The organism is Microbulbifer yueqingensis (assembly GCF_900100355.1).
In the GTDB taxonomy this organism is placed as follows: Bacteria; Pseudomonadota; Gammaproteobacteria; order Pseudomonadales; family Cellvibrionaceae; genus Microbulbifer; species Microbulbifer yueqingensis.
Window position 1 is genome coordinate 57,672 of record NZ_FNFH01000001.1, and the last position, 81,018, is coordinate 138,689.

70 protein-coding genes and 3 tRNA genes (1 of these 73 cut by a window edge) are annotated in these 81,018 nt (G+C 61.2%); 30 read left to right on the forward strand and 43 right to left on the reverse strand.

From position 1 onward, the window contains the following. The 5 genes from BLT26_RS00230 to BLT26_RS00250 all read left to right on the forward strand — a co-directional run. Positions 1 to 32, forward strand: the 3' end of a protein-coding gene (locus BLT26_RS00230) for a cyclase family protein (RefSeq protein WP_175452985.1). Its footprint begins 799 nt before the window's first position; 32 of the gene's 831 nt are visible here — the last part of the coding sequence; the start codon falls outside the window, past its left edge; it ends in the stop codon at positions 30 to 32. A gap of 13 nt (positions 33 to 45) precedes the next feature. Then, the gene (gene kynU / locus BLT26_RS00235; RefSeq protein WP_091506288.1) at positions 46 to 1,326 is read left to right on the forward strand and encodes a kynureninase; all 1,281 of its coding nucleotides are present in this window, start codon (positions 46 to 48) and stop codon (positions 1,324 to 1,326) included. Between the two features lie 5 nt (positions 1,327 to 1,331). After that, the gene (locus BLT26_RS00240) at positions 1,332 to 2,705 is read left to right on the forward strand and encodes an FAD-dependent oxidoreductase (protein ID WP_091508617.1); all 1,374 of its coding nucleotides are present in this window, start codon (positions 1,332 to 1,334) and stop codon (positions 2,703 to 2,705) included. A gap of 293 nt (positions 2,706 to 2,998) precedes the next feature. Beyond that, positions 2,999 to 5,098: a TonB-dependent receptor gene (locus BLT26_RS00245; protein WP_091506292.1), complete on the forward strand. Its 2,100-nt coding sequence runs from the start codon at positions 2,999 to 3,001 to the stop codon at positions 5,096 to 5,098. 62 nt (positions 5,099 to 5,160) lie between these two features. Next, the gene (locus tag BLT26_RS00250) at positions 5,161 to 6,339 is read left to right on the forward strand and encodes a PepSY-associated TM helix domain-containing protein (protein ID WP_091506295.1); all 1,179 of its coding nucleotides are present in this window, start codon (positions 5,161 to 5,163) and stop codon (positions 6,337 to 6,339) included. 49 nt (positions 6,340 to 6,388) lie between these two features. On the opposite strand, the gene BLT26_RS00255 is transcribed toward BLT26_RS00250, so the two are convergent. After that, complete coding sequence (locus BLT26_RS00255; protein WP_091506299.1) at positions 6,389 to 6,565, reverse strand: PLDc N-terminal domain-containing protein; 177 nt, start codon at positions 6,563 to 6,565, stop codon at positions 6,389 to 6,391. A gap of 339 nt (positions 6,566 to 6,904) precedes the next feature. On the opposite strand from BLT26_RS00255, the gene ppnN reads away from it, so the two are divergent. The 4 genes from ppnN to BLT26_RS00275 all read left to right on the forward strand — a co-directional run bounded on the left by ppnN (position 6,905) and on the right by BLT26_RS00275 (position 11,093). Beyond that, positions 6,905 to 8,278, forward strand: coding sequence for a nucleotide 5'-monophosphate nucleosidase PpnN (gene ppnN, locus BLT26_RS00260; RefSeq protein ID WP_091506303.1), 1,374 nt, complete (start codon positions 6,905 to 6,907; stop codon positions 8,276 to 8,278). A gap of 197 nt (positions 8,279 to 8,475) precedes the next feature. Further along, the gene (locus BLT26_RS00265; RefSeq protein ID WP_091506306.1) at positions 8,476 to 9,681 is read left to right on the forward strand and encodes a cation:proton antiporter; all 1,206 of its coding nucleotides are present in this window, start codon (positions 8,476 to 8,478) and stop codon (positions 9,679 to 9,681) included. 180 nt (positions 9,682 to 9,861) lie between these two features. Beyond that, on the forward strand, positions 9,862 to 10,173 hold the full coding sequence (locus BLT26_RS00270; RefSeq protein WP_139169340.1) for an ion channel: 312 nt from the start codon (positions 9,862 to 9,864) through the stop codon (positions 10,171 to 10,173). A gap of 341 nt (positions 10,174 to 10,514) precedes the next feature. Then, on the forward strand, positions 10,515 to 11,093 hold the full coding sequence (locus BLT26_RS00275) for an outer membrane protein (protein WP_091506312.1): 579 nt from the start codon (positions 10,515 to 10,517) through the stop codon (positions 11,091 to 11,093). A 344-nt stretch (positions 11,094 to 11,437) separates the two neighbouring features. Here BLT26_RS00275 and BLT26_RS00280 read toward each other — a convergent pair whose 3' ends face one another. Then, positions 11,438 to 13,417 carry a peptidoglycan-binding domain-containing protein gene (locus tag BLT26_RS00280; RefSeq protein ID WP_091506316.1) on the reverse strand — a complete coding sequence of 660 codons (1,980 nt, stop codon included), beginning with the start codon at positions 13,415 to 13,417 and terminating at the stop codon, positions 11,438 to 11,440. Between the two features lie 167 nt (positions 13,418 to 13,584). On the opposite strand from BLT26_RS00280, the gene BLT26_RS00285 reads away from it, so the two are divergent. From BLT26_RS00285 to BLT26_RS00320, 8 genes are all read left to right on the forward strand, one after another. Then, positions 13,585 to 15,171, forward strand: a complete 1,587-nt coding sequence (locus BLT26_RS00285) for a PGAP1-like alpha/beta domain-containing protein (protein WP_091506320.1) — start codon at positions 13,585 to 13,587, stop codon at positions 15,169 to 15,171. A 540-nt stretch (positions 15,172 to 15,711) separates the two neighbouring features. Then, a complete protein-coding gene (locus BLT26_RS00295; protein WP_091506328.1) occupies positions 15,712 to 16,386 on the forward strand; it encodes a DUF6515 family protein in 675 nt (224 codons plus the stop codon). Between the two features lie 92 nt (positions 16,387 to 16,478). Beyond that, positions 16,479 to 16,760, forward strand: a complete 282-nt coding sequence (locus BLT26_RS00300; protein ID WP_091506330.1) for a hypothetical protein — start codon at positions 16,479 to 16,481, stop codon at positions 16,758 to 16,760. Between the two features lie 315 nt (positions 16,761 to 17,075). After that, positions 17,076 to 18,833 (forward strand): FG-GAP repeat domain-containing protein, encoded by a 1,758-nt coding sequence (locus BLT26_RS00305; protein ID WP_139169341.1) that lies wholly within the window; start codon positions 17,076 to 17,078, stop codon positions 18,831 to 18,833. Between the two features lie 137 nt (positions 18,834 to 18,970). Next, positions 18,971 to 19,225 carry a hypothetical protein gene (locus BLT26_RS16555; protein WP_245720528.1) on the forward strand — a complete coding sequence of 85 codons (255 nt, stop codon included), beginning with the start codon at positions 18,971 to 18,973 and terminating at the stop codon, positions 19,223 to 19,225. 28 nt (positions 19,226 to 19,253) lie between these two features. After that, positions 19,254 to 20,090 carry a transposase gene (locus BLT26_RS00310; protein WP_245720529.1) on the forward strand — a complete coding sequence of 279 codons (837 nt, stop codon included), beginning with the start codon at positions 19,254 to 19,256 and terminating at the stop codon, positions 20,088 to 20,090. A 170-nt stretch (positions 20,091 to 20,260) separates the two neighbouring features. Further along, positions 20,261 to 20,626 (forward strand): hypothetical protein, encoded by a 366-nt coding sequence (locus BLT26_RS16445; RefSeq protein ID WP_175452986.1) that lies wholly within the window; start codon positions 20,261 to 20,263, stop codon positions 20,624 to 20,626. Positions 20,627 to 20,865: 239 nt separating this feature from the next. After that, positions 20,866 to 22,668: a GmrSD restriction endonuclease domain-containing protein gene (locus BLT26_RS00320; protein WP_091506337.1), complete on the forward strand. Its 1,803-nt coding sequence runs from the start codon at positions 20,866 to 20,868 to the stop codon at positions 22,666 to 22,668. A gap of 188 nt (positions 22,669 to 22,856) precedes the next feature. Here BLT26_RS00320 and BLT26_RS00325 read toward each other — a convergent pair. The 11 genes from BLT26_RS00325 to uvrB form a co-directional block, all read right to left on the reverse strand. After that, positions 22,857 to 22,933, reverse strand: a tRNA-Pro gene (locus BLT26_RS00325). Between the two features lie 160 nt (positions 22,934 to 23,093). Then, entirely contained in the window at positions 23,094 to 23,450 is a 357-nt protein-coding gene (locus BLT26_RS00330; RefSeq protein WP_091506339.1) for a MerR family transcriptional regulator, read from the reverse strand. Then, positions 23,431 to 23,736: an integration host factor subunit alpha gene (gene ihfA, locus BLT26_RS00335; protein ID WP_091506341.1), complete on the reverse strand. Its 306-nt coding sequence runs from the start codon at positions 23,734 to 23,736 to the stop codon at positions 23,431 to 23,433. Before ihfA ends, BLT26_RS00330 begins: the two co-directional genes overlap by 20 nt. Before the next feature lie 152 nt (positions 23,737 to 23,888). Then, positions 23,889 to 26,264, reverse strand: coding sequence for a phenylalanine--tRNA ligase subunit beta (gene pheT / locus BLT26_RS00340; RefSeq protein WP_091506343.1), 2,376 nt, complete (start codon positions 26,262 to 26,264; stop codon positions 23,889 to 23,891). Between the two features lie 141 nt (positions 26,265 to 26,405). Further along, entirely contained in the window at positions 26,406 to 27,419 is a 1,014-nt protein-coding gene (gene pheS / locus BLT26_RS00345) for a phenylalanine--tRNA ligase subunit alpha (RefSeq protein WP_091506345.1), read from the reverse strand. Positions 27,420 to 27,726: 307 nt separating this feature from the next. Next, positions 27,727 to 28,086: a 50S ribosomal protein L20 gene (gene rplT / locus BLT26_RS00350; RefSeq protein ID WP_020413350.1), complete on the reverse strand. Its 360-nt coding sequence runs from the start codon at positions 28,084 to 28,086 to the stop codon at positions 27,727 to 27,729. A gap of 36 nt (positions 28,087 to 28,122) precedes the next feature. Then, positions 28,123 to 28,317, reverse strand: coding sequence for a 50S ribosomal protein L35 (gene rpmI / locus BLT26_RS00355; RefSeq protein ID WP_091508623.1), 195 nt, complete (start codon positions 28,315 to 28,317; stop codon positions 28,123 to 28,125). 143 nt (positions 28,318 to 28,460) lie between these two features. After that, positions 28,461 to 29,018 carry a translation initiation factor IF-3 gene (gene infC / locus BLT26_RS00360; protein ID WP_091506348.1) on the reverse strand — a complete coding sequence of 186 codons (558 nt, stop codon included), beginning with the start codon at positions 29,016 to 29,018 and terminating at the stop codon, positions 28,461 to 28,463. Further along, positions 29,019 to 30,968: a threonine--tRNA ligase gene (thrS, locus tag BLT26_RS00365; protein ID WP_091506351.1), complete on the reverse strand. Its 1,950-nt coding sequence runs from the start codon at positions 30,966 to 30,968 to the stop codon at positions 29,019 to 29,021. 140 nt (positions 30,969 to 31,108) lie between these two features. Beyond that, positions 31,109 to 31,185, reverse strand: a tRNA-Val gene (locus BLT26_RS00370). Between the two features lie 178 nt (positions 31,186 to 31,363). Further along, complete coding sequence (uvrB, locus tag BLT26_RS00375; RefSeq protein ID WP_091506355.1) at positions 31,364 to 33,370, reverse strand: excinuclease ABC subunit UvrB; 2,007 nt, start codon at positions 33,368 to 33,370, stop codon at positions 31,364 to 31,366. A 267-nt stretch (positions 33,371 to 33,637) separates the two neighbouring features. Here uvrB and BLT26_RS00380 point away from each other — a divergent pair. After that, positions 33,638 to 33,713, forward strand: a tRNA-Asn gene (locus tag BLT26_RS00380). A gap of 525 nt (positions 33,714 to 34,238) precedes the next feature. Here the strand turns inward: BLT26_RS00380 and BLT26_RS00385 are convergent. From BLT26_RS00385 to gyrA, 14 genes are all read right to left on the reverse strand, one after another. Further along, a complete protein-coding gene (locus tag BLT26_RS00385; protein WP_245720530.1) occupies positions 34,239 to 36,182 on the reverse strand; it encodes a polysaccharide biosynthesis protein in 1,944 nt (647 codons plus the stop codon). A gap of 64 nt (positions 36,183 to 36,246) precedes the next feature. After that, positions 36,247 to 37,137 carry an MraY family glycosyltransferase gene (locus tag BLT26_RS00390; RefSeq protein ID WP_139169342.1) on the reverse strand — a complete coding sequence of 297 codons (891 nt, stop codon included), beginning with the start codon at positions 37,135 to 37,137 and terminating at the stop codon, positions 36,247 to 36,249. Continuing rightward, positions 37,134 to 38,075 carry an NAD-dependent epimerase/dehydratase family protein gene (locus BLT26_RS00395; RefSeq protein WP_091506362.1) on the reverse strand — a complete coding sequence of 314 codons (942 nt, stop codon included), beginning with the start codon at positions 38,073 to 38,075 and terminating at the stop codon, positions 37,134 to 37,136. The genes BLT26_RS00390 and BLT26_RS00395 overlap by 4 nt, the downstream gene beginning before the upstream one ends. A gap of 87 nt (positions 38,076 to 38,162) precedes the next feature. Continuing rightward, a complete protein-coding gene (locus BLT26_RS00400; protein WP_091506366.1) occupies positions 38,163 to 38,483 on the reverse strand; it encodes a ComEA family DNA-binding protein in 321 nt (106 codons plus the stop codon). Positions 38,484 to 38,608: 125 nt separating this feature from the next. After that, complete coding sequence (gene pyrF, locus BLT26_RS00405) at positions 38,609 to 39,313, reverse strand: orotidine-5'-phosphate decarboxylase (protein ID WP_245720531.1); 705 nt, start codon at positions 39,311 to 39,313, stop codon at positions 38,609 to 38,611. 64 nt (positions 39,314 to 39,377) lie between these two features. Further along, a complete protein-coding gene (gene lapB / locus BLT26_RS00410) occupies positions 39,378 to 40,568 on the reverse strand; it encodes a lipopolysaccharide assembly protein LapB (protein ID WP_091506374.1) in 1,191 nt (396 codons plus the stop codon). A gap of 1 nt (position 40,569) precedes the next feature. Further along, a complete protein-coding gene (locus BLT26_RS00415; RefSeq protein WP_245720532.1) occupies positions 40,570 to 40,878 on the reverse strand; it encodes a LapA family protein in 309 nt (102 codons plus the stop codon). Between the two features lie 56 nt (positions 40,879 to 40,934). Then, the gene (ihfB, locus tag BLT26_RS00420; RefSeq protein ID WP_091506377.1) at positions 40,935 to 41,243 is read right to left on the reverse strand and encodes an integration host factor subunit beta; all 309 of its coding nucleotides are present in this window, start codon (positions 41,241 to 41,243) and stop codon (positions 40,935 to 40,937) included. A gap of 140 nt (positions 41,244 to 41,383) precedes the next feature. Further along, positions 41,384 to 43,063, reverse strand: a complete 1,680-nt coding sequence (gene rpsA / locus BLT26_RS00425; RefSeq protein WP_091506379.1) for a 30S ribosomal protein S1 — start codon at positions 43,061 to 43,063, stop codon at positions 41,384 to 41,386. A 202-nt stretch (positions 43,064 to 43,265) separates the two neighbouring features. Continuing rightward, a complete protein-coding gene (gene cmk / locus BLT26_RS00430) occupies positions 43,266 to 43,958 on the reverse strand; it encodes a (d)CMP kinase (protein WP_091506383.1) in 693 nt (230 codons plus the stop codon). Between the two features lie 51 nt (positions 43,959 to 44,009). After that, on the reverse strand, positions 44,010 to 46,241 hold the full coding sequence (locus BLT26_RS00435; RefSeq protein WP_091506386.1) for a bifunctional prephenate dehydrogenase/3-phosphoshikimate 1-carboxyvinyltransferase: 2,232 nt from the start codon (positions 46,239 to 46,241) through the stop codon (positions 44,010 to 44,012). Further along, on the reverse strand, positions 46,241 to 47,356 hold the full coding sequence (pheA, locus tag BLT26_RS00440) for a prephenate dehydratase (RefSeq protein WP_245720533.1): 1,116 nt from the start codon (positions 47,354 to 47,356) through the stop codon (positions 46,241 to 46,243). Before pheA ends, BLT26_RS00435 begins: the two co-directional genes overlap by 1 nt. A gap of 19 nt (positions 47,357 to 47,375) precedes the next feature. Beyond that, positions 47,376 to 48,455 carry a 3-phosphoserine/phosphohydroxythreonine transaminase gene (gene serC, locus BLT26_RS00445; RefSeq protein ID WP_091506390.1) on the reverse strand — a complete coding sequence of 360 codons (1,080 nt, stop codon included), beginning with the start codon at positions 48,453 to 48,455 and terminating at the stop codon, positions 47,376 to 47,378. 171 nt (positions 48,456 to 48,626) lie between these two features. Continuing rightward, positions 48,627 to 51,191, reverse strand: coding sequence for a DNA gyrase subunit A (gene gyrA / locus BLT26_RS00450; RefSeq protein WP_091506393.1), 2,565 nt, complete (start codon positions 51,189 to 51,191; stop codon positions 48,627 to 48,629). A gap of 259 nt (positions 51,192 to 51,450) precedes the next feature. On the opposite strand from gyrA, the gene BLT26_RS00455 reads away from it, so the two are divergent. The 4 genes from BLT26_RS00455 to BLT26_RS00470 all read left to right on the forward strand — a co-directional run bounded on the left by BLT26_RS00455 (position 51,451) and on the right by BLT26_RS00470 (position 55,051). Then, positions 51,451 to 52,788: a TRZ/ATZ family hydrolase gene (locus BLT26_RS00455; RefSeq protein WP_091506397.1), complete on the forward strand. Its 1,338-nt coding sequence runs from the start codon at positions 51,451 to 51,453 to the stop codon at positions 52,786 to 52,788. A gap of 43 nt (positions 52,789 to 52,831) precedes the next feature. Then, a complete protein-coding gene (gene ubiG / locus BLT26_RS00460; RefSeq protein WP_091506401.1) occupies positions 52,832 to 53,533 on the forward strand; it encodes a bifunctional 2-polyprenyl-6-hydroxyphenol methylase/3-demethylubiquinol 3-O-methyltransferase UbiG in 702 nt (233 codons plus the stop codon). A 15-nt stretch (positions 53,534 to 53,548) separates the two neighbouring features. Next, on the forward strand, positions 53,549 to 54,217 hold the full coding sequence (locus BLT26_RS00465) for an HAD family hydrolase (RefSeq protein WP_091506405.1): 669 nt from the start codon (positions 53,549 to 53,551) through the stop codon (positions 54,215 to 54,217). A 78-nt stretch (positions 54,218 to 54,295) separates the two neighbouring features. Further along, positions 54,296 to 55,051: a YciK family oxidoreductase gene (locus BLT26_RS00470; RefSeq protein WP_091506408.1), complete on the forward strand. Its 756-nt coding sequence runs from the start codon at positions 54,296 to 54,298 to the stop codon at positions 55,049 to 55,051. Positions 55,052 to 55,063: 12 nt separating this feature from the next. Here BLT26_RS00470 and BLT26_RS00475 read toward each other — a convergent pair whose 3' ends face one another. Both BLT26_RS00475 and BLT26_RS00480 read right to left on the reverse strand, forming a co-directional pair. Beyond that, positions 55,064 to 55,447: a VOC family protein gene (locus BLT26_RS00475; protein WP_091506413.1), complete on the reverse strand. Its 384-nt coding sequence runs from the start codon at positions 55,445 to 55,447 to the stop codon at positions 55,064 to 55,066. 90 nt (positions 55,448 to 55,537) lie between these two features. Next, positions 55,538 to 55,918 carry a hypothetical protein gene (locus BLT26_RS00480; protein ID WP_091506417.1) on the reverse strand — a complete coding sequence of 127 codons (381 nt, stop codon included), beginning with the start codon at positions 55,916 to 55,918 and terminating at the stop codon, positions 55,538 to 55,540. A 153-nt stretch (positions 55,919 to 56,071) separates the two neighbouring features. Here BLT26_RS00480 and BLT26_RS00485 point away from each other — a divergent pair, with 153 nt between their 5' ends. From BLT26_RS00485 to BLT26_RS00500, 4 genes are all read left to right on the forward strand, one after another. Next, positions 56,072 to 56,494, forward strand: coding sequence for a hypothetical protein (locus BLT26_RS00485; RefSeq protein WP_139169343.1), 423 nt, complete (start codon positions 56,072 to 56,074; stop codon positions 56,492 to 56,494). An 83-nt stretch (positions 56,495 to 56,577) separates the two neighbouring features. Continuing rightward, positions 56,578 to 57,234 (forward strand): YceI family protein, encoded by a 657-nt coding sequence (locus BLT26_RS00490; protein WP_091506425.1) that lies wholly within the window; start codon positions 56,578 to 56,580, stop codon positions 57,232 to 57,234. A 320-nt stretch (positions 57,235 to 57,554) separates the two neighbouring features. Continuing rightward, positions 57,555 to 58,529 carry a sigma-70 family RNA polymerase sigma factor gene (locus BLT26_RS00495; protein WP_091506428.1) on the forward strand — a complete coding sequence of 325 codons (975 nt, stop codon included), beginning with the start codon at positions 57,555 to 57,557 and terminating at the stop codon, positions 58,527 to 58,529. Between the two features lie 133 nt (positions 58,530 to 58,662). Further along, positions 58,663 to 59,211 carry an acyloxyacyl hydrolase gene (locus tag BLT26_RS00500; RefSeq protein WP_091506432.1) on the forward strand — a complete coding sequence of 183 codons (549 nt, stop codon included), beginning with the start codon at positions 58,663 to 58,665 and terminating at the stop codon, positions 59,209 to 59,211. A gap of 146 nt (positions 59,212 to 59,357) precedes the next feature. Here the strand turns inward: BLT26_RS00500 and BLT26_RS00505 are convergent, their stop codons facing one another. After that, entirely contained in the window at positions 59,358 to 60,455 is a 1,098-nt protein-coding gene (locus BLT26_RS00505; RefSeq protein ID WP_175452987.1) for a glycosyltransferase, read from the reverse strand. Between the two features lie 197 nt (positions 60,456 to 60,652). On the opposite strand from BLT26_RS00505, the gene BLT26_RS00510 reads away from it, so the two are divergent. Both BLT26_RS00510 and BLT26_RS00515 read left to right on the forward strand, forming a co-directional pair. Continuing rightward, the gene (locus BLT26_RS00510; RefSeq protein WP_091506437.1) at positions 60,653 to 61,558 is read left to right on the forward strand and encodes a TraB/GumN family protein; all 906 of its coding nucleotides are present in this window, start codon (positions 60,653 to 60,655) and stop codon (positions 61,556 to 61,558) included. 138 nt (positions 61,559 to 61,696) lie between these two features. Continuing rightward, a complete protein-coding gene (locus BLT26_RS00515) occupies positions 61,697 to 62,992 on the forward strand; it encodes an OprO/OprP family phosphate-selective porin (protein ID WP_091506440.1) in 1,296 nt (431 codons plus the stop codon). A 75-nt stretch (positions 62,993 to 63,067) separates the two neighbouring features. Here the strand turns inward: BLT26_RS00515 and BLT26_RS00520 are convergent, their stop codons facing one another. Then, positions 63,068 to 66,625, reverse strand: coding sequence for an indolepyruvate ferredoxin oxidoreductase family protein (locus BLT26_RS00520; protein WP_091506443.1), 3,558 nt, complete (start codon positions 66,623 to 66,625; stop codon positions 63,068 to 63,070). A gap of 306 nt (positions 66,626 to 66,931) precedes the next feature. On the opposite strand from BLT26_RS00520, the gene BLT26_RS00525 reads away from it, so the two are divergent. Then, complete coding sequence (locus BLT26_RS00525) at positions 66,932 to 67,402, forward strand: Lrp/AsnC family transcriptional regulator (RefSeq protein WP_091506446.1); 471 nt, start codon at positions 66,932 to 66,934, stop codon at positions 67,400 to 67,402. A gap of 28 nt (positions 67,403 to 67,430) precedes the next feature. Here the strand turns inward: BLT26_RS00525 and BLT26_RS00530 are convergent, their stop codons facing one another. Further along, positions 67,431 to 67,955, reverse strand: coding sequence for a shikimate kinase (locus BLT26_RS00530; protein WP_091508641.1), 525 nt, complete (start codon positions 67,953 to 67,955; stop codon positions 67,431 to 67,433). A gap of 112 nt (positions 67,956 to 68,067) precedes the next feature. Then, positions 68,068 to 68,790 carry a DapH/DapD/GlmU-related protein gene (locus tag BLT26_RS00535; protein ID WP_091506449.1) on the reverse strand — a complete coding sequence of 241 codons (723 nt, stop codon included), beginning with the start codon at positions 68,788 to 68,790 and terminating at the stop codon, positions 68,068 to 68,070. Between the two features lie 89 nt (positions 68,791 to 68,879). Between BLT26_RS00535 and BLT26_RS00540 the strand changes: the two genes are divergently transcribed. Next, a complete protein-coding gene (locus BLT26_RS00540; protein WP_091506453.1) occupies positions 68,880 to 69,497 on the forward strand; it encodes a class I SAM-dependent methyltransferase in 618 nt (205 codons plus the stop codon). Here BLT26_RS00540 and BLT26_RS00545 read toward each other — a convergent pair. The 10 genes from BLT26_RS00545 to BLT26_RS00590 form a co-directional block, all read right to left on the reverse strand. Beyond that, positions 69,426 to 70,550: a prenyltransferase/squalene oxidase repeat-containing protein gene (locus tag BLT26_RS00545; protein ID WP_091506456.1), complete on the reverse strand. Its 1,125-nt coding sequence runs from the start codon at positions 70,548 to 70,550 to the stop codon at positions 69,426 to 69,428. The two genes, BLT26_RS00540 and BLT26_RS00545, sit on opposite strands and share 72 nt — an antisense overlap. Beyond that, positions 70,547 to 71,296 (reverse strand): class I SAM-dependent methyltransferase, encoded by a 750-nt coding sequence (locus BLT26_RS00550; RefSeq protein WP_091506459.1) that lies wholly within the window; start codon positions 71,294 to 71,296, stop codon positions 70,547 to 70,549. The genes BLT26_RS00545 and BLT26_RS00550 overlap by 4 nt, the downstream gene beginning before the upstream one ends. Further along, positions 71,296 to 72,639, reverse strand: a complete 1,344-nt coding sequence (locus BLT26_RS00555; RefSeq protein ID WP_091506462.1) for a glycosyltransferase family 4 protein — start codon at positions 72,637 to 72,639, stop codon at positions 71,296 to 71,298. The genes BLT26_RS00550 and BLT26_RS00555 overlap by 1 nt, the downstream gene beginning before the upstream one ends. A gap of 175 nt (positions 72,640 to 72,814) precedes the next feature. Then, positions 72,815 to 73,666: an OmpW/AlkL family protein gene (locus BLT26_RS00560; RefSeq protein ID WP_091506466.1), complete on the reverse strand. Its 852-nt coding sequence runs from the start codon at positions 73,664 to 73,666 to the stop codon at positions 72,815 to 72,817. 306 nt (positions 73,667 to 73,972) lie between these two features. Beyond that, positions 73,973 to 75,358 carry a glutamine synthetase family protein gene (locus BLT26_RS00565; RefSeq protein WP_091506469.1) on the reverse strand — a complete coding sequence of 462 codons (1,386 nt, stop codon included), beginning with the start codon at positions 75,356 to 75,358 and terminating at the stop codon, positions 73,973 to 73,975. Positions 75,359 to 75,494: 136 nt separating this feature from the next. Next, complete coding sequence (locus BLT26_RS00570; RefSeq protein WP_091506473.1) at positions 75,495 to 76,844, reverse strand: aspartate aminotransferase family protein; 1,350 nt, start codon at positions 76,842 to 76,844, stop codon at positions 75,495 to 75,497. 165 nt (positions 76,845 to 77,009) lie between these two features. Then, entirely contained in the window at positions 77,010 to 78,437 is a 1,428-nt protein-coding gene (aspA, locus tag BLT26_RS00575; RefSeq protein ID WP_091506477.1) for an aspartate ammonia-lyase, read from the reverse strand. Positions 78,438 to 78,794: 357 nt separating this feature from the next. After that, positions 78,795 to 79,103, reverse strand: a complete 309-nt coding sequence (locus BLT26_RS00580) for a DUF6122 family protein (protein ID WP_091506480.1) — start codon at positions 79,101 to 79,103, stop codon at positions 78,795 to 78,797. Positions 79,104 to 79,109: 6 nt separating this feature from the next. Beyond that, positions 79,110 to 79,781 carry a GntR family transcriptional regulator gene (locus BLT26_RS00585; protein ID WP_091506484.1) on the reverse strand — a complete coding sequence of 224 codons (672 nt, stop codon included), beginning with the start codon at positions 79,779 to 79,781 and terminating at the stop codon, positions 79,110 to 79,112. Then, positions 79,778 to 80,884, reverse strand: coding sequence for a hypothetical protein (locus tag BLT26_RS00590; RefSeq protein ID WP_091506488.1), 1,107 nt, complete (start codon positions 80,882 to 80,884; stop codon positions 79,778 to 79,780). The genes BLT26_RS00585 and BLT26_RS00590 overlap by 4 nt, the downstream gene beginning before the upstream one ends. Positions 80,885 to 81,018: the final 134 nt, after the last annotated feature.

Below are 81,018 nucleotides of genomic sequence, written 5' to 3' on the forward strand. Positions count from 1 at the left end.
GGCCAATCCTCATACCGCTGGAAGAAGAATAAGAGAGGCTTACCCATGCACTACCAAACGGGTTTGGAATTCGCGCAGCAGATGGACTGCGACGACCCGCTGGCAAGATTCCGCGAACAGTTCTCGATTCCGCGCACGAGCGACGGCAGTGAAGAAATCTACCTGTGCGGCAACTCCCTGGGCCTGCAACCAAAGCTGGCGCGCGAGTATGTTGTGCAGGAGCTGGACAAGTGGGCAAGCCTGGGCGTCAAGGGGCACTTCGACTGTGAGTACCCGTGGATGCCCTACCACGAGTTCCTGGCAGAGACCGCCGCGGACCTGGTAGGCGCGCACACCGATGAAGTGGTGATGATGAATTCGCTCACGGTGAACCTGCACCTGATGATGGTGAGTTTTTACCGGCCCAGCGAAACACGCTACAAGATCGTGATCGAGGACCATGCCTTTCCTTCCGATCACTACGCGGTAGAGAGCCAGCTGCGCCATCACGGCATAGACCCGGCCGACGGCCTGGTGCTGCTGAAGCCGCGCGAAAACGAGGAACTGCTGCGCCAGGAGGATATCGAGGCCCTGATCGAGGAACAGGGAGATTCCATCGCGCTGATACTGCTCCCCGGCGTACAGTATTACACCGGGCAGGTACTGGATTTCGCGGCCATCACCGGTGCCGCCCAGGCGCGGGGCATCAAGGTGGGCTTTGACCTGGCCCACGCGGTGGGCAATATTCCACTGAAGCTACACGAGTGGAATGTAGACTTTGCCTGCTGGTGTACCTACAAGTACCTGAACTCCGGCCCCGGCTCCGTGGCGGGCTGCTTCGTCCACCGCCGCCACGCGCGGGACACCAGCCTGGACCGTTTCGCTGGCTGGTGGGGCCATGACAAGGACACGCGGTTCAGGATGGAAAACCGCTTTGTGCCGATGCCGACCGCCGAGGGCTGGCAGCTTTCCAACCCCCCTATCCTCTCCCTGGCGGCGATCCGCGCCTCTTACGATGTATTCAGGCAGGCCGGCGGCATGCAGCCCCTGCGCAAAAAATCGGAGAAACTCACCGGTTACCTGCGCTACCTGCTGGAGGCAGAGGTGTCCGAGTTCATCCGGGTGATCACCCCGGAGAACGCCGACGAGCACGGCTGCCAGCTATCGCTGTGCTGTGATGCCAGGCACCTGACCGGTCGCGAGTTGTTCGGGCGCCTGGAGGCGGCAGGCATAACCGCCGACTGGCGGGAGCCGAACGTAATCCGTATTGCCCCGGTTCCCCTCTACAACAGCTTTACGGACGTCTACAACTTTGTGCAAATCCTGAAGTCCGCCTGCAACGAGTGATGGATATGAGCGAAAACAGCAAGGAAAAAATCGTTATCGCAGGCGCCGGCCTGGTGGGCGCCATGGCCGCCTGCTTCCTGGGACGGCGCGGCTTCGAGGTAGAGGTCTACGAGAGCCGCGTAGACCTGCGCCGGCACGATATCTCCGCCGGCCGTTCCATCAACCTGGCCCTGGCCAACCGCGGTATCTACCCGCTGGAACAACTGGGCCTGATGGACAGGGTACGGGAAATGATGATCCCGATGCGCGGCCGCATGATCCACGACCCCAAGGGTGAGCAGAACTTCCAGCCCTACGGGCAGAGCGAAGACGAAGTGATCTACTCGATTTCCCGTGGGGACCTGAACCGCCTGCTGCTGGACGCGGCGGAGCAGACCGGGAACGTAAACATTCATTTCTCACACCGCCTGGACTCTGTTGACTTCGACACCAACAGCGCAGTGTTTATCAATGAAGAGACCGGTTCTGAAGTGGACGTGGACTTCACGCGGCTGGTCGGCGCAGACGGAGCAGGCTCCCGGGTCCGCGCGGCGCTGGTGGCCGCACAGGATGGCAGCGACAGCCTGGAGCCACTGGGCCACAGCTACAAGGAGCTGGAAATCCCGGCCGGCAGGGACGGCAGTTTCCAGATCGAGAAGCATGCCCTGCACATCTGGCCCCGCGGCGGCTTTATGCTGATAGCCCTGCCGAACCTGGACGGCAGCTTCACGGTGACCCTCTTCCTGCCAAATAAAGGCGAACCCGCTTTCGAGACACTGCAGACACGAGAGGCGGTATCGCGGTTTTTCGACGAGTACTTCCCGGGAGTGGATGGGTTGATACCCGGACTGGTGGATGACTTTTTTGCGAACCCCACCGGCAAGCTGGGTACCGTGCGCTGCAAACCCTGGCATATTGCCGACAAGGCGATCCTGATCGGGGACGCCGCACATGCGATAGTGCCCTTCCACGGCCAGGGCATGAACTGCGGCTTCGAGGACTGCGCGGTGCTGGACGAATGTATCGGGCAACACGGCCCCGACTGGCACCAGGTGTTTGCCGAGTACGACCGCCTACGGGCGCCCAACGGCGAGGCGATTGCGGACATGGCCCTGGAGAACTACGTGGAGATGCGCGATTCGGTAAACGACCCGCAGTTCCTGCTCAAGAAGGCCATCGGCTTCGAACTGCAGAAGCGCTGGCCGGACCTGTTTACCCCGCGCTATGGCATGGTCATGTTCCAGCGCATTCCCTACGCCGAGGCCCAGCGCCGCGGGGAGATCAACCAGCAGATCCTGGACAGGCTGGCCTCTGGCATAGAGTCTGTGGAAGAAATCGACTGGGACCTGGCCGAGACACTGGTCAAGAAACACCTCGGCTCGACCGCCCTGACTGCCTGAACCTCCCTGCAGGGACCGGTTGCCGGTCCCTCGTTCTGCCCTCTTTTGCTTCCACCCCAGCTATCCGCTCCATCTACCTGTTACCCCTGCTATTACCCCTTTAAGCCGCGAATGGCCTCCCCCCGCTCGCCCGCCACACACCCGACAGCTTGCGACACCCTAAATCTTATTGATATTGATTCTCACTTACTTTAGGATTGCCACCACAATGACGGGAACGGCCCCCGCCCTATCCAGCCGGCCTTTCCGCAGTCCGTATAAGCATGACCTGACGACGCATCAAGGAACCGAAAATGCGCTACCTGAAAAGCACGCTCGCCCTGGCCATCGCCGCCGCCAGCCCCGCCATCGTTGCCGCCGAAACCGGCACCCGCATTGACGAGGAAGTGGTGGTGACCGCCAGCCGTACCGAAAAGCCCCTGAGCTCCATCCCCAATACCGTCACCCTGATCGACGAGGCCGAGCTGGCCCGGGAGCTGGCCGCCACCAATGACCTGTCCACCGTGCTGGGCAACCTGGTGCCGAGCTTCTCCCCCAGCCGCCAGAAGATGACCAGCTCCGGCGAGAGCCTGCGCGGGCGCAAGCCGCTGTACCTGATCGACGGCGTGCCCCAGTCCAACCCGCTGCGTAACGGCGGCCGCGACGGCCACACCATCGACCCGCTGATGCTTGAGCGCGTGGAAGTAATTCACGGCGCCAACGCCATCCACGGCATGGGCGCCTCCGGTGGCATCATCAACCTGGTGACCCGGACCCCCAGCGACGAATTCCAGCAGAGCCTGCGCGTGGAGTCCGCTCTGCAGCCGGAAGACCTGGGCGAGACCGCGGGCTACGGCGGCAGCTACAGCCTGTCGGGCAAGGTGGATGCCGTGGACGTGCTGGCCAGCCTCACCTACCGCGACACCGGTATCAGCTACGACGCCAACGGCGATATCGTCGGCTTCGACAATACCCAGGGCGATACCATGGACAGCCAGTCCATCAATGCCTTTATCAAGACCGGCTACAGCTGGGACGACCAGCGCCTGCAGCTGACCGCCAACCACTACAAGATCGAGGGCAACAACAACTGGGTGAGCGTGGATGGCGATATCAGCGCCGGCATCCCCACCACCGCGGTCGAGGGCCAGGTCCCGGGCGACGCGCCCTCCAATGACGTCACCACCGTCAACCTCCAGTACAGCAACGAGGACATCTTCGGGCACAGGCTGCGAGCGCAGGTGTTTTCCCAGGACTTTGCCGGCACCTACGGCGGCGGCACTTTCGGCACCTTCCAGGACCCGGCCTATGGCGCGGAGATTTTCGACCAGTCCCAGAACAACTCCGAGAAGCGCGGCCTCAAGCTGACCCTGCTGAAAGACCGCGTGGCGGGCGCGCCGGTGAGCCTCGCCTACGGCGTGGACATGTTTGAAGACGAGACCTGGCAGCAGCTGGTGCAGACCGGCCGCGCCTGGGTACCGCCGACCCAGTACCGTAACATCGCCCCCTACGTACAGGGTGAATTCACCGGCATCGAGCAGCTGACCATCACCGCCGGCGTGCGCCACGAGCGCTCCAAATTGATGGTCGACGACTTCACCACCCTGTTCTCCTACGGCAGCCAGCAGGTGGAGGGCGGCTCGCCGGAATTCAGCGAGACCCTGGGCAATATCGGCGCTACCTACGACATCAATGACACCTTGCGCGCCTATGCCAATTATTCCGAGGGCTTCTCCATGCCGGACGTGGGCCGGGTGCTGCGCGGCATCAACCAGCCGGGCCAGAGCGTCGAGAGCTTCCTTGACCTGCAGCCGATCCTCACCCAGAACCGCGAGCTGGGCGTGGACTTCAGTGGCGAGCGCTTCGCCGCCCAGCTGGCCTACTACACCTCGGACTCCGATATCGGCCAGCGCCTGGCCCTGGGCGCGGACGGCGTATACAGCGTCAAGCGCGAGAAGACCGAGATCGACGGCGTGGAAGCCCGCGGCCAGTGGTTCGTGAGCGACAGCGATACCCTGGACCTGCGCTACGCCTACACCGAGGGGCGCTACGATTCGGACCAGGACGGCAGTGTCGATACCGACCTGGACGGCCGCAATATCGCACCCAACCGCATCAACCTGAGCTGGGCCCGCAACTGGAGCGATAACCTCTCTACCCGCCTGCAGGCCAACTGGCTGATGGACCGGGATTTCGAGAACGCCGATGGCGACGTCACCACCGAGTTTGACGGCTACGCCACCATCGATGCCAGTGCGCAGCTGCAGGCGCTGTCCGGCGAGTTCGCACTGGGGATCCAGAACCTGACCAACGAAGACTACTTTACCTACTACTCCCAGACCGCGGGCAACGATATCCGCAACTTCAAGGGCATGGGGCGCAGCGTAAACCTGTCTTACTCCCGGGTATTCTGATCCAACTCCCGTAAGCCCGCCGCGCCGGCCAGGACCGGTGCGGCGGGACAACCGAGTTCACCATGCGCAAAGTCCTGTTCACCCTGCACAAGTACGCCGGCCTGGTCCTGGGCCTGCTGCTGTCCCTGATCGGCCTCACCGGCAGCCTGCTGGTGTTCGACCACGCGCTGGATGAACGGCTGGCGCCGCACACCGTTTCATTCGGACCTAGTGACACACCGGCCAGCTACGCGCAGGTGCTCGCGGCCGCCCGCACCGCCGTACCCGGCAACCCCGCGCCCACGCGCCTGATGACCCCGCGCCAGCCGGGCAGCCCGTACGTGGTGCGCTTCCCGGGTCCGGAGGGCGCGCCCGGGCCCATCGAGGTGAGTGTGTCCCCCACCGATGCCGAGGTACTGGCCGTGCGTGGCTGGGGCACCCCGGCTTACACCATGACCTGGCTCTACCGCCTGCACTACACCCTGCTGTCAGGGAACACGGGCAAGACCGTGGTGGGGTTGATGGGGCTGCTGCTGATGGTGTTCTGCATTACCGGCGCTGTGCTCTGGTGGCCGAAGAAGAGCCGCAGCGGCGGCCGGCGCTGGGGCAAGGCATTCCGCATCTCGCGCAGTGGCAACCGCTTCCGCTTCTACTTCGACGTGCACCGGGTATTCGGCATCTACTTCCTGCCCCTGCTGCTGGTGACCAGCTTCTCCGGCGTCACCCTGGTGTTCCCGCAGCAGGTACGGGCGGTGATAAGCGCCGTCTTCCCCACCGAGCCGCTGGCCGCCCTGCCCGGCTCGCATACCGACAGCGGCCAGCCGATTTCACCGGATCGCGCCGCCCGCATCGCGCAGGCGAAATTCCCCAGCGGCGAACTGAAGCGCATATACCTGCCGCGCGACGGAGCCGACAGCTACGGCATTTCCTTCCGCGCTGCCGGCGAGGTATGGCAGAACTATGGCGCCAGCTTCGCGCGGGTGGACCAGTACAGTGGCGAGGTATTGATGGTGGAGGACGTCACCGCGATACCGACCGGCAACAAGATACTGCGCTGGCAGTTCCCGCTGCACAACGGCGACGCCCTGGGCCTTGTGGGCCGCTGGCTGGTATTGCTGACCGGCCTGGTGCCCGGCCTGCTGTTCGCCACCGGGGCCTACCTGTGGTGGAAGAAACGTCGACTGCGGCGGGCGGGCCAGCGATCGGTGGCGAGGCGTGGCTGGAAAGGGGGCCCGGGCGAGCCCCACTCTGTTTCCGGTTGATCCGCAGCAAACTGCAGACTTCGAGCCTGAAGGGCTGAGCCTGAACAGGCTAGCCCCCCTTCCCTCCCGGACCCGCGAAATACCAGATGATCAGGCCGATCAGCGGCAAAATCAGCACCAGCAGGATCCAGAGGACCTTTTTCAGGCCGTCTGCCGAGCTTTGCAGTATCTTGATGATTGCGTAAATGTCCGCAATCAGAATGAGAAACCCGAAAATCGCTTCCATAATAGCGCTCCCTGTGTCGTCAGTAGTCACCCGGATGGAGACAGGCACAGAGTATAGCCACTGGACAGTGGGCCGCAGGAAAGGCGCCACAGGCGCATGAACGGCCAGGCGCAGAGCGGATATACTCAAGGGCAGCAAGGGGAAGTGCTCCCCACCGGGAGTAAACCCGACGCCACAAACTGGCTCCAGCTCGCAGGCCCCGGAATGCAGACATTCCGGGCGCTAGAATGGAGTGAAAACAAAAGCCTGCTTACACTGGCTGTCCGCTGCACAGCGATTCCGGTACTCTGGCAGTTTTCAGCGCCAGCCATTTCTTGCCGGCCATTTCTTGAGGGATGCATGACCAGAAATCTCGTCGATGCAGAAGTATCACCCGTCGGGCAGTTCGCCATTCTGTCCAAGTACGAAATCAACAAGCTCACAGGCGAGAGCCGCGGCCCGCTGTACCAGGTTTTCCGCAACTGTTCCCTGGCCGTGCTCAGCAGTGGCGGCTATATGGATGACGGCAAGGAGCTGCTGGAAAAGTATGCCGATTTCGATATCTCCGTTATCCCCACAGAGCGCAATGTCAAAATCAGGGTGAAGAATGCCCCCGCCATCGCTTTTGTCGACGGGAAAATGATTCGCGGGATCAGCGAACACCTGTTCTCAGTGCTCCGCGACATCATTTACGTCAACAGCGAAATCACCGGCGACCCGCGTTACGACCTGGTTTCCGCCCAGGGTACTACCGATGCGGTCTTCCATATCCTGCGCAATGCCGGCACCTTTAACCGGTCCCGCGCCCCGAGGCTGGTGGTCTGCTGGGGCGGGCACTCCATTTCGTCGGCGGAATACGATTACACCAAGGATGTGGGCTACGAGCTGGCGTTGCGATACCTGGATATCTGCACCGGCTGCGGCCCGGGCGCGATGAAAGGCCCGATGAAAGGCGCCACCATCGGGCATGCCAAGCAGCGCGACCGGCACGGGCAGTACCTCGGCATTACCGAGCCCGGCATCATCGCGGCAGAGGCACCAAACCCGATCGTCAACCAGCTGGTCATCATGCCGGACATCGAGAAACGCCTGGAGGCGTTCGTCCGTACCGGCCACGGCATTGTGGTTTTCCCCGGCGGCGCGGGTACTGCCGAGGAGATCCTCTACCTGATGGGCATACTCCTGCACGAGGACAACCTGGAACAACCCTTCCCGGTCATCTTCACCGGCCCGGCCAGTGCGGCGGACTACTTCATCCGTATCGACCAGTTCATTGTCTCCACCCTCGGTGAGAAGGCCCGGTCCCGATACCAGATCATTATCGACGACCCGCCGGAAGTCGCCCGGCAGATGGCGGCAGGCATCCAGGAGGTGCAGGAATACCGCAAGGAATCCGGGGATGCCTTTTACTTCAACTGGAAGCTGAAGGTCTCCACCGAGTTCCAGCGGCCGTTTATCCCCACCCACCAGAACATGCACGACTTGGAACTGCATACCAACCAGGAGCCGTACCGCTTGGCCGCCAACCTGCGCCGCGCCTTCTCCGGAATCGTTTCCGGGAATGTAAAGAACGAGGGCATCCGCAACGTGGAGAAAAATGGCCCCTACCAGTTGCGCGGCGACCCGAGCCTTATGCGCAGCATGGATACCCTGCTGGCATCCTTCGCCAAACAGCAGCGGATGAAACTGCCGGGCAAGGAGTACATTCCCTGCTATGAGATCAGTGCGGAATAAAGCGGACTTGCGGCCCAGTGGTGAAAATAAAGTCGGGGCGCACAATCGCGTCGGCTAGCCCTTCCCTATCCGGCGCTCCAGGGAAGCATAATTCATACGGCGCGTATTCCTGACAGGACTATCCTGTTGGCTTGGAGTCACATCTATCGCGCCTGTCGTGGCCCTGCCCTGAACCAGGCGCCGCACGCCACTAGGTTATGAGCTACGCCAACCTGACCATTCTCGCGCTATTCATCTTTGCCTACAGCATCGTGAGTCGCCGGACAGCCCATACCCCCTTCCAGGGGGCGCTGGTTTTTACCCTGTCGGGATTTGCCCTCGGCGGTGACGGGCTGGGCATTCTCGATCTGTCCGTCGATTCCGAGGGTCTGCGGATCCTGGCGGCATCTGCGTTAGCCCTGGTGCTCTTTACCGATGCCGCCGAAGCGGACCTGTCGGTGCTCCGTTCGGCAATCGCCATTCCCCGGCGCCTGCTACTGGCGGTAATGCCGCTGAAGATCCTGATGGGCTACCTGTGCGGCCTGTTGCTGTTCCCTGACATAGACCACTACGAGCTCGCAATCCTCGCGACGATGCTGGCGCCAACCGATGCCGCGCTGGGCAAGGCCGTAGTCACCAACCCGACGGTGCCGGCCCATATTCGCGAATCGCTCAATTTCGAGAGCGGCCTCAACGACGGCCTGGCCGTGCCCATCCTGTTTATCTTTATTGCCCTGGCGACGGGTGCCGCGTCACCGGACTCAACCCCCGAGCTGGCGCTGGAATTGATGTTGCGGGAGCTGGGGATAGGCCTGCTGGTGGGGCTGGGTATGACCGGTGTTATGGCGCAGATCCTGCGCTGGGCGTCGGCTCACCGCTGGATAACGGTAAGCTGGCAGCAGCTACCTGTGGTCACCATGTCCCTGAGCTGCTTCGGCGCCGCGCAGTGGTTCCACGGAAGCGGCTTTATCGCGGCTTTCACCGGGGGCGTGCTGTTTGGCTGGATGGCGTGGACTTCCAAAGGCGAGCTGTTGAAAGCGGCCGAGGGGACTGCCGATACCCTCACCCTTATCACCTGGGTCGTGTTTGGCGGCATTGCCCTGGGCCCAGTCCTTGGCGAGATTACCTGGCAGATCGCACTGTACTCTGTGCTGAGCCTAACCGTGGTGCGCCTTGTACCAGTGTTTATCTGCCTTTCCGGCACGGGGCTGAGCTGGCAGGAGAAGCTGTTCGTGGGCTGGTTTGGCCCCCGCGGCCTGGCAAGTATCGTCTTCGGAGTGGTGGTGCTGAACCTGGCGCTGCCCGGTGGCGATACTGTCGTGGTGACTGCGGCCAGTACCGTACTGCTGAGCGTTGTTGCCCATGGGGTCACCGCCAACTACATGGTGCGCTGGCTGAACGGGCAAATGAGGCGTGCTTCCTAGATTGAAAGAACCCGGAGCCTGCAGAAACCCACGCTCCTCCGGCACCAGGCCAACCTGAAAAGGAGATCCCACGTGTTATTGGCCATTCTATTGACCGTGATTGGACTGCTGCTGGTCAGTGTTACGCACTACCTGGGCCTGGGTCTTTTAAGCCGCTACTATATAAAATGCGGATCTGACATGAACCTTATCCAGTCTGTGAATGCCCTCGTGGTGATTTTCATCCTGCATGTAGTTGAGGCTTTATACTTCACCGCCATTTACTGGGTAGCGCACCAGTGGCTGGAATTAGGGGAGTTTACCAGCGGGTTCAGGGACATCTTTCGGGACTATTTCTACTTCTCGCTGGTCAGCATGACCACCCTTGGCCTGAGCGAGTTTAACCCCGTGGGGCACCTGAAAGTGATTACCGCGCTGCAATCGCTATTGGGCTTCATGATGCTGACCTGGTCTGCCACCTTCTACTTCAAGGCACTGTCGAAGAATAACTAAGATACGGGATGCGCAGAACTGGTAGAGCCTATACGGCGCTCTTGCGCCTGAAAAAGCCTCGCTGGTGCTGACGACCACTCCTCTGCCCCGCCCTCCCAACTACATCCCTCAAACCGCGCGCAGTCTCACACAGGGGAAGGCTGTTAAGCCCGACATCATCAGTTGATAGGTGTACGTTTAGCTACCAGCTAATGTCCCTCCGAATGCTTCTTACCCCATGACCCGACAAACACACCGCCAACTAGAAAGCCGGCAGCGCCGGACCATTACACGCTATTACAGTGACTTAAGTCACGCCGCAAACATGGATAGAATCACATTTGATAACAAAGGAGCTAACCATGAAAAAGATCTTTGCCCCCTTGATCCTCGTCTCGCTGCTCACGAGCGCGCATACCATGGCCAAGGTCAATGACGACCTGGGCTTCAATACGGTGATCTCGCTGAGTAGCGGCGTGGTACGCGGTGAGGAGTCGGAGGAAGACGAAAACCTCACTAGCGTGGCGATCGGTGCGGACTTTCACAAGTTCCCGGTCGAAATGGAGCTTCGCTATACCCGCGCCTCATCCAGCGCAAGCGCCGACCTGGGCGGCGACACCCTGAATCTCAATGGCGACCTGGATAACTGGAGCATCGGCGGCAAGCTGGACCTGAGCTGGAACTGCCGCGCTTCGTGCCTGTACCTGATGGGAGCATACAATTACGGCGAGAATACCCTGACTGCCGAGCTGAACGGCGAGGAAGTAGCCGATGCGGTCATCACCGGCAACTACTTCAGCTGGGGTGGTGGCTTCCGCTATGACTTTACCGCCCAGCTGCGCGCGACCGTTGAATACGTGATCTTTGAGACCGGTGAGCAGGACAATGTGGATTTCGGGACCAGCAAGGCATGGATGGGTGGCCTCGCGTACAAGTTTTAACAGCGACCACACCGCTGAACTAATAGGGCGGCAGGCTATTGGCCTGCCGCCCTATTCATATTTAGAGGCCCGAGAGCGGACAAGTTGCTAACAACTCCTGGCCTTAATAAGCAGCAGTGTTTGCCTGCCCTGGCTTGCTATCCTGATTGGCAGAGACCTTCAAGAAAGCGATTGAACTCCAGGAGCAGACTCCTGCTTCGGCTACAACCGGGTATTCTTTCCCCGTCAGTCAGGGCACCTTGCCCGCTTTCCCGACATAATGGTTAGCCACGCTGTAGCTCCCTTAACCGCGCTATACCGCAGCTGGACAAGAGAAGGGATGGCTTGAACCTCTCTATATCCTGCTATCTCAACACCTCCTCCCCGGGCAGGATCGCTGTCATAAACCGATAACTCGGTAATGCCTGATAGCGCGCATCCTCCTTAAGCATTCTCATAAATTCACGGTGCCCACTCTTGGTTCGCCCCACCAGGCAGCCAGCGCTTGAGGACCCAATGTTATCTATCGGATTGTCATAGCCACAGTGCTGGTTAATCCCAAAAAGGCCCTGGTCTAGCTGGTCGCCTAGCCGCTTATAGTCCTTGTTCCGGTCTCGATAGACCGCAACCGGCCGCACCTGAACCAGAGCCTCGTGTCCCGTTGGCGAACTTTTACGATGGAAACCTACCACCCAGGATTTATATTGCCCAAAGGCAATTCGCGCAGCGCCTGTGACATTTGGAAGAGGCCTTTCGGTATATCTCCTGCCGGGCTCTGTCGTTCCCTCCCAACTCGCGACTTGCAGTGCGCCCCTGCTGTCGATGCTGAAAGCCATGCGCAGGTCATTAAATACGTTGGGCCGGTCGTCGTTCAGCGTACCGTCGGGATTCGCACCCTCGAGGTAAACGATATTAGTGCAGCCCGGGTGTCGGCAAATCCAGTACCCCTTATCATTCATGTAAGCTATAACCCGGTCAAACCAGGTGTTTCCCGCCTTGATATCCGGCAGTGGGTTGGCGGGGCTGACAAGGGTTCGAGCTATATCGCGGGAAAATCCGTCATCAAGCGACAAGTTGTTTTGTTTACAGAACTCTTCCAGCGCCCACCTGGATATACTGCCCAAGAGCCCGTCAACTGGTGGATCGAGGTAACCCTGCTCACCCAGAATCGCCTGTATCTCTTTGACCAAATCTATGCGGCCACCCAGTTCATCCAGGGGAATGGCGGCACCACTATAGTTGGACAGGGATGTACCGTTGGCCACAACGATAGAATTCTCCCCGGCGACATTTTTCCTGCGGAACCTGTCCGGCTGGATCTTTTTATCCAGATAGTCATTCAGCCATAAGCGATACGCACGAGTGGGGTCATGACCGGCAGCCTTGAGATATTTCTTTCTCTGCCTACCGCCAATTTGCCTTCGAAGCTTGTCAAACGAGTGTGTATCGGTTCCCTTGAGGAACCGGATTGCGCCGGAGGGGCCTTCATGATGCGCCAGGTACATGAAACGGGCCTTATCGTCATCACTGGCTTCGGCCGGTATCACTCCCGCCCTCACCAGGGTCTTCAGGTTTTCAAGGCCGTACTCTGCCGCTGTCACTATCGAGAGCTCCGGATCAAAGCGCAAATCCAGCAACTTCCTTTGCTTATCTCTCCCTGAGGCCACTGCATTCAGGTTTGTTATCAAGCCCCTGGCTTTACCCACCTGGTTCAGTAAAGTCGACGATTTCCGCGCGAGATCCAACCAGGTACCCGACAGAAACTGCGTCAACCCGGAAGCACTGGTCCGGGGGTTGCGGGCTTCGGCGTTCCAGATGCCTGAGCTCTTCTTCCCGGCTTCGGCATCGACCAGGGCCGCCAGGGAAGCCGCGTCGATTCCGGTGATCTCCTGCGCCTTCAATAGGTGCCTGCGGTACACTTCGTTGACGCCGAGAACGAGCTGGCTTCCCTCCCCGGCTTCGACAATGGGCTCGCCGTCATCACTCATTTCATTGAGGTTGATCCAGCCCCTGTGCTCCCCGGCAGCATCTTCCACCGTGGCCTTTCTCCAGTTCTCCACCGGCTCATTCAGCCATTCCACGCTGCCGGTTATTACGTCGAACTTGTCAGAAAAAGGCTCGGGATACAGCTTGACCGTTTGACCCGGGATCTCCTCTATCGCAGCTGCCAGAATCCAGCCTGACTGGACGTCGCCGTTGGCACGATTGACTTCGACCCTCATCCATTCGCCCAGAGGCTTGAGTCCGGTCAGTTCCTCGCCCGGTTCGATAGTACCAACTGACTTTGAACCGGCGTCGGGATCTGGCTGCAGCTCTGTAGGCTCACGAACAGTATATTTTTCCATCAGCGGAGTTCCTTCCGTTCCGGATCATCTAAGGTTCCATAAGTGAACTCAGCTTAGAAGCAGTTGCTGTGCAATAAAATGGATCCGGCGACTATTCCACCGGGCAAATTAACCAACAGCCGCTCAGCGGGTATCCGTCGCCAGAAATTACACAGGATTAATCCACCATGAAGAATAATCCGCATCATCCTTATCACCCGATAATCTACGTCCGCGGTTTCGCGGCCACCCAATCCGAAATCGAAGCGGCGGTCGCCGATCCCTACATGGGATTCAATATCGGCTCTACCAAGACGCGCCTGGCCTGGACTGGCCAGGTCAAGCGCTTTCACTTCGAATCACCGCTGGTACGCCTGATGGGTGAACATGGGTACAGGGATGTGTTTGTCGACGGGAATGACCTGGTGGCAGGCGACTTTGCCGACCAGCCAATCCCTTATCAGTCCATCATTGTTTACCGTTACTACGATGAGGCCTCCAACGATTTTGGCAGCGGGGAAACCCCGCCTATTGAGCATTTCGCCCGGGGCCTGAACAAGCTGATTCTGCGATTACAGGACAAAGTCTGCGCAAACAAAAGAAATAATGTTTCACCCGAAGATTTCCGGGTCCATCTTGTGGCGCACTCCATGGGAGGCCTGGTCTGCCGCGCCTTCCTGCAGAATAAGGGACTCGGAACAGAGAAAGCCCGCGCTGCAGTCGACAAGCTCTTCACCTACGCGACACCCCACAACGGTATCGATATGCGGATTGTCCGCAACGTGCCTGGCTGGTTGTCATTTGGCGACGCAAACAACTTCAACCGCGAGCGGATGGCAAATTACCTTGACCTACCCAAAGGCGATGATGTCTCGATCGTCAAGCACTTCCCCCCTGAGAGAGTTTTCAACCTGATCGGTACCAACTCCCGGGACTACTCCGTTCTCAGGGGCGCCTCCTCCTGGGCCGCGGGTGACGCGAGTGACGGCCTGGTGCGTATTGAGAATGCCACCACGCACGGCCCTGGGGCGGATGGCAGGGACGTTACTTCACCACGCGCGTTCGTGCACAGAAGCCATTCGGGCCACTATGGCATTGTGAACTCTGAAGAGGGTTACCAGAACCTGACCCGTTTCTTGTTCGGCAAACTCCGCATTGACGGCATTCTCGATATCGACAACATCACCTTCCCGGCAGAACTGGACAAGTATCATGAGGAAAACAGGGCAGTGCGGGCCTCGTACCAGATTGAGTCCGCGGTGAGCGTAAGGAAATACCCATGGCAGATTACCCGCCGGGAGATTCGGGAAAACTCTGCAATCTTCCGGACTTACGACCAGCTGTTCCCGGGCCAGCCCGGCACAAAGCGACCGCCCGACCGAAGCATGAGCCCGCACCTGTTTTCAGTCTTTCTCGATCCTGAAAAAAGCTGTAAAGCATCCAAGTCTGTCAGTCTGTTATGCGACCTCAAACTGCTTACACCCGATTACGAGGTGGATGGTGTTCTTTTCTTGAAACGTCACTATGAAGGTGGCGTTATCTACCAGAGGCAAATCCTGGTGGAGGCGATCCCCGATACCAACGCCGCCGGTGGCTGGCGCATTAAGTACGGCGACCAGGAAAACAATCCGGGCAAGGCTACCCTGGTCGCCGAGTCGCGGCCCCTGGGAGACGGAGACCCTGCTTCCGGGCTGGTTTTCAGCATCCCGATCCAGCAGAAATCCAGACCGGGCCTCCACGGCGCCCTGAGGGTCGAGGTCCGGCCATGGAGCTGATTAACGGTACAGGCGAGACCTGAGACCACCTTCAATCAGTGGTTGTCCGTTTTATCTCCCGCCGCTACCTGCGTGAAGACAAGCGTGGAGCCCTCGACTGCAAACTGCCACCAATCCTCGAGCGCCTGCAGATAGCCCCCAGGCGCTGGCTCTACCTCAGCCGGCACTTCGGGAGCCGCTTCAAAAGCCTGGTGGGCAGCGCCTGTGAGAACCTTGGCAAGCACTGGTCTCATGGCTTCCGCGATTGCGAACTCTTCCTTTCGCCGCCGCCTACCCCGCCCTGCCCCTCTAACAAAGCGCCGCCCGTAATGCCTATGCAGCCTTCCCGTGCCTGAGAAGACCGCTCTGGTACGTAAACCCACCCTATCAGCATCTTAGCCCTGATAGACCGCTTTCCCGAATTCACCCTCACTTAGAGGAAGACTCTTCAGCCCGATACCTCCAGTTGGTGTGTGTCCTCTTTATCTCCGTGCCGGGGATTGGGGAAAAGCGCAGCCGCTGAGTAAACTTACCGCAGTTTGCAACAGAGGGTGTGTCGCTATGCGCTATGCCATCGCAGTTCTGTTCAGCTTGGCCGTCGGGCTGGCGTGGGCGGATGATCGGGTGAGGTCCCTGCCCAGCGGCGCCTCACAAATACTTATAGGCGGCCAGACGTATTACTATTGGGTAGGTTCTTTCTACCGGCCGGCCGCAGGGGGCTTTATCCGCGTGGAATCCCCGGTGGGCGCGCGGGTGCCGAATGTTCCCGGCAGCAGCGGTACCTTCACCATGGGTGGTGAGCGCTACTATGTTACTTCCAATGGCACCTTCTTCGTATACGAACCTGACGGTGACGACTTCACGGTCGTAACCCCGCCTTATGGCTGGCGCGACTACTACAGCGCACCGCAGAGAATTACCTCACTTGCGCCGCCGACTGCGGTTCCGGCTCCTGCTCCGGTAGCGCCGCCGGCTCCGGAAATACGCCAAGCCTATCCGCCCCCCCCGCCGGCGTATCGCGGCGGCGGTTACTACGGGACCTACCGCAGTGATTACGGGGGCTATTATGGGCGCTACCGTTTCCGTGACGATATCGGTCTCGGAAGCTACCGCGAGCTCCAGTCGAAATGCCGTCGCATCGCCTCGGATCAATCGCGTCGCGCCAAAGTTGGTCCCTACCGCCGCGAGCCGGGCACCTACCGAGAGGAGTACGCACGTTGCCTGCGCTATTACTAGCAACCTCTGACCAGTGCGGCTCAATGAGCTGGCTTGCACGGTACTTTGCCAAGTAGTTCTTCACCAGGGACGGGATCTAGCCCACAGATCCGATGCCCGCGGGCATCCCCTTCCGGCTGCAGGGCTTTATAGAGATGATGGACGGGAGCGGCCGCTGCCTGCGTAAAGACAAGCGCGGGGCCATCGACAGCGAACTGCCACCCATCGAGCGCCTACAGATTCATCCCAGGCACTGGCTGTACCTCAACTGGCACCTCGAGAGTCGATTCAAAAGCCTGGTGGGTAGCCCCACGCTGTACGCGGCGCGTGTGAGCAACTCGGCAAGCGCAGGGCCCATGGCGTTCGCGATTGCGAGCGCCTCCTTTCCCCGTTAGCTACCTAACCCTTCCCTTTTAAAAAAGCTCCAGCCTTAATGCCTATGCAGGCCGCCTGTGCCCGAAAAGACTATGCTGGCGCGTAATGCCGCATTCTAAATATCTTGGCCGAGTTAGCTCCCCCGCCCTGATGTCACCCTCACGTTGAAGAAGGCTATACGGCCCGATACCTTCAGTTAGTGGGTGTCCTTTTATTGTTTTTTTATTGCTTTCTGTTTGCGAGTTAAGTAGCGCTGGTACACTGCTGCGACAGATGAAAATAATGTCTACGCAATACAGGGGAAAACCCTTAACTTAAAAATACAAGGAGCTGTAGTGAAATTTCTTCGAATAATGCACCTGGCGCTATTGCCCATAGCCTGCCTTTCCTCGCCGGTTTCTGCGCAAGTTACCACGGAGTTACGATACTCGGCGGAGTACTACGTTGGTGCTTACGCCGGCCCCGTCGCCATCGCGGATCTCAATAACGATGGCATCAACGATATTGTTGCCAATACCGATGCCGGATCTTCCAATGAAGAGGTCAGGGCGAAGTTGTTGGTATTTCTTCTGGATGCTGACGGGGAGCTGCTGGCCACAGAGAAATATTCCCTAAGCCTTGTCGGTGTGGCTGGGGCTAATCCCGTATCACTAACCACCGGCGACTTCAATGGTGATGGCTTGCAGGATGTCGCGGTTGGATTTGATCGCCGCTACATAGAGATCTGGCACCAAGGCACGGATGGAAAACTTTCTTCAGCAGACATCATTTATACCGAAAAGTCAACGAGGATTATCGCCGGGGACTTGAATGGTGATGGGCTGGACGATATCGCGGGTGTGGGGTATGTGCGCGATGATGTGGGGGTGTTTTTCCAGCAGGATGGTGCGATTCGGCATGAGGTTGCCTTGCAGGTGGCGCCGGTGGATGCGCGCAATGACATCCGGATCGGTGACGTTACCGGAGACGGTCTTCCAGACATTGTGGTCCTCGCAGGTGCCGAAGCTCCGGGTCCGGTTGCCGTTATAGCGGCTGATGGCCAGGGTGGCTTCCTGCCGGCAGCCTTTTATGGAGAGTCCACCCATGAGCGCGGCAGGGGTCTGACGATTGCCGACCTCAACAGCGATGGCCGCAACGATGTGGCAATGACCTATGGCGGCAACTACCCCGATGCTTATGTGGCATTGTTTCATCAGGGCCTAGATGGTTCCCTCTCCAAAGCAGGCGCCCTGCCAAGCCTCGACCTACCGGGACCGATCATCACCGCAGACCTGAACGAGGACCTGAAGGACGACCTGGTGCTGCTACATAATGGCTGGCAGCATCTGGGACATTTCCAGCAGGCGGAGGACGGCAACTTCTGGGCCGAAGCGCTGTATAGCGATCCCATCTATGCGTCCCTTTACCACACTCAGGGGCTGGTATCGGGTGATGTGAACAGCGACGGTTTCGTGGATGTGCTGTACACGGACTATTACAACGTGATCGTGCTGCTTGGGGGCGGTGTCGGCGGAATGCCACCGGTGGCAAACGCCGGCAGTGATCGTCTGGGGGTGTTCGGCGGGCATACCGTGGTGCTCGATGGCAGCGGTTCATACGATCCGGATGGCGCCAACCTGTCGTACCAGTGGACGCAGGTGAGCGGGACGCGGGTCAACCTGAGTAGTGACAGCATTGCCAGTCCGGAGATCATTACCCCCGTTATCGATGCCGGGGCTGAGGAAAGCCTGGTGTTTGAATTACGGGTGGTGGATGACAATGGCATGACCGATGAGGACAGCGTGACGGTTCTGGTGTGGGGCAATCACCCACCGGTCGCCGAGGCCGGCGACCCACAGACCGTTAGCCAGGGCGAGAGGGTGTACTTAAGCGGCAACGCGTCAGAGGACCAGGACGGCTATATCAAGACTGGTTACTGGGAGCAGCTGTCCGGCCCCGGCGTCAGCCTGATTGCCAACGATAGAAGTACGACTTCATTCACTGCGCCAAAACTGAAGGGCGCAAAACAGGCCGATCTGGTGTTTGAATACACCGTGACGGATGATCAGGGTGCCACCGGTAGTGATCAGGTGGTGATTACCGTCGTCAAGTGAGGTGTTGCCCGGCTGGACGGGTTCAACTACCAGCCGGGCAATATACTCTTGGCTATCAAATCATGGGGTAAACGGCTTGCATAAATGCGGAGCCTGGCACCATGGGCTGTAAGCACACAACCCATGGAGACTAGGCAATGAGCATTACCCTGATGGACTTCCAGCAACACAGGACACCCAACAAACATAAAGCATTCACCGCCAGAGCTATTGAGCTTTCTGCGGGCACAGGCAAAATACTGTACATGTATCCAGACCTTTTGCCCAGCGATGACCAGAGCCCGTACAACTCTTATCTGCCCGAGCACCACGCCGTACTACCACTGCGTATCACGCTGTGTACGGCGAGCATTCTTGTGCGGGCGGGACGATCGCACTGGACAGTGCTTTGAGCATCGACGGCAATGGATAGAGGACCGGATGTTGGAGCTAGGGCGGGTTTTTGCCCTGGATATCTGCGCTTATGCGGTAATGAGCAATCACTACCATGTGGTCCTGCACATCAACTCCGCGAAGGCGGACAGCAGGGAACTTCACGAAGTGGTGGAGCGCTGGCATCGGCTCTACAAGGGCTCCCTACTCTCCCAGCGCTTTTTGCGCGGTGAACTACTGGGCTCGGCAGAGCATGTCCGCCTCTCAGAGGTCGCGGAGGGCTGGCGTACACGACTTGCAGATATCAGCTGGTTTATGCGTTCACTCAACGAGTCCATCGCCCGCGAGGCCAACCGTGAGGACCAGTGCACGGGCCGCTTCTGGGAGGGGCGTTTCAAGTCCCAGGCACTCCTGGACGAACGGGCCCTGGCAGCCTGCATGGCTTATGTGGACCTGAACCCGATCCGGGCCAAGATAGCGAAAACACCGGAAGCATCAGACCATACTTCCGTCAAGCAACGCATTACTGCGGCCAGGGACGGGATCCAGCCTGAAGAGCTGATGCCCTTCGCCGGCAATCCCCGGGATTCGATGCCGGCGGGCATCCCCTTCCGGCTGCAGGACTATATAGAGTTGGTGGACTGGAGCGGCCGTTACCTGCGTGAAGGCAAGCGAGGAGCCATCGCCAGCGAACTGCCACCCATCCTCGAGCGCCTGCAGATAGACCCCAGGCACTGGCTATATCTCAATCAGCAATTCGAGAGTCGCTTCAAAAGCCTGGTGGGTAGCGCCCACGCTGTCCGCGGCGCCTGTGAGCAGCTCGGCAAGCGCTGGGCTCATGGGATTCGAGACTGTGAGCGATTCCTTTCACCACCAGCTACCTAGCCCTCCCCTTCTAAGAAAGCGCCACCCGTAACGCCTATGCAGCCTTCCTGTACCTGAAAAGGCCCCTTTGGCGCATAAAGCCACACTTCAGGCATTTCTCCCCAGTTAGAGCGTCTACCGGAACTCACCCTCGCATAGAGAAAGGCTGTTCAGCCGGATATCCTCAGTTGGTGGGTGTCCTTTTTATTGCAATACTCTGGCATCGGCTGCACAAGCGCTCCCTGCTCTCTCAGCGCTCACTGCGCGGCGAAACTCTGGGAGCAGCAGAGCATGCCCACCTCTCGGAGGTCGCGGAAAGCTGGCGTTCACGACTTGCCGATATCAGCTGGTTTATGCCTTACCTCAACGAGTCCCTCGCCCGCGAGGCCAATCGGGAGGACGGGTGCAGCGGCCCTACTTTAGAACAAGCCAGCCTGCCGCTGCGGGCGCTACATGTCGTCAAAGAAGCCCTGAACAAATATGGCCAAGAAGCTCATAAATTGATCGGTTTGCTATTTCAGGAGAAATCCAGGGTTATCACCCACTTTCACGAATGAACAGTCCGACCCATTGCTGAATTCGAAAGTTGCGGAGCGGAAGCGAGAGTAATAGGAGGGGCGAACGCCCCTCTCTTGGAGTTCTGTCAATAACTATACGGTTTGCGTTACAATTTACGACAGAGCTAGATCCAAGCACCATACACATATCGCTAACAAGTGTAATAGAAAACCGAAAAGTAATAGCATATCGGTGTTAGTTCAGAGAATCATTAAGCACAGTAATCTTAGGGAAAAAAATGAGCCAGACAAAAACAACCGCCCTAAATTTCAGTAATATCTTACAAAAAGCAAAAAATGGAGATTTCAAGCTCCCAGCATTTCAACGTAAGTGGAAATGGACCAATAAACAAGTCATGTCTCTATATGATTCATTAAGACTGAACTATCCAATAGGGTCCTTTCTATTCTTAACATCTGAGGATGGGGAAAAGCTTGGACCGCGAGCATTTCATGGTGCAGGAAAAATTGCTGCTAGCAAAGCGCAGCATGAAAGTCTAATACTGGACGGCCAGCAGCGAATCACCGCAGGACTATCTATCGTATACGGGTTGGATGATGTCGATGGTAACGAATATTATATTGACGTAAATAGAGTTCGGGAACTAGTTAAAGAGCAAAAAATAAATATCGAAGATGATAACGAAGTCCGTAAATTTTGCAGTGACATCGAAATAGATGATGGATATTTAGTTCCAAAGAAGAAACGTCAAGACAGAAAAAGCCATTTCACTCAGTCTAGATTGCTATGGACACCTTTCTTAACAGAAGACAAGCAATCTCAATTAGACGACATATTGGATGAAATTAGTGATAAAAAAGAAAAAGACATAATCAGGAAAATAGTAAGAAAACATTTAAAACCAAACACAAGTATTCAAGTTCCTGTGATAGAGCTTGGAAATGAATTTGATTTATCATCAATAGCAAGGGTATTCACAACGATAAATACAACTGGAAAATTACTCACTCCATTTGAACTTGTCGTTGCCATACTTTATCCAAATGGTGTCAACCTTGAAGAAGACATCAATGAATACAAGTCAAAATACACGCATTACAAATATTTAGACAAAAATGGTGAGATTCTTCTCCAGGTAGTAGCCCTTCTTGCTGGAAAGTCACCGAAGAAGTCAGAACTACCTAAAAATATCGACCATACTGCATATGAATCTTATGGCGACAAAGCGGCCAAAATGCTTGATGAAGCAGGAGAATTTCTAACCAAGTCGCTTGGCACTGGTCTAGATGTCACCGACAAGCTGATCCCATACGATGCTATTTTAGCACCTTTAGCTCTTGCGCTAGCTTACATAAACGAAACCATAACAGAGCAAACAAATATCGGAGCTGCAAAAAGTAAGCTACGTACGTGGTTTGTGGCTTCAGCATTGATGCAGCGTTACCAAGAAGGTGTGCACAACAAGCAGTCGAGAGACCTTGAGGATATAAAGCGATGGATTTCGGAAGGCGAATCTAAAATGCCTTCCTGGATTAAAGATTCATATGTTTCCAAAAGTGTTATACACGCTAGCCCTAACGGCGCTATAGGCAAACTATTTTTATGTCTTCTCAACTCTCGATCACCGAATGACCCGATGCAAAATGAAGCAATTGGGTTCGGAGATAAGTTGCATCAGACTCAAGTACACCATATTTTCCCTTCAAAGTGGGCACCGAAAGACTTAGACGGGTATACGAAAGATAGCACTCCCATCAATGTTGCCTTAAACACAATGCTCTTATACTCAAAGACCAACGGAAACTGGTTGAATTTTTCACCAAGCGCTCAAATAAAATCATCAATTAAAGCTCTAGGTAGTGAATCCGCAATGGAAAAAATTTATGCTAAGCAGCTAATAAACGATGACTGCATTAATCTAATGAAAAAAGCAAAGTTGAATGTTAATGACTACAATCAATTCTTGACTGCAAGATATAAAGAGTTTGTAAAACTTATCGCTGATTATGGAATTTCCGAGGCTCAGTCACAAAATGGTGAGGATGTAGAGCTCGAAGCGCCATCGATATCCGATGATTAAAATTCAAAAAGAGAGTGTGGGCATCCCACACTCTCACAATAGTATGAACATGTAGTCATTAGTCGGGTGTTCTTCTTCTCATGCGTTTACTTCGTTGCATCAACCCGGACTTTATATGACTTAAATTCAGGCACAAAAAAGCCCGCTCAATTGGCGGGCTTTTAAGTCGTTGATTTACAACGGTTTTATGGTCGGAGTGGCCGGATTTGAACCGACGACCACCACACCCCCAGTGTGGTGCGCTACCAGGCTGCGCTACACTCCGACGGAGGCAAACCAGGCGCTCAGTTTTGCCCTCTTCGGGCGCTAAGTGCTTGATTTGTAAGGGGCATCGCATTGCGATGAGGCGCAAATCATACATTGTTGGGCGGGGAATGCAAGCCCGGATTTGCGCCTTTCGGGCCGCCCTGCCCCGGCGGGCGGGATCAGGTTTCCAGTAAGGTGAGAACACCCTCCAGTTCGGCAATCACCTGGGGCAGCACCTGCTGCAGGTGGGCCTTCTCGGCCTGCTGGCTGCCGGCTTCCATCTGGTGGCGGGCGCCGCCGATGGTGAAGCCCTCCTCGTACAGGAGCGCGCGGATCTGGCGGATCAGGAGGACGTCCTGGTGTTGGTAGTAGCGGCGGTTACCGCGGCGCTTGACCGGGCTGAGCTGGGGGAATTCCTGTTCCCAGTAGCGCAGTACGTGTGGCTTGACCGCGCAGAGCTCGCTGACCTCTCCGATGGTGAAATAGCGCTTGCCGGGAATAACAGGCAGTTCGCTATTATTGCTCGCTTCCAGCATCTTCTTCTACTCGTGCCTTAAGTTTTTGTCCCGGCTTGAAAGTCACCACCCTGCGCGCAGAAATGGGGATCTCCTCGCCGGTTTTGGGGTTCCGTCCCGGACGGGGGCTCTTGTCGCGAAGGTCGAAATTGCCGAAGCCGGACAGTTTTACCTGCTCGTTATTCTCGAGGGCATTGCGGATCTCCTCGAAAAAGTATTCGACGATCTCCTTGGCCTCTCGCTTATTAAAGCCGAGCTCTTCGTACAGTTTTTCGGCGAGCCCGGCCTTGGTCAGTGCCTCTGTCATTGGTTCCTACCAACAGATTCAGAGGCGTCGACTCCGGATCGGAAGCGGCCCAAACCGCGGCGGCTTTCAACCCGCGAGCAGACGCTCTCGGGGTGCCTTAACCCGTAGTACCACCGGGCTAAACCGCTTGCACCCCGGAGCGGTCCGGGGGGTCAGCGCAAGCTGGCGTTATATTTTTGTTCTAGCTGCTTCACCACTGCGTCTACCGCGGCAGTGATTTCCTCGTCGTTAAGGGTGCGCGACGGATGCTGAAAGGTCAAGCCCATAGCGACACTTTTTCTATTGAAATCAATGCCTTCGCCCTGATAGACGTCAAAAATCTTGAGGTCCGTCAACATTTCACCGGCGGCCCCGGCTGCGGTTTCCACCAGGCTGGCGGCCTGCACGTCGGCGTCGATCAGCAGCGCCAGGTCGCGGCGCACGGCCGGGAAGCGTGACAGCGGGCGGAACGACGGCAGGCGCGACTCGCCGATGGCCTCCAGGTCCAGCTCGAACACGAAGGCGGCCTTGGGCAGGTCCAGCTTCTTCTGCAGCTGCGGGTGCAGGGCACCCACCACGCCCACCTGGCGCTCGCCGCGCAGGATGCGGGCGCACTGGCCCGGGTGCAGCGCCGGGTGCTCGCCGGCCTCGAAGCGGAACTCGTCGGCGGCGTTGGTCTCGGCCAGCAGGGCCTCGACGTCGGCCTTGATGTCGTAGAAATCCACCCACTCCTTGCCGCCGGTCCAGCTCTCCGCCTGGCGGGGGCCGTATACCAGGCCGGCCAGCATGGGCTGCTGCTGCAGGTCAGCACCCGGCACAAAACGCAGGCCGGTCTCGAACAGGCGCACGCGGTCCTGCTGGCGGTTCAGGTTGTACTGCAGGGACTTGCACAGGCCGGGAATCAGCGAGGTGCGCATCACCGCCAGGTCGGCGCTGATGGGGTTCTGCAGCGCCACCGGCTCGGCGCTGGGGTCGAACAGGGCCGCGGTGTCGCGGTCGATAAAGCTGAAGGTGATGGCCTCGTGGTAGCCGCGCGCCAGCAGGGTCTGCTCCAGGATGGTGCCGTCCAGCTCCACCTCATGGTCGGGCACGATATCCAGCGCGGCGCTGAAGCTGACGCTGGGGATGCGGTTGTAGCCGTACACCCGCGCCAGCTCTTCGAGCAGGTCGGCCTCGATGGCCAGGTCGAAACGGAAGCTGGGGACCAGGAAAGTCCAGCCCTCGTCGCCCTGGTCGATCTTCTCCAGGCCCAGGCGGGTGAGGATATCGACGATCTCGTCATCGGCGATCTTCACGCCCAGGCCGCTCTCGACCCGCGCACGGCGCAGGGTGATGTGGCGCTCGGCGGGCATGGTCTCTTCCATCTCGCGCAGGTGCACCGGGCCCGGCTCGCCGCCGACGATGTCCAGCAGCAGTTGGGTGGCGCGCTCGACGGCCTTTTCCTGCAGGCGGTAGTCCACGCCGCGCTCGAAGCGGTGCGAGGAGTCGGTGTGCAGGCCGTAGGAGCGCGCCTTGCCGGCGATGGCCAGCGGGTTGAAGAAGGCGCTCTCCAGGAAGATATCGCGGGTCTCGCCGGACACGGCGGACTCCTCGCCCCCCATGATGCCGGCCATGGCCAGCGGCTTCTTGCCGTCGGTGATCAGCAGGGTGCCCTCTTCCAGGGTCACTTCCTGGCCGTCCAGCAGGGTCAGCTTCTCGCCCTGCTCTGCCAGGCGCACCTTGATGCCGCCCTCCAGCTTGGCCAGGTCGAAGGCGTGCATGGGCTGGCCGAGTTCCAGCAGGACGTAGTTGGTGACGTCCACCACCGGGTCGATGCTGCGCAGGCCGGCGCGGCGCAGGCGCTCCTGCATCCACAGCGGGGTCTGCGCGCTCACGTCGATATTGCGGATCACCCGGCCCACGTAGCGCGGGCAGGCCTCGCCGTCCATCAGGGACACTGGCAGGCTGTCGTCGATGGTGGGCTTCACCGGTTCGATGGCCGGGCCCTCCACCGGGCAGCGGTTCAGCACACCCACCTCGCGGGCGACGCCGGCGATGCCGAGGCAGTCGGAGCGATTGGGGGTCAGGTCCACCTCGATGGCCACGTCGTCCAGCTGCAGGTACTCGCGCAGGTCGGTGCCAGTGGGGGCGTCAGTGGGCAGTTCCCAGATGCCGTCGCTGTCCTCGCCCAGTTCCAGTTCATTCTGGGCGCAGAGCATGCCGCGGCTCTCGACGCCGCGGAGCTTGGCTTTCTTGATCTTGAAGTCGCCGGGCAGTACCGCGCCCACCAGGGCGAACGGCACCTTGATGCCGGCGCGGGCGTTGGGGGCGCCGCACACTACCTGCATCTCGCCGTCCGGGTGGCCGGCGACGGTGCAGACGCGCAGCTTGTCAGCGTCCGGGTGCTGTTCGCAGGCGAGGATCTCGCCCACCACCACGCCGGTGAAGTCCCCGGCCACCGGCTCGACGCCGTCCACTTCCAGGCCGGCCATGGTGATCTGGTCGGCCAGTTCCTGCGCGGAGAGTTGCGGGTTAACCCATTCCCGCAGCCATGCGTTGCTGAATTTCATAGTGTTTCTCTATCCGAATTCTGTTTTGGCTGTCTGTTCTTCGTCGTTTTTGTAGGAGCGGCCCATGGCCGCGAAGCCCCGTTCCCCGGGAGGTGCGGACCGGCGGTCCGCTAATCGCGGCCATGGGCCGCTCCTACATGGTTAGAACTGCTTTAGGAAGCGCAGGTCGTTGTCGAAGAACAGGCGCAGGTCGTTGACGCCGTAGCGCAGCATGGCCAGGCGCTCCACGCCCATGCCGAAGGCAAAGCCGGTGTACTCGTCGCTGTCGATGTTGCACGACGCGAATACGTTCGGGTGCACCATGCCGCAGCCCATGACTTCCAGCCAGCCGGTGCCGGAACAGACGCGGCAGCCGTCGCCGCCACAGGCGGTGCACTGGATGTCCACCTCGGCCGAGGGCTCGGTGAACGGGAAGTAGGACGGGCGGAAGCGCACCGGCACGTCGGCCTCGAAGAAGGCCTTCAGGAACTGGTCCACGCAGCCTTTCAGATGCGCGAAGCTGACGCCCTTGTCCACCACCAGGCCTTCCACCTGGTGGAACATGGGGGAGTGGGTCACGTCCGAGTCGCAGCGGTAGACGCGGCCCGGGCAGATGATACGGATCGGCGGCGCGGCCTTCTCCATGGTGCGGATCTGCACCGGGGAGGTGTGGGTGCGCAGCACCGTGGACGGGTCGATGTAGAAGGTGTCGTGCATGGCCCGCGCCGGGTGGTGCGCGGGAATGTTGAGCGCCTCGAAGTTGTGGTAGTCGTCCTCGATCTCGGGGCCCTCCTCCACGGAGAAGCCCAGGCGCACGAACAGCTTTTCAATACGGCGCAGGGTGCGGGTTACGGGGTGGGCGTTGCCCGGCTCCTCACCGCGGCCCGGCAGGGTCACGTCGATGGTCTCGGCGGCCAGCTTGGCGTTGATGGCGGCCTCTTCCAGCGCGGCGCGGCGGGCGTTGATCTGCTCCTGGACCTGCTGCTTGGCCTCGTTGATCTTGGCACCCGCGGCGGGGCGCTCCTCGGCGGACAGCTTGCCCAGGCCTTTCAGCAGCGCGGTCAACTGGCCCTTCTTGCCCAGGTAATCCACGCGCACCTGGTCCAGCCCGGCCAGGTCTTCCGCCTTTGCCACCTGCGCCAGCGCCTCTTCGGTGAGGGACTGCAAATCTTGCATTGAATCGTTCCCGTTTGACTTCGTTTTTTCTTCGTGACTCTGTCGTGGCTCTCGTGAGCCGGCAATTCACGCTCCGGGGCCGGGGACTCTCCCGGTGGCCCTTCCCGGCCGCCGCCAGTGAAGGATAGGCGACGTGCGGGCATTGTATCCGGTAAGTGGCGAAGAGCCTGTGTGGCCGCCACCGGTACCAACGAATAAGTAAAAAAATAGGGAAGGACCATTACAGCCCTTCCCTATCTTAACGGGTACTTTCGGGATCGACTGTGCGACCCTTCAGGTACCCTTGTCTTTCTATGAAAGACGCTACTTAAGCTGCCAGGGCTGCCTTGGCTTTTTCCACTACGGCAGCAAAAGCGGCTTTGTCGTATACCGCCAGGTCGGCCAGGACACGACGGTCCAGGGCGATGTCGGCCTTCTTCAGACCGGCGATCAGGCGGCTGTAGCTCAGGCCTTCAGCGCGGGACTGGGCGTTGATACGAGTGATCCACAGGGCGCGGAAGTTACGCTTCTTGACACGACGGTCGCGGTAAGCGTACTGGCCGGCCTTGATCACCGCCTGCTTGGCTACGCGGAATACGCGCGAACGCGCACCGTAGTAACCCTTGGCCTGCTTCAGAATTTTCTTGTGACGACGACGCGCCTCTACACCACGTTTAACACGGGCCATAAATCTATCCTCTTAAACCTGTTAGCGATGGGCCAATTACTTGGCGCGCAGCATACGATCGACCAGGGTGGCATCAGACTTGTTCATAGTCGTGGTGCCGCGCAGCTGACGCTTACGCTTGGTGGTCATCTTGGTGAGGATGTGGCTCTTGTTGGCGTGCTTGTGCTTGTAGCCCGCAGCCGTCTTCTTAAAGCGCTTGGCGGCGCCACTATGGGTCTTTGCTTTCGGCATTTTGTACTCCAAAAGTAAAATATACGCCTGTAAACAGGCATCTAACGTATAACCGCCGGCGTGCCGGCGGCGTTGCGGGAGTGAGGAGGCAGCCGTCGCCCAATCACTTCCCGAGAGGAGACCCGGCGGTTACCCGCCGCGACTCACTTCTTCTTTTTGCTCGGTGCGATGACCATGATCATCTGGCGGCCTTCCATCTTCGGCCGCTGCTCCACCGTGCCCAGCTCCTCGAGGTCTTTCTCGATGCGCTGCATCATTTCCATCCCCAGCTCCTGGTGGGCCATCTCACGGCCGCGGAAGCGCAGGGAAATCTTGGCCTTGTCGCCCGCTTCCAGGAAGCGGGTCAGGTTGCGCAGCTTGATCTGGTAGTCCCCGATATCGGTACCGGGGCGGAATTTCATTTCCTTGATCTGCTGCTGCTTCTGCTTTTTCTTGGCAGCGTTCTTGGCCTTCTTGGCCTCAAACACGTGCTTGCCGTAGTCCATGATTTTACAGACTATCGGATCGGAGTCCGGCGCAATTTCAACGAGATCCAGATTGGCTTCCTGGGCCTTGTCCAGTGCATCGTCGAGGGAAACAATCCCTACCTGTTCACCGTCGGCACCAATCAGGCGTACCTCGGATGCCTCAATCTGATCGTTAATGCGGGCCTTCTTAGACCCTCCTTTGCTGCTAGCTCTTTTAATAGCTTTCGTCTCCAGTTATTTAGAATCAGGCTGAGAACCGTCGCCCTCAACGGACGTGAGGCCGCGGCGGTTCACGTCCTGCTCGAGGATCTCCAGGAATGACTCGAAAGTCATGGTTCCCAGGTCTTCCCCGCTGCGTGTCCGCACAGCGACCGTCTGGCTCTCTACTTCCTTATCGCCGATCACCAGCAGATAAGGTACACGCTGAAGCGTGTGCTCGCGGATTTTAAAGCCGATCTTCTCGTTTCTCAAGTCGGCCACCGCCCGGTAGTTGCGGGCGCCGAGGTGCTGCTCCAGGTCGCGGCAGTATTCTGCCTGCCGATCTGTGATATTCATCACAGCCACCTGCTGGGGGGCCAGCCAGGTGGGGAAGGCGCCCTCGTAGTGCTCGATCAGGATGCCGATGAAGCGCTCGAAGGAACCCAGCGCCGCGCGGTGCAGCATCACCGGGGTCTGGCGGGAGCCGTCTTCCGCCACATACTGGGCGTCCAGGCGGCCCGGCATGGAGAAGTCCACCTGGATGGTGCCGCACTGCCACACCCGGCCCAGGCAGTCCTTCAGGGAGAATTCGATCTTGGGCCCGTAGAAGGCGCCCTCGCCCGGCAGCTCCTCCCACGGCAAGCCGGCCTCGTCCAGCGCCTGCGCCAGGGCCTTCTCGGCCTTGTCCCAGCTCTCGTCGGAACCAACGCGCTGCTCCGGGCGGGTGGAGAGGCGGTAGATCACCTCCTCAAAGCCGAAGTCGCGGTAGACGGAGTGCAGCAGGTCCATGAAGTCCGACACCTCGGACTGGATCTGCTCCTCGGTGCAGAAGATATGGCCATCGTCCTGTACGAAGCCGCGCACGCGCATCAGGCCGTGCAGGGAGCCGGAGGGCTCGCTGCGGTGGCAGGAGCCGAATTCCGCCAGGCGCAGCGGCAGGTCGCGATAGCTGCGCAGGCCCTGGTTGAACACCTGCACGTGGCAGGGGCAGTTCATGGGCTTGATGGCGAACTGGCGCTCCTCGCTGGTGAGCGAGAACATGTCGTCGCCGAACTTGTCCGCGTGGCCGGACTTCTCCCAAAGGCTGAAGTCCACCAGCTGCGGGGTCTTGATTTCGTTGTAGCCGGCCTTGCGCTGGCGGCTGCGCATGTACTGCTCGATGGTGCTGTAGATGGTCCAGCCGTTCGGGTGCCAGAACACCATGCCCGGCGCCTCTTCCTGGATATGGAAGAGGTCGAATTTCTTTGCCAGCTTGCGGTGGTCGCGCTTCTCGGCTTCCTCGATACGGTGCAGGTAGGCCTTGAGGTCTTTCTTGTTGCCCCAGGCGGTGCCGTACACGCGGGTCAGCATCTCGTTGCTGGCGTCGCCACGCCAGTAGGCCCCTGCCACCTTGGTCAGCTTGAACGCCTTCAGGCGGCCGGTGGACGGCACGTGCGGGCCGCGGCACAGGTCCTCGAAGTCGCCCTGGCGGTAGAGGGAAATATCCTGGTCGGTGGGGATGTCGGCGATGATCTGCGCCTTGTACTCCTCGCCCATGTCGCGGAAGTGCTTCACCGCCTCGTCGCGCGGCATCAGGCGACGGCTGACCGGGATATCCTCCCTGGCCAGTTCTTCCATGCGCTTCTCGATCTTCTCCAGGTCTTCCGGCGTAAACTGCCGCTCGTAGGCGAAGTCGTAGTAGAAGCCGTCCTCGATCACCGGGCCGATGGTGACCTGGGCGCCCGGGTACAGCTGCTTGACCGCCTGGGCCAGAAGGTGCGCGGTGGAGTGGCGGATGATCTCCAGGCCCTCGGGCTGGCGGTCGGTAATGATGGCCAGCTGGGCGTCGTGGTGGATTACGTAACTGGTATCCACCTCTTTGCCGTCAACGACACCACCCAGGGCAGCCTTGGCCAGGCCGGGACCGATATCGGCGGCAACGTCGTGCACGGAAACGGGTTCGGAGAATACGCGATGGGAACCATCGGGGAGAGTGACAACAGGCATTGCACATCCTTCTATCTATCAGTGGCGATCCCTACCAAAGACCGCGTGATTACCTGCCCTGAAGGTGTCTGCCTTTAGGGCAGTCGGCCCTGTCTGTGGGCCAGAGAAAAAACCCGGCGCGATGCGCCGGGCTGAGAAACTGGTAGACCCGAGCAGATTTGAACTGCTGACCTCTGCCATGTCAAGGCAGCGCTCTAACCAACTGAGCTACGGGTCTGGAGTCTTGCGAGCGGTGAGCCCCGCTGCAGAGGACGCGAACTTTAGCACCACGGTTTGGGCTTTTCAACACACTTGTGGCAGAAATTTATTACGCCCGTTGGCGCCAGTTCCCCTCCTCACCATCGGGGCTTGCGGCTCCTGAATCCTTGCTTCGGCGGCTGCGGCGGCTGCCGCCCTCAACCGCCCTCCTTCAGGGCGGTGATCTCGTCGCGCAGCTTCGCTGCGGCCTCGAATTCCAGGTCCTTGGCGTGGCGATACATCTGCTCCTCCAGCTCTTCGATGCGCGCCCAGCGCTGCTGGTCGGACAGCGGTTCCGCCTCGGCCTTGTACTTGCCCCGGCCCTCGGCCACCTTGCGCCGCCCCTTGGGCACGCCCGGCGCGATGGCACCCTCCATGATATCCGCCACACTCTTGCGGATGCCCTGGGGCGTGATGCCGTGCTCCTTGTTATGGGCGATCTGTTTCTCGCGCCGGCGCGCGGTCTCGTCGAGCGCGCGCCGCATGGAATCGGTGACCCTGTCAGCGTAGAGGATCGCCCTGCCCTGCAGGTTCCGCGCGGCGCGGCCGATGGTCTGGATCAGCGAGCGGTCCGAGCGCAGGAAGCCCTCCTTGTCAGCATCGAAGATGGCCACCAGGGAGACCTCGGGCATGTCCAGGCCCTCCCGCAGCAGGTTTATGCCCACCAGCACGTCGAACTCGCCAATGCGCAGGTCGCGGATGATCTCGACCCGCTCGACGGTATCGATATCGGAGTGCAGGTAGCGCACGCGCACGCCATTCTCCCCCAGGTACTCGGTCAGGTCCTCGGCCATGCGCTTGGTCAGCACGGTGATCAGCACCCGCTGCTCCGCCTCCACGCAGCGATGGATTTCGGAGAGGCAGTCGTCCACCTGGGTCGAGGCCGGGCGCACTTCCACTTCCGGGTCCACCAGCCCGGTGGGCCGCACCACCTGCTCCACCACCGCCTCGGCGTGCTCGGCCTCGTAGGGGCCCGGGGTGGCGGAGACGAATATGGTCTGCGGGGACAGGTGCTCCCACTCCTCGAACTTCAGCGGCCGGTTGTCCAGCGCCGACGGCAGCCGGAAACCGTATTCCACCAGCGTCTCCTTGCGCGAGCGGTCGCCCCGGTACATGCCGCCGATCTGCGGCACGGTGACGTGGCTCTCGTCGATAAACAGCAGTGCGTCGTCAGGCAGGTAATCGAACAGCGTGGGGGGCGGCTGGCCGGCGGCGCGCCCGGACAGGTAACGCGAGTAGTTCTCGACGCCGTTGCAGTAGCCCAGCTCCTGCATCATCTCCAGGTCGTACTTGGTGCGCTGCTCCAGCCGCTGGGCCTCCAGCAGCTTGTCGTTGTCACGCAATTGCTTGAGGCGCTCGCGCAGTTCTTCCTTGATCTTGTCGATGGCACTGACGATGGTCTCGCGCGGCGTCACGTAGTGGGACTTGGGAAAGATGGTGATGCGCGGCACCTTCTTCAGCACCTCCCCGGTCAGGGGGTCGAACAGGGTGATCTCCTCGATCTCCTCGTCGAACAGCGACAGGCGCACCGCCTCCAGGTCTGAATCCGCCGGGTAGATGTCGATCACGTCACCGCGCACCCGGTAGGTGGCGCGGCGGAAATCGGTGTCGTTGCGGGTGTACTGCAGCTCGGCCAGCCGGCGCAGGATAGTGCGCTGGTCCACCAGGTCCCCCCGGTCCAGGTGCAGCACCATCTTCAGGTACTTGTCGGGGTCGCCCAGACCGTAGATGGCGGATACCGTAGCCACCACGATCACGTCGCGGCGCTCGATCAGCGCCTTGGTGGCCGACAGCCGCATCTGCTCGATATGCTCGTTGACCGAGGCGTCCTTCTCGATAAAAGTGTCAGAGGAAGGCACATAGGCTTCCGGCTGGTAGTAGTCGTAATAGGAGACGAAGTACTCCACCGCGTTCTTGGGGAAGAACTCCTTGAACTCGCCGTACAGCTGCGCCGCCAGGGTCTTGTTGTGGGCCATGACGATCGCCGGGCGCTGCACCCGCTCGACGATATTGGCCATGGTGAAGGTCTTGCCTGAGCCGGTTACACCCAGCAGGGTCTGGTGGCTGAGACCGTCCTCCACCCCCTCGACGAGACTGTCGATGGCGACCGGCTGGTCGCCGGCCGGTTGATACTTGCATACGACCTGAAACGGACGCGACTCCATAACTACTTCGCCTGAACCTTGTATAAGCAGTCCCCGATTGTAGGTCCTCCCGGCCACCGGCCACAAATCGGCGCCTGCGGCCCACCCGACAGATGAAGCGAACGCCGGCGCCCCATCCTGCGGACTTTTTGAACAATCAGGTGCCAGGACTAAAACGCTGGCAAATCAATGGGTTAAAGTTGAAAAAAGGGGTTGACCGGCCCGGCACCCCTCTATACTATACGCGCCATCTGAACGGCACGGCCCACTGGCCAGCCGGAAAGAAATTCCGCCTTAGCTCAGTTGGTAGAGCAATTGACTGTTAATCAATGGGTCGCTGGTTCGAGCCCAGCAGGCGGAGCCAAACACGAAAGCCCCTAGCGAAAGCTAGGGGCTTTTTTTGTTTGCGGGGCCTGCTGGGCGTAGCCCAGTTGGGTGAGGCAAACGCCTGCGACGGACACGTCGCGTGCAGCCGAACGACGCCAATCTGCGATTGGCGGCCGGGGGAGCCAAAAATAGACAGCGGCCCCTCAACGAGAGTTGAGGGGCCTTTTTAGTATTTGGCCTTCAGTATGCGCTGGGCGAGAAGAGCCCAGTTTGGCGAAGCAAGCGTAGGCGGCGTATACGCCGCGCGCAGCTGAGCGCCACCAATCTGTGATTGGTGGCCGGAGGAGCCAAACAAGAAAGCCCCTGGCGAAAGTCAGGGGCTTTTGTGTTTGCGGAGCCTGCTGGGCGTAGCCCGCACGTCGCACGCAGCCGAACGCCGCCAATCTGCGATTGGTGGCCGGGGAGCTAAACAAAAAAGCCCCCGGCTGGCACCGGGGGCTTTTCAGGTTTTATCCAGCCTGCGGCTACAGTGCGGCTACAGGAGAGCGACGCCGACTTTACGTTATCGATTCCCCGAGAAGGGCAGCAACTCGACTTCCCCGACTTTCTTCACCGGTTGTGCATCCTGCTGTCGGGCCCAGACAACATCCACCAGTTGCTGCCGCGGGTTGTAGTCCCTGACCGCTTTTTGCAGCAGCTGGTGAACCCTGTTGCAGTCATAACGCTTACAGGCATCTTTCAGCTCGGCAACGAGCGCCTGCAGCTCCTCGCTGCCAAGGCGCTCTTCCTCGGCCCGCATGATCATCGGGTGATCGGTGCCCGAGACACTGTCACCGAGCAGCAGCTCCTCGTAGAGCTTCTCGCCAGGCCGCAGGCCAGTGATCTGGATTTCGATGTCGCCGTCAGGATGCTCTTCGTCCCGAACGGTGTGCCCCATGATCTGGATCAGCCGCCGGGCCAGGTCGTAAATCCTCACCGGCTCCCCCATATCCAGCACGAACACATCGCCGTTACGGCCCATGCTGCCAGCCTGCAGCACCAGCTGGGCGGCCTCCGGGATGGTCATGAAGTAGCGGGTCACTTTCTGGTGGGTCACCGTCACCGGCCCACCCGCATTGATCTGGTCGGTGAACAGCGGGATCACGGAACCGGAAGACCCCAGCACGTTGCCAAACCGCACCATGCAGACACGGGTCTTGTTGAAGCGGCGACCGAAGTCCTGGCAGATCAGCTCGGCCAGGCGCTTGGTGGCTCCCATCACGTTGGTGGGGCGCACCGCCTTGTCGGTGGAAATCAGCACGAACTGCTCCACACCGCAGGCCTCGGCCGCCTCCAGTACCGACAGCGTCCCCAGGACGTTGTTATCGGCCCCGAGCACCACGTTCTGCTCCACCAGCGGCACATGCTTGTAAGCGGCCGCATGGTAGATGGTCTGGACAGCGAAGCTTTCGATGATCTCGGCCATGCGCGCGCGGTTGCGCACGTCTCCGAGCAATGCGGTGACCAGTATCGGCTCACCCTCATCCTGCAACTGCTGGCACAGTTCCCGCTCGATCTGGTAGAGCGCGTACTCGGAACTCTCCAGCATGATCAGATGGGCGGGCCGCCACTGGGCTATCTGGCGACAGAGCTCCGAACCGATGGATCCTCCCGCCCCGGTCACCAGCACCACTTTCCCGCTGATCGATGAAGCGATCAGTGATTTTTCCGGCTCGACTGGTGCGCGACCCAGGACATTCTCGTATACCTGCGGGAGTTCCGAGCTGCGACCGGCGCCATCGACCAGCTCTTCCAGACCGGGAATGACCTTGACCACAAGGCCACTCTCGCGCAGGCCGCGAGTGATCTCCCGACGCCGGCGCTTGGGCACACCCGGCATTGCCAACAGCACCTCGGAAATATCGCGCTCAGCCACCACGTCGAGAATATTCGCGGGGTTGTACACCAGCACGCCGTCGATCAGGGTCTTCTGCTTGGAGGCATTGTCATCAAAGAAGGCCACCGGCTTGTAGACGGCACCATGGACCAGCGCCTTGTAGAGCTGCAGCCCTGCCGTGCCCGCACCGTAGATGGCCACGCGGGTCTTGTGGATCTCCAGGGCCATCTGGTAGTAAATGCGCACCAGCCAGCGTGATCCCCCGACGGCTATCAGGGCGAAGCACCAGTAGATTACCGGCACCGAGCGCGGCACTCCGGCGTAGGTAAGGTAGGAGGCGACGGCCAGCACCACCGCTGAGGCGGTGACTCCTTGCAGCACCGCCACCAGGGCCTGCTGGCCCATATAGCGGATCACCGTGCGGTAGAGTCCCAGGCGCAGGAAAATAAAGCTACTGGAGGCAAGGGTCAGCCCCAGGCAGATCAATAACTCGGTCTCGAATGCCCAGTCGACGCCATTCAGCCGGATGGCCATCGCCGCAAGGAAAGCGACACTGAGCATCAGCAGGTCGTGCAGCACCATCATGGTCGGCTTGTAGTTTTTGTGTGCCGAGCGCAGCAAGCGTTTCACTTTTCCCTTGGCTCCAAGATTTCCCCCTTTTCCCGGCTACCGCCGGATCCCTTCATTTTTCGTCTTATGCGAGGCCGGCCAGCCCCATCCCCAACGCCACCAGCGAAGCCACCACCATAACAGATATGCGACGGTGAAGCGTACGGCGGACCCCAATCCGCAGTGCGCTCCGCTGGTACAGGTGCTCCCGGTGCGCCTCCCACCAGCGCTGGCGTGCCAGCATACGCCGCACCAGCGTGAAGGTTGCATCCACCCAGAAGGGGGCAAACACCACCATCGGCGCCAGCAGGCCAAAGGCCCCCGACCGCCACCCGAATAGTGACACCGCCACCGCCGCCAGGCCAAGGGACGTGGAGCCAGCGTCGCCCAGGAAGATACTGGCCGGAGGCCAGTTAAAGCGCAGGAACACGAGTGCGGCCACCACGATGATGCCGCAGAAGCCGGCCAGGCCCCATTCACCACGGAGCAGGCACAAGAGGCCCAGGGTGGCAAAGCCAATGGCGGCCATACTGCCGGCCAGGCCATCCAGGCCGTCCATGAAATTGTAGAGATTGACCATCCACACACCCGCCAGCAGCAACAACGGATACCACCACCAGGAGAGCTGCCCGGGAAGGGCCAGGATGATCAGCGCAACGGCAGCCACATGCACCGGGAACCGTATCGCGGCAGACACATGGCGGAAGTCGTCGATCACCGAAATCAGCAGTAACCCGCCGAAAGCCGCCAGCACAGGCGGCGACAGCGCCGGGGGTGCAATACTGACCGCCAGGGCGCATCCGAGCAGCAGGGCCCAGCCCCCGGTGCGCGGCACAGGACTATCGTGCATAGAGCGGTGATTCGGCACATCCACAGCCAGCTCACCGCCGCGTGACAGCAGCAGCACAATCATGCCGTAACAGCTAATTGCGGCCAGCCCCAAGGGCAGCGACCACTCCACAATCCAGTTTGTCACTGTATACCTCGCAAAAACCGGCTGTAACGTTGCTCTGCCCGCCAAGGCAGCGCTCGGCGCAGGTGCGCGGCACTATAGAGCTCACTATTCTCAAGCTCAAGCAGGGACCCGGCCATCGCACGCCTGCCCAGCGTGCGGAAAGGCCACAGCAAAAACCGGGTAAGGCGCTCGCTGGCCCGCACCCGCACGCCATATTCGGCGAGGATACCCGGAAGGTCGTAAAAACGAGGCTCAGCGGCAATAAATACCTTGCGATGACAATCCCGGGCCTCAGTAACCATGACAATTGCCCGGACCAGGTCCTCAAGGCTGACAAAGCTGCGACGGCCGCTCGCCGGCACCACAGGCAGGAGCGGTCCCACTACACCGAGGAGGCCTTTCAATCGGCCAGCACGCCCCCGGGAGCGCAACTGCCCGATTCCTTCCCCATAGACCGCAGCAGGCCGGATGACGTTAAGGCGACACTGCGCCGAAAAACCGAACAACTGCTGCTCGCCCGCCCATTTGCTCTTTCCATAGGCATCCACGGCTGGCTCGCCGGCCCCCTCATCCGCCACTACGCCACTCGGTGGCCGCACGGCCTTGACGCTGGAAAGGTATGTGAAGGATTCAGCCCCAGCAGCGTCCGCGCATCGAAGGAGTGCCAGCGGGCATTCGCTGTTGAGCCAGAGTGCCAGTTCTGGCCGGCGCTCGCAGGTTCGGCGATCAGCCAGTCCTGCTGCGTAAACAATCCGGTCTCCATGCTGGAACAGGGATTCAGGTAATTGTCCCGGCACCAGCTCAAGGGAAACATGGGAGTATCGGGGATTCCCCTCGCACTCGGGCACCCCGGAGTGTGCGCGGGATAGCGATACCACCTCCTGGCCCGAATCGACCAGGCGGTGGCAGACTGCTGCACCGATATAACCGGTGCCCCCGATAACAACCCAACGACTCATTCTTTTACTTAATTTGCTGTGTTTGCTCTGCCAGCCACCAGGACAAAGCCGGTCGGTAAAATACCGGTGGGGCTCGCAGAGATATTCCTACAGGGAAATCCTGTCCCGGTTCTTCTCGAGAGTTGCCGCCCCGATGCCCTGGATTTCCAGCAGCTGGTCGACCGAGGTAAAGGGACCGTTCTTGTCCCGGTACTCGACGATCATTTCAGCGCGAATGGGGCCAATACCTTGCAGCATTTCCGCCATTTCTTCCGCGGAAGACTGGTTGATATTGACCTTGCCCACCTGCATCGCGGCCGACTCCGGCTTCCCCTTTCCGGCCGGCTCCTCTGCCAGGGCAAAGCTCGATCCATAAACGAGCACAAAAACCGCGCAGAGCGCAATAAACGGGATTCGAATAAGCTTCATAATCTGCCTCCAAGTGTTCAATCATCCGTTATCGACACCGGGACTGCTTACTTCCCCAAGTCGCGGCCACTTTACCAGCTCCCGGCCACAGTTTGGGAACGACCTGATTACAGGTCCTTACAAAGTTATTGAATTTCCTTGAGTATTGCTTTAAGGGCGTCGATTGGGCTCTCCGCCCCCGTGATTGGGCGGCCGACTACCAGGTAATCCGCCCCTCCAGCCAGCGCCTCCCGGGGCGTGACAATACGACGCTGGTCATCGGCTGCTGCACCCTTCGGGCGGATACCTGGCGTGACCAGGGCAAAGTCTTCGCCGCAGAGCTTCTTCAGTGCACCCGCCTCGCGAGCTGAGCAGACCACCCCATCCAGGCCGCTCTCGCGGGCCAGCTGTGCCAGTGCCGAGACCTGCTCCGGCAGTGGCCGGGAGACACCAACCTCCGGCAATTCCTCCGGTGCCGTACTGGTGAGCACCGTTACCCCGATGAGCAGCGGCCGCTTGTCGCCCAGAGGCTCTATGGCCTCCCTCGCTGCACGCATCATGCGGGCACCGCCGCTGGCGTGCACATTGACCATCCACACGCCCAGCTCCGCCGCCGCCCGGACCGCGCCGGCCACCGTATTGGGGATATCGTGAAACTTCAGGTCAAGGAATACCTCAAACCCGCGACCGACCAGCTCCTGCACGAGCGCCGGCCCCGCTGCGGTAAACAGCTCCTTGCCCACCTTGACCCGGCAGAGCGCCGGATCCAGCTGGTCGGCCATGGCGAGGGCCTGGTCGGCATTCTTGTAATCGAGAGCGACGATAACGGGAGAAGAAACCTGGGAGTGCAAAGCGTGACCTCTGGGCAAAATGTTGGGCGGGCGCATTATACGGAGTTACGGGACCGGCGTCCCCCTACTCCCCCTCCACCCCCTTGACCGAGCGGACGGAGTCCCAGTGCTTGCAGCTGGGACAGAGCCAGTGCAACTGGTTGCCGGAAAAACCGCAGTTGTTGCAGCGATAGTTGGGCCGACTGGCAATCAGCTGGTCGATCAGGGACTTGAGCAGTGAGAGGTTCTCCCGCGCGCGCCCCTCGGCACTGTCGATATGCAGGTCCAGGAAGTGCCCCAGTCCGCGCAGCGACGGCCGCTCGGCCAGCTGCCGCCCCATGAACTCGGCCGCCTCCGCCTCGCTCTTCTTCCGCTCGATTCGCTCCGTCAGGGCAATCAGCACACTGTTGAAGGGATGCTCGCGCAGCAGCTGTTCGAGGTAGCGGTCCAGTCCGGCCTCGTCACCGACCGCCTCATAGCAGGTGGTCAGCAGGTCGAGGATTTCGGGGACATAGTCGGGATTCTGCCGCGGGATACGCTGCAGCACCTTGATTGCCTCCTCCGGGCGCCCCAACAGGTACTCCAGCCGGGCCCACAGGAGGTTGGCCCGGGCGGAACTGCGGTCGTAGCCCAGCGCGGCGTCGATATGTTTGCGCGCGCTGAGGTAATCCTTGGCATTGATGGACTCTTCTGCGAGCTCGCAGCAAAAATGTGCCTGGATCGAGGCCCATTCCGAGGGCATGCGCTTGAAGCGGCGGCCGTGCAGCAGGTTGACCGCGTGAATGGCCTTGGGCCACTCCCGCTCGTCGCGGTAGACCTCGACCAGGTGCTCCAGGCTGGTGTTACGCAGCTCCGGGGAGGCTTCCACCAGCTCCTGCAGCAGGCGTTCCGCGCGGTCGAGCCAGCCGGCGGCGATATAATCCCGCGCCAGTTCCAGCTGCGCCTTGTGCTGGCTGGCGCGGGCCAGGCTGGGGCGCGCAAGCAGGTTCTGGTGTACGCGGATGGCCTGGTCATGTTCACCGCGCTTGCGCAACAGGTTGCCGAGGGCAAGGTGGGTATCGAAAGTGGTGCTGCTGACTTCGAGCGAATCGATGAACTTGTCGATGGCATCGCCCCGCTGCTCGCTCAGCAGGTAGTTGAGCCCCTGCACGTAAGTACGGGCCAGGGCCTGCTGCTGCTCACTGCAGTCAGCCTTCTTTTTCAGGCTCCTGCGTCCCAGCAGCCAGCCTATGGCGATGGCGGCGAGCAGGAAAAAGAAAAAGGTAAGGTCTGCCAAATCAGTCTCCGGACACCTTGCGGCGCACCGTGTAGAGCTCCTGCTCTGTGCGGTCCAGCTGTTTCTGCAGGCCGCGGACGCGACGGCGCTCGGCATAGAGCGGCAACAGGCTTACCACGAACCCTAACAAGACCCCGAACAACAGGGCACCGATCAACCAGAAGCCCACACTGCCCTCGGGCATTACCAGGCCAGCAAAACTGGGCGAGATGGTCTGGGGATTTTCCACCGCAAAATAGATACCAATTGCGATGCAGACGAGGGCCAGCACCCCGTAGAAGATACGCAACAGCCAGCGCAAGAATGACAAGGGAACCTCCGCCTCAGGCCAGGGCTAATCCAATCAACGACGGCAACTACCGCCAATCATACTTCGGAGATGGTTTCTTCGCGCATGCGCTGGTTGACCCGGTCACGCAATTCCTTGCCGGGCTTGAAATGCGGCACATACTTTCCTGCCAGCGCCACTGCATCACCGGTTTTGGGGTTGCGCCCGGTACGCGGCGCACGATAGTGCAGGGAAAAGCTGCCGAACCCCCGGATCTCGATTCTCTCGCCGCGGGCGAGGACATCCGACATGGAATCCAACATCACTTTTACCGCCAGCTCAACATCTTTCACTGGCAGCTGGTCCAACCTCAACGCAATCCTTTCGATCAGTTCGGACTTGGTCATGCGGCCCCTAAACCTTGGTAAGTCATTGATTATTCTAGATTAGGGGCAATCATGTAACAGAAAGCCGGACTGGGCAACCCCAGTCCGGCCTTCTTATAACCCCAGGCAATAAGCCTGGGGCGATCAACAGACAGAGACTATCAGTCTTTGTTGTTCATCTGGGCCTTGATCAGGTCACCGATAGTCGCCGGCTGAACCTGCTCAGCCTGCTTCTTGCTGTGATCCTTGATGGCCTGCTTCTCGTCTTCCTGGTCCTTGGCTTTGATGGACAGGCTGATCACGCGGTTCTTGCGATCCACGCTGGTGATCTTGGCCTCGACCTCTTCGCCTTCTTTCAGGACATTGCGGGCGTCTTCCACCTTGTCGCGGCTGATTTCGGAAGCGCGCAGTACGCCTTCGACTTCGTCCGCCAGGGTGATGACAGCCTGCTTGGCGTCAACTTCCTTGATGGTGCCGGTCACGATGGTGCCACGATCATTGGTGGTCACGTAATCGTTGAACGGATCGGACTCCAGCTGCTTGATACCCAGGGAGATACGCTCGCGGTCGGAGTCGATACCCAGGATAACAGTCTCGATCTCGTCGCCCTTCTTGAACTTGCGCACGGCCTCTTCGCCGGACTCGTTCCAGGAGATGTCGGACAGGTGTACTAAGCCGTCGATGCTGCCGTCCAGGCCGATGAAGATACCGAAGTCGGTGATGGACTTGATCTTGCCGCTGATCTTGTCGCCCTTGGCGTACTTACGCGCGAAGGCATCCCACGGGTTCTCCTGGCACTGCTTGATACCCAGGGAGATACGGCGACGCTCTTCGTCGATATCCAGGATCATCACCTCGACCTCGTCGCCAACGGAGACGACCTTGGACGGGTGGATGTTCTTGTTGGTCCAGTCCATCTCGGAGACGTGCACCAGGCCTTCGACACCCTCTTCCAGCTCGGCGAAGCAGCCGTAGTCGGTCAGGTTGGTCACGGTCGCCTTGACGCGGCTGTTCTCCGGGTAACGCTGCTTGATGGATACCCACGGATCCTCGCCCAGCTGCTTCAGGCCCAGGGATACACGGCTGCGCTCGCGGTCGAACTTCAGTACCTTGACTTCGATCTCGTCGCCAACGTTCACGATCTCGCTCGGGTGCTTGATGCGCTTCCAGGCCATATCGGTGATGTGCAGCAGGCCATCGATACCGCCCAGGTCCACGAAGGCACCGTAGTCGGTCAGGTTCTTCACGATACCCTTGATGGTCATGCCTTCCTGCAGGCTTTCCAGCAGCGCCTCGCGCTCCTCGGCGTTGGCGTGCTCCATTACGGCACGGCGGGAAACCACAACGTTGTTGCGCTTGGCGTCCAGCTTGATGACCTTGAATTCGAGCTCTTTGCCTTCCAGGTGGGCAGTGTCGCGAACCGGGCGAACATCTACCAGGGAGCCCGGCAGGAACGCGCGGATGTTGGCCACGTCGACAGTAAAGCCACCCTTGACCTTGCCGCTGATAACACCCTTGACCACTTCGTCGGCCGCATGGGCGGCGTCGAGGACCTTCCAGGCTTCAGCGCGCTTGGCTTTCTCGCGGGACAGACGGGTTTCACCGAAACCGTCTTCGACTGCCTCCAGGGCTACCTGTACTTCGTCGCCCGGTTGCAGGCTGATTTCCCCGTTCTCGTCGGCGAACTGGGAAGCAGGGATAACGCCTTCAGACTTCAGGCCGGCGTGTACAGTCACCCAGTCCTTGTCCACGTCGATTACCACACCGGTCACGATGGAACCGGGGGCCATCTCTACGCTCTTCAGGCTCTCTTCAAAAAGATCAGCAAAGCTCTCGCTCATTACATTACCTATTTAATTGGACCCAGCCGATGGCAACATTCAAGTTTAGTCAACCGCCAGCCAAGGCCCCACCCACGCTGCCAGCACGCGGGGTCGGATTACAACAACGGCCGGGCGATTCTGGCTGATCCCGGCCGCTGTCGTTAAAAACCTGTTGTCTGTGCTGCTGTGCCGCCAGGCGGCAAGTACTCCGCGTGACGAGTCAGTCGCCGCCGATACGCTCGTGCACCAGCTGCAGCACCCGCTGCAGGACATCGTCGATATCCACCCCCGTGCTATCCAGCTCGACCGCGTCCTCGGCGGGAGCCAGCGGGGAGGTTTCGCGGTTCATATCCCGGGCGTCCCGGGCGCGGATGTCCTCCAGCAGGTCGCGGAGGCTAACAGAAACCCCCTTCTCCCGCAACTGCTCGTAGCGACGCCGGGCGCGCTCTTCCGCGCTGGCAGTCAGGAATACCTTGACCGGCGCGTCGGGAAACACCGTGGTACCCATATCGCGACCGTCGGCCACCAGTCCCGGCGGCTGGCGGAAATCCCGCTGGCGCTGCAGCAGGGCCGCGCGCACGCCCGGCATGGCCGCAACCTTCGACGCGGCCATGCTCACTTCCTCCATGCGGATATCCCGGCTCACATCGCGTCCACCCAGGACTGCGGCCGTCTCGCCGTCGCGCAGCTCGAAACGGATATCCAGGCCCGCCGCGATCTCGGTCAGGGTGGCCTCGTCGGTCAGGTCGGCCTCCCGCTCCAGCGCCGCCAGCGCCGTGAGCCGGTACAGCGCCCCGGAGTCCAGCAGGCGGAATCCCAGGCGGTCCGCCACCAGCCGGGCAATGGTGCCCTTGCCGGAGCCGCTGGGTCCGTCGATGGTAATGACCGGGGTCAGGTTTTCAGTATCACTCATGCTTCCGCTACTTCTTTATATGTTTGCCATCCGCTGTGCACCGGCGCGTCCTCATTCCTCTGCCAGGGACAGCCCGGCGCGCTGCGCCAGCTGCACAAAGCCGGGGAAGGAAGTCGCCACATTGGCGCAATTCAGGATGCGAATGGTATCGCGTGCGCGCAGGGATGCCACCGCAAATGACATGGCGATACGGTGGTCGCCGAGGCTGTCCACGGTGCCACCGCCGAAGGCCGCCCCGGCGCCGGCACCCTGGATGACGATACCATCCGGGGTTGGCTCGGCCTGCACGCCCAGTATCTGCAGCCCGTCGGCCATGGCCTGGATCCGGTCGCTCTCCTTGACCCGCAGCTCCCCGGCGCCGGTCAACACCGTCTCTCCATCCGCGCAGGCGGCGGCAACGAAGATAGCCGGGAACTCGTCGATCGCCAGCGGCACCTGGTCCTCCGGAATACGGATACCTGTCAGCGGCGCGTGGCGAACGCGGATATCGGCCACCGGCTCCCCGCCGACCTCGCGACGATTGAGCAGCTCGATATCCGCACCCATGGCACGAAGGATATTGATTACCCCGTCGCGGGTGGGGTTGATGCCGACGTGCTCAAGCAATACCTCTGAGCCCGGCGCAATGGCGGCAGCCACCATAAAGAAAGTGGCCGAGGAGATATCGGCCGGCACATCGATGCGCCCGCCGCGCAGCTTGCCGCCACCACGCAGGCTGGCGCGGGCGCCATCGCGCTGCACCTCGTAGCCGAATCCGGTCAGCATGCGCTCGGTGTGGTCCCGGGTAGGCGCGGGCTCAGTGGTGCTGGTCTCGCCCTCGGCATACAGGCCTGCCAGCAACACGCAGGATTTCACCTGGGCGCTGGCCATCGGCAGGCGGTAATCGATACCGTGCAGCTGGTGGCCGCCGGAGATTTTCAGGGGCGGGCGCCCTTCGGGACCGGTGTCGATTTTGGCACCCATATCACGCAACGGGTTGGCGACCCGGTTCATCGGCCGCTTCGACAGGGACTCGTCCCCGGTCAGTGTGACATCAAAGGACTGCCCGGCCAGCAATCCGGCCAGCAACCGCATCGAAGTGCCCGAATTGCCCAGGTAGAGCGGGCCCGGTGGAACCTGCAGGCCGTGCAGGCCCACGCCGTGTATCACCACCCGGCCTCGATCCGGCCCCTCGATGACCACCCCCATGTCGCGGAACGCCTGCAGGGTTGCGAGCGCGTCCTCCCCCTCGAGGAAACCCTCCACTTCTGTAATACCCTCGGCCAGCGAGCCGAGCATGATCGAGCGGTGGGACATGGACTTGTCGCCCGGGACCCGCAGCTTGCCGGAGACCGATCCGCCGGGGCGGGCGATGAATGTAACTTCCTGTTCTTGCATGGTTTCTGTATACGCTTTTTTGGCCAACATTCTGGTGAAGTGATCCCGCGCCGCCTTGGCGCGGGTAAATATGCCCATCAGGGTGTCACTGTCGCCCGCCGCGATGGCGCTGCGCAGCGCGGTGAGGTTAGCGGTGTAGAGATCGATCGCCGACAGGATCGCATCGCGGTTTGCCAGCACGATGTCCCGCCACATGGTGGGATCGCTGGAAGCGATGCGGGTAAAGTCCCGGAAACCGCCGGCAGCGTAGCGGAAGATATTCTCGTTCTCCGAGTCGTGGGCCAGCGTGTCCACCAGGCCGTAGGCGATCACGTGCGGCAGGTGGCTGGTGGCCGCCAGCACCTCGTCATGCTCGCGCACCGGCATGGTCAGGACCTCGGCCCCGGCCGCCTGCCACATCCGCTCCACGCGCTGGAAATGCTCGCCGGACGTGCCATCCAGCGGTGTGAGAATCACGCGATGGGCGATGTAGAGATCATCCCTCGCCGCGCTGGCGCCGCTCTGTTCAGAGCCGGCAATGGGATGCCCCGGCACCAGGAACTCCGGCACGCCTCCCCAGGTCTTCGCCGCGGCCTCCACCACGCTCCCCTTGACGCTGGCGCCGTCGGTAACGGTGACCCCGGCCGGCAGGTGATCCCGCAATTCCCGGAACACCGACTCCACCGCCAGCGTGGGGACAGCGACAAAAACCACGTCGCCGGCCTCCAGCACCGGCAGAACCTCGGCCAGCGACGTGACTGCGCGATCGGCAATCCCCAGTTCCAGCGCCTGCTGGCAGGTATCCTCGTGCCGGGCAACCCCGATCACCTCACGGCAGGCGCCGGCGGCCTTCAGCGCCAGCGCCAGGCTGCCACCGATCAGGCCGACCCCCACCACCACCAGGCGGCCGACTGCGGGTTCTGCCATCACAGGACCCCGCGCGGGTAGGAACCCAGCACCTTCAGGTCGGCGGCACGGGCACCAACTTCCTTCAGGGCCGCGGCCACGTTGCCCGAGTCGCGGTGGCCGACGAAGTCGATGAAGAATACATAGGTCCAGTTACCCGACTGGGACGGACGTGTCTCCACACGCGTCAGGTCGATCCCGTGCTCCTGGAAAGGCGCCAGCAGGTCGTGCAGCGCGCCGGGCTCGTTGCGCATGGACACCATCAGCGAGGTCTTGTCATCGCCGCTGGCCGGCACCTGCTCGGGGCCGATAATCAGGAAACGGGTGGAATTGTCGGGACGATCCTCGATCTTTTCCGCCAGCACCTTCAGGCCATAGAGTTCCGCCGCCATATCGCCGGCGATCGCCGCGGAGTTCCACTCCCCTTTTACCCGCTTGGCCGCCTCCGCGTTGCTGGCCACCGCCACCCGCTCCACGTTTGGGTAGTGGGCGTCGAGCCACTTACGGCACTGCGCCAGGCTCTGGGCGTGGGAATAGATCCGCGTAATGGCATCTGCCCGCGTGATATCGGAGATCATCAGGTGGTGGTGGATGCGCAACTCCACCTCGCCGCATATATGCAGGTTGGAGTGCATAAAGTTGTCGAGCGTGTGGTTGATCACGCCCTCGGTGGAATTTTCCACCGGCACCACCCCATAGCTCACTGCGCCGGCCTCCACCTCGCGGAACACCTCGTCAATGGCGGCCAGCGGCCGGCTCTCGGCGGAGTGGCCGAAATGCTTCAGCGCGGCCTGCTGGGTAAAGGTTCCCTCCGGCCCCAGGTAGGCCACCTTGACCGGCTCTTCCAGGGCCAGGCAGGCAGACATGATCTCACGGAACAGGCGCGCCATTTCCTCGTCGGTCAGCGGGCCGGCATTGCGCTCCATCGCGCGACGCAGCACCTGCGCCTCGCGCTCCGGCCGGTAATACAGGGCGTCGCCACCGGTGGCCTTCTTCACCTCGGCCACCTCGAGCGCGCACTCGGCACGGGCGCTGATCAGCGCTGCAATCTTCGCGTCGATCCCGTCGATGCGCTCGCGTAGCCCGGAAAGACGCGCCTCAGCGTCTGCAGTCTTCTCTGGCATGTCCTGGCTCATAATTTCCCCTGCTACAAATTCATCCCATGCGGCGCTCGAAATCCGCCATGAAGTCGACCAGCGCCTGGACAGCCTCAACCGGCACTGCGTTATACAACGAGGCCCGCATACCGCCCACCGAGCGATGCCCTTTCAGGTTCAGCAACCCGGCCTCTTCCGATTGCTGCAGGAACGCACCATCGAGGCGATCATCCGCCAGCACAAACGGGACATTCATGCGCGAGCGGCTACCCGGCTCGACGGGACTGCTGTAAAAATCACTGTTGTCGATAAAGTCATACAACATCGACGACTTGCGCGCGCTCAACGCCTCCATCGCACCGACGCCTCCCTGCGCCTTCAGCCACTTGAACACCAGGCCCGACAGGTACCAGGCAAAGGTGGCGGGCGTATTGTCCATCGAGCCTGCGTCGGCGGCAACGTTCCAGCTCAGGCTGCGCGGTATGTCTTCCCGGGCCCGGTCGAGAAGGTCGTCGCGCACAATCACCACCGCAATACCAGACGGGCCGATATTCTTCTGGGCCCCGGCGTAGATCACGCCAAACTTCTCCACCGGAACCGGCTGCGAGAGGATATTGGACGACATGTCGGCGACGAGCGGGCAGGAGACTTCCGGCACATAGTCGAACTCGACCCCACCGATGGTCTCGTTGGGTGTGTAGTGGAAGTAGGCGGCGTCCCCGGTCTGGCGCCAGCTGTCCGGCCCGGGTGCATAGGTAAAGTTGCGGTCCTCACTGGAGGCAACGATGTTGACCCGACCATAGCGCTGCGCCTCGGCGATCGCCTTCTTCGCCCACTGGCCGGTGTAAATATAGTCCGCCACCTGGCTGCCGGCCCCGAACAGGTTCCAGGGCACGGCGCTGAACTGCGCCGTGGCGCCGCCCTGCAGGAACAACACTTTGTAATTGTCCGGGACCTGGAGCAAATCGCGCAGGTCCTGCTCGGCGGTCTCTGCCACCTCGGTGAACTCCGGCGAGCGGTGACTGACCTCCATCACCGAGCAACCGCGACCGCCCCAGTCGAGCAGTTCCTCTTGCGCCTGCCGCAGGACAGGCTCCGGCAGTGCGGCGGGGCCGGCACAGAAATTGAACTTCCTCATTGATTCGATTCCAATGCGCTGAAAAAAATGGTTACAAAGAAAACTAGATGCCTGGACGCAAAAACGACAGTTAGCTGAAACGCCTGTCACTGCAAAACGTGTTTTTTAGTGTCCCGGGGTCAAAAAAGGCCGCGATAAATCGCAGCCTTTTTTGTGGACTGAAGCGGGTTGTCACTCTTCCCCGCCCTCCTGCTCGTCTTCGTCTTCGCTTTCCTGGATCCTCGCCAGGCCCACGAGCCTCTCGCCCTCCTTGAGCCTGATGACGCGAACGCCCTGGGTGTTGCGGCCGAGCACAGAGACCTCGTCGACACGGGTGCGAACCAGCGTGCCCAGATCGGAAATCAGCATGATCTCCTCGCCCGGGTGCACCTGGCAGGCACCCACCAGCTCGCCATTGCGCTCGCTCTCCGCGATGGCTATCACGCCCTGGTTGCCGCGGCCCTTGGTGGGGAAGTCGTCCAGGCTGGTACGCTTGCCGTAGCCCTTCTCGGTAACGGCCATCACCGAGCCGCCCTCTTCCGGGATTACCATGGCGATGACGTGCTTGCCCTCCGGCATGCGGATACCGCGCACACCGCGGGAAATACGGCCCATGGAGCGCACATTGCTCTCGGAGAAGCGCGCTGCCTTGCCACCGCTGGTGAACAGCACCACGTCACGCTTGCCGTCGGTGATGGCAGTCGCCACCAGGCGGTCGCCCTCCTCCAGCTCGATGGCGCGCAGGCCGATGCTGCGGGGGCGTGCGAACGCTGGCAGCGGGGTCTTCTTCACTGTGCCGTTGGCGGTGGCAAAGAAGATGTAATGGTCCTCGTCGTACTCGGATACCGGCATCATGCTGCTGATGCGCTCATCTTCTTCCAGCGGGAGCATATTGACCATCGGTCGCCCGCGGGAGGCACGACCGGCGGTGGGTACCTCATACACCTTCAGCCAGTACACCTTGCCCTTGTTGGAGAAGCACAGAATGGTGTCGTGCGAATTGGCGATCAGCAGGTGCTCGACGAAGTCCTCGTCCTTCACCTGAGTGGCGGACTTGCCCATACCGCCGCGGCGCTGGGCATGGTAGTCGGCCAGCGGCTGGCTCTTGGCATAACCGCCGTGGGAGATGGTTACCACCTTGTCCTCCGGCGTGATCAGGTCCTCGACGGTGAGGTCCTGGCGGGAGGCGACAATCTCGGTGCGGCGCTCGTCACCGAAGTCCCGCACCAGCTCCTCGAGTTCTTCGCGGATCACCTCCATCAGGCGCTCGAAGCTGCCCAGGATATGCAGGTACTCGGCGATCTGCTCCAGGCGCTCCTTGTATTCGGCCAGCAGCTTGTCGTGCTCCATGCCGGTCAGGCGGTGCAGGCGCAGCTCCAGGATGGCCTGGGCCTGGGCCAGCGACAGGTAGTAGGAGCCATCGTCGCGCATGCCGTATTCAGCAGGCAGCTCATCCGGCCGGCAGGCATCGGCGCCGGCCCGCTCCAGGAACTGCTGGACCTCACCCACGGCCCAGCCCTTGGACAGCAGCGCCTCGCGGGCGTCAGCCGGGGTAGCGGAGGCCTTGATCAGCTCGATCACCGGATCGATATTGGCGATGGCAATCGCCAGGCCCTCCAGGATATGGCCACGCTCACGCGCCTTGCGCAGCAAGTAGACGGTACGGCGGGTGACCACTTCCTGGCGGTGGCGAATGAAATGCTCGAGTAGCTGCTTCAGGTCCAGCACTTTCGGCTGGCCATCCACCAGGGCAACCATGTTGATGCCGAATACGCTCTCCAGCTGGGTCTGCGAATAGAGGTTGTTCAGGACCACGTCGCCGAGCTCGCCGCGCTTCAGCTCGATTACCACGCGCAGGCCGTCCTTGTCGGACTCGTCGCGCAGCTCGGAAATACCCTCGATCTTCTTTTCCTTGACCAGCTCGGCGATGCGCTCAATCAGGCGCGCCTTGTTCAGCTGGTAGGGGATCTCGTGAATAATGATGGTTTCTTTGTTGGCCTTGTCATCGCGAACCACTTCGGCCTTGGCCCGCACATAGATGCGCCCGCGGCCGGTACGGTAGGCCTGCAGGATGCCGGCGCGCCCATTGATGATGGCGCCGGTGGGGAAATCCGGACCCGGCACGTACTCCATCAGGTCATCGATCGTGGCATCCGGGTTTTCGATCAAGGCGAGGCAGGCGCTGACCACTTCATTCATGTTGTGGGGCGGGATATTGGTGGCCATGCCCACGGCAATACCGGAGGAGCCGTTTACCAGCAGGTTGGGCACCCGCGACGGCAGCACTTCCGGCATCTGCTCGGAACCGTCGTAGTTATCAATGTAATTGACGGTTTCCTTGTCGAGGTCGGACAGCAGCTCGTGGGCGAGCTTGTCCATGCGGATCTCGGTGTAACGCATGGCCGCCGGGCTGTCGCCATCGATGGAGCCGAAGTTACCCTGCCCGTCCACCAGCGTGTAGCGCATGGAGAAGGGCTGCGCCATCCGCACGATGGTGTCATATACCGCGGAATCGCCGTGTGGGTGGTACTTACCGATGACGTCGCCGACCACGCGCGCCGACTTCTTGTACGGCTTGTTCCAGTCGTTCTTCAGTTCGTTCATGGCGAAGAGCACGCGCCGGTGGACCGGCTTCAGGCCGTCGCGCACATCCGGCAGCGCACGGCCCACAATGACGCTCATCGCGTAGTCAAGGTAGGACTGCTTGAGTTCTTCCTCGATGTTGATCGGAGAGATTTCTTTGGCTAGCTCGCCCATATGTTTCCGGCATTCCTTAAATAGTTATTACCGCTGCCAGGGGCCCGCAGGCCGCCGAGGCTGGCTGATCGGCTTCGCCGCGGACCATCCGGGCCGCCCCTCCCGCCGCAAGTCCGGGATTCGATCAAGCGCGCAATGTTATCACAATTGGCGCCCTGTAGGACGCCCCTTGTAGCGGCCGGTACCGCACCTTGTTCACGCCCTCCAGCGCCGCTAAAGTCTACAGCCCCACAACCGAGCAGATGCTAGGAAAGGCCCCATGCGACCAGCCGCCCACCAGCAGATCGACACCCTGATACATGCCCGCTGGATCATTCCCGTGGTCCCCGAGGGGCGGGTGTACGAAAATTGCTCACTGGCTGTGGACAAGGGGCGCATCGTGGCCCTGGTACCCGATAGCGAAGCCGCCGGGCGCTTCTCCGCGCGAGAGGAGATCCACCTGCAGCAGCACGCCCTGCTGCCCGGCCTGGTCAACACCCACACCCACGCTGCCATGAGCCTCCTGCGCGGATTCGCCGACGACCGGCCGCTGATGGAGTGGCTGGAGCAGCATATCTGGCCCGCAGAGCGCAAATGGGTGGATCCCGGGTTCGTCGCCGACGGCACCCGCCTGGCGATTGCCGAGATGCTGCGCTCCGGCACCACAACTTTTTCAGACCAGTACTTCTTTCCCGAATCCACAGCTGAAGTGGCACGGGAAGCCGGGATCCGGGTGCAGGTTGCCTTCCCGGTGATCGACGCCCCCACACCCTGGAGCCGGAACGGGGAGGACGCGCTGCAAAAGGGACTGGCGCTACGTGACAACTATCGCTCGCACGAACGCATCGGCGTGGTGTTTGCCCCCCACGCTCCCTACACGGTTGGTGACGCCACCCTGGAGAAAATCTCCGTCTACGCCGCGGAGGCCCAGATCCCGGTACAGATGCACCTGCACGAGACTGCCGCAGAGGTAGACCGGGCCGTTGCCGCGACGGGCGTGCGCCCCACCGAGCGCCTGCACCGCCTCGGACTGCTGTCACCGCAGACACTCTGCGTCCACATGACGGCCACCAATGACCGGGACATCGAGCTGTTGCGGGAGAGCGGCGCCCACGTTGCCCACTGTCCCAGGTCCAACCTCAAGCTCGCCGCGGGGTTCTGCCCGGTGGCGGACCTGCTCGATCACGGCATCAACGTAGCCCTGGGTACGGACGGTGCCGCCAGCAATAACAGCCTGGACCTGTTCACCGAGACTGGCACCGCGGCGCTGCTGGCCAAGGCGGTCAGCGGCAGGGCCGACGCCCTCCCCGCCCACCGGGCGCTGGCCATGGCAACCATCAACGGGGCGCGCGCACTGGGCATCGAACACGAGACCGGGAGCCTGGAGCCGGGCAAGTCGGCCGACCTGGCGGCGGTGGATCTCGGGGGGCTGGAGCAGCAGCCACTCCACGACCCGGTTTCCCAGCTGGTGTACACCGGCAGCGGCCATAACGTCAGTGACGTATGGGTCGCCGGGCGGCCCCTGTTGCGCCAGCGGAATCTGCAGTCACTCAACGAGACCGATGTGATTCTACGTACGCGGTACTGGCGTGATAGAATCGCGGGTGAGATTAGCTGAACAGGCGGCCCCCCGGCCGCCCGCCCCAAGACTGGGAAGGTGAATGACGAACGTTGACCCGGCAGAAATCGCCAAATTCGAGCAACTGGCCAGTCGCTGGTGGGACCGCGAGGGCGAGTTCAAGCCCCTGCACGAGATCAACCCCCTGCGCGCCAACTACATCGATGCCCGGGCCCCGGTAGCCGGCCGGTCACTGCTGGACGTGGGTTGCGGCGGCGGCATCCTCACTGAGGCCATGGCCCAGCGCGGCGCAGAAGTCACCGGCATCGACCTGGGGGAGGCCCCCCTGAAGGTCGCCCGGCTGCACGCCCTCGAGAGCGGTGTCGACGTCGAGTACCAGCGGGTCGCGGTGGAGGAACTGGCGGAACAGCGCCCCGGCAGCTTCGATGTGGTCACCTGCCTGGAGATGCTGGAGCACGTACCCGATCCCGCATCTGTGATCGAAGCCTGTGCACGGCTGGTGAAACCAGGTGGTCACCTGTTTTTCTCCACCATCAACCGCACGCCCAAGGGCTGGCTGTTTGCCGTGGTAGGAGCGGAATATGTGCTGCGCCTGCTGCCCAAGGGCACCCACGAGTATGCGAAGTTTATACGCCCGTCGGAGCTGGGCGCCTGGATCCGCGACGCCGGCCTGGAGCTGCGCGACATCACCGGCATGACCTACAATCCCATCACCCGCAGCTACAAGTTGAATCCTCGGGATGTGGACGTGAACTACCTTGTTCACGCCACTAAAATGCAGTAACTCCCCGGAAGTAGTATGAAAGCAGTATTGTTTGACCTCGACGGCACCCTGTTCGATACAGCCCCCGATTTTATCGTGGTGCTGAATCGCCTGCGCGAGCAGGAGAAGATGCCGCCCCTGCCAGCGCATGAGATCCGCGCGGTGGTGTCCAACGGCGCCCGCGCCATGGTGTCCCTGGCCTTCGGCACGGATGAGGGAGACCCGGCTTTCGACACGCTGCGCCAGCGCTTTCTCGATCTCTACCTGACCCACCTGGCGGTGGAGACCGTGCCCTTTCCGGGAATCGAGGACCTGCTGCGACAACTGGCTGCCAATGATATTGCCTGGGGCGTGGTGACCAACAAGCCCGCGACCTACACCATTCCGCTGATGGATGCCTTCTCGCACCTGCCGGCACCGCGAGCCGTGGTCTGCCCCGACCACGTGGCCAACAGCAAGCCTCACCCGGAAGCAATACTGCTGGCCTGCTCACAGATCGGCTGCGATCCCAGGGAGGCGATCTATGTAGGCGACCACGTGCGGGATATCGAGGCCGGGCGCGCTGCGGGCATGCCCACTATCGCCTGCGGCTACGGCTATATCGACGCGGGGGACAGCGCCGCCAACTGGAATGCCGACCACCTGGTGGAATCCGCCAGCGACATCTGGCCACTGCTGCAGGAGCGCTACCTGAAGCGCTCCTGAAACGCCCCGACCACCAAACCCGACAATCAACCAGCTTGCGGCCCCGGCCGCAGCAACGGACTGGAAACAGGAACGACCATGTCTGAAACCATCGGCAATTACTCCCCGGCCCCGGACCTGCTCAGGGACAGGGTTATCCTGGTCACCGGCGCCGGCGATGGTATAGGCCGGGTAGCGGCAAAGACATTTGCCGCCCATGGCGCGACAATCATCCTACTGGGACGGACCACCCAGAAACTCGAGCAGGTTTACGACGAAATCGAAGCTGCCGGCGGGCCGCAGCCAGCCATCTTCCCGATGGATCTCAACGAGGCGCGGATCGAGACTTTCGAGCACTTCGCCGAGGCAGTGGACCAGGAATTCGGGCGACTGGATGGCCTACTGCACAATGCGAGCCTGCTGGGCCAGCGCACGCCTATCGCCAATTACCACTACGGCACCTGGCAGCAGGTAATGCAGGTGAATGTGAATGCCGCCTTTGGGCTGACCAAGACGCTGCTGCCGCTGATGGAAAAATCCGAGGCCGGCTCGATCATCTTCACCGGTTCCGGCGTGGGGCTGAAGGGCCGCGCATACTGGGGGGCCTACGCGGTATCCAAGTTTGCCACCGAAGGGCTGATGCAGGTCCTGGCCGACGAAATGGATGGTGTGTCGGAAATCCGCGTCAACAGTATCAATCCGGGCGCCACGCGCACCAACATGCGGGCCGCGGCCTACCCCGCCGAAGACCCCCAGACGGTGGCCGCACCTGAAGACATCATGCCCACCTACCTCTATCTGATGGGCGATGACAGCCGCGGGGTGAGCGGCCGCCAGTTTAACGCGCAGGGCTGACCCTGCCGCTCCTCAGGGCTCTCGCCGCTCGACCCGCCACGGCGGGTTGAGCCGATTCTCCCCGGCCTGGTACAGCTTGATCTTGTTGCCACCCGGGTCGAACAATACCGCCTCCCGCCACAGCCAGGGCATATCCCGCGGCAGCTGGGCGAACTCAACCCCCCTGCCCTGCAGTGACGCCACCCGTTCATCGAGGTCTTCCACCTCAAAATAAATGACCGCATCATTGCGAAAACCGGCATCCGCCAGGGCTAGCGAAAAGGTCGCGCCCCCCACCGGGCACTCAAATCGCGCGTAGTGAGGAGTTTCGACAATCTGGGTGAATCCGAGCCGCCGGTAAAATCGACAGGCCTCGTCCATGCGGGATACCGGGAGGGTCACCTGGTTCAGGTTCATACGCAGCTCGGCCAGGGTGGGTGGGCATCAGGATTGCCGCAGGCAAAAAAATACCCGGGCAGGCCCGGGTATTCGTGAGAGCGGAGGGGATTATTCCTCGGGCAGCTCGTCCTTGACTTCCTCTACCGCCTCTTCGGCAGTATCCATGGTCTCTTCTGCGGCTTCCTCGGCAGCATCCATGGTTTCTTCCGCGGCCTCTTCAGCTGCGTCCATTGTCTCTTCGGCGGCCTCTTCCACTTCTTCCGCCATGTGCGCCGGATCGGCGAACACGTCACCCTCGGCACCAGCCACTTCGTTGGAGGCCATCACGCCCTCCTCGGCAGCTTCTTCAACCGCAGCGCCGGCCTCTTCGACCGCCGCATCGACTTCCTGCGCGATCTCGGACTCGGGCGCAGCCGCCTGCTGGTTCTGGTAGTAGAGATAACCACCGACAGCGGCGATCACAATTGCGGGAATAATGAGCTTCTTCATTTTCCGACCCCTGAAAAGTGTGAGTTTATGGTTATTGAGTGCACCATTGTTCCACGACAGGTGGATAACGTACGTGACTTGTTGCACATTTTGATTTGTCAGGGAACCACTTTGCGGGCAAAATTTCCTCAAATGAATTTATCGACACACACTATGCGCTACCTGAAACTGATACCAGCCATTTTCCTTCTCGCCCCAACTCTTCATGCTGAGCCGCTACCCGATATGCTGCGCGAATGCGCCGCCATAAAGGCAGATGACGAGCGCCTGCAATGCTATGACGAGCTCAGCGGTACGCTGGATGAGCTGGCGAAGCGCAATTTCGGGAAAGAGCACGAGGCAGCCACCGGCGAGGCACCGGAGTCCCTCGTGACAACCATCGAAAAGATGGAAGAGTCCGCCTACGGCAAGCAGTTCTTCTACCTCGAAAACGGCCAGGTGTGGAAGCAGACCGACAGTAAGTTCGTCAGCCTGAAAGCGGGCGACCGGGTAGAACTGGACCGTGGCCTGCTTGGCTCCTTCTTCATGCGCAACGCCAATGGAGGCAAGTCCATCCGGGTCAAGCGCGTGCGGTGACCCAGCCCCGCTTCAGTCATTCCGGTTCCCCCGGGGTCAACGGGCTAAGCTTCCGGTATCACCGAAATAGCGGGAGTACCGCAATGCCGCGCTGCCCGACAGCGATATTCGCCACGCTGTGCCTGACGCTGGTCATGGCTTCCGCCGCAGCGACTGCGGCAGATAACTACACGGTCGAGGCCAGCCGCTCGGACATACACTGGCGCATCTACCGCGCCGGCCCGCTGGCGCAAAAGGGCCACAGCCATGTGATCTCCGCCCGGGGGTTTTCCGGCAGCGTACAGGTAAATTCGGGTAGCCCCTCGGCCTTTCAACTGGTCATTCCCGTGGCAGCCCTGGAAGTGGACAATCCGGCCCTGAGGCGGCGCTATGGGGCGGAATTCGCAACCGACCTGTCAGCAGAGGACCGGGCGGCCACCCGGGCGAACATGCTGGGGCCGCGACTGCTGGACGGCGCCCGCCACCCCCACATACGAATCGCCGGCAGCACCACCGTGAACCCGCCCACCGATAGCAGGGAGATCCTGCTACCCGTGACCCTCTCGATCGCAGGCAGGGAGGTTCGCCTGCGCATTCCCGCTACAATTTCCATAACCGAGCGCGAGGTACGCGCAACGGGCAGGATCAGCCTCAGTCACCAGCAGCTGGGCCTCCGCCCATTCAGCGCGGCCATGGGTGCGCTGCGGGTGGCGGACCGGATCGACTTCAGTTTCGACATCCGGGCCACCCGCGGGCGCTGACCCGTACCACCTCCTATCTTGACGCCGCCGAAGAGACCAGCTGGTCAACAATCGTGCGGCACCCCCTTCCACACTCTTCTATATTCAAAGAGGAAACAGGCGCCATCATGCCCATGGGCTGGCGTGCTGCCAGTCATATGGCCAACAAAAGGTGAAGTCACTTGTCCCGAGAAAAGTTTCACTCAAGGGATGAAGCATGGCTGAAGGACACAGATGAGTCACTCCCCGCTGCAGCAGAGGCAGGCGAGGCGGATGCAAGTCCGCCCGAGCCAACCGAACGCGGGGGGGAGGACCGTAACACCGAGAGCAGCAGCTCACCGATGCAGAGCTATCTCAAGCACCTGTATCGCCTGCAGCTCCTGACACCAGAGGAGGAAAACACCACCACTTGCCTGCTGCGCGAGCTCGAAGACAAGCTGATCGCCCTGCTGCAGAAGAGGGGCGTCGAACTGGTGGAGCTGCGTAGCGAGGGCGTCGAGCAGCGCGGCAGCACCGGCGCCTACGACCACGGCCTGATCATCAGTCGCGCCCGCGTGCTGCTCGACTCGGGAGACCTGCCACGCCGGGAGCGAAGCAATCTGCAGAGCCTGCTGCGCCGGTTCCAGGAACAGCGGAAAAAGCTGATCCAGTGCAACCTCCGCCTGGTAATTGCCATCGCCAAGCGTTTCCGCAACCCCGCGGTTCCCTTCATCGACCTGATCCAGGAGGGGAACGTGGGGCTGATGAAGGCGATTGAGCGTTTCAAGCCCCAGATGGGGTACCGTTTCTCCACCTATGCCTACTGGTGGATACAGCAGGAGATCCAGCTGGCGCTGCGCCGCAACGACGACCTGGTACGCCAGCCGGCCAACGTGCAGGACGACCTGCGGGCAATCTACCGGGCAATCAGTGAGGTGCGCGCAAAAGGAATACCCGCTTCTGATGAGAACCTAGCGCGCGAGACCGGACTCGACCTGGATCGCGTCCAGAGCCTGCTCAAGCTACCGGGGCCCACCGGCTCGCTCGACGAACCCGTGGCCGAGGACCAGAGCAGTACACGGCTGGACTATGCACCCGCGGACGAGCTCTACAACACGGACGAGCTGGTGACCAACCAGGAGCTGGCAGAGAGGCTGCGCGAAGCAGTGAACCGCCTCCCGCCACGGCAGCGCACCGTGCTCAACCTGCGCTACGGGCTGTTTTCCGACAAGGACTGCTCCTTCCGCGTGATCGGCGAGCAGCTGGGACTCAGCCAGGAGAGGGCGCGGCAGTTGCACTCGGATGCCCTGCGACAGCTGCGACGACAGTGGCGTTGACGCCCTGTGCAGCGGCCCGTAAAGGCCGCTGCACGCCGGGCCGGCTTGCGCACCTTGCGGCCGAGTTTACCTTTGCCTGAGATAGGCTAGGCTTTTCCTGAACCGATTACCCGGAACAGCAAAGCGAGTATTCATGCGCAGTCTAGCGGTGGCCGTTCTCCTGTGCGCATCCTCCTTACCCCACTCCGCCCTGGCAGACCAGGAGCTGGTTATCAGTGCCGGGAAGGGACTTGACAGCACGCTGATCCAGAGGGACTCCATTGCCGGTGCGGAGATGGCCGGATTCAGTTACGCACACGACTTTGCCAGTTTCTCCTTCGATTCGGGTCTCTGGCAATGGTGGGTCCAGGGCAGCTACTCCTACCTGTGGATGGACTATCGCGGCGATAACCAGTATCAGGAAGTCTTCGAGCTGAAACCTGTGCTGCGCTGGTATCCGGCTGGCGTATACCACGGCTGGCTCGCCGAAGTCGGGGTTGGCGCAGCCTACCTTACCCACAAGGATTTTGGCGAAATCGAACTCTCCACGAAGCCCAATTTTGCCCTGCACTTCGTCGGCGGCTATCGCCTGCAGAATGGCTGCTCCGTTTCGCTACGCTACAGCCACTTCTCCAATGCCTACACCAATACACCCAACCCCGGCTTCGATTTCGCCTCCCTCAACTGGCACTTCTCCTTCTGACCTTTTTCAGAACCCGCCGGCAACCAAAGCAATACAGGTGCCGCAATCATTGGACTCGATGACGGCCGCCACCTGGGAGGTTTACCGGGAAGTCGTATGCGGTGCCGGAGCGGGAAAAAGCCCCACTTCCGGCACCGACAGCAATATCAGCCCGCGGGGGTCTGGCACAGGTCTTCATACAGTTGAATGAGCTGGGTCGACGTCTCATCGACGCTGAGCCCCGCATAATCGAGCACTGCCGGATTCTCCAGGATATCCAGGCTGGTGCGGACAAGCCCCGCCAGATCCCCGCGCTCAACGAGGCCCTGCGGAAAACAGCGCTTTACTGTTTCTGCTGCACCATCATCGGCATAGCAGATGACCGGGCACCCCATGGCCAGGGCCTCGCTGACCCGGGCGGAATGTGATGCCGGCTGTTCCACCAGGTGGTAGGTAATCCTGGAACTGGCGTAGAGCTCGCGCATATCGCGGCGTGCTCCCAGGAACAGGACACGCTCTTCCAGCCCCAGGTCCAGGGCCAGCTTCTCGAGATTACGCGCGAACTTTTCCTGCCCCGGCGGTGGATCACCCACTACCAGCCCGAACACGTCGGCACCCTCCCGGGCCAGGGCCGAGAGCAGCTGCAAAAATACCCGCTGGCCGTTTACCGGCGCCAGCGCCGCCGGGATCAGCAACCAGTACTTGCCTTCCAGCTGGGGATATTCATTCAACAGGCGCAATTGCCACTGCCCCGAAACGGCGGCGCTGCGATCGAACTCCCGCGTATTCACCCCGCGCCAGATGACGTCCGGGGACCGCTGCAGGCGCTTGGGGAAGCTCTTCCGCAGTGACCGCGCCAGCTTTTCAGAGATTGCGGTAACGCGCTCACCATAGACCAGGGCCCGATTGAAAAAGCCTCCCCTGCTTTCACTCTCGTTGTGGGCACTGGTAACCAGCCGCGGCCGCTTACCGACCGGCATCCGGCGCCACGCCTGCCAGGTAAGCCGCGCCGGCACCGCACCACTCACATGCAGTACATCGGCCTCCAGCCCCTGCAGCAGCCGCCGCAGGCGCCCCGCACGCCGCAGGCTCCAGATAGAGCGTTGCTCCAGTGGAAACCGGTGATGCTGCGCGCCACGCATGGTGAGGCGGGGCACCAGCTCCCCGCCGCTCGAGACCACGATGCACTCGTGCCCTTTCCGCATCAGCTCCTGGACAAGATCCAGTGTTCCCCGTGCCAGCTCCCCGCCGTCCAATTCGGGCAATATTTGAACTACTCGCATATATCGCCAACATCCCGTACGCTATTTTTGTTTGGGGCCCATTTTCCACAGGGGCAAAAATCCTGCCGAGGCGCACTGCGCATTTTTCGCAATTCGCCTATGTCCCCGCCCGCCCGACGACGGCCGGACTTCACCCGGGGAGGCCCTGCACGATCTGCCCACCATCACAGGAACCGCACATGCGCAACCAATCCATTCTCCCGCAATTGAGGCGGACGCTTTCGCTACTCTTCCTGGCGCTCCTTCTCATTCCCACCGCTTTCGCGGCCGGGGACCGGGGTATTTTCTGGCAAGCGGAGAAGGAAGGCGTGACCATTTACCTGCTCGGGTCCGTGCACCTCGCCACGCCGGACTATTACCCGCTGCGGGAACGCATTGAGCAGGCCTACCGCGACAGCCAGGCCCTGGTGGTGGAAGCAGATGTACTGGCGGCCGAGAAGGATATGGCGCTGCAGGAAAAAATCATGCGGGCATCTTTTTACCCCGGCCAGCGGACCCTCCGCGATGAACTCTCGGCCGAGGTCTACGCCAGGCTCAGGGAGTGGCTGCAACGCCGCCAGATCCCTGAGGCCATGTTTGTGCGCCAGCGTCCCGCCATCGCCATGATCAGCCTGAGCATGCTCGAGCTCCGCGCACAGGGACTGGACCCGGGACTCGGCATCGACCGCCACTTCCTGAAACAGGCCCATCGCTCGGGCAAACCGGTCCTGGAACTCGAAGGTGTCCTTGCGCAGCTGTCGATGCTCAACAGCCTGGATGACCCCAACCTGCTGCTAGACCAAACCCTGGAGCAACTCGCAGAGATAGACAGCTTTGTCACCCGCATGACAGCCACATGGAAGTCCGGCGATATGGAGGGCCTGTACGAGCTGGTACTTGGCGAGAGCCTGCGGGAACACCCGGAATACGCAGCGCTTTACCGGGTGATCTTCTTCGACCGTAATCGCAACATGGCCGCGAAGATTGCCAGGTTGGACGATCGCTACAAACACTTGTTCGTCATCGTGGGCGCCGGCCACCTGACGGGGGATAAGAGCGTTATCAGCGAGCTGGAAAAGCGCGGCTTTGCGCTGAAGCAGCTGTAATGTTATCGGATGCGCCACTGCCCGCCGCGCCCGGCAGCGAGGCTCCGTAGGCGAAGCGGCAGAAACCTGAAAGGGCTGGTCTACACTCTGGTGGCACCGGTTTCCGGTGCAGGGTAAAGCCATCACAGGAGTCCCGGCATGGACAGCCGCACCTTCCGCTCCGCCAACAGTATTATCACATTCATGGCCGCCGCCCTGCTCTCCTGGCAGGTATCTGCCGACACGGCCAAGACCGAGGGCGACCTGGAGATTGTCAGCGAGGACGGAACCTTTTCCGCCACCCTGGGCGGGCGCATCCATTTTGACACTTACCTCTTCGATTCGGATATCGAAGACCCCGTCAGCACCACGGAATTCCGCCGCGCCCGGATCACTCTGACGGGCAAGGCGTACAGCTGGAAATACAAACTTGAACAGGATTTCGCCGCCGGTGATACCCTGGCGGGATTTCGCGAAGTCTGGCTCGGCCACGACTTTTTCGGCGGCATCATTCGTATTGGCCAGTTCAAACCGTTCCGGGCGATGGAGGAACTCACCAGCTCCAATGAAATCCTGATGCTGGAGCGCCCTTTCACAACGGCCACGGGAATCTATGACGGGCGGCAGTTCCAGCAGGGAATCGGCTGGAACAATTACTGGGACTGCTATACCGCCGGGGTCATGGCGTTCAATCTGCGCAACGCTGATACGCCCCGCAATGAGGGGGTGGGGGTTGCAGGCCGCTTTACCTGGGCCCCGATCAACAACCCGCTCACCACACTGCATTTTGGTATTTCCTACAGCTTCGAGAACGCCAATCGCGGTTCCGAGCCGCTGGAGGCAGATGCCGACTACGCCGGCCGGCGCGGCCCCAGCCAGCTGATCGCGCTCACCCCTGGCGACGAGGACTTCTTCTTCGGTGATTTCGACGATGAGGAATTTTTCTTCGGGGACCAGGGCGGAACAGTGGATGCGCTGGGGCTGGAACTCGCAGGCGCCCACGGCCCCTTCTACGCGCAGATGGAATACACCTACGGCGACTACGAGGGGGATTACAACGTATCCGAAGCGGTGTTCGAGGACTTTTTCGACGCACCACCGTCGTTCGAATGCGATCCGGATTTCGGGTGCTTCATCGGGGACCAGGATGTGCACGCCTGGTATATTCAGGGAAGCTGGCTGATCACCGGGGAGCACAAGCCCTACAACAACAAAAAGGGCGTCTTCAAATCTCCCAAACCGCGCAGTCCCTGGGGCGCCTGGGAGCTCACCGCCCGCTACGAATCCATCCAGAACGATGAGATCTCCCACCTGGAGGCGGACAGCTGGATCGTGGGCGTCAATTACTACCACAACCCCAAGGTGCGCTTTATGCTCAACTACCGCTGGGGCGACGATGATTTTACCGGCGACGGAACCGACCAGCTGGGCATACGCGCGCAGATGAACTGGTAACAGGGAAAGCGGCCCGCCTGCCCGGCACCCATAAAAAAACGGGGCCCGGAGGCCCCGTTTTCTATTTTCCCCGGTTCAGCCAACCTGCTGAGCCGTGGCCGGGTCGAACACCTCAACCGTGGCGGCCGGTTTACCGGCGCTGCCGCAGGGGTTCTCAAAGCGCTCCAGTGTGCTGTCACGATACTTCGCAGCCTCTTTCACACTCGCCTCCTTCACCGGGCCGTATCCGCGGATCCGGTCAGGGTAGCTCAGCAACTCGATGGCCTCGGCATGATTGTCCGCGTTCAGGGCGCCGATCACGCGATCCACCAGCGGCTCGTACGCAGCAATCAGTTCGCGCTCCATCCGTCGCTCGGCCGTGTAGCCGAACACATCGAAGGCGGTACCGCGCAGGAATTTTAGGCGAGCCAGCAAACCGAACGCCCGGTGCATCCAGCCGCCGAATTTCATCTTGCGCGGGCGGCCCAGGGCCTTGTCGAAGGGAGCCAGCAGCGGCGGTGCCAGGTTGAATTCCAGCTCGAAGTCACCGGCGAAGTTTTCCTCCAGCGCTTTGGTGAAGCGCCCGTCGGTATACAGCCGCGCGACCTCGTACTCGTCCTTGTAGGCCAGCAGCTTGGCGTAGTAACGGGCCACCACCTCGGCCAGGCCCTCGGCCCCGGGAACGCGCAGGGTCTCGGCATCTTTCACCTTGTCCACCAGCGCCCGGTAGCGACGCGCCAGCTCGGCATCCTGGTACCCGGTCAGGTGCTCGGCGCGGTGCGCGACAATCTCTTCCAGGGTCCGGGGCAGCGCCGCTTCCCGCCGCGTGTCGCTCAGCAGGCTATCCAGCGCGGCGCGATTGGCGGCCGCCAGGCGACCGGCGGCAAAGCCCTGCAGGTTCGCCTCCACGGCGACGCCGTTGAGTTCAATCGCCTGCTGCAGCGAGTCCAGCCCCAGCGGCAGCAGGCCCTTTTGCCAGGCGAAGCCGAGCATGAAGATGTTGGCGGTCAAGGTGTCCCCGAGAGCCGCCTCGGTGAGCCGGTGCCCCTCGACCGCATCCAGCGCGCGCACGGCGTCGTTGATGGTATCCAGTACCGCCTGCGGCGAGTGGGCGTCCTCCCGCCCGAGCACTGACGCGGCGGTGGGGGCAAGGTGGGTGTTCACCACGGCGCGGGTGTGGGTCTCGTCCAGCTTGGCGAGGCACGCCTGCAGGTTGCCCGCGGCGATCAGGTCGCAGGCCAGCAGCGAGTCGGCACGGCCGTCGGAGATACGCACCGCCTTCAGGGCCTCCGGCGCGGACGCAAAGCGCACGTGGGAGTACACAGCCCCACCTTTCTGCGCCAGGCCGGTCTGGTCCAGGGTGCTGGTGGCCGTGCCCTCGATATGGGCCGCCATCGCCAGCAGGGCACCGATGGTGACTACGCCGGTGCCGCCCACGCCGGTCACCAGCAGGTTATAGGGTTCGTCCAGTGACGGCAGTTGTGGCGGATCCAGCTTGTCCGCCTCGGTACGCAATACATCGCCCACGCCGGCGCGCTTGTTCAGCTTGCCGCCCTTGACCGTGACGAAGGACGGGCAGAAACCGTTGACGCAGGACATGTCCTGGTTGCAGCCGGTCTGGTTGATACGGCGCTTGTCGCCAAACGCAGTGTCCACTTTCTCCACCGCGATACAGCTCGATTGCTTGACGCAATCCCCGCAGCCTTCGCATACCAGCTCGTTGATAAACGGGCGCCCTTCCGCCTGCGGCAGCAGCCCGCGCTTGCGCTTGCGGCGCAGCTCGGTGGCGCAGGTCTGGTCGTAGATGATCACGGTACAGCCAGCGGTCTCGCGCAATTCCTCCATCACCACGGGCATATGGTCGCGGTGGCGGATTTCGACCTCTTTGGGGAATTTGAGTGCGCCCTGGTACTTGTCCGGGTTGTCCATCACCAGCACCACCTTCTGCACACCCTCGGACAGGACCTGGCGGCAGATCATGTCCGGGTGCAGCTCGCCATCGTGGGGCTGTCCGCCGGTCATGGCGACGGCGTCGTTGAACAGGATCTTGTAAGTGATATTGACCTTGGCGGCCACGGAGGCGCGAATGGCCAGGATACCGGAATGGAAATAGGTGCCGTCGCCCAGGTTGACGAACACATGCTTCTCACTGGTGAAGGGTGCCTGGCCCACCCAGTTCACGCCCTCGGCGCCCATCTGGGTGAAGGTGTAGGTCTCGCGGTCCAGCCACTGGGCCATGTAGTGACAGCCGATGCCGGCCAGCGCCCGGCTGCCTTCCGGTACCTTGGTGGAGCGGTTGTGCGGGCAGCCGGCACAGAACATTGGCAGGCGCGATACGCTGGAACCGGTCTGGCGGGAGATGCGCTCCGCCAGTGAATTCAGGCGCATCAGGCGGTGCTTCGCGCGCTCGCCCAGTTCACGGTCACCGAGCACCCGTCCCAGCACCTGGGCCACCACAGCCGGCGAGAGCTCGCCGTACATGGGCATCAGCGGGCGGTCGTGCTCGTCGACCTTACCGAGGATGCGGGGAAAGTTGGGGTCCTGAAGGTGTACGTTGTACAGCTCCTCTTTGAGCTGCACCTCCATCAGGCTGCGCTTCTCCTCCAGCACCAGCAGGTAGTCGAGGCCGCGGGCGAATTCCTGGATGCCCGGCACGTCCAGCGGATAGGTCATGCCCACCTTGAGGATGCGGATACCCAGGTCCCGCGCCTGCTGCTCGTCGATACCCATGTCCTCGAACGCCTGCATCAGGTCGAGGTGGGCCTTGCCGGTACTGACAATACCCAGGGTCGCCTGCGGGTTCTCGAGCACCACCCTGTTCAGGTTGTTGGCGCGCGCGAAAGCCAGGGCCGCAGGGCGCTTGTAGCGCCACAGCCGCTCTTCCTGCTCCAGCGGGTTGTCCTGCTTGCGGATATTCAGGCCGCCCTCGGGGCGTTCCACTTCCGGGTAGCTGAACTGCACCCGCTCCGGATCCACCTCCACAGTGCTCGAGCTGTCCATATTCTCGGCCAGGGTGATCATTGCCACCCAGCAGCCGCTGAAGCGCGACAGTTCCAGCCCGTAGTGCCCGTAATCCAGCACTTCCTGTACTGTGGACGGGTTCAGCACCGGGATATGCATGTCCACGAACGCAAATTCGGACTGCCCGGGGTAGGAGGAGGATTTGCAGCCGTGATCGTCGCCGGCGATGATCAGCGCTCCCCCTTTGGGGGAGGAGCCAGCGGCGTTCGCATGGCGGAAGGCATCGCCGGAACGGTCGACGCCAGGCGTCTTGCCGTACCAGATACCGCAGACACCATCCACCTCGGCGCCGTCGAACAGCCCCACCTGCTGGGAACCCCAGACCGAGGTAGCGGCCAGCTCCTCGTTCACGCCGGGTACGAAGCGGATATTGTTTTCTTCCAGCAGCTTGCTGGCACGGCTCAGCTGCTGGTCGTAGCCGCCCAGCGGCGACCCCCGATAACCGGAGATGAAGGTGGCGGTGTTGAGGCCGCGGGCCCGGTCCATGCGCATCTGGTCGATGGGCAGGCGCACCAGGGCCTGGATACCAGAGAGGAGCACCCTGCCCTTCAAGGTGGTGTAACGATCATCCAGGGAGATCTTTCCGGGCTGGGACTGCTCCGCAGACTGCGGACTCTTGACTGCTTCACTCATACGACTACTTCCGGTTATCTGTTCAACCGGGCTTCCGCCGGAAGCCCGGTGCTCGCTGTTCGTTATTGTTCCGGCTCGTCCAGGTCCCCCTTGCCACACCCACCTGGCAGGGTGGGAGATGGCCAAATCCGGGGCCGGTAGCCCGCTTTACCGCCGGGACACTCGTGGGTGCCGGCGGGGCAAGACGGGAAGGTCAGGTCATACTAGTGCTTAAAGCGCAAGGAAACATTGCTTTATTCACTGCTTTAAGCTTAATATTATGACAGTCATCTCGATTTGAGTATTAACTGTAGGACAGGAGTTTATATGAAGCGTTCGACAGACCTGGACGATTTTGACCGCAAGATTCTGCGAGCGCTGCAGGAGAACTCCGATTATTCCATGGCGGAACTCGGAGACAAAGTGGGCCTTTCCCACACTCCCTGCTGGCGCCGTATCAAACGCCTCGAGGCCGAGGGCATCATCCGCGGCCGCGTCACCCTGCTGGACCCCCGAAAACTTGACCTTGGAGTCACAGTATACTGCTATGTGACCATCCAAAACCACGATGAAGAATCACTGAACAGCTTTGAGTCCGCCGTGCAGGATGTCCAGGAAGTGGTGGAGTGCTACTCGACCAGTGGCGACAAGGACTATGTGTTGCGAGTCGTGGTCGACAGCGTAGAGCACTATGAACAGCTGCTCAAGCGCACCCTGGTTCACCTGCCGAATGTGGCATCGGTGAACTCCACCTTTGCCCTCAAGCAGGTGAAGTACACCACCCAGCTACCGCTCTAGGAACCCGGAGCGCCCACCTGCGGCGAGGTCAGTCCCGCGACTGGTCCGCTGCTTCCAGCTCCGCCAGGACCTGGTCCAGCACCTGCTGCAGGTCGCGGTCGTCGCAGTCGACGGTGATATCGGCATACTTGCGGTAAAGCTCCTGGCGCTCCTCGAACAGCTCTTCGAACGACTGCCCCGGGGCCTTGGCAATGCCCCGGCTGTCGTAATTGTGGATTCGCCGGCGCAACTCATCGGCAGAGCAATTCAGGAACACCACCGGCCCAAAGCTGGCGAGGTTTTTCATCCCCGCTTCGCTGTATACCGCGCTGCCGCCGGTGGCGATCACGTGATTGGGCAGGCATGCCGACTCGATGACCTCACCCTCGATACGCCGCAGGTTCAGGTAGCCCGTCTCGTTCAGGATTTCCTGGAGCGTCCTGTTTTCCCGTAACTGGATCAGGACATCGGTGTCCACAAAATCCAGGGCCAGCTCCTTGGCCAGCAGCACCCCCAGCGTACTCTTGCCCGCTCCGGGCATTCCCACCAGTACCAGGCTCTTTGACTTCTTCATGAACTTCGTATCACCGATCACTTGTCGCTTACTGTGTGTCGCTTATTGTGTTAACAAGCATACCTGCTTGCCCTTGCCCGGCACCCTGCGGTCGCCCACGCGGGGAAAAGGATCAGTCCCCGCGGCGGGGAAAAAACAGGCTGCGCAGCCAGCCGCTTAGCGAATTGCCGGCCAGCAGCATCCTGTCGAGTTCGTCCATGTTGTGGGCCTGGCGGAAAGCATCGGCAAACAGCGCCTCCCGTGTGATCATACGCCGGCGGGGGTTGATCTTGCGAATCTCCCGCGCCGGGTTGCCGGCCACGACCGTATTGGGTGGTACATCCCTGGTCACCACACTGCCCGCCCCGACCACGGAGTTGTCGCCGATACTGACGCCCTTGCACACGATCACGCTGTCGCCCAGCCAGACATTATCGCCCAGCCTCACCGGCGCGGTGCAGCGGAAGGGCCGGGTCCGGTTGTAAAGGCCGTGCCAGTCGGAATCGCTGATATAGGTATTGGCCGCAATCATGCAGGCGTTGCCGATATGAATGCTCTCCTCAGCGGAAATGCGCACTCCGGGAGAAATCAGCACGCAATCACCGACCGATATCTCTGCCTTCTTGCCCCGGTGGCCGAGGGTGGTGAAGCGGATGGGATTGTCCGGCGTGGAGATAAGGTGTGGGTAATCACCCAGGTGGATGCGCTCGCCGAAAACCTGCACGGAGCCGGGGTCCATGATCTCCGGCTCGCGACCGATAGAGTCGAACTGGGGCCACAGGAAGCGGCGCGCGCGCCAGTTGCGCATGCGCAGCTGCAGGTGCTTCAACCAATAGGGGCGGTGGTCCTTGCGCATGTCAGCAGGCTCCCCTTTCCCGGCGCCAATTGCTTTTCCCCAGGGGCCGGTTTACTGTTGGCAAAAATCCAGAAAAATAGCGGTTCCACATGTCCATCAGCCTGCCTGTCGATATTCACTCCATCAAGGGTTTCCTCGCCGCACATGAGGGCGAGGCTCTCTATCACCTGGCCGCGGAAGCGAGCGGATCCGGTGCCTGCCTCGAAGTCGGCAGTTACTGTGGCAAGTCCACGATTTACATGGCCACCGCCTGTAAACTGATGAACGGCCTGCTCTACGCCGTGGACCACCATCGCGGCTCAGAGGAACACCAGCGGGGTGAGGAGTACCACGACCCGGACCTGTACGATGAGGGTGCCCGGCTGATGGACAGCTTCCGCACTTTCCGCCGCAATATCCGCGCGGCGAACCTGGAGGATTGGGTGGTGCCGATCGTGGCCAGTTCCGCAGTGGCCGCACGCTACTGGAACACTCCCCTCAGCCTGGTTTTCATCGACGGGGGACATTCGCGCGAAGCAGCCATAACCGATTACCGCTGCTGGGCCAGGCATATTGTGCCCGGCGGCTACCTGGCCATCCACGACATATTCCCCGATCCGAACGATGGCGGCCAGGCGCCCTATGAGATCTACAAACTAGCGCTGGCTTCCGCCCAGTTCGAGCTGGTCGAAATGGTCGATACCCTCGGCATCCTGCGCCGGGTGTGATGGCAGGCTCACCGAGGTGAACAGCTCGCTGGCCGGCGTCAGTGCCGCGAGCGCGTCTGCCGCCAGCAGCATGGCCCCCACTGTCCAGGTGGTTTTTTCCTCTGGCCAGATCGCCTCGTCAGGGTACACATAGCCGGTCCAGTAACCGCCATCGTCATCCTGCCAGCGGTGCAGCCCGCGGTAAATCTCCGCTGCCCGACCACGCTCCCCGGCCGCAACCAGGGCCATGGTGAGTTCGCAGCTCTCGGCCACGGTAACCCATGGTTCGTCGTTGACGCAGCGACAGCCGAGCCCGTCCACCACAAATTCATTCCACTTCCGCCGCAGGCGAGCCCGTGCGGCATCCCCGCGAAAGACTCCGGTCAGCACCGGGTAAAACCAGTCCATCGAGAAGCGCGCCTTGCTCTCCCATGTGCGATCGAATCGCTCGGGCCGGTGCCGCAGCGCCTCACCCAGGCGGTTCCGGGCCGCCACCCAGTCGGTTCGCACCTGGCCGAGGGCGTGGCCAGCCCGGATGCCACACTCCAGGCTTTTGTAGATCGAGGAACAGCCGGTAACCAGCGCATCTTCCCGAGGTGAGCCATCTGCATCCACCGCCCAGTGAATATCGCCGGTGCTGGTCTGCAGGCGCAGTACGAAACCCAGCGCCTTCTCTACCATCGGCCATTGCTCGCGCAGGAACAACCGGTTGCCCGTAATCAGGAAATGGTGCCAGACACCGGTGGCCACGTAGGCGACGAAGTTGCTCTCGCGACGGTCACTGTCATGCACGTCGCCATCCTTGTAGGCGGCCCACCAGCTGCCATCGGCCAGCTGCTCGCCCGCAAGCCAGGCATAGGCCTTTTCCGCCGCTGCATATTCCCCGGCAATACTGAGTCCCATCGCCGCTTCGACGTGGTCCCAGGGATCCGCATACCCGCCGCGAAACCAGGGAATGGAGCCGTCAGGTAATTGCTGCGAAAGAATATAATCGGCGCTGTCCCGGACGAAGCCGGCCGGAAACAATGCATCGCCTGCCGACGTCGGTGGCGAGGCTGAAACGGCTGTATTCATGCGTGCGCCCCCGCCGCCCGGGCAGGTTCCAGGGACTCAGCAGAGGGCTTTACAAAATAGAGCACGATACTTTTTCCAAGAACCGGATTAAGCAGCTTCTCCAGCACGCGGGTCAGGCCCGGCCGCTCCATCAGGTCCCAGACCAGCAAGCGGTGATACTGCCGGAGGAGAGCGGACTGAGGACGATCCCACAAAAGGCATTTGAGCCACCAGAAGGGTGCGTGAAGTGCATGTGCCTTGTGCCGGGCAAAACAGCGATGACCCAGTGCCTCGATACTTCCCCGCAGTTCCCGCTCCCGGAAAATCCGGATATGGCCACCCTCGACCTGGTGATAGTCATCACTCAGTTTCCAGCAGATCCATTCCGGTATGAAAGCAGGCACACTCGCAGCAAAGGTTCCCGCCGGCTTCAGGACGCGGTCGACCTCTGCCAGCATGCCGCGGTAGTCCTCGATATGTTCGAGCACCTCGGAGCAGATCACCACATCGAAACTGTCATCAGCGAATGGCAGATGCAGGCCGTCGGCAACACCGAGCAACAGCCTGCCAGCCGGCTGGCTTTCCGCTAAAAAAGGCGCTGCTCGCTCCCGGGCCGTGCTGACATCCCTGAAATCCAGGTCCACGCCGAACACATCGACATCGTGAGAGAGCATCAGGTGAATGGCGTGGCGCCCTTCCCCACAGCCCAGGTCCAGTACCCGCTGGCCGGGAGCGAGCTTCAGTTTGGCAGGATCGACAGTGATCATCAGGCGGCCTCCGCCTTGTCACCGGAAACCGGCAGGGACAGCGGGCGCAATTCACCGCGTGCTTCCCCTGCAGAGATGAGTCCCCGGTAATATTCGACCAGGCGTGCCGCGGCCACTTTCCAGGAGAACTCGCGCTGGATGCGCATCCTGCCCCTCTCGCCCAACTCCGCCTGCAAGGCTCCATCTCCCAGGAGCTGCTCCAGGGCAGCGCTGAGTGCTTCGCTGTCTCCGGCGGGCACGAGTATCCCCGCATCACCGACCACCTCAGGCAATGCACCGCCGTCGCTGGAAATGACGGGCGTACCGCATGCCATGGCTTCGCCGGCGGGCAGACCGAAGCCTTCATAGAGCGACGGGCATACCACTACCGATGCGCTGGCATAGTATTCGGCCATCTTTTCATTGGAAATGCCGGACTCGAACCTCACCACATTTTCCAGCTCCAGTTCCCGCAACAGGCGAGCGGTCGCACCTCCCTCTTTCAGGCGACCGATCACCAGCAACTCGAGATCGGGGTATTGCGTCCGCAGGCCGGCCAATGCCTGCAGCAGGACCTGGAGTCCCTTGAGGGGCTGGTCCGCCGAGGCGGTGGTCATGATGCGATGGGCAATGCGCCTCACATCGTCCCGCGGGCGAAATATGGACGTATCGATCCCGTTGTGGATTACTTCGATATGGCCTGGATCCACACCAAACTGCTCGACAATATCCTCTTGCGACTGCCTCGACACGGTTACGATATGGGCCAGCCGTCGCGCCACGCGGGCCTGCATGCGCAGAAAACTGTGCCAGCGGCGCACCAGCAGGCGATAGCGCCAGTCAGGCGCCGCCGCCAGTGCCAGGTCACGGTCGCGAGTGATCGGGTGGTGAATGGTCGCCACCACCGGCACGCCCGATTTTTGGATATCCAGGAGACCGTAACAGAGTGACTGGTTGTCGTGCACGATATCGTACTGCCCCCGTTGGCGGCCCAGGTATTTCGCCACCCGCCGGCCGAACGTATAGGGTTCCGCAAAGCCACCGGTGAGCTTGCCCCACCATTCGAAGAAATCCGCCCAGCTCAGCAGGTGCCGCCAGCGCAGCGCACGTGTCGGGTTGGCATGTTCATACAAGTTCAGGCCGGGCATCTTTATCAGGCGGACGCGCGCATCCAGCTCCGGGTAGGGCTGGCCGGAAATCACGTCCACCGAGTGGCCCGCTTCGACCAGTGCCTTGCTCAGGTAGTGGAGGTAGACCCCCTGCCCCCCGCAATGCGGGTGGCTGCGGTAGCCGAGGAGACAGATCTTGAGTGGACGCGGACTCGAAACAGCGGGACCGTCTGCACGATACTCCAGGGCGGTCATGGATTCCCCATACAATTCATATTATTGGCGGCTGCAAGTACAGGCGAAGAATACACTGGCGGGGGTATGACTGCCACCGCCATAGCGTCCACAACTCAGGTAGCTGCAACCATGTGCACGCAATAAAAAACGGGAGGACAGAAAACTGCCCTCCCGTGATGTACGCCCGAGTTGATCAGAAACTGAACTTATAACCGACACCCAGGTTGAAGATCCAGGGATCGATCTGCAGTTCGTCTCGAATGCGCACCGGCAGTTCAACGGGTTCGCCAAAATCGGCCGGGCGGGTAAAGGTATTGAAACCGAGCTCCAGGTCCGGCTCTGAATCAACGTACATGGCCGAGGCATTTACTATCCAGGTGTCGTCACGGCCAAAAGCCAGGTCCACACCGACCTGGGCTGTCCAGCTGGTATCGCTGCCAAAGTTGATCAGCCCGTGATCGCGGCCGCCCTCCACCCGGGTCACACCGCGGATAAAGTCCTCGTCGATATTCGTGTAGGCAATACCGATTCCCACGTAGGGCTGCCACAGGCAGGACGGATCCAGGAAGAACCAGTCGAGGTACAGGCTGACGGTGCTGTAATCAAACTCACCCAGCCCTTCGGAAAACGCGCCGATAAACTCACCGGTATCAGCGACGAAAGCAGCGGAACTGAGTGTCGCATCCAGACCGGCGTCACTCTCCCAGTAGAGTTCCAGCGCCCAGTGATCCATAAAGATATAGGTGCCACTGATAAACCAGGTGGTCTCGTCATCTATGTCGAGCCCGACCCCGACATCGATCGGCACTGACTCTACCGGGTCGGTCGAGGGATTGTCGGCCAGGAAGCCCTGGAAGGTACGGTAGTCCTCGTCGGGATCCACCCAGGCGGCACCGGCACGGACAATCATGGAACCTGCAATGTAACCGGAAGGGGGTGGCGGGGCCTGTACCGGGTAACCTGAGGGACCTGCGAGAGCCGACTGTGCGGCGAGGCCGGCATTGACCGCCACGGCCAGGGGAATGAGGAGGGGCTTCAGTCTCATGGGGGGTACTCCTTGTAACGCTTAAAAGCTCCTTCGCCGCATGTGCGGTTACCAACAGTATAGGTGGGCTTTCACATACTGCAGTAAGGCTCGCCTACAAGGATCGCAGAAGGGGAAATAAAGTTCCGGGATGCTCACATGAACAAAAAAAATGCCCGCCAGAGGCGGGCCAGTTTTCTCGAACACACTTTCAGGAGGAGAGCTTGAGACACGCTATTCGCCTGTCTGTAATTAGGTATAGCAGAGGTTCCCTGTCACATGTCGCGAGAGTCGCAAAATGCTTTCTCTCATGCCGGGGACAGGCCCTCACACCCTGTGCAGGTAACTCTGGTATTCCACATCGGTTACCCGTGCAGCGATTTCCGCCAGCTCCTGGCGCTTTAGCAGCACGAACAGTTCGACGAAACGCGGGTCAAGGTATTTCTGCCACAGGGCGCTCTGTTCGAAACGCTCCAGCGCCGCCCCCCAGGTGTTAATCAGCTGCTCGCTCTCCACCTGGTAAGCATCACCTTCCACCGGGTCGGGGGCCTCCAGCCGATTCTCCAGGCCGTGGCAGACACCGGCGAGTATCGCGGTCAACACCAGGTAGGGATTTACATCCGCCCCGGCAATACGGTGCTCGATTCGGCGCGCCTCCGGATTGCTGGCCGGCACCCGCAGGGTGGTGGTGCGATTGTCATAACCCCAGCACAGGTTGAGCGGTGCGTGGGAGCTTTCCTGGAAACGGCGGTAGGAGTTGCTGTGCGGCGCAAATACCGCCATGGAGTCGTTGGCGGCGGCCAGCATCCCCGCCACTGCCTGGCGCAACAGGTCCGAGCCCTCCTCGCTACCGTCGTTGAATACGTTGTTGCCGGTTTCGTCGACCAGGCTCAGGTGCACATGCATGCCGTTGCCCGCCTGGTCGCCAAAGGGCTTGGCCATGGTGCTGACCCGCAGACCGTGGCTTCGCGCGACGCCCTTCAGCAGCCGCTTGAACAATAACGTCTGGTCAGCGACCTTCAACGGGTCCGCGCTGTGCAGCAGGTTGATTTCAAACTGCCCGGGAGCGCACTCGGAGAGAATGGAATCAGCGGGAATGCCCTGCTCTTCACAGGCAGCCCGGACATCGGCAAAGAAGTGTCGCTGTGCATCGAGTTCGGAGAGATCGTAGACGTCGGTTGACGGCACCAGCTCAGCGTCGTTGTCGCTGACCGGGCGCGGGCGCGCCAGGTGATCGACATCCTCGCGCAAGAGGTAAAACTCCAGCTCGGTGGCGCAGACCGCCCGGTAGCCCAGTTCACCGAGGCGCTCCACCACGCGCTGCAACTGGGTACGGGGATCGGCGTAGAGGGGGGATCCATCGGCTTCGTGCAGCTGCATATGCAGCTGTGCCGTTTTCTCGCGATGCCAGGGCGCCATGGAGATCGGCGACACCGGGATGCAAATGCCATCACTGTCGCCACTGGCAAACACCAGGGGGCTGTTCTCGATGTCGCGCCCCCAGACATCCAGGCTGACCGCACTGCGCGGCATCTGCAGGCCCCCCTCAAGCAGCTTGCCCGCGGCATCTGCCGGCAGCCACTTGCCGCGGGGGATCCCGTTGATATCGAAAGCGAATCCTTCGATCCACTTGAGGTCGGGGTGATCTCGCAGGAAGGACTCTGATTCGGCGAGGATTTCTGCGGATGGCGTGAATTCTTTTGGTTCTGACATACAATGCCCGGCGTTATGTAATCGTCCGTGGAGGAGCGGCCCGCGGCCGCGACAGGGCTGGGAGCCCCAGCGGGTAAGTTACCCTGTGTACCGGGGCGGGCTTCACCATAGGTGAGACCGCGCCCCGGCAGCAATACTACGCCATGGCCTTGGCCGTGTCGTCCAGTGCGCGACGCGCCTTTTCCACCAGCTCATCCACCTGCTCGGTGGTGATGATCAGCGGCGGCGCAATGATCATGGTGTCACCGGTGGCCCGCATGACGAGGCCGTTCTTGATACTCATGTCGCGACAGACGCCACCGGCGGTGCAGTCGTCGTCGAAACGTGCCCGGCTGCCCTTGTCTTTCACCAGCTCCAGCGCACCGACCATGCCCAGGCTGCGCGCCTCGCCAACGATCGGGTGCTCTGCCAGCTCAGCCCAGCGTTTCGCCAGGTAGGGTCCGGTCACATCACGTACATTTTCGATGATGTTCTCGTTGCGCAGGATATTGATGGTGGCCAGGCCCGCCATGCAGGCGGCCGGGTGCGCCGAGTAAGTGTAGCCGTGGGTAAATTCGCCGCCCCTGGACTTGATGACCTCGGCCACGCGATCGCCGACCATGGTGCCGCCGAGCGGGAAGTAGCCGTTGGTGACAGCCTTGGCGAACGTCATCAGGTCCGGTTTCATACCGTAATAATCGGCGCCGAACCACTCGCCGGTGCGACCGAAGCCAAAGATCACCTCGTCCATGACCAGCAGGATGTCGTACTGGTCGAGCACCTTTTTCACCTCGGGCCAGTAGGTCTCGGGGGGAATGATCACGCCGCCGGCGCCCTGGATCGGCTCGGCAATAAATGCCGCCACTTTTTCCGGGCCCAGCTCCTGGATTTTCTCATCGAGGCAACGGGCCGCGTGGATACCGAACTCCTCCGGGGACATATCACCGCCCTCGCCGAACCAGTAGGGCTGCTGGATATGCTCGATGTAATCCAGCGCCTGGAACTGCTTGTGCATGCCGCTCATGCCACCCAGGCTGGCGCCGGCAATGGTGGAGCCGTGGTAGCCATTCTTGCGGGAAATGACGATACGCTTCTCGGGCTGCTCTTTCAGGTCCCAGTAGCGCCGGATGAGGCGCAGGTTGGTATCGTTGGCCTCGGAGCCAGAGCCGGTAAAGAAGACATTGTTCATGTGCGCCGGGGTCACCTCTGCCAGCGCGTCAGCCAGCTGGATGGAGGGCACGGTGGTGCACTGGAAGAAGCTGTTGTAGAACGGCAAGGTGCGCAGCTGCTCGTAGACCGCGTCGGCAATCTCATTGCGGCTATACCCCAGGTTGCAACACCACAGGCCGGACATCCCGTCGAGCATCCGGTGGCCGTCGATGTCAGAGATATAGGCGCCGTCCGCATTGGTGATCACACGGGTGCCCTGCTTGCCCAGGTCACTGAAATCGGTAAAAGGGTGCAGCAGGTGCTCGCGGTCGTGTTGTTGCAGTTCGCTCTTGTTCATATTGTCACTCCTGACTGGTTACAGCGCGATCGAGCCCGCACCTGCCGGCGGGGCCCCGCGGCTCGGCTGCCGCAATTTGTGATCACATTTTAGTGCCAGCTGCGGGAGTTGTGCAATAGCTGGCAGCTACCAGTCAACTCTAGGGTGGCAAGCCTGCGGCAGCATTCAGACCGGCAGGTCAAGACTCCGGGTTGCCGGCGCCAGCATGGCCTCGGGGCTCAACAGCGCTTCCAGCTGCTCACGGCTCATCAGGTTCTCCTCGATCACCAGCTCCAGGACACTGCGCCCGGTCGCCAGGGCCTTCTGGGCGATGGCCGAGGTCTTGCCATATCCCAGGTAGGGATTGAGCGCCGTGACCAGGCCGATACTCTGCTCCAGGTAACCCCGGCAGACCTCTTCGTTGGCGGTAATGCCCTGGATGCAGTCCCGCTGCAGGGATCCCATGGCCGCGCCCAGGTAGCGGATCGACTCCAGCAGCTTGAACCCGATCAGCGGCTCCATCACGTTCAATTGCAACTGGCCTGCCTCGGCCGCCATGGTGATTGCGGTGTCGTTGCCGATGACGGTGAACGCCACCTGGTTGACAGCCTCGGGAATCACCGGGTTGACCTTGCCCGGCATGATGGACGAGCCCGGTTGCTTCTGCGGGAGGTTGATCTCGTTCAGGCCCGCGCGCGGCCCGGAGGACAGCAGGCGCAGGTCATTGCAGATCTTCGACAGCTTGATCGCGCAGCGCTTGAGCATGCCCGACAACAGCACGAAGGCTCCCATGTCGGAGGTGGCCTCCACCAGGTCAGCAGCGGCTTTCACCGGCACGCCACTGATCCGGCGCAGGTGACCGATGGCCAGCTCGCGGTAGTCCGCCTCGGTATTGAGCCCGGTACCAATGGCGGTGCCGCCCAGGTTGACCTCGGTGAGCAGCTCGGCCATTTCATTGAGGCGGGCCACCTCTTCGCCGATATTGGTGGCAAAGGCACTGAATTCCTGCCCCAGGGACATGGGCACCGCATCCTGCAGCTGGGTGCGCCCCATCTTCAGGACCGAACTGAACTCCCTGCCCTTCTCTGCCAGCGCCTCCTGCAGCTCACCAGCCGCTACAGTGAGCTCACGCAGGCCAAAGACCATCGCCAGCCGCAGCGCCGTGGGGTACACATCGTTGGTGGACTGGGACATGTTCACGTGAATATTGGGGTGGAGGACATCGTAATCACCGCGATTGTGCCCGAGGATTTCCAGGCCCCGGTTGGCGATCACCTCATTGGCGTTCATGTTGGTAGACGTGCCGGCGCCGCCCTGAATCATGTCCACACAGAAATGCTCGTGATGCCGGCCCCCGACCAGTTCATCACAGGCCTGCGCAATCGCCCGGTGCTGCTCTTCTTCCAGTTTGCCCAGGTCCCGATTGGCGCCGGCACAGGCACGCTTGACCATGGCCAGCGCCACCACCAGGTCGGGGAAGTGCTTCAGGGGAATACCGCTGATACTGAAATTCTCCAGGGCACGCAGGGTCTGCACCCCGTAATAGGCCGCAGCCGGTACCGGCCGTTCGCCCAGCAGGTCTTTTTCCACCCGAAAGTCGACAGTGTCGCTCATGATGTTTTCCACACAGAGGGCCGGCCGATGCGCGGTCGCGCCCGGCCAATAAGTGAAACAGGAAAGAAGCCGTGCCCGTGGTCCGGGCGCGGGAATAGTAACGCCGGCACCCGGGCCGGCAATGACCAGTGGCGATTCTCGCCGCCCCCGTGGCGAGAATTCAGGGATAACGGTGGCTAGCGAAACCCTACCACCAACGGCTCCAGCGACAGGCTTACAGAACAGAGCAGTAGTTTGCTGGGCATTGTGATCCCCTGGCGGGGTGCACCCGGCTTCAACCGGGAGGTTATAGTCATGTGGCCAGGGAGTAACGACTTTAGGGTCCCGGGTTTATGCGGGCGGTTGTTGACTGAGAAATCAGATACCGCAGCCGGCCGCGTCGATCAGCATATGGGCTACCAACCCTACCCCGAGCATGCGTATGGGCTTCCAGGGCAGGAACAACAATGCACCCATCAGCGAAATCGGCAGCATGGTGTGCAGTGGGTAACTGTTGATTGCGCACTGCACCGGCCCGGAGCTGGCCTGCACGAACAGGTGGTCCAGGTCCACCAGGTTTGCCGCCAGCATAATGAGGGCGGCCTTGAGCCAGTCGTTGCGGAAGAATATCCAGGCCAGGGCAATTGGCACCACCAGGTGAAGCGAGATATGAATAAAGCCGTACATTGAATCCTACAAAAGTTCTTCAGCGGAAATAGACCCCAGGCCTTCCTCGATGTCCTGGCGGATGGCAGTCCGGACTCGCCCTGCATCGCCTGCGGCAATGGCTTCGATCAGGTCCTGGTGCCGGTCAGGCAACTCCTGGACACCGAAACGCTGGAACACCAGATGCTGCAACGGGGCCGTCTGGAGCCACAGGCTCTCGATCAGCGAAAGGATGATGTGGGGGCGCCCCAGCCGGTAGAGCGTGAAGTGAAACTCCAGGTTAGCCGTGACATATTCCTGGATATCCTTCTCAGCCAGGGCATCGGTCACCCGCTCGTCGAGCCGGCGCAATTCGCGCAGCTCGTCGGGGCCGACGAAAGGCAGCGCCTGCTCAGCGGCCTGGCATTCCAGCGCCACCCGCGCGGCGCATATCTCGGCGAGTTTCTCCGGTGTCATGGTCGGCACCGTCACGCGGCGGGTATCCGACAGCTCCAGTGCTCGCTCTGATGTCAGCCTCCGCAACGCCTCGCGAACCGGCATGGGGCTGCAATCAAGTTCCGCGGCCAACCCGCGGATAGTGATGGCGTGTCCCGGCAGGAACTTGCCGCGCAGGATGGCATCGCGCACCTGGAAATAGACCCGCTCCTGGGTGGTGCGGTACTCCTCCTGCGGAGCACTGAATTCCGGCTGACCGCTCATGCGGCACTCACCCTGTCCAGCTTGTGCAACACGTCGTCACGCCCCACCTCGATCATATGCTCGGCGATTGTCCCCTGTTGCCACATTTCGAAAAAGTCCTCGGCCACGCGCCTGCTCGCATCCACTACCGCATGCCAGTACTTGAGCCGCTCTTCAGTATTCAACTGGTAGAAATCATCCCGATCGGGAATCTTGCCGAATGGCAGCGAAGCCACAAACGCCGGCGACGGTGCCAGTAACAGGACGTTCTGCATGGCCCCGCCCCGCACCCAGCGCCAGGTCAGGCTCTTGTCAAACCAGCCGGGTACCATGTAAGGGAAGAAGTGTGGGTACAGCGCCAGCCCTTCCGGGTGGCGGAAACGCAGGTCAAAGTGATAATCGGTTATCCCGCCATCGCGATAATTGCCAAGCGGCGCCCCGTGCGGATTCTGGACCCCGGTCATCACCAGGGGAATGGAGCCACTGGCCAGGACTGAGCTGCGCACGTTCTCGCGCGACAGGGCAATATTCACGGTGCGCAGGCTGTCGAACTTTACCGTCGGGGAGTCTCCCGCGTGAAACACCACCCGGTCCCAGAACGCACTCAGACTGCGACGCGAAAATGCGTTGGCCAGTGCCGAGGCCAGCAGGGCCGGCGCCAGCACCGCGCGGCGCTCACTGGCCAGGGGCCCGCGCCCGCGCACCGTGACGAAATGGCTCTGCCAGATGCGATTGGCTGCTACCTGTGCCGCTCCCTCGTCACCCAACACATCCTGCAGGATTTGCTCCGCGGTAGTGGTGATTTCGGCGGGTGTGGGCTTGCCGGAATCATAGGCCTGGTGGATATACCCGTACTCAAGTGCCTCCAGGGCCTCGAGCGGCCTGTCCATCGCGTAACACATATTGCGAAAGCTGCCGATCGAGGAACCCACCGTGGCGATGGGGTGCTGGCGATCCCGGAAGAACTCGCCCATCAGTACCCGGTCCAGCTGGCTGATCACCAGCCACTTGGGGCCCCCGGAAGCCCCCACCAGGGTCGAAATCTGTTCCTGGCGCAGGCCCTCCGCCCGGACCTGCCGGGCGGCAGCCGCCCCCGCCAGTATTACGCAGGATCTTTTTTTCACAAATCTTCCCAAATTTCCTTAAGGGCGACCTTCCGGGCCGCCGCCTCGTACTTCAACCGGCAGACTGCTAGTGCCAGCCCACAGGACGCGCAGTGTGCATTACCACATGAGCATCCCGGGCACTGCCACCCGCC

Excerpts from the sequence above, each read along its gene's own strand:
- BLT26_RS00240 (WP_091508617.1), top strand. The coding sequence starts at position 1,332 with ATGAGCGAAAACAGCAAGGAAAAAATCGTTATCGCAGGCGCCGGCCTG.
- uvrB (WP_091506355.1), bottom strand. The coding sequence starts at position 33,370 with ATGGAGTCGCGTCCGTTTCAGGTCGTATGCAAGTATCAACCGGCCGGC.
- BLT26_RS00550 (WP_091506459.1), bottom strand. The coding sequence starts at position 71,296 with ATGATCACTGTCGATCCTGCCAAACTGAAGCTCGCTCCCGGCCAGCGG.
- BLT26_RS00490 (WP_091506425.1), top strand. The coding sequence starts at position 56,578 with ATGCCGCGCTGCCCGACAGCGATATTCGCCACGCTGTGCCTGACGCTG.
- BLT26_RS00275 (WP_091506312.1), top strand. The coding sequence starts at position 10,515 with ATGAAAAAGATCTTTGCCCCCTTGATCCTCGTCTCGCTGCTCACGAGC.
- BLT26_RS00530 (WP_091508641.1), bottom strand. The coding sequence starts at position 67,955 with ATGAAGAAGTCAAAGAGCCTGGTACTGGTGGGAATGCCCGGAGCGGGC.
- BLT26_RS00515 (WP_091506440.1), top strand. The coding sequence starts at position 61,697 with ATGGACAGCCGCACCTTCCGCTCCGCCAACAGTATTATCACATTCATG.
- BLT26_RS00300 (WP_091506330.1), top strand. The coding sequence starts at position 16,479 with ATGCCCGCGGGCATCCCCTTCCGGCTGCAGGGCTTTATAGAGATGATG.
- aspA (WP_091506477.1), bottom strand. The coding sequence starts at position 78,437 with ATGAGCGACACTGTCGACTTTCGGGTGGAAAAAGACCTGCTGGGCGAA.
- kynU (WP_091506288.1), top strand. The coding sequence starts at position 46 with ATGCACTACCAAACGGGTTTGGAATTCGCGCAGCAGATGGACTGCGAC.
- pheT (WP_091506343.1), bottom strand. The coding sequence starts at position 26,264 with ATGAAATTCAGCAACGCATGGCTGCGGGAATGGGTTAACCCGCAACTC.
- BLT26_RS00500 (WP_091506432.1), top strand. The coding sequence starts at position 58,663 with ATGCGCAGTCTAGCGGTGGCCGTTCTCCTGTGCGCATCCTCCTTACCC.
- ppnN (WP_091506303.1), top strand. The coding sequence starts at position 6,905 with ATGACCAGAAATCTCGTCGATGCAGAAGTATCACCCGTCGGGCAGTTC.
- rpmI (WP_091508623.1), bottom strand. The coding sequence starts at position 28,317 with ATGCCGAAAGCAAAGACCCATAGTGGCGCCGCCAAGCGCTTTAAGAAG.
- BLT26_RS00555 (WP_091506462.1), bottom strand. The coding sequence starts at position 72,639 with ATGACCGCCCTGGAGTATCGTGCAGACGGTCCCGCTGTTTCGAGTCCG.
- rpsA (WP_091506379.1), bottom strand. The coding sequence starts at position 43,063 with ATGAGCGAGAGCTTTGCTGATCTTTTTGAAGAGAGCCTGAAGAGCGTA.
- BLT26_RS00480 (WP_091506417.1), bottom strand. The coding sequence starts at position 55,918 with ATGAAGAAGCTCATTATTCCCGCAATTGTGATCGCCGCTGTCGGTGGT.
- BLT26_RS00485 (WP_139169343.1), top strand. The coding sequence starts at position 56,072 with ATGCGCTACCTGAAACTGATACCAGCCATTTTCCTTCTCGCCCCAACT.
- BLT26_RS00310 (WP_245720529.1), top strand. The coding sequence starts at position 19,254 with ATGTTGGAGCTAGGGCGGGTTTTTGCCCTGGATATCTGCGCTTATGCG.
- gyrA (WP_091506393.1), bottom strand. The coding sequence starts at position 51,191 with ATGGGCGAGCTAGCCAAAGAAATCTCTCCGATCAACATCGAGGAAGAA.
- BLT26_RS00285 (WP_091506320.1), top strand. The coding sequence starts at position 13,585 with ATGAAGAATAATCCGCATCATCCTTATCACCCGATAATCTACGTCCGC.
- BLT26_RS00525 (WP_091506446.1), top strand. The coding sequence starts at position 66,932 with ATGAAGCGTTCGACAGACCTGGACGATTTTGACCGCAAGATTCTGCGA.
- BLT26_RS00330 (WP_091506339.1), bottom strand. The coding sequence starts at position 23,450 with ATGCTGGAAGCGAGCAATAATAGCGAACTGCCTGTTATTCCCGGCAAG.
- BLT26_RS00540 (WP_091506453.1), top strand. The coding sequence starts at position 68,880 with ATGTCCATCAGCCTGCCTGTCGATATTCACTCCATCAAGGGTTTCCTC.
- BLT26_RS00400 (WP_091506366.1), bottom strand. The coding sequence starts at position 38,483 with ATGAAGCTTATTCGAATCCCGTTTATTGCGCTCTGCGCGGTTTTTGTG.
- BLT26_RS00560 (WP_091506466.1), bottom strand. The coding sequence starts at position 73,666 with ATGAGACTGAAGCCCCTCCTCATTCCCCTGGCCGTGGCGGTCAATGCC.
- BLT26_RS00520 (WP_091506443.1), bottom strand. The coding sequence starts at position 66,625 with ATGAGTGAAGCAGTCAAGAGTCCGCAGTCTGCGGAGCAGTCCCAGCCC.
- BLT26_RS00265 (WP_091506306.1), top strand. The coding sequence starts at position 8,476 with ATGAGCTACGCCAACCTGACCATTCTCGCGCTATTCATCTTTGCCTAC.
- BLT26_RS00570 (WP_091506473.1), bottom strand. The coding sequence starts at position 76,844 with ATGAACAAGAGCGAACTGCAACAACACGACCGCGAGCACCTGCTGCAC.
- BLT26_RS00545 (WP_091506456.1), bottom strand. The coding sequence starts at position 70,550 with ATGAATACAGCCGTTTCAGCCTCGCCACCGACGTCGGCAGGCGATGCA.
- pheS (WP_091506345.1), bottom strand. The coding sequence starts at position 27,419 with ATGCAAGATTTGCAGTCCCTCACCGAAGAGGCGCTGGCGCAGGTGGCA.
- BLT26_RS00535 (WP_091506449.1), bottom strand. The coding sequence starts at position 68,790 with ATGCGCAAGGACCACCGCCCCTATTGGTTGAAGCACCTGCAGCTGCGC.
- BLT26_RS00455 (WP_091506397.1), top strand. The coding sequence starts at position 51,451 with ATGCGACCAGCCGCCCACCAGCAGATCGACACCCTGATACATGCCCGC.
- BLT26_RS00470 (WP_091506408.1), top strand. The coding sequence starts at position 54,296 with ATGTCTGAAACCATCGGCAATTACTCCCCGGCCCCGGACCTGCTCAGG.
- BLT26_RS00395 (WP_091506362.1), bottom strand. The coding sequence starts at position 38,075 with ATGAGTCGTTGGGTTGTTATCGGGGGCACCGGTTATATCGGTGCAGCA.
- BLT26_RS00465 (WP_091506405.1), top strand. The coding sequence starts at position 53,549 with ATGAAAGCAGTATTGTTTGACCTCGACGGCACCCTGTTCGATACAGCC.
- BLT26_RS00250 (WP_091506295.1), top strand. The coding sequence starts at position 5,161 with ATGCGCAAAGTCCTGTTCACCCTGCACAAGTACGCCGGCCTGGTCCTG.
- BLT26_RS00585 (WP_091506484.1), bottom strand. The coding sequence starts at position 79,781 with ATGAGCGGTCAGCCGGAATTCAGTGCTCCGCAGGAGGAGTACCGCACC.
- BLT26_RS16555 (WP_245720528.1), top strand. The coding sequence starts at position 18,971 with ATGAGCATTACCCTGATGGACTTCCAGCAACACAGGACACCCAACAAA.
- BLT26_RS00510 (WP_091506437.1), top strand. The coding sequence starts at position 60,653 with ATGCGCAACCAATCCATTCTCCCGCAATTGAGGCGGACGCTTTCGCTA.
- thrS (WP_091506351.1), bottom strand. The coding sequence starts at position 30,968 with ATGCCTGTTGTCACTCTCCCCGATGGTTCCCATCGCGTATTCTCCGAA.
- BLT26_RS00475 (WP_091506413.1), bottom strand. The coding sequence starts at position 55,447 with ATGAACCTGAACCAGGTGACCCTCCCGGTATCCCGCATGGACGAGGCC.
- BLT26_RS00280 (WP_091506316.1), bottom strand. The coding sequence starts at position 13,417 with ATGGAAAAATATACTGTTCGTGAGCCTACAGAGCTGCAGCCAGATCCC.
- rplT (WP_020413350.1), bottom strand. The coding sequence starts at position 28,086 with ATGGCCCGTGTTAAACGTGGTGTAGAGGCGCGTCGTCGTCACAAGAAA.
- ihfB (WP_091506377.1), bottom strand. The coding sequence starts at position 41,243 with ATGACCAAGTCCGAACTGATCGAAAGGATTGCGTTGAGGTTGGACCAG.
- BLT26_RS00270 (WP_139169340.1), top strand. The coding sequence starts at position 9,862 with ATGAACCTTATCCAGTCTGTGAATGCCCTCGTGGTGATTTTCATCCTG.
- BLT26_RS00565 (WP_091506469.1), bottom strand. The coding sequence starts at position 75,358 with ATGTCAGAACCAAAAGAATTCACGCCATCCGCAGAAATCCTCGCCGAA.
- BLT26_RS00255 (WP_091506299.1), bottom strand. The coding sequence starts at position 6,565 with ATGGAAGCGATTTTCGGGTTTCTCATTCTGATTGCGGACATTTACGCA.
- ihfA (WP_091506341.1), bottom strand. The coding sequence starts at position 23,736 with ATGACAGAGGCACTGACCAAGGCCGGGCTCGCCGAAAAACTGTACGAA.
- ubiG (WP_091506401.1), top strand. The coding sequence starts at position 52,832 with ATGACGAACGTTGACCCGGCAGAAATCGCCAAATTCGAGCAACTGGCC.
- pheA (WP_245720533.1), bottom strand. The coding sequence starts at position 47,356 with ATGAGCCAGGACATGCCAGAGAAGACTGCAGACGCTGAGGCGCGTCTT.
- BLT26_RS00245 (WP_091506292.1), top strand. The coding sequence starts at position 2,999 with ATGCGCTACCTGAAAAGCACGCTCGCCCTGGCCATCGCCGCCGCCAGC.
- BLT26_RS00435 (WP_091506386.1), bottom strand. The coding sequence starts at position 46,241 with ATGGCAGAACCCGCAGTCGGCCGCCTGGTGGTGGTGGGGGTCGGCCTG.
- BLT26_RS00495 (WP_091506428.1), top strand. The coding sequence starts at position 57,555 with ATGCAGAGCTATCTCAAGCACCTGTATCGCCTGCAGCTCCTGACACCA.
- BLT26_RS00320 (WP_091506337.1), top strand. The coding sequence starts at position 20,866 with ATGAGCCAGACAAAAACAACCGCCCTAAATTTCAGTAATATCTTACAA.
- cmk (WP_091506383.1), bottom strand. The coding sequence starts at position 43,958 with ATGAGTGATACTGAAAACCTGACCCCGGTCATTACCATCGACGGACCC.
- BLT26_RS00295 (WP_091506328.1), top strand. The coding sequence starts at position 15,712 with ATGCGCTATGCCATCGCAGTTCTGTTCAGCTTGGCCGTCGGGCTGGCG.
- serC (WP_091506390.1), bottom strand. The coding sequence starts at position 48,455 with ATGAGGAAGTTCAATTTCTGTGCCGGCCCCGCCGCACTGCCGGAGCCT.
- BLT26_RS00580 (WP_091506480.1), bottom strand. The coding sequence starts at position 79,103 with ATGTACGGCTTTATTCATATCTCGCTTCACCTGGTGGTGCCAATTGCC.